The organism is Sediminihaliea albiluteola, assembly GCF_014077625.1.
GTDB classification, from domain to species: domain Bacteria; phylum Pseudomonadota; class Gammaproteobacteria; order Pseudomonadales; family Halieaceae; genus Sediminihaliea; species Sediminihaliea albiluteola.
On record NZ_JACFXU010000018.1, the window covers coordinates 1 to 113867 of the forward strand.

Annotated in this window: 116 protein-coding genes and 1 other RNA gene (1 of these 117 running past the window's edge); 95 read left to right on the forward strand and 22 right to left on the reverse strand. The window is 51.7% G+C overall.

Annotated features, from left to right (window positions below; all coding sequences use genetic code 11):
• Positions 1–1224, forward strand: a complete 1224-nt coding sequence (gene tuf / locus H2508_RS13445; protein ID WP_182168390.1) for an elongation factor Tu — start codon at positions 1–3, stop codon at positions 1222–1224.
• A gap of 78 nt (positions 1225–1302) precedes the next feature.
• Here the strand turns inward: tuf and H2508_RS13450 are convergent, their stop codons facing one another.
• A complete protein-coding gene (locus H2508_RS13450; RefSeq protein ID WP_182174800.1) occupies positions 1303–1707 on the reverse strand; it encodes an NINE protein in 405 nt (134 codons plus the stop codon).
• Positions 1708–1948: 241 nt separating this feature from the next.
• On the opposite strand from H2508_RS13450, the gene rpsJ reads away from it, so the two are divergent.
• From rpsJ to rplQ, 28 genes are all read left to right on the forward strand, one after another.
• Positions 1949–2260: a 30S ribosomal protein S10 gene (gene rpsJ, locus H2508_RS13455; RefSeq protein WP_027950943.1), complete on the forward strand. Its 312-nt coding sequence runs from the start codon at positions 1949–1951 to the stop codon at positions 2258–2260.
• A gap of 118 nt (positions 2261–2378) precedes the next feature.
• Positions 2379–3014, forward strand: coding sequence for a 50S ribosomal protein L3 (rplC, locus tag H2508_RS13460; protein ID WP_182174803.1), 636 nt, complete (start codon positions 2379–2381; stop codon positions 3012–3014).
• Positions 3015–3032: 18 nt separating this feature from the next.
• A complete protein-coding gene (gene rplD / locus H2508_RS13465; protein ID WP_182174806.1) occupies positions 3033–3650 on the forward strand; it encodes a 50S ribosomal protein L4 in 618 nt (205 codons plus the stop codon).
• Positions 3647–3943, forward strand: coding sequence for a 50S ribosomal protein L23 (gene rplW, locus H2508_RS13470; RefSeq protein WP_182174809.1), 297 nt, complete (start codon positions 3647–3649; stop codon positions 3941–3943). Before rplD ends, rplW begins: the two co-directional genes overlap by 4 nt.
• A 23-nt stretch (positions 3944–3966) precedes the next feature.
• Positions 3967–4794, forward strand: coding sequence for a 50S ribosomal protein L2 (rplB, locus tag H2508_RS13475; RefSeq protein WP_182174810.1), 828 nt, complete (start codon positions 3967–3969; stop codon positions 4792–4794).
• A gap of 36 nt (positions 4795–4830) precedes the next feature.
• Entirely contained in the window at positions 4831–5106 is a 276-nt protein-coding gene (gene rpsS / locus H2508_RS13480) for a 30S ribosomal protein S19 (protein WP_182174812.1), read from the forward strand.
• Positions 5107–5135: 29 nt separating this feature from the next.
• On the forward strand, positions 5136–5474 hold the full coding sequence (gene rplV, locus H2508_RS13485; protein ID WP_182174814.1) for a 50S ribosomal protein L22: 339 nt from the start codon (positions 5136–5138) through the stop codon (positions 5472–5474).
• A gap of 11 nt (positions 5475–5485) precedes the next feature.
• Complete coding sequence (gene rpsC, locus H2508_RS13490) at positions 5486–6157, forward strand: 30S ribosomal protein S3 (protein ID WP_182174816.1); 672 nt, start codon at positions 5486–5488, stop codon at positions 6155–6157.
• A gap of 11 nt (positions 6158–6168) precedes the next feature.
• Complete coding sequence (gene rplP, locus H2508_RS13495; protein WP_182174818.1) at positions 6169–6582, forward strand: 50S ribosomal protein L16; 414 nt, start codon at positions 6169–6171, stop codon at positions 6580–6582.
• Entirely contained in the window at positions 6582–6773 is a 192-nt protein-coding gene (gene rpmC / locus H2508_RS13500; protein ID WP_182174820.1) for a 50S ribosomal protein L29, read from the forward strand. The genes rplP and rpmC overlap by 1 nt, the downstream gene beginning before the upstream one ends.
• 2 nt (positions 6774–6775) lie before the next feature.
• Positions 6776–7045 carry a 30S ribosomal protein S17 gene (gene rpsQ / locus H2508_RS13505; RefSeq protein WP_182174822.1) on the forward strand — a complete coding sequence of 90 codons (270 nt, stop codon included), beginning with the start codon at positions 6776–6778 and terminating at the stop codon, positions 7043–7045.
• A 41-nt stretch (positions 7046–7086) separates the two neighbouring features.
• A complete protein-coding gene (rplN, locus tag H2508_RS13510) occupies positions 7087–7455 on the forward strand; it encodes a 50S ribosomal protein L14 (RefSeq protein ID WP_116366756.1) in 369 nt (122 codons plus the stop codon).
• 26 nt (positions 7456–7481) lie between these two features.
• Positions 7482–7796 carry a 50S ribosomal protein L24 gene (rplX, locus tag H2508_RS13515; RefSeq protein ID WP_182174824.1) on the forward strand — a complete coding sequence of 105 codons (315 nt, stop codon included), beginning with the start codon at positions 7482–7484 and terminating at the stop codon, positions 7794–7796.
• Positions 7797–7832: 36 nt separating this feature from the next.
• On the forward strand, positions 7833–8372 hold the full coding sequence (rplE, locus tag H2508_RS13520) for a 50S ribosomal protein L5 (protein ID WP_182174826.1): 540 nt from the start codon (positions 7833–7835) through the stop codon (positions 8370–8372).
• A 12-nt stretch (positions 8373–8384) separates the two neighbouring features.
• Complete coding sequence (gene rpsN, locus H2508_RS13525) at positions 8385–8690, forward strand: 30S ribosomal protein S14 (protein WP_182174828.1); 306 nt, start codon at positions 8385–8387, stop codon at positions 8688–8690.
• 15 nt (positions 8691–8705) lie between these two features.
• Positions 8706–9101 (forward strand): 30S ribosomal protein S8, encoded by a 396-nt coding sequence (gene rpsH / locus H2508_RS13530; protein ID WP_182174830.1) that lies wholly within the window; start codon positions 8706–8708, stop codon positions 9099–9101.
• A gap of 23 nt (positions 9102–9124) precedes the next feature.
• Positions 9125–9652 (forward strand): 50S ribosomal protein L6, encoded by a 528-nt coding sequence (gene rplF, locus H2508_RS13535; protein WP_182174832.1) that lies wholly within the window; start codon positions 9125–9127, stop codon positions 9650–9652.
• A gap of 14 nt (positions 9653–9666) precedes the next feature.
• Positions 9667–10017 (forward strand): 50S ribosomal protein L18, encoded by a 351-nt coding sequence (rplR, locus tag H2508_RS13540; RefSeq protein WP_182174834.1) that lies wholly within the window; start codon positions 9667–9669, stop codon positions 10015–10017.
• 9 nt (positions 10018–10026) lie between these two features.
• Positions 10027–10539 (forward strand): 30S ribosomal protein S5, encoded by a 513-nt coding sequence (gene rpsE, locus H2508_RS13545; protein ID WP_182174837.1) that lies wholly within the window; start codon positions 10027–10029, stop codon positions 10537–10539.
• A gap of 18 nt (positions 10540–10557) precedes the next feature.
• Complete coding sequence (gene rpmD / locus H2508_RS13550) at positions 10558–10740, forward strand: 50S ribosomal protein L30 (protein ID WP_182174840.1); 183 nt, start codon at positions 10558–10560, stop codon at positions 10738–10740.
• A gap of 21 nt (positions 10741–10761) precedes the next feature.
• Positions 10762–11196: a 50S ribosomal protein L15 gene (gene rplO, locus H2508_RS13555; RefSeq protein ID WP_182175420.1), complete on the forward strand. Its 435-nt coding sequence runs from the start codon at positions 10762–10764 to the stop codon at positions 11194–11196.
• Positions 11197–12525 carry a preprotein translocase subunit SecY gene (secY, locus tag H2508_RS13560; RefSeq protein ID WP_182174843.1) on the forward strand — a complete coding sequence of 443 codons (1329 nt, stop codon included), beginning with the start codon at positions 11197–11199 and terminating at the stop codon, positions 12523–12525.
• Positions 12526–12553: 28 nt separating this feature from the next.
• A complete protein-coding gene (gene rpmJ / locus H2508_RS13565; RefSeq protein ID WP_182174851.1) occupies positions 12554–12670 on the forward strand; it encodes a 50S ribosomal protein L36 in 117 nt (38 codons plus the stop codon).
• Positions 12671–12836: 166 nt separating this feature from the next.
• Positions 12837–13193, forward strand: a complete 357-nt coding sequence (rpsM, locus tag H2508_RS13570) for a 30S ribosomal protein S13 (RefSeq protein WP_182174853.1) — start codon at positions 12837–12839, stop codon at positions 13191–13193.
• Between the two features lie 77 nt (positions 13194–13270).
• Positions 13271–13663, forward strand: coding sequence for a 30S ribosomal protein S11 (rpsK, locus tag H2508_RS13575; protein WP_182174855.1), 393 nt, complete (start codon positions 13271–13273; stop codon positions 13661–13663).
• A 21-nt stretch (positions 13664–13684) separates the two neighbouring features.
• Complete coding sequence (gene rpsD / locus H2508_RS13580) at positions 13685–14305, forward strand: 30S ribosomal protein S4 (RefSeq protein WP_182174857.1); 621 nt, start codon at positions 13685–13687, stop codon at positions 14303–14305.
• 37 nt (positions 14306–14342) lie between these two features.
• Positions 14343–15347, forward strand: coding sequence for a DNA-directed RNA polymerase subunit alpha (locus tag H2508_RS13585; RefSeq protein WP_182174860.1), 1005 nt, complete (start codon positions 14343–14345; stop codon positions 15345–15347).
• Positions 15348–15417: 70 nt separating this feature from the next.
• Positions 15418–15807: a 50S ribosomal protein L17 gene (gene rplQ, locus H2508_RS13590; RefSeq protein ID WP_182174862.1), complete on the forward strand. Its 390-nt coding sequence runs from the start codon at positions 15418–15420 to the stop codon at positions 15805–15807.
• Positions 15808–15940: 133 nt separating this feature from the next.
• Here the strand turns inward: rplQ and uvrA are convergent, their stop codons facing one another.
• On the reverse strand, positions 15941–18790 hold the full coding sequence (gene uvrA, locus H2508_RS13595) for an excinuclease ABC subunit UvrA (protein ID WP_182174864.1): 2850 nt from the start codon (positions 18788–18790) through the stop codon (positions 15941–15943).
• 180 nt (positions 18791–18970) lie between these two features.
• Here uvrA and H2508_RS13600 point away from each other — a divergent pair, with 180 nt between their 5' ends.
• Complete coding sequence (locus H2508_RS13600; RefSeq protein WP_182174867.1) at positions 18971–20173, forward strand: MFS transporter; 1203 nt, start codon at positions 18971–18973, stop codon at positions 20171–20173.
• Between the two features lie 18 nt (positions 20174–20191).
• Here the strand turns inward: H2508_RS13600 and H2508_RS13605 are convergent, their stop codons facing one another.
• Complete coding sequence (locus H2508_RS13605) at positions 20192–21061, reverse strand: LLM class F420-dependent oxidoreductase (RefSeq protein WP_182174869.1); 870 nt, start codon at positions 21059–21061, stop codon at positions 20192–20194.
• Between the two features lie 292 nt (positions 21062–21353).
• Between H2508_RS13605 and ssb the strand changes: the two genes are divergently transcribed.
• Genes ssb through H2508_RS13625 form a run of 4 tightly spaced genes read left to right on the forward strand, consistent with a single transcriptional unit; the run spans position 21354 to position 24507 of the window.
• A complete protein-coding gene (gene ssb, locus H2508_RS13610; protein WP_182174871.1) occupies positions 21354–21887 on the forward strand; it encodes a single-stranded DNA-binding protein in 534 nt (177 codons plus the stop codon).
• 12 nt (positions 21888–21899) lie between these two features.
• Positions 21900–22772 carry a sugar nucleotide-binding protein gene (locus H2508_RS13615; RefSeq protein ID WP_182174873.1) on the forward strand — a complete coding sequence of 291 codons (873 nt, stop codon included), beginning with the start codon at positions 21900–21902 and terminating at the stop codon, positions 22770–22772.
• Between the two features lie 2 nt (positions 22773–22774).
• Positions 22775–23302 (forward strand): molybdenum cofactor biosynthesis protein B, encoded by a 528-nt coding sequence (moaB, locus tag H2508_RS13620; RefSeq protein ID WP_182174897.1) that lies wholly within the window; start codon positions 22775–22777, stop codon positions 23300–23302.
• A complete protein-coding gene (locus tag H2508_RS13625; RefSeq protein ID WP_328799380.1) occupies positions 23299–24507 on the forward strand; it encodes a molybdopterin molybdotransferase MoeA in 1209 nt (402 codons plus the stop codon). Before moaB ends, H2508_RS13625 begins: the two co-directional genes overlap by 4 nt.
• On the opposite strand, the gene fabB is transcribed toward H2508_RS13625, so the two are convergent.
• Positions 24492–25715, reverse strand: a complete 1224-nt coding sequence (gene fabB, locus H2508_RS13630; protein ID WP_182174900.1) for a beta-ketoacyl-ACP synthase I — start codon at positions 25713–25715, stop codon at positions 24492–24494. The genes H2508_RS13625 and fabB overlap by 16 nt on opposite strands.
• Before the next feature lie 3 nt (positions 25716–25718).
• Positions 25719–26234 (reverse strand): 3-hydroxyacyl-[acyl-carrier-protein] dehydratase FabA, encoded by a 516-nt coding sequence (gene fabA / locus H2508_RS13635; RefSeq protein ID WP_182174903.1) that lies wholly within the window; start codon positions 26232–26234, stop codon positions 25719–25721.
• 282 nt (positions 26235–26516) lie between these two features.
• On the opposite strand from fabA, the gene H2508_RS13640 reads away from it, so the two are divergent.
• Genes H2508_RS13640 through H2508_RS13650 form a run of 3 tightly spaced genes read left to right on the forward strand, consistent with a single transcriptional unit; the run spans position 26517 to position 30135 of the window.
• Complete coding sequence (locus H2508_RS13640) at positions 26517–27950, forward strand: mannose-1-phosphate guanylyltransferase/mannose-6-phosphate isomerase (protein ID WP_182174907.1); 1434 nt, start codon at positions 26517–26519, stop codon at positions 27948–27950.
• The gene (gene galU / locus H2508_RS13645) at positions 27947–28774 is read left to right on the forward strand and encodes a UTP--glucose-1-phosphate uridylyltransferase GalU (protein ID WP_182174910.1); all 828 of its coding nucleotides are present in this window, start codon (positions 27947–27949) and stop codon (positions 28772–28774) included. The genes H2508_RS13640 and galU overlap by 4 nt, the downstream gene beginning before the upstream one ends.
• Before the next feature lie 11 nt (positions 28775–28785).
• Positions 28786–30135 carry a phosphohexomutase domain-containing protein gene (locus H2508_RS13650; RefSeq protein ID WP_182174913.1) on the forward strand — a complete coding sequence of 450 codons (1350 nt, stop codon included), beginning with the start codon at positions 28786–28788 and terminating at the stop codon, positions 30133–30135.
• A 10-nt stretch (positions 30136–30145) separates the two neighbouring features.
• On the opposite strand, the gene pgi is transcribed toward H2508_RS13650, so the two are convergent.
• Positions 30146–31795 (reverse strand): glucose-6-phosphate isomerase, encoded by a 1650-nt coding sequence (gene pgi / locus H2508_RS13655; RefSeq protein WP_220463793.1) that lies wholly within the window; start codon positions 31793–31795, stop codon positions 30146–30148.
• A 39-nt stretch (positions 31796–31834) separates the two neighbouring features.
• Positions 31835–32797 carry a polyprenyl synthetase family protein gene (locus H2508_RS13660; protein ID WP_182174916.1) on the reverse strand — a complete coding sequence of 321 codons (963 nt, stop codon included), beginning with the start codon at positions 32795–32797 and terminating at the stop codon, positions 31835–31837.
• A 281-nt stretch (positions 32798–33078) separates the two neighbouring features.
• Here H2508_RS13660 and rplU point away from each other — a divergent pair, with 281 nt between their 5' ends.
• The 6 genes from rplU (at position 33079) to H2508_RS13690 (ending at position 37566) form a co-directional block, all read left to right on the forward strand.
• Positions 33079–33387: a 50S ribosomal protein L21 gene (rplU, locus tag H2508_RS13665; protein WP_182174919.1), complete on the forward strand. Its 309-nt coding sequence runs from the start codon at positions 33079–33081 to the stop codon at positions 33385–33387.
• Positions 33388–33402: 15 nt separating this feature from the next.
• Positions 33403–33660 (forward strand): 50S ribosomal protein L27, encoded by a 258-nt coding sequence (rpmA, locus tag H2508_RS13670; RefSeq protein ID WP_182174923.1) that lies wholly within the window; start codon positions 33403–33405, stop codon positions 33658–33660.
• Between the two features lie 140 nt (positions 33661–33800).
• Positions 33801–35012: an Obg family GTPase CgtA gene (gene cgtA / locus H2508_RS13675; protein WP_182174926.1), complete on the forward strand. Its 1212-nt coding sequence runs from the start codon at positions 33801–33803 to the stop codon at positions 35010–35012.
• Entirely contained in the window at positions 35012–36142 is a 1131-nt protein-coding gene (gene proB, locus H2508_RS13680; protein WP_182174929.1) for a glutamate 5-kinase, read from the forward strand. The genes cgtA and proB overlap by 1 nt, the downstream gene beginning before the upstream one ends.
• Before the next feature lie 78 nt (positions 36143–36220).
• Positions 36221–37132, forward strand: coding sequence for a ZIP family metal transporter (locus tag H2508_RS13685; protein ID WP_182174932.1), 912 nt, complete (start codon positions 36221–36223; stop codon positions 37130–37132).
• A complete protein-coding gene (locus H2508_RS13690) occupies positions 37117–37566 on the forward strand; it encodes a methyltransferase family protein (RefSeq protein ID WP_182174935.1) in 450 nt (149 codons plus the stop codon). Before H2508_RS13685 ends, H2508_RS13690 begins: the two co-directional genes overlap by 16 nt.
• Positions 37567–37572: 6 nt before the next feature.
• On the opposite strand, the gene hemH is transcribed toward H2508_RS13690, so the two are convergent.
• Entirely contained in the window at positions 37573–38655 is a 1083-nt protein-coding gene (gene hemH / locus H2508_RS13695; RefSeq protein WP_182174938.1) for a ferrochelatase, read from the reverse strand.
• A 133-nt stretch (positions 38656–38788) separates the two neighbouring features.
• Between hemH and H2508_RS13700 the strand changes: the two genes are divergently transcribed.
• From H2508_RS13700 to H2508_RS13730, 7 genes are all read left to right on the forward strand, one after another.
• Positions 38789–40219 carry an amidohydrolase gene (locus tag H2508_RS13700; protein ID WP_182174941.1) on the forward strand — a complete coding sequence of 477 codons (1431 nt, stop codon included), beginning with the start codon at positions 38789–38791 and terminating at the stop codon, positions 40217–40219.
• A gap of 24 nt (positions 40220–40243) precedes the next feature.
• The gene (locus H2508_RS13705) at positions 40244–41044 is read left to right on the forward strand and encodes a glucose 1-dehydrogenase (RefSeq protein ID WP_182174944.1); all 801 of its coding nucleotides are present in this window, start codon (positions 40244–40246) and stop codon (positions 41042–41044) included.
• 157 nt (positions 41045–41201) lie between these two features.
• A complete protein-coding gene (locus H2508_RS13710; protein ID WP_182174947.1) occupies positions 41202–42743 on the forward strand; it encodes an amidase in 1542 nt (513 codons plus the stop codon).
• Positions 42740–43744, forward strand: a complete 1005-nt coding sequence (locus tag H2508_RS13715) for a haloalkane dehalogenase (protein ID WP_182174950.1) — start codon at positions 42740–42742, stop codon at positions 43742–43744. The genes H2508_RS13710 and H2508_RS13715 overlap by 4 nt, the downstream gene beginning before the upstream one ends.
• 180 nt (positions 43745–43924) lie before the next feature.
• Positions 43925–45073: an acyl-CoA dehydrogenase family protein gene (locus H2508_RS13720; protein ID WP_220463808.1), complete on the forward strand. Its 1149-nt coding sequence runs from the start codon at positions 43925–43927 to the stop codon at positions 45071–45073.
• Positions 45074–45082: 9 nt separating this feature from the next.
• Positions 45083–46213 carry an acyl-CoA dehydrogenase family protein gene (locus H2508_RS13725; RefSeq protein ID WP_182174955.1) on the forward strand — a complete coding sequence of 377 codons (1131 nt, stop codon included), beginning with the start codon at positions 45083–45085 and terminating at the stop codon, positions 46211–46213.
• A complete protein-coding gene (locus H2508_RS13730; RefSeq protein ID WP_182174957.1) occupies positions 46206–47594 on the forward strand; it encodes an ABC1 kinase family protein in 1389 nt (462 codons plus the stop codon). The genes H2508_RS13725 and H2508_RS13730 overlap by 8 nt, the downstream gene beginning before the upstream one ends.
• Here the strand turns inward: H2508_RS13730 and nagB are convergent.
• Both nagB and nagA read right to left on the reverse strand, forming a co-directional pair.
• Positions 47539–48324, reverse strand: a complete 786-nt coding sequence (nagB, locus tag H2508_RS13735) for a glucosamine-6-phosphate deaminase (RefSeq protein ID WP_182174959.1) — start codon at positions 48322–48324, stop codon at positions 47539–47541. The two genes, H2508_RS13730 and nagB, sit on opposite strands and share 56 nt — an antisense overlap.
• Positions 48325–48343: 19 nt before the next feature.
• On the reverse strand, positions 48344–49498 hold the full coding sequence (gene nagA / locus H2508_RS13740) for an N-acetylglucosamine-6-phosphate deacetylase (RefSeq protein ID WP_182174961.1): 1155 nt from the start codon (positions 49496–49498) through the stop codon (positions 48344–48346).
• Positions 49499–49719: 221 nt separating this feature from the next.
• Here nagA and H2508_RS13745 point away from each other — a divergent pair, with 221 nt between their 5' ends.
• Positions 49720–50355, forward strand: a complete 636-nt coding sequence (locus H2508_RS13745) for a 2OG-Fe(II) oxygenase (protein ID WP_182174963.1) — start codon at positions 49720–49722, stop codon at positions 50353–50355.
• Between the two features lie 30 nt (positions 50356–50385).
• Here the strand turns inward: H2508_RS13745 and H2508_RS13750 are convergent, their stop codons facing one another.
• Positions 50386–51375, reverse strand: coding sequence for a calcium/sodium antiporter (locus H2508_RS13750; RefSeq protein WP_182174965.1), 990 nt, complete (start codon positions 51373–51375; stop codon positions 50386–50388).
• A 193-nt stretch (positions 51376–51568) separates the two neighbouring features.
• Here H2508_RS13750 and gdhA point away from each other — a divergent pair, with 193 nt between their 5' ends.
• The gene (gene gdhA / locus H2508_RS13755) at positions 51569–52924 is read left to right on the forward strand and encodes an NADP-specific glutamate dehydrogenase (RefSeq protein WP_182174967.1); all 1356 of its coding nucleotides are present in this window, start codon (positions 51569–51571) and stop codon (positions 52922–52924) included.
• Positions 52925–53002: 78 nt separating this feature from the next.
• Positions 53003–55288 (forward strand): FdhF/YdeP family oxidoreductase, encoded by a 2286-nt coding sequence (locus H2508_RS13760; protein WP_182174970.1) that lies wholly within the window; start codon positions 53003–53005, stop codon positions 55286–55288.
• Here H2508_RS13760 and H2508_RS13765 read toward each other — a convergent pair.
• The gene (locus H2508_RS13765) at positions 55285–56487 is read right to left on the reverse strand and encodes a Bcr/CflA family efflux MFS transporter (protein ID WP_182175425.1); all 1203 of its coding nucleotides are present in this window, start codon (positions 56485–56487) and stop codon (positions 55285–55287) included. The genes H2508_RS13760 and H2508_RS13765 overlap by 4 nt on opposite strands.
• Before the next feature lie 505 nt (positions 56488–56992).
• On the opposite strand from H2508_RS13765, the gene H2508_RS13770 reads away from it, so the two are divergent.
• The 11 genes from H2508_RS13770 to H2508_RS13820 all read left to right on the forward strand — a co-directional run bounded on the left by H2508_RS13770 (position 56993) and on the right by H2508_RS13820 (position 70964).
• Complete coding sequence (locus tag H2508_RS13770) at positions 56993–57190, forward strand: hypothetical protein (protein WP_182175472.1); 198 nt, start codon at positions 56993–56995, stop codon at positions 57188–57190.
• The gene (locus tag H2508_RS13775) at positions 57187–58110 is read left to right on the forward strand and encodes a DUF4007 family protein (RefSeq protein WP_182174973.1); all 924 of its coding nucleotides are present in this window, start codon (positions 57187–57189) and stop codon (positions 58108–58110) included. Before H2508_RS13770 ends, H2508_RS13775 begins: the two co-directional genes overlap by 4 nt.
• Positions 58107–61604 carry a hypothetical protein gene (locus H2508_RS13780; RefSeq protein WP_182174976.1) on the forward strand — a complete coding sequence of 1166 codons (3498 nt, stop codon included), beginning with the start codon at positions 58107–58109 and terminating at the stop codon, positions 61602–61604. The genes H2508_RS13775 and H2508_RS13780 overlap by 4 nt, the downstream gene beginning before the upstream one ends.
• The gene (locus H2508_RS13785; RefSeq protein WP_182174979.1) at positions 61594–62454 is read left to right on the forward strand and encodes a phosphoadenosine phosphosulfate reductase family protein; all 861 of its coding nucleotides are present in this window, start codon (positions 61594–61596) and stop codon (positions 62452–62454) included. The genes H2508_RS13780 and H2508_RS13785 overlap by 11 nt, the downstream gene beginning before the upstream one ends.
• A gap of 117 nt (positions 62455–62571) precedes the next feature.
• Positions 62572–64200, forward strand: coding sequence for a DEAD/DEAH box helicase (locus tag H2508_RS13790; protein ID WP_182174984.1), 1629 nt, complete (start codon positions 62572–62574; stop codon positions 64198–64200).
• Between the two features lie 17 nt (positions 64201–64217).
• Positions 64218–65996, forward strand: a complete 1779-nt coding sequence (locus H2508_RS13795; protein ID WP_182174987.1) for an ATP-binding protein — start codon at positions 64218–64220, stop codon at positions 65994–65996.
• Positions 65997–66026: 30 nt separating this feature from the next.
• Positions 66027–66956: a phospholipase D-like domain-containing protein gene (locus H2508_RS13800; RefSeq protein ID WP_182174990.1), complete on the forward strand. Its 930-nt coding sequence runs from the start codon at positions 66027–66029 to the stop codon at positions 66954–66956.
• Between the two features lie 129 nt (positions 66957–67085).
• Positions 67086–69401, forward strand: coding sequence for a DUF262 domain-containing protein (locus H2508_RS13805; protein ID WP_182174994.1), 2316 nt, complete (start codon positions 67086–67088; stop codon positions 69399–69401).
• A 336-nt stretch (positions 69402–69737) separates the two neighbouring features.
• Positions 69738–70145 (forward strand): nuclear transport factor 2 family protein, encoded by a 408-nt coding sequence (locus H2508_RS13810; protein WP_182174997.1) that lies wholly within the window; start codon positions 69738–69740, stop codon positions 70143–70145.
• 55 nt (positions 70146–70200) lie between these two features.
• Entirely contained in the window at positions 70201–70461 is a 261-nt protein-coding gene (locus tag H2508_RS13815; RefSeq protein ID WP_182175000.1) for a hypothetical protein, read from the forward strand.
• A 287-nt stretch (positions 70462–70748) separates the two neighbouring features.
• On the forward strand, positions 70749–70964 hold the full coding sequence (locus tag H2508_RS13820) for a cysteine-rich CWC family protein (RefSeq protein ID WP_220463795.1): 216 nt from the start codon (positions 70749–70751) through the stop codon (positions 70962–70964).
• 38 nt (positions 70965–71002) lie between these two features.
• On the opposite strand, the gene H2508_RS13825 is transcribed toward H2508_RS13820, so the two are convergent.
• Positions 71003–71911 (reverse strand): LysR family transcriptional regulator, encoded by a 909-nt coding sequence (locus H2508_RS13825; RefSeq protein WP_182175006.1) that lies wholly within the window; start codon positions 71909–71911, stop codon positions 71003–71005.
• A gap of 111 nt (positions 71912–72022) precedes the next feature.
• Between H2508_RS13825 and metE the strand changes: the two genes are divergently transcribed.
• Complete coding sequence (gene metE / locus H2508_RS13830) at positions 72023–74332, forward strand: 5-methyltetrahydropteroyltriglutamate--homocysteine S-methyltransferase (protein ID WP_182175009.1); 2310 nt, start codon at positions 72023–72025, stop codon at positions 74330–74332.
• A 76-nt stretch (positions 74333–74408) separates the two neighbouring features.
• Here metE and ssrA read toward each other — a convergent pair.
• Positions 74409–74800: a transfer-messenger RNA gene (gene ssrA / locus H2508_RS13835) on the reverse strand.
• A gap of 111 nt (positions 74801–74911) precedes the next feature.
• On the opposite strand from ssrA, the gene H2508_RS13840 reads away from it, so the two are divergent.
• Positions 74912–75967 (forward strand): Ldh family oxidoreductase, encoded by a 1056-nt coding sequence (locus tag H2508_RS13840; protein WP_182175013.1) that lies wholly within the window; start codon positions 74912–74914, stop codon positions 75965–75967.
• A 136-nt stretch (positions 75968–76103) separates the two neighbouring features.
• Positions 76104–77885 carry an N-acyl-D-amino-acid deacylase family protein gene (locus H2508_RS13845; protein ID WP_182175016.1) on the forward strand — a complete coding sequence of 594 codons (1782 nt, stop codon included), beginning with the start codon at positions 76104–76106 and terminating at the stop codon, positions 77883–77885.
• On the opposite strand, the gene smpB is transcribed toward H2508_RS13845, so the two are convergent.
• On the reverse strand, positions 77886–78368 hold the full coding sequence (smpB, locus tag H2508_RS13850; RefSeq protein ID WP_182175427.1) for an SsrA-binding protein SmpB: 483 nt from the start codon (positions 78366–78368) through the stop codon (positions 77886–77888).
• A gap of 107 nt (positions 78369–78475) precedes the next feature.
• On the opposite strand from smpB, the gene H2508_RS13855 reads away from it, so the two are divergent.
• From H2508_RS13855 to H2508_RS13865, 3 genes are read left to right on the forward strand one after another with little or no spacing between them, the layout of a single operon-like run.
• A complete protein-coding gene (locus tag H2508_RS13855; RefSeq protein WP_182175019.1) occupies positions 78476–79828 on the forward strand; it encodes a sodium-dependent transporter in 1353 nt (450 codons plus the stop codon).
• 38 nt (positions 79829–79866) lie between these two features.
• The gene (locus H2508_RS13860) at positions 79867–80298 is read left to right on the forward strand and encodes a type II toxin-antitoxin system RatA family toxin (RefSeq protein ID WP_182175022.1); all 432 of its coding nucleotides are present in this window, start codon (positions 79867–79869) and stop codon (positions 80296–80298) included.
• Positions 80299–80322: 24 nt separating this feature from the next.
• Complete coding sequence (locus H2508_RS13865; RefSeq protein ID WP_182175025.1) at positions 80323–80628, forward strand: RnfH family protein; 306 nt, start codon at positions 80323–80325, stop codon at positions 80626–80628.
• A 7-nt stretch (positions 80629–80635) separates the two neighbouring features.
• On the opposite strand, the gene H2508_RS13870 is transcribed toward H2508_RS13865, so the two are convergent.
• Positions 80636–81028, reverse strand: coding sequence for an outer membrane protein assembly factor BamE (locus H2508_RS13870; protein ID WP_235965400.1), 393 nt, complete (start codon positions 81026–81028; stop codon positions 80636–80638).
• A 35-nt stretch (positions 81029–81063) separates the two neighbouring features.
• Here H2508_RS13870 and fur point away from each other — a divergent pair, with 35 nt between their 5' ends.
• The 8 genes from fur to H2508_RS13910 all read left to right on the forward strand — a co-directional run bounded on the left by fur (position 81064) and on the right by H2508_RS13910 (position 90516).
• Entirely contained in the window at positions 81064–81483 is a 420-nt protein-coding gene (fur, locus tag H2508_RS13875; RefSeq protein WP_182175028.1) for a ferric iron uptake transcriptional regulator, read from the forward strand.
• A gap of 289 nt (positions 81484–81772) precedes the next feature.
• On the forward strand, positions 81773–82159 hold the full coding sequence (locus tag H2508_RS13880) for a hypothetical protein (RefSeq protein WP_182175032.1): 387 nt from the start codon (positions 81773–81775) through the stop codon (positions 82157–82159).
• A gap of 501 nt (positions 82160–82660) precedes the next feature.
• A complete protein-coding gene (locus tag H2508_RS13885) occupies positions 82661–83467 on the forward strand; it encodes a PEP-CTERM sorting domain-containing protein (RefSeq protein ID WP_182175034.1) in 807 nt (268 codons plus the stop codon).
• 397 nt (positions 83468–83864) lie between these two features.
• Complete coding sequence (locus tag H2508_RS13890) at positions 83865–85112, forward strand: cytochrome P450 (RefSeq protein WP_182175036.1); 1248 nt, start codon at positions 83865–83867, stop codon at positions 85110–85112.
• A 13-nt stretch (positions 85113–85125) separates the two neighbouring features.
• Complete coding sequence (locus H2508_RS13895) at positions 85126–86100, forward strand: Rieske 2Fe-2S domain-containing protein (RefSeq protein ID WP_182175038.1); 975 nt, start codon at positions 85126–85128, stop codon at positions 86098–86100.
• Positions 86101–86156: 56 nt separating this feature from the next.
• Positions 86157–86921, forward strand: a complete 765-nt coding sequence (locus H2508_RS13900; protein WP_182175040.1) for an acetoacetate decarboxylase family protein — start codon at positions 86157–86159, stop codon at positions 86919–86921.
• A gap of 67 nt (positions 86922–86988) precedes the next feature.
• Positions 86989–89592, forward strand: coding sequence for a TonB-dependent receptor (locus H2508_RS13905; RefSeq protein WP_182175042.1), 2604 nt, complete (start codon positions 86989–86991; stop codon positions 89590–89592).
• A gap of 45 nt (positions 89593–89637) precedes the next feature.
• A complete protein-coding gene (locus H2508_RS13910; protein ID WP_182175045.1) occupies positions 89638–90516 on the forward strand; it encodes an SDR family NAD(P)-dependent oxidoreductase in 879 nt (292 codons plus the stop codon).
• A gap of 149 nt (positions 90517–90665) precedes the next feature.
• Here H2508_RS13910 and recN read toward each other — a convergent pair whose 3' ends face one another.
• Positions 90666–92354 (reverse strand): DNA repair protein RecN, encoded by a 1689-nt coding sequence (recN, locus tag H2508_RS13915; RefSeq protein ID WP_328799381.1) that lies wholly within the window; start codon positions 92352–92354, stop codon positions 90666–90668.
• A gap of 141 nt (positions 92355–92495) precedes the next feature.
• Here recN and hrcA point away from each other — a divergent pair, with 141 nt between their 5' ends.
• The 6 genes from hrcA (at position 92496) to trxA (ending at position 99230) form a co-directional block, all read left to right on the forward strand.
• The gene (hrcA, locus tag H2508_RS13920) at positions 92496–93542 is read left to right on the forward strand and encodes a heat-inducible transcriptional repressor HrcA (protein ID WP_182175048.1); all 1047 of its coding nucleotides are present in this window, start codon (positions 92496–92498) and stop codon (positions 93540–93542) included.
• 120 nt (positions 93543–93662) lie between these two features.
• Positions 93663–94259, forward strand: coding sequence for a nucleotide exchange factor GrpE (gene grpE / locus H2508_RS13925; RefSeq protein WP_182175051.1), 597 nt, complete (start codon positions 93663–93665; stop codon positions 94257–94259).
• A 106-nt stretch (positions 94260–94365) separates the two neighbouring features.
• Positions 94366–96291, forward strand: coding sequence for a molecular chaperone DnaK (gene dnaK / locus H2508_RS13930; RefSeq protein WP_182175054.1), 1926 nt, complete (start codon positions 94366–94368; stop codon positions 96289–96291).
• Between the two features lie 139 nt (positions 96292–96430).
• Positions 96431–97552, forward strand: coding sequence for a molecular chaperone DnaJ (gene dnaJ / locus H2508_RS13935; protein ID WP_182175057.1), 1122 nt, complete (start codon positions 96431–96433; stop codon positions 97550–97552).
• Positions 97549–98370, forward strand: coding sequence for a 4-hydroxy-tetrahydrodipicolinate reductase (gene dapB / locus H2508_RS13940; protein WP_182175060.1), 822 nt, complete (start codon positions 97549–97551; stop codon positions 98368–98370). The genes dnaJ and dapB overlap by 4 nt, the downstream gene beginning before the upstream one ends.
• Positions 98371–98375: 5 nt before the next feature.
• Positions 98376–99230, forward strand: coding sequence for a thioredoxin (trxA, locus tag H2508_RS13945; protein WP_182175433.1), 855 nt, complete (start codon positions 98376–98378; stop codon positions 99228–99230).
• 16 nt (positions 99231–99246) lie between these two features.
• Here the strand turns inward: trxA and H2508_RS13950 are convergent, their stop codons facing one another.
• On the reverse strand, positions 99247–100104 hold the full coding sequence (locus H2508_RS13950; protein ID WP_182175063.1) for a PA4780 family RIO1-like protein kinase: 858 nt from the start codon (positions 100102–100104) through the stop codon (positions 99247–99249).
• 55 nt (positions 100105–100159) lie between these two features.
• On the reverse strand, positions 100160–100516 hold the full coding sequence (locus H2508_RS13955) for a DUF3127 domain-containing protein (protein ID WP_182175066.1): 357 nt from the start codon (positions 100514–100516) through the stop codon (positions 100160–100162).
• A 338-nt stretch (positions 100517–100854) separates the two neighbouring features.
• Here H2508_RS13955 and H2508_RS13960 point away from each other — a divergent pair, with 338 nt between their 5' ends.
• The 11 genes from H2508_RS13960 (at position 100855) to H2508_RS14010 (ending at position 111357) form a co-directional block, all read left to right on the forward strand.
• Positions 100855–101796, forward strand: a complete 942-nt coding sequence (locus H2508_RS13960) for a diacylglycerol/lipid kinase family protein (RefSeq protein WP_220463796.1) — start codon at positions 100855–100857, stop codon at positions 101794–101796.
• Positions 101793–102578, forward strand: coding sequence for a metallophosphoesterase family protein (locus H2508_RS13965; RefSeq protein ID WP_182175072.1), 786 nt, complete (start codon positions 101793–101795; stop codon positions 102576–102578). Before H2508_RS13960 ends, H2508_RS13965 begins: the two co-directional genes overlap by 4 nt.
• Before the next feature lie 198 nt (positions 102579–102776).
• Positions 102777–103235: a RidA family protein gene (locus tag H2508_RS15060; protein WP_182175075.1), complete on the forward strand. Its 459-nt coding sequence runs from the start codon at positions 102777–102779 to the stop codon at positions 103233–103235.
• Between the two features lie 146 nt (positions 103236–103381).
• Entirely contained in the window at positions 103382–103822 is a 441-nt protein-coding gene (locus H2508_RS13975) for a nuclear transport factor 2 family protein (RefSeq protein ID WP_182175077.1), read from the forward strand.
• Between the two features lie 295 nt (positions 103823–104117).
• Positions 104118–105296 carry an acyl-CoA dehydrogenase family protein gene (locus H2508_RS13980; RefSeq protein ID WP_182175079.1) on the forward strand — a complete coding sequence of 393 codons (1179 nt, stop codon included), beginning with the start codon at positions 104118–104120 and terminating at the stop codon, positions 105294–105296.
• 23 nt (positions 105297–105319) lie between these two features.
• Complete coding sequence (locus H2508_RS13985) at positions 105320–106456, forward strand: acyl-CoA dehydrogenase family protein (RefSeq protein WP_182175082.1); 1137 nt, start codon at positions 105320–105322, stop codon at positions 106454–106456.
• Between the two features lie 39 nt (positions 106457–106495).
• Positions 106496–107536, forward strand: a complete 1041-nt coding sequence (locus tag H2508_RS13990; RefSeq protein WP_182175086.1) for an LLM class F420-dependent oxidoreductase — start codon at positions 106496–106498, stop codon at positions 107534–107536.
• Positions 107536–108327 (forward strand): SDR family oxidoreductase, encoded by a 792-nt coding sequence (locus H2508_RS13995; RefSeq protein WP_182175089.1) that lies wholly within the window; start codon positions 107536–107538, stop codon positions 108325–108327. The genes H2508_RS13990 and H2508_RS13995 overlap by 1 nt, the downstream gene beginning before the upstream one ends.
• 26 nt (positions 108328–108353) lie before the next feature.
• Positions 108354–110102 (forward strand): bifunctional isocitrate dehydrogenase kinase/phosphatase, encoded by a 1749-nt coding sequence (aceK, locus tag H2508_RS14000; protein ID WP_220463797.1) that lies wholly within the window; start codon positions 108354–108356, stop codon positions 110100–110102.
• Entirely contained in the window at positions 110102–110809 is a 708-nt protein-coding gene (locus tag H2508_RS14005) for a histidine phosphatase family protein (protein WP_182175095.1), read from the forward strand. Before aceK ends, H2508_RS14005 begins: the two co-directional genes overlap by 1 nt.
• Positions 110809–111357: a histidine phosphatase family protein gene (locus tag H2508_RS14010; protein ID WP_182175099.1), complete on the forward strand. Its 549-nt coding sequence runs from the start codon at positions 110809–110811 to the stop codon at positions 111355–111357. The genes H2508_RS14005 and H2508_RS14010 overlap by 1 nt, the downstream gene beginning before the upstream one ends.
• Here the strand turns inward: H2508_RS14010 and H2508_RS14015 are convergent.
• From H2508_RS14015 to H2508_RS14025, 3 genes are all read right to left on the reverse strand, one after another.
• Positions 111350–112210 (reverse strand): acyl-CoA thioesterase, encoded by an 861-nt coding sequence (locus tag H2508_RS14015; RefSeq protein WP_182175102.1) that lies wholly within the window; start codon positions 112208–112210, stop codon positions 111350–111352. The genes H2508_RS14010 and H2508_RS14015 overlap by 8 nt on opposite strands.
• 35 nt (positions 112211–112245) lie before the next feature.
• Positions 112246–113520 carry a TetR/AcrR family transcriptional regulator gene (locus tag H2508_RS14020; protein ID WP_182175104.1) on the reverse strand — a complete coding sequence of 425 codons (1275 nt, stop codon included), beginning with the start codon at positions 113518–113520 and terminating at the stop codon, positions 112246–112248.
• Positions 113521–113645: 125 nt separating this feature from the next.
• Positions 113646–113867, reverse strand: the final stretch of a protein-coding gene (locus H2508_RS14025; protein WP_182175106.1) for a DNA-3-methyladenine glycosylase I. The gene runs 357 nt beyond the window's last position; 222 of the gene's 579 nt are visible here — the last part of the coding sequence; its start codon lies off the right edge, out of view; its stop codon occupies positions 113646–113648.

The following is a 113867-nucleotide window of genomic DNA, read 5'->3' on the forward strand; positions in this document are numbered from 1 at the left end:
ATGAGTAAGGAAAAGTTTGAACGTAATAAGCCCCACGTCAACGTGGGCACCATCGGTCACGTTGACCATGGTAAAACCACGCTGACAGCGGCGCTGACACGCGTATGCGCCGAGGTATGGGGTGGTGCTGCAGTTGCCTACGATGGTATTGACAACGCACCGGAAGAGAAAGAGCGTGGCATCACTATTGCTACTTCACACGTAGAATACGACTCTCCTGAGCGTCACTACGCACACGTTGACTGCCCTGGGCACGCTGACTATGTGAAAAACATGATCACCGGTGCTGCACAGATGGACGGCGCTATCTTGGTATGTGGCGCCACTGATGGCCCAATGCCTCAGACCCGTGAGCACATCCTGCTGTCGCGTCAGGTAGGTGTTCCTTACATCGTTGTGTTCCTGAACAAAGCAGACCTGCTGGCTGAAGACTGTGGCGGTGCTGACTCAGAAGAATACGAAGAGATGAAAGAGCTGGTTGAAATGGAGCTGCGTGAGCTGCTTGACCAGTACGACTTCCCCGGTGACGACACGCCAATCATCTGTGGTTCGGCACTGATGGCTTTGAACGGCGAAGACGACAACGGTCTGGGTACTACTGCTGTTAAGACACTGGTAGAGACTCTGGACAGCTACATCCCTGAGCCCGAGCGTGCTATTGATCAGGCCTTCCTGATGCCAGTAGAAGACGTGTTCTCAATCTCTGGTCGCGGTACTGTTGTGACTGGTCGTGTTGAGCGCGGTATTGTTAAAGTTGGTGACGAGCTGGAAATCGTTGGTATCCGTGACACACAGAAAACTGTTTGTACCGGTGTTGAGATGTTCCGCAAATTGCTAGACGAAGGCCGTGCTGGTGAGAACGTTGGTGTTCTGCTGCGTGGTACTAAGCGTGAAGACGTTGAGCGTGGTCAGGTACTGGCGGTGCCCGGTTCTGTGAAGCCACACACTAAGTTCGAAGCAGAGGTTTACATTCTGTCCAAGGACGAAGGTGGTCGTCACACGCCATTCTTTAAAGGCTACCGTCCCCAGTTCTACTTCCGTACTACGGACGTAACAGGTGCATGTGAGCTGCCAGAAGGCGTTGAGATGGTGATGCCAGGCGACAACGTACAGATGGTTGCGACCTTGATTGCACCGATTGCGATGGACGAAGGTCTGCGCTTTGCGATCCGTGAAGGCGGTCGTACAGTGGGTGCAGGTGTAGTTGCCAAGATCATCGAGTAAGATCGCTGATTTGAGTGACAAAAAACCCGGCCAGATGGCCGGGTTTTTTTTGGCTAGTAAAAACTACTTTTCGAGTAATTAGTCCCGCTGCTGATAATTGCGTTCTGAAATCTGACCGTTGAGTGTTAAAAAGTCATACAAAATACCAATACCAAACAGTCCGAGGGTGAGTAGATAGAGAATGCCAGTAAAAATCTTGCCCATGTAGAGGCGGTGGATACCAAATACACCTAAAAAGGTGAGCAGAATCCAAGCTAAGTCGTAGTCAGTTCGCCCGGCTTGGTAACGTTGGTCAGCATTGCGGGCCATGCTCGGTATTAACAGCAAGTCGATTATCCAGCCGATAAAGAATAAGCCTAAAGTAAAAAACCAAATAATGCCGGTAATTTGTCGGCCATAATAAAAGCGATGGGCGCCTATGAAGCCGAAGATCCATAATAAGTAGCCCATGAAGACTGAATGACTGGGTGGTTTTTGCTGCATATTGGCTGTGCTCCGTGTTTATATCGTCATTGTGATAAATAAGGTAAAACTTGTGCTTGCTTCCTGCGACTATAATGCCATAATCCGCTTCGGCAAATGCCCATGGAAATAAGTCGGACTCACCGAAACTATTTACCAGTCCCTGCTTGACACTACCCGGGTCGGTCTATAGAATTCGCGTTCCTTTTTCGGGGGGCTCCCTAGCGGGTTCCTGGTTTTTTATTGATTGGAGTTAGGTCTGGTGCAGAATCAACGCATTCGAATTCGCCTTAAGGCATTTGATCATCGCCTGATAGATACGTCGACTCAGGAAATAGTAGAAACTGCACGCCGTACTGGTGCGCAGGTTAAGGGGCCGATCCCTCTTCCTACGCGGAAGGAAAAGTACACTGTGCTGGTATCGCCGCACGTGAACAAAGATGCACGTGATCAGTACGAGATTCGTACTCACAAGCGTCTGTTAGATATCGTGGAGCCTACAGAGAAGACTGTAGACGCCCTGATGAAGTTGGACCTGGCAGCAGGTGTTGAAGTACAGATCAGTCTTGGTTAACGAAAATTCGTAGCAAGACCTGCTTGGGGCAGGAGTCCCGAGTGTGTAACGCCCGGTTGCGGTAGGCGCATTCGGGCGGCCATAGAGGGTAAGCCCCGTACACTGAGAGGTTAGCAAAATGACTATTGGTTTAGTCGGCCGTAAATCCGGTATGACTCGCGTTTTTACCGAAGATGGCGCATCAATTCCAGTAACCGTAGTGGAGATTTCTCCAAACCGCGTTACTCAGATCAAAGAGCTCGATAGCGATGGCTATTGCGCAATTCAGGTCACTACGGGCAACCGTAAGGCCTCAAAAGTCAGTAAGTCTCAAGCTGGACATTTCGCTAAAGCGGGTGTCGAGGCCGGTTTAGGTCTATGGGAATTCCGCACAGAAGGTTCTGAGGAAGCTTTTGAGGTGGGTTCCGAGTTGACTGTTGAGCGGTTTCAGGTTGGTCAGAAAGTTGACGTAGCAGGTAAATCAAAAGGTAAAGGTTTTCAGGGCGTAGTTAAGCGTTGGAACTTTGCCATGCAGGATGCCACGCACGGTAACTCGCTGTCGCACCGCGCTCCCGGTTCAATCGGTCAGTGCCAAACCCCAGGTCGTGTATTCAGGGGTAAGAAGATGGCCGGTCATATGGGTGCTGAAAGTGTAACTACCCAGGGCCTGGAAATTGTCCGTGTTGATGCAGAGCGTAACTTGCTGCTCATCAAGGGCGCTGTCCCCGGTGCACCGGGCGGAGACGTGATCGTGCGTCCCGCAGTCAAGGCTTAAGGTTAGGGGGTTTCTAACGTGGAACTGAGTGTAGTAAAGCCAGGTAATCTCGACGCAGGGAAAGTGTCTGTTTCTGATGTTGCCTTTGCTCGTGAGTTTAATGAAGACCTAGTTCACCAGGTGGTCACTGCCTATATGGCGGGTGCTCGCCAGGGAACTCGAGCACAAAAGACTCGATCGGAAGTCAATGGCGGTGGTAAGAAGCCGTGGCGTCAGAAGGGTACTGGTCGTGCTCGTGCGGGAACCATTCGTTCGCCTATTTGGCGTTCCGGTGGTGTGACTTTTGCGGCTAAGCCGCAGGATCACTCGCAAAAAGTGAATCGCAAAATGTATCGCGCAGCTATGTGCTCGATTATGTCCGAGCTGGCGCGCCAAGATCGTTTGGTTGTGGTTGAGTCGGTTCAGGTTGAGCAGCCAAAAACCAAATTGCTGGCTAAGCAGTTGGGTGAATACGGCGTCGACAACGTGTTGATTGTGACTTCGGAGCTGGATAGCAATCTGTACTTAGCTGCCCGCAACTTGCACAAGGTTGATGTGCGCGATGTCGATGGTGTCGATCCGGTTAGCCTGATTGCCTATGACAAGGTCATGATGACTGTGGACGCAGTTAAGAAGTTAGAGGAGATGCTGGGATGAACCAGGAGCGTGTATTTCAAATACTGGTAGGTCCGCATGTATCCGAGAAGGCTGCCATTGTAGCTGACGCGAACAATCAGTATGTGTTCAAGGTTGCGGTAGATGCTACCAAGCTGGAAGTTCGCAAGTCGGTAGAGCAGCTGTTTAAAGTCAAGGTTGACAGCGTTCAGACTCTAAAGGTTAAGGGCAAGGTTAAGCGTAACAAATTTGGTTTTAGCGCCAAGCCGACCTGGAAAAAGGCATACGTTCGTCTGGAGCAGGGTCAGGAAATTGACTTTGCTTCCGCCGAGTAAGGCGAGAAGGAGTAGGTTTTAAAATGGCAATTCTGAAGAGTAAGCCCACTTCCCCCGGTCGCCGTCATGTCGTCCGTGTGGTTAGCGAAGATCTGCACAAGGGTGCTCCGTATGCGCCTCTGTTAGAGAAGCAGTCTCGCAATGGTGGTCGTAACAACAATGGCCGCATCACTACTCGTCATATTGGCGGTGGTCACAAGCAGCATTATCGCATTGTCGACTTCAAGCGTACTAAGGACGGAATTCCGGCCAAAGTTGAGCGTGTTGAATATGATCCCAATCGCACCGCACACATTGCGCTGCTGTTGTTTGCTGATGGTGAGCGTCGCTACATCATTGCACCGAAGGGTGTTAAAGCTGGTGATGTGTTGCAGTCTGGTCCTTCTGCGCCGATCAAGGCGGGTAACTGTCTGCCACTGCGCAATATTCCAGTCGGTTCAGTGATCCACGCCCTTGAACTGAAGCCAGGCAAAGGTGCTCAGGTATCTCGCTCAGCGGGTTCCTCGGCGCAGTTGGTGGCACGTGAAGGTCGCTATGCAACTGTGCGTCTGCGCTCTGGCGAGATGCGTAAAGTGCTGGTTGACTGTCGTGCAACTTTGGGCGAAGTGTCCAATTCCGAGCACAGTCTTCGCAAACTGGGTAAGGCAGGTGCTTCACGCTGGCGCGGTGTTCGTCCAACGGTTCGTGGTGTTGCTATGAACCCAGTTGATCACCCGCATGGTGGTGGTGAAGGTCGTACTTCGGGTGGCCGTCATCCGGTCACTCCATGGGGTGTTCCGACCAAGGGTTATAAGACCCGCAAGAACAAGCGTACTGACGACCTGATTGTCCGTCGTCGTGGTAAGAAGTAACGGTTGCCGTTAACCAGATTTTAGAGGAAGAAGATTGTGCCACGTTCACTGAAGAAAGGTCCTTTTATCGACCTTCACTTGATGAAAAAGGTCGAAGTTGCTCTTGAAAGCAACGATCGTCGCCCGATCAAAACCTGGTCGCGCCGTTCCATGGTTTCACCAGATATGGTGGGCCTGACTATAGCTGTACACAATGGTCGTCAGCACGTACCGGTTCTGATCAACGAAGATATGGTTGGTCACAAGCTGGGTGAATTTGCGGCAACCCGCACGTTCAAAGGCCATGTCGTGGACAAGAAGGCCAAGCGCTAAAGCGCAGGTCTATAGCGAGGTTTAGGAAAATGGAAGTTGCAGCAAGACTAAAGGGCGCACGTATCTCAGCGCAGAAAGCACGCCTGGTCGCAGACCAAGTGCGCGGCCTGCCGGTAGAGACAGCGTTGAGCCTGCTGGAATTCAGCCCCAAAAAGGCGGCTCACATTGTCAAGAAAGTTCTCGACTCTGCGATTGCCAATGCTGAGAACAACGAAGGTGCAGATGTGGATGAGCTTAAGGTTTCCAGCATCTTTGTAGACGAAGGTATGACAATGAAGCGTCTGAGCCCGCGTGCCAAAGGCCGTGCGGATCGCATTTTAAAGCGCAGCTGTCATATCACAGTAAAAGTTGCAGACGGCGAAGGTTAGGAGAAGACCAAATGGGTCAGAAAGTACATCCAGTCGGTATCCGCTTAGGTATTGTTAAAAGCCATACCTCAATCTGGTATGCCGGCAACAAGAACTACTCGAAGAACCTGATCAGTGATCTAGAAGTTCGCAAGTTCATCGAGAAAGAGCTTGAGCACGCCTCCGTCAGTCGTGTGGTGATTGAGCGTCCGGCACAGACCGCACGTATCACAATCCACACCGCTCGTCCCGGTATCGTGATCGGCAAAAAAGGTGAAGACGTAGATAAGCTGCGTAGAACCTTGGCTGTAAAAATGGGTGTGCCTGTGCACATCAACATCGAAGAGATCCGCAAGCCGGACCTGGATGCCAAGCTGGTAGCGCAGAACGTCGCGCAGCAGCTCGAGCGTCGCGTTATGTTCCGTCGCGCTATGAAGCGTGTGGTACAGAACGCCATGCGCCAGGGCGCGGAAGGTATCAAGGTTCAGGTCGGTGGCCGTTTGGGCGGTGCAGAAATTGCTCGCTCTGAGTGGTACCGCGAAGGCCGTGTACCTCTGCACACGCTGCGTGCAGATATCGATTACGCCACCTACGAAGCTGTAACAACTTACGGCATCATCGGTGTAAAAGTGTGGATTTTCAAAGGCGAAGTTATTGGTACTGATACACAGACCGATGGCGCCAAGAAAACAGCAACTAATTAAGGGTTACGCAGATGCTTCAACCAAAGCGTACAAAATTTCGCAAGACTCATAAAGGCCGTAACCGCGGCTTGGCCCTTCGCGGCAGTAAAGTGAGCTTTGGCGAATACGGTTTGAAAGCGACAGGTCGCGGCCGCATCACTGCGCGCCAGATTGAAGCGGCTCGTCGTGCCATGACACGTCACATCAAGCGTGGCGGAAAGATCTGGATCCGCGTCTTCCCGGACAAGCCTATTACAGGCAAGCCGCTGGAAGTACGTATGGGTAAAGGTAAGGGTAACGTGGAGTACTGGGTGGCCCAGGTTCAGCCAGGTAAGGTTCTGTACGAAGTGCAGGGCGTATCTGAAGAGCTGGCTCGTGAGGCATTTGCCCTGGCTGCTGCCAAGATTCCCGTTACTACAACATTTGTAAAACGGTCGGTGATGTGATGAAAGCAAGCGAATTGCATGATAAGTCCGCAGAGGACCTGAACAAGCAGCTGCTAAGCCTGCGTGAAGATCAGTTCAAGTTGCGCATGCAGCAGTCCACTGGACAGTTGGGGCAGACACATTTATTGCGCCAGAACCAGCGCGACATCGCACGCGTCAAGACTGTACTGAAACAGAAGGCAGGTAATTAATCATGTCAGGTGCAGAAAAGCGTATCCGTACGGCAACCGGAAAGGTTGTCAGCAACAAAATGGACAAAACAGTCACTGTGCTGATTGAGCGTCGGGTTAAGCACCCTGTGTACGGTAAGTACATTACACGTTCATCAAAGATTCATGCTCATGATGAAAACAATGAGTGTGGTATCGGCGATACCGTCAAGGTGGCTGAGTCGCGTCCAGTATCTAAGACTAAGTCTTGGAAGTTGCTGGAAGTAGTAGAGAGCGCCACTCAGGTCGTTTAAGCGCAGGTTTTGCGGCACAGCGCCGCAGTTTGGAGTAGAGAATGATTCAAACACAGTCGTATTTGGAAGTCGCTGATAACAGCGGTGCCCGCCGCGTGATGTGCATCAAAGTACTCGGTGGTTCCAAGCGTCGTTACGCGCGTGTCGGTGACCTGATCAAGGTGACCGTGAAGGAAGCGATTCCACGCGGTAAGGTCAAAAAAGGCCAGGTTATGACCGCTGTTGTCGTGCGCACTAAGAAAGGTGTTCGTCGTGCAGATGGCTCTCTCATCAAATTTGATGATAACGCAGCAGTCCTATTGAACAACCAGGAAGCGCCCATCGGTACGCGTATATTTGGCCCGGTCACTCGTGAACTGCGCGGTGAGAAGTTCATGAAGATTATTTCTCTGGCCCCGGAAGTTATCTAGTCCGGCCAGCAGAGAGAGGAAGAGAAATGTTGAAGATCAAGCGCGATGACGAAGTGGTTATCTTGGCCGGTAAGGACAAGGGTAAGCGCGGCAAGGTTCGCAAGGTGTTGACAGACAATCGCGTGATTGTTGCTGGCATCAATATGGTAAAGAAGCACACCAAGCCTAACCCTCAGATGGGTGTGGCCGGCGGTATCGTCGAGCGTGAAGCCCCTATTCAGGTTTCTAATGTGGCGATTTTTAACCCCGCGACCAGCAAAGCAGATCGTGTGGGCTTCAAAGTAGATGGAGATAGCAAGATCCGTATCTTCAAGTCCAATGGCGAGGCGATTGACTCCTGAGCCGACGCTGGCTAAACGAGTTAACAGGTAGAAGACATGGCAACGTTGAAACACAAATACAAGAGCGAACTCGCTCCTCAGCTTAAAGAAACGCTGGGTTTGGACAATGTGATGGAAGTTCCACGCATCACCAAAATCACTCTGAACATGGGTGTTGGTGAAGCTGTAGGCGATAAAAAAGTGTTGGAAAACGCTGTCGCTGAAATGGAAAAGATCGCTGGCCAAAAGCCGATCATCACTAAAGCACGTCGCTCCATTGCGGGTTTTAAAATCCGTGACGGATGGCCGATTGGCTGCAAAGTGACACTGCGTTCAGACCGCATGTACGAATTCTTGGATCGTTTGATCAGCATCGCGATCCCACGTATTCGTGACTTCCGTGGCATTAGCCCCAAGTCTTTTGACGGCCGCGGTAACTTTGCGATGGGTGTAAGTGAGCAAATTATTTTCCCTGAAATTGAATACGACCAGGTGGATGCCCTGCGCGGTATGGATATCACTATCACCACCACGGCTCGTACGGACGATGAAGGTCGCGCACTGCTGCGTGCTTTCAACTTCCCACTGAAAGGTTAAGAGGCTTAATACATGGCTAAAAAATCTATGATTGCGCGTGAAGAAAAGCGTTCACGTATGGTAGCTAAGTACGCCGAGAAGCGTGCAAGCCTAAAGGCAATTCTGAGCGATATGAACGCGTCCGATGAAGAAAAATGGGATGCCCAGATTGCCCTGCAAAAGCTGCCACGTGATGCGAGCCCTGTGCGCCGTCAGCGTCGCTGTCAGCTCACCGGTCGTCCTCACGGGGTCTATCGTAAATTTGGCCTGTGCCGTAACAAGCTGCGTGAAGCTGCTATGCGCGGCGATGTACCTGGTCTGGTTAAGTCCAGCTGGTAACGGAGAGATTTAGAAATGAGTATGCAAGATCCGCTGTCAGATATGCTGACCCGTATTCGCAACGCGCAAATGGCCGGTAAGTCCTCTGTTGAAATGCCTGGCTCCAAGTTAAAAGCTGCCGTTGCAAATGTTTTAAAGGAAGAAGGCTACGTCGAAGACTTCGCCACTTCCGTGGACAATGGCAAGCCTCGTTTGAGCATTGAGCTCAAGTACTACGAAGGCAAGCCTGTAATCGCAGAGATTGATCGCATCAGCCGTCCAGGCCTGCGCAGCTATCGCAACAAGAATGAGCTGCCATCGGTCCGCAACGGTTTGGGTGTGGCCATTGTATCGACATCACGCGGTGTGATGACTGATCGAGCTGCTCGCGCTGCTGGCGTGGGTGGTGAAGTGCTCTGCACCGTTTTCTAAGATTGATTTAAAGAGCAACTAACATGTCTAGAGTCGCAAATAATCCGGTACAACTGCCCAGCGGCGTCGAAGTTAAGACGACCGGTCAGGTTCTGTCCGTTAAAGGCAGTAAAGGCAATCTTGAGTTCTTGCTAACTGAAGGTGTGCAGATTAACCAGGATGACAACGTTCTGACTATTGCATACGAGAGTGACAAGTTGAAAGCCATCGCTGGCACAACCCGCGCACTGTTGAACAATATGGTCAAGGGCGTCAGCGAAGGTTGGGAAAAGAAGCTGTTGCTAAACGGCGTTGGTTATCGCGCCAAGGCTGATGGCAAGTCAATTAACCTGAGCGTGGGTATGTCACACCCGGTTGATTACACTTTGCCTGAAGGCGTTACCGCTGAAACACCCTCCCAGACTGAAATCGTCGTAAAGGGTATAGACAAGCGGGCTGTTGGCCAGGTTGCTGCAGATATTCGCAGCATCCGTCCGCCAGAGCCTTACAAGGGTAAGGGCATTCGTTACGCTGACGAGAATGTTCGTCGTAAAGAAGCCAAGAAGAAGTAGGTAGGAACTAAGAGATGAGTGCAAAGAATGATTCAAGGCTGCGTCGCGCCCGTCGCGCTCGAGCCCGCATGCGTGACCTCGGTGTTAACCGCCTGAGTGTACACCGTACTCCGCGTCACATTTATGCCCAGGTGATTGCCCCGGCTGGTGACAAGGTACTGGTTAGTGCTTCTACCTTGGACAGCAGCCTGCGCAGTGGCAGCACTGGTAACGCAGAGGCAGCAGCCGCAGTCGGCAAGCTGGTAGCAGAGCGCGCAAAGCAAGCTGGCATCGAGAAGGTGGCGTTTGACCGCAGCGGTTACAAGTACCACGGACGTATCAAGGCCCTGGCCGACGCCGCCCGTGAAAGTGGACTGGAATTCTAGGGTATAGATATGGCGTTTAATGATCAAAAAAGACAGCAGCAAGACGGTGACCTCCAGGAAAAGCTGGTACAGGTAAACCGTGTAGCTAAAGTGGTCAAGGGTGGTCGTATCTTCGGCTTCACTGCCCTGACAGTAGTTGGCGATGGCAAAGGTAAAGTTGGTTTCGGCCGCGGTAAAGCACGTGAAGTGCCAGTCGCTATCCAGAAAGCTATGGAAGCTGCTCGTCGCAACATGATTCAGGTTGAGCTTGATAACGGTACTCTGCAATACCCAGTAAACGCACGCCATGGCGCTTCTAAGGTATACATGCAGCCTGCTGTTGAAGGTACCGGTGTAATTGCTGGTGGTGCGATGCGTGCCGTGCTTGAAATTGCTGGCGTCACAGACGTATTGGCCAAGTGTTATGGTTCGACCAACCCGGTGAACGTAGTTCGTGCTACTTTCAACGGCCTGCGCGACATGTCTGCTCCGGATGACGTTGCTGCTAAGCGCGGCAAGACTGTCGAAGAAATTTTGAATTAATTATTGGGTTAGCTTGTCATGTCTAAAGCAACTATCAAGGTAACGCAGATCAAGAGCACCAATGGCCGCCTGAAGAATCACCAGGCCTGTGTGCGCGGTCTTGGCCTGCGCCGTATCGGCCACACAGTTGAAGTGGAAGACACTCCATCTGTGCGCGGCATGATCAACAAAGTGAATTATATGCTACGGGTTGAGGATTAAAACATGTCAGACGTAGAAGTAATGCGACTGAATAGCCTGAGCCCTGCACCGGGCTCACGCAAAGATGCCAAGCGCGTCGGTCGCGGTATCGGTAGCGGCTTGGGCAAGACAGCCGGTCGTGGTCATAAAGGTTTGAAATCGCGCTCAGGTGGTTCGGTAGCCCCAGGTTTTGAGGGTGGTCAGATGCCACTGCAGAAGCGCTTACCGAAGTATGGCTTTAGTTCGCGCATCTCTCGCACGACTGCCCAGGTTCGTTTAGGCGAACTCAATGCAGTCAGTGGTGATGTTATTGATTTGGCGGCACTGAAAGACGCTGACTTGGTTCGTGAAAACGTACTTCGTGCACGTGTGTTCCTGTCCGGTGAATTGAAAAAAGCTGTCACTGTCAAAGGTCTTGCGGTTACTAAAGGTGCCCGCGAAGCCATTGAACAGGCAGGCGGAAAAGTAGAGGACTAAATGGCAACAGGTCAACTGCCCGGAGTTAACAAGGCAGGCATGGGCGAGCTTTTTGCTCGCCTTCGTTTTGTCTTGCTGGCGATAATTGTTTATCGCATTGGAACCCATATACCGGTACCTGGGATTGACCCTAACCAGTTGGCGGCGCTGTTTAACCAGAATCAGGGCACGATTCTGGGTCTGGCGAATATGTTTTCCGGGGGAGCCCTGGAACGCATGAGTATTTTGGCGCTAGGTATCATGCCCTATATCTCTGCATCGATTATCATGCAGTTGATGTCGGCGGTGACACCGAAGCTAGAAGCGCTTAAGAAAGAAGGCGAAGCGGGTCGTCGCAAGATCAGCCAGTACACACGCTATCTCACGGTGTTGTTGGCGATTGTACAGGCAACAGGTATGACCGTAGGCATGGCCAATCAAGGCATGGCCTATAGTGTCGCACCACTGTTTTACGTCATTGCAATTACTTCACTGGTTACCGGTGCAGTATTTATGATGTGGCTGGGTGAGCAGATCACTGAAAAGGGTGTTGGCAACGGCATTTCTTTGTTGATCTTCGCCGGTATTGTAGCGGGCTTGCCCTCTGCGATCGGTCAGTCATTAGAGTCAGCGCGTCAGGGTGAGCTGAACATTCTCATCTTGCTGTTTATCCTGGCTCTTGCGATTGCCGTGATTTACATGATTGTGTTCATCGAGCGCGGCCAGCGTCGTATCACGGTGAACTATGCCAAGCGGCAGCAGGGCCGCAAGATGTTTCAGGCGCAGAGCTCGCATCTGCCACTGAAAGTGAATATGGCTGGGGTAATACCGGCAATTTTTGCCAGTAGCATCCTGCTGTTTCCAGCATCATTGGCACAGTGGTTTGGCTCTTCGGGGTCAGCCGATTGGCTGCAGGATATGGCCGTGGCCATTGGTCCAGGCCAACCCTTGAATATCCTGTTGTTCACGGCGTTTATTGTGTTTTTCTGCTTTTTCTATACGGCGTTGATGTTTAACCCGCAAGAAGTAGCAGACAACCTGAAGCGGTCCGGTGCCTTTGTGCCTGGTATCCGCCCCGGACAGCAGACCGCCAATTATATTGATGGTGTGTTGACCAGGTTGACGGTATTCGGGGCCGCGTATATTGCGCTGGTCTGTCTGATGCCCCAGTTCCTGGTTGTAATGTGGAACGTGCCTTTTTACCTGGGCGGCACCTCATTGCTGATCGTGGTTGTAGTAGTAATGGATTTTATGGCCCAGGTGCAGAGCCACCTGATGTCACAGCAGTACGACTCTGTGATGAAAAAGGCCAACCTGAAAACCTATGGTGCTTCCGGTCGCGTGCGTTAAGCGGCGTCGGGTGAACGGAGATTGAGAAATGAAAGTACGTGCATCGGTTAAAAAAATCTGCAGAAACTGCAAGATTGTCCGTCGCAACGGTGTTGTGCGCGTGATCTGTACTACAGATCCTCGCCACAAGCAGCGCCAGGGCTAGGGCCGGCTTGTCGTCGAATGGTAATACTGCCGGTCGACGGTTGATTTTGGGAAAACTTACCGCTAGAATGCTGCGCCTTCCGCGCCCCGCTCGTCATCCTGGATGAATTCAGGAGCAGGGCGCTGCGCTGCAGATAGCGAAGAACTAAGTATTTGGAGAAAGTTGGATGGCTCGTATTGCCGGTGTCAACATACCTGATAACAAGCACACTGTTATCGCTTTGACATATATCTTCGGTGTAGGCCGCACTCAGGCAAAACGCCTGTGCGCCGACGCTGGTGTTGCAGAGGACGCCAAAGTAGCGGATCTCTCAGAAGAACAGATGGACGCCCTGCGCGCTAAAGTAGGTGATATGACGGTTGAGGGTGACCTTCGCCGTGAAGTCTCCATGAATATCAAGCGTCTGATGGACTTAGGTTGCAACCGCGGCCTGCGTCATCGTCGCAGCCTGCCTCTGCGTGGTCAGCGCACCAAGACCAACGCGCGCACCCGTAAGGGACCGCGTAAGCCGATTCGTCGCTAGGTAGCATACCTACTGCGAATCCTTTTAGTGTAGCTGCACCTGTGTGCAGTGTTGATATTAAATTAGGAAAGTAATTTATGGCTAAGCCAGGTGCTAAAAGCACTCGTAAAAAGGTCAATAAGACCGTTGTTGATGGGATTGCGCATATTCACGCCTCTTTCAACAACACCATTGTTACCATCACTGACCGTCAGGGCAACGCTCTGAGCTGGGCAACAGCAGGTGGCTCCGGCTTCCGTGGTTCACGTAAAAGCACGCCTTTTGCAGCTCAGGTTGCTGCAGAGCGCGCAGGTGAAGCGGCCAAAGAATACGGTCTCAAGAATTTGGATGTGCAGGTTAAGGGACCCGGCCCTGGCCGTGAGTCAGCGGTTCGTGCTTTGAACGCCTGCGGTTACAAAATCAGCAACATCACTGATGTAACCCCAGTGCCGCATAACGGCTGCCGTCCGCCCAAGAAACGTCGCGTATAACGCTTTACAGGAAGAACTGACATGGCTCGATATATTGGACCCAAGTGCAAGCTCTCCCGTCGTGAAGGAACAGATCTGTTCCTGAAGAGCGGAGTGCGCGCGTTGGAAAGCAAGTGCAAAGCAGAAACAGCTCCAGGTCAACACGGTGCTCGTCGCACACGTTTGTCTGACTACGGTGTACAACTGCGAGAAAAACAGAAAGTACGTCGTATCTACGGCGTTTTAGAGAAGCAGTTCCGCGGCTACTACAAAGAAGCTGCTCGTCGCAAAGGCGCGACTGGTGAGAACCTGCTTAAGCTGCTGGAATCTCGTCTCGATAACGTGGTCTACCGCATGGGCTTTGGTTCAACTCGTTCCGAAGCGCGTCAACTGGTATCTCACAAGTCGATTCTGGTTAATGGCAGCATCGTAAACATTCCTTCGTACCAGGTACAAGCTGGTGACGTTGTATCCCTTCGTGAAAAGGCCAAAAAACAGCTGCGCGTGCAGTCTGCCCTGGCTTTATCGGCCCAGCGTGGCGAGTCTGAGTGGATCGAAGTCAACAACGATAAGTTGGAAGGTGTATTTAAATCAGTGCCTGACCGTCAGGAGTTGTCTTCCGAGATCAACGAAAACTTGATCGTGGAACTGTACTCCAAGTAATCCGACTTAGGACTAAGCTACTATTACAGGTGCCAGAATGCAGACTGCAGTAAATGAATTTTTGACCCCGCGCGTAATTAACGTTGAAGAGAAGAGCAGCGTACGTGCCCAGGTGACACTGGAGCCTCTGGAGCGTGGTTTTGGCCACACTCTTGGGAATGCATTGCGTCGCATACTGCTGTCTTCCATGCCCGGCTGCGCTATCACCGAAGTCGAAATTGACGGTGTACTGCATGAGTACAGCGCTATCGAAGGCGTGCAAGAAGACGTCATCGAGATTCTGCTGAATCTCAAAGGTGTTGCACTGGTCATGAACGGCAAAGATGAAGCTGAGCTGACTCTGAGCAAGAAAGGCCCCGGTGCAGTAACAGCAGGTGACATTCAGGTTGATCACGACATTGAAGTGAGCAACCCTGAGCATGTGATTTGCCACGTTAATGGCAGCTCTGAGATCAACATGAAGCTGACCGTTGCCCGTGGCCGTGGTTATTCACCAGCCGATTCTCGTACAAATCCGGAAGAAGAAACCCGCTCTATTGGCCGCTTGCAGCTGGACGCATCTTTCTCGCCAATTCACCGCGTTTCCTACGTGGTGGAAGCCGCGCGTGTTGAGCAGCGTACTGACCTCGATAAGCTGGTTCTCGATTTGGAGACCAACGGTACTATCGATCCTGAGGAAGCGATTCGACGCGCCGCGACCATCCTGCAACAGCAGTTGGCCGTGTTCGTTGACCTTGAGAGCGAATCTGAGTCTGAGTCTGTCGTGGAAGAGGATGAGGTTGATCCAATTCTGCTGCGCCCAGTCGACGATCTTGAGCTGACAGTTCGCTCTGCGAACTGTTTGAAAGCTGAAAACATTTACTACATCGGTGACTTGGTTCAGCGCACAGAGGTTGAGCTGCTTAAAACCCCTAACTTGGGTAAGAAGTCACTGACTGAAATCAAGGACGTTCTGGCGTCGCGCAGCCTCTCGCTGGGTATGCGCCTGGACAACTGGCCACCAGCCAGCCTCAAAAACGATGATCGGGTGCTGGGCGTTTAATAACGTTTTAACCCCGAACACTTACCAGTTAGCCGTGCTGAGATAGCACAGAAATCATAGGATTGGAAAAATGCGTCATCGTCACAGTGGACGTCAGTTAAATCGAAACAGCTCTCACCGCAAGGCCATGTTCCGTAACATGACCGTGTCACTGGTAGAGCACGAGTTGATCAAAACCACCTTGCCTAAGGCCAAAGAGTTGCGCAGCTATGCGGAGCCGCTGATCACCTTAGCTAAAAACGACAGCGTGGCTAATCGTCGTTTGGCGTTTGACCGCGTTCGCAGTAAATCAGCGGTAGGTAAGCTGTTCACTGAGCTTGGTCCGCGCTACGAGTCACGCCCAGGTGGCTACATCCGCATCCTCAAGTGTGGTTTCCGTGCTGGTGACAAAGCGCCTATGGCCTATGTCGAGCTGGTTGATCGCCCGCAAGTAGAAGATGTTGATGGTGACGAAGATTAATCCTCTTCTTCATCACGATCTCTAAAAAAACCCGGCCAAAGCCGGGTTTTTTTATGCTCTATGTTTCTTCAATGGCGCCGTTTAGGCTGCAGCATTTGCTTCTTTAGCTGCAGCCAATAGGCTAAGGCTAAGTTCAAGCCACCGCGCGTTTTTGCTTTGCTTTTTTCAGCAGCGGCGCCAAAAATTGGCCCGTATAAGAGCCTTTAATCTCTGCCACTTCCTCTGGGGTGCCGCTGGCAATAATCTGCCCTCCACCCGAGCCACCTTCAGGGCCTAAGTCGATCAGCCAATCAGCGGTTTTAATTACGTCGAGGTTGTGTTCGATAATCACTACCGTATTGCCGTGATCACGCAGTCGATGCAGTACTTCGAGTAATTGCCTGATGTCCTCAAAGTGCAGCCCGGTCGTGGGCTCGTCCAGAATATAGAGGGTTTGACCCGTATCGCGCTTGCTCAATTCCCGAGACAGTTTGACCCGCTGTGCTTCGCCACCCGAGAGAGTGGTGGCTGCTTGGCCTAGGCGTATGTATGACAGTCCTACATCCATCAGCGTTTGCAGCTTGCGGGCGATCGAGGGCACCGGCTCAAAAAACTCCAGTGCATCTTCTACCGTCATCTCCAGCACTTCATGGATGTTGCGGCCTTTATAGCGTATTTCGAGCGTTTCGCGGTTGTAGCGTTTGCCTTTGCAAATATCACAGGGTACGTAGATATCGGGCAGGAAGTGCATCTCGACTTTGGTGACACCATCACCCTGGCAGGCTTCACAGCGGCCACCTTTGACGTTAAAGCTAAAGCGTCCTGGCTTGTAGCCTCGCGAGCGGGCTTCCTGGGTGCCGGCAAAGAGCTCCCTGACAGGGGTAAAAATCCCCGTATAGGTGGCCGGGTTGGAGCGCGGGGTGCGGCCAATGGGGCTCTGGTCTATATCTATGCACTTATCGACGGCACCGAGGCCCTCAATAGACTGGTGTGGGGCTGCCGTAAGGGTGGTCGCTCCATTAAGCTCGGTCGCTGCCAAGGGATACAGGGTGTTGTTGATAAGTGTCGACTTACCCGAGCCTGATACACCGGTGACGCAAGTGAGCAGGCCCAGGGGTAACTCTAAGTCGACCCCCTGTAAGTTATTGCCACGCGCGCCGGATAGTTTCAATAGGCGCGTTTCATCTCTGGGCCTGCGCTCTGCAGGTATGGCGATTTCGCGCTTGCCGGATAGATAAGCACCAGTCAGTGAGTCTTCGTTGGCTATGATGTCTTGGACGCTGCCCTGGGCCACTACCTGACCACCGTGAATGCCCGCCCCAGGTCCGATATCGATCACGTGGTCGGCGCTGCGGATCGCATCTTCATCGTGCTCAACCACTAATACGGTATTACCTAGGTCCCGCAAGTGAATCAGTGTATTGAGTAGGCGCTCATTATCGCGCTGGTGTAGACCAATGGATGGCTCGTCGAGGATATACATAACACCGACCAAGCCGGCCCCTATTTGGGAGGCCAAGCGAATGCGTTGGGCTTCACCGCCTGATAAGGTTTCTGCGCTGCGATTCAAGGTCAGATAATTGAGGCCCACATCCACGAGAAAGCGGTAACGAGCGCGCAATTCCTTGAGTATCTTCGAGGCGATTTCACCCTGGCGGCCATCGAGCTGTAAGTTTTCAAAATAGGTCTCGGCTTCCCCGACCGGCATCTCAGTGATGCTGGGCAGGCTGCGTTCATCGATGAATACATGGCGTGCATCGCGACGCAAGCGGGTTCCGTCACAGTCCGGGCAGGGCTGGGTGGCGAGGAACTTGGCTAAGTCTTCGCGCACTGATTGTGACTCGGTATCGTGATAGCGCCGCTCCATGTTGGGCACTATGCCTTCAAAGGGATGTTTGCGTTTGAACACGTCACCGCGGTCGTTGACATAGGAGAAGGCCACCTCTTCTTTGCCACTGCCGTACAAGATCACCTTTTGCTGCGCTGGCTCGAGTTCTTCAAAGGGCGTGTCGATGGCAAAACCGTAGTGCTCGGCAAGGCTGCTTAGCATGTGGAAGTAGTACACGTTGCGGCGGTCCCAGCCTCGAATAGCACCTTCGGCCAGGCTGGCTTCGGGGTGCAGTACGATGCGGGTGGCATCGAAATACTGCTTAACCCCTAAACCGTCACAGCCAGCGCAGGCCCCGGCAGGGTTGTTGAAGGAAAACATGCGCGGCTCTAGCTCATCGATGCTGTGACCGCACTGCGGGCAGGCAAAGCGGGCTGAAAACATAATGTCTTCGCCGTCCCCGTCCATATAGCTGATCATAGCCATGCCATCGGTCAAGCCAAGGGCGGTCTCAAAGGATTCTGCCAAACGCAGCGCTAGGTCTTCGCGTACCTTGAAGCGGTCGACCACGACCTCAATACGGTGTTTCTTGTTTTTTTCCAGTGTCGGCAGGTCGTCGAGGTCGGTAACAATACCGTCGATACGGGCGCGCACGAAGCCCGAGGCGCGCAGCTCTTCGAATATATGCAGATGTTCGCCTTTGCGGTCTCTCACTACGGGGGCTAGCAGCATCAGCTTACTGCCTTCTGGCAAGGCTAATACGCTGTCGACCATTTGACTGATGGTCTGCGCTTGGAGGCTGACATTATGCTCCGGACAGCGCGGCTCACCGGCACGCGCAAAAAGTAGACGCAAGTAATCATAGATCTCGGTGATGGTGCCTACCGTCGAGCGGGGGTTATGAGAGGTCGACTTCTGCTCGATGGAGATTGCTGGCGACAGACCCTCAATATGGTCCATGTCAGGTTTTTCCATCACGGATAAAAACTGCCGCGCATAGGTGGACAGTGATTCCACATAGCGCCGCTGCCCCTCGGCATAGAGCGTGTCAAAAGCCAGCGATGACTTGCCGGAACCGGACAGCCCGGTGATGACCACCAGTTGGTCTCGGGGGATGTCCAAATCGATATTTTTGAGATTGTGCGTGCGCGCCCCGCGGACGTGGATAAAAGCCATGAGATACCTGAGTTAGCGAATGGGGTCGAACCAGACAGTATAGGCCCTGTCCACCAAGGCTGGCAAAATATATAGTGCTGCTGGCTAAGAGGGCATAGCCATATGCTGTCGCTGAACGCTGAAACTGGTAAGATGGCGCGGCATTTCTAACGAACTTCTGTCGTGATAACCAAACATCCTATGAACGCGCTGGAACGGCGCGCCGTATCGACACTCGCGCTGCTGTACAGCTTCCGTATGCTGGGGCTGTTCATGGTGTTGCCCCTGCTCGCTTTGTACGCGCCTGAGCTCAAAGGCGCCACCCCCTCTTTGATTGGTTTGGCGCTGGGCATATACGGCTTGAGTCAGGCCTTACTGCAAATTCCTTTTGGCTGGTTATCGGACCGCCTGGGGCGAAAGCCGGTAATCATTGGCGGCTTATTACTCTTTGCCTTGGGTAGTTTAGTGGCCGCTTTGGCGGACTCGGTGCAGGGCGTGATCATAGGTCGGGCACTGCAGGGCGCCGGTGCCATTGCCAGTACGGTGATGGCCTTGGTGGCAGACTTAACGCGTGAGGAACAGCGCACCAAGGCAATGGCAATTGTCGGGGCAAGTATTGGCTTGGCTTTCACTCTGGCCTTGATTCTTGGGCCTTTGGTGGCCTCCTTTGGTGGCTTGTCTGCAGTGTTTTACCTCACTGTAATGCTGGCTTTATTGGGCATTGCAGTGGTGCTCTTTCTGATTCCCACGCCTTCATCCCAGAGTCAGGGACAGGCGGAAGTAGGGCCGCGCACTAACTTGCTGGGGCGCAGTCTGCGCGATCCGGGTTTGCTGCGCTTAAATGGCGGAGTGTTTGTGCTGCACTTCACTTTAATGGCAGCCTTTTTAGTGATTCCCGCTTTGCTGCAGGATGGCATGGCGATACAGCGCGAGTCCCACTGGTTGGTTTATTTGGCGGTAGTGTTATTGTCGCTGCTCGGTGTGCTGCCCTTGATGCGTATAGCCGAGCGCGGGGGGCGGCCTCGTGAGTCCTTTGCCTGCGGGATTATCTTGTTGGCTTTATCCTTAGTATTGTTAGCTTGGCTGCCCTCGGGCTGGTGGATTGCTGTTGGTTTGTGGCTATTTTTTATCGGCTTTAACTACCTTGAGGCCACCTTGCCATCGCTAGTTAGCAAAACCGTATTCTCTGGTGGTAAAGGCACCGCCTTGGGCGTGTATTCCACCTGCCAGTTTCTCGGCACCTTTATCGGTGGTGCCGCCGGCGGTGCCATCATTGAAGTTTGGGGCGCGACAGCGCTGCTGCTCGTTTGCTTGCTGTTAATGCTGACTTGGTTGTTCTTGGCTTTGCCTACGTTTGCAGTAGTGGCTAGCAAGACGAGTGAGGCTGAGCTGCCCCAGTCCTAACTGGGGCACTGTGCTGAGCTAGCGAAATTGAGCAATAATATCGTCGGCAAAGCGTTTAATGCCGTCAATTTTCTGTTCAAGCGTCGCTTGCTCGCCGTGGTAAAACACCCAGGGCATGGTGAGTAGATGGGTCACGCCGCCTTCGTGGAGTCGCTTGTAGCCTTCGATTTCCCAAGCGTCATTAGCAGATGCCATTACATCGAAGCTTTCTTTCTCGCGGCCGTACTCCACTCGATATTGTTTGATAGCCTGCACCGTAGCCAGAATTTCTTCGCTGCTTTGTAAATCGCTGAGCCAGCCGTTGCCCAAACGCGCCGCTCGGCGGTGTGCCGCCTCGGATATCCCGCCGACCCAAATTGGAATAGGCTGTGTAGGCGCGGGGTTCATTTCTAGGCGGTCAAAGTCATAGAATTCGCCGTGATACTCAACCATTTTGCCGCTCCATAGCAGCGGTAGAATTTCGAGTATTTCATTGCAGCGTTTGCCGCGGCTGTGAAAATCTTGCCCCATGAGTTGGTATTCGTCTTTGCTCCAGCCTACGCCGATAGTCAGGGTCACGCGGTTATTGGATAGCACCGCCGCGGTGCTGATAGCTTTTGCTGCGATAAAAGGGTTGCGGATCGGCAGCACAAAAACATTGCTGGTAAAGCGTAGCCGTTTAGTGGCTGCGGCGCAGGCGCCCACTGCGACCCAGGGGTCGGGCCAGTCGGAAAACGCATCCCAGCGTCGTTCGCCGCTCTCTGTGTAAGGGTAGGGAGTGTTGATCTTTTCGGGGTTAACAATATGGTCTGAGAAAGATATGGCATCCCAGCCCGCTTCATCTGCTGCTTGTGCCAGGGGAATCAATTCCTCGCTGTTACTAAACGCCATTGGTATGACAAATTTCATAGGGGCCTCTATTTTTAATGTTTAAAGTTGAGCCGTAGCTTGCTGAGCTAGTGTAGCCAAAGCGCTCTAGCCATTCCTAGATCTTTGATGGCTTCTATAAGAAATAGGCGCAAACGGTACAGTAGTCTAGAGTGCTCAAAAGGCATCATTTAACTCTCAAGACTGGCATATAAGGCTGGTCAGATGTATCGTTACTGATCGGCGATTTCACGCCACTAACCAGAATCGACGCAGTGTTCCTCTTGGTTGTATGCGTCTGTAAGTCATTGAAAAAATTGGAGAATGTTGAATAATGAGCAAAGGCTCTGTGAACAAAGTCATTCTGGTGGGCAATCTCGGTGCAGATCCCGAGCTGCGCCATATGCCATCCGGCGGCGCCGTCACCAATATCAGTATCGCCACCTCTGATAGCTGGAAAGACAAGCAGACTGGGCAGCCACAAGAGCGTACTGAGTGGCACCGAGTGGTGGCCTTTAACCGTTTAGCCGAAATTATGGGCGAGTTTCTACGCAAGGGTTCTAAAGTTTACGTAGAGGGCTCCCTGCGCACCCGTAAATGGCAGGGTCAAGATGGCCAAGATCGCTACACCACAGAAATAGTCGCCAATGAAATGCAGATGCTTGACAGTCGTCCTGCCGGTCAAGGCCACGGTGCTGGTGGCTATGAGTCTCAGGCCGCCGGGCCGGCCTATGCAGCACCGCAGCAAGCCCGGGCGCCGCAACAGGCCCCTACTGCGCCTATGTCAGGAGCTGCGCCTGGTCCCGCTAGTGCACCCCAGCCTCCTGGCGACTTTGCTGGTGACTTTGACGACGACATTCCATTTTAAAGCAGCCCTCAGGTGCGTGTATTACTAATAGGCTCTGACACTACCCTAGGCGTGGCGCTGGAGCAGCACCTCAGCCGCTGGGGCCGTCATGACTACGAGTGTGTTACTTTTGCTGCGAGCCGCTGGAAGAGTGAGCGGCACGCTAAAAAAGTGATTCGCCGCTGCCAGCCAGATCTGCTGATAGATGCTCGCATTCAAGGCGCAGTAGACAGTGGCGAACCATTATTTGAGCCTGACATTGATCGCTGCCACTGGCTTGCCAAAGCTTGTCAGCGCAACGGCGTGGCTTATTTTCTGTTATCGAGCTCTCGGGTTTTTGCTGGGCAGCAAGAGCGCCCTTACGCTGAGGACGACTTGCCCGATAACGAGGGTACATTGGGCAGCATGCTGCAGCAGTCCGAGCAGCGAGTTCGGGCCACCTGTGATCGCCATGTGATCCTGCGTTTGGGGCCGGTGTTTTCACACCGCGGCCGCAATCTCTTCACTAATTTGATGGCTCAGTTGCATAGCGGTGGCAAGCTGAGCTTGGATAGCAGTCAGCGCGGCTGCCCAGTTGCTGCAAGCGATGCTGCACGTATTATTGCCGGTGTCTTGGATCAGTTAAGCGCAGGGGCTGAAACTTGGGGTAACTACCACTACTGCAGTCCAGACACCACTAACTGCTATGAGTTTACTCAGGTTTTACTGACCGCGGCTTCTAGCTTTGCCGAGTTTGATCCTGAGGCGGTGACCCTCTGTGAAGAGCCTGGCGAACAGAGCATCAGTCGCCGCTTGGACTGTAGTCGTTTGCGCAACACCTTTGCCATTAAGCAGTTGAGCTGGCGCAGCTTTGTCGCTGATGCCCTTAAGCTGTATTTTGATTCGCTGCAACACTCGGAGAGTTGAACATGTCGACACCATCCACTGAGGCTGCATCGCTGGGTCTGGCGGTGCTCACCGTTTCGGATACGCGGACTCTGGAGCAAGATAGTTCTGGGCAGTTTCTAGTGGATGCGCTGCAAGAGGCCGGGCATCGGGCGCTAGAGAGAGTCATCGTCAAGGATGATGTCTACCAAATTCGCGCTGTACTATCGGCTTGGATTGCCGATGAGGCAATTGAGGCAATTTTGGTCACTGGCGGAACCGGCTTTTCCGGTCGCGATTCCACCCCAGAGGCAGTGGCGCCACTCTTTGATAAATCGATTGATGGTTTTGGTGAAGTATTTCGCGCCTTGTCTTATGAGGAAATAGGCGCTTCTACTATTCAGTCGCGGGCACTGGCCGGCCTAGCGAATAATACCGTGATATTTTGCATGCCGGGCTCTACTGGTGCCTGTCGCACAGCTTGGAATGGCTTGATTCGCGAGCAGCTTGACGCCAGTCATAAACCCTGCAATTTTGTCGGAGTGCTCAATACCCGAGCGCAACTCTCGTGAGTGAATTACTGCCAGTAGCTGAGGCCCTGGCGGCGATGCTACAACAAGCGCCTACGGCGCCCGCGCTCGAACACTGTAGCTTGCTAGAGGCCAGTGGCCGTATCCTGGCCGAAGATATTTACTCCGCCATAGATGTGCCTAGCGAAGATAATAGCGCCATGGATGGCTATGCCCTGCGTGCGGCAGATGCGCTGCAGGCGCTGCCGGTGCGTCAGCGCATTGCCGCGGGTGCTCCTGCGCAATCTTTGGCGCCGGGCTCTGCCGCAAGAATCTTTACTGGAGCGCCTATTCCCGAAGGTGCCGATACCGTAGTCATTCAAGAAAATTGCAGCGAAGTAGCCGGCATGCTGCAGATAGAAGGCGAGCTGCAAATCGGCGCTAATATTCGACCCCGGGGGCAGGATCTCGCGGCTGGCGATCGTGTGTTGTCAGCCGGAACGCGGCTCAGGCCTCAGGACCTTGGCATGCTGGCATCGATCGGTCTGGCCCAAGTGCCGGTGCATCGCCGACTGCGGGTGGCCCTGCTATCCACTGGCGATGAGCTGGTTGAGCCAGCTAAAGGTGAGCCACTACCCTCTGGGCAACTCTATAACTCCAATCGCTATATGCTGGCCGCTCTCCTGCAGCAGCTCGGTGTGGACTGTATTGATGGTGGTATTTTGCCCGATGATGCCGCTGCCACAAAGGCCGCTTTTGAGCAGCTTGCCAGCAAAGCGGATTGTATTATCAGCTCTGGTGGTGTCTCAGTGGGGGAGGAGGACCACGTGAAAGCGGTAGTGGAGCGTTTGGGTGAGTTGCAACTGTGGCGCTTGGCAATCAAACCAGGCAAGCCGCTAGCCTTCGGGCGAGTAAAGGACGCCGCCTTTATTGGACTACCTGGTAACCCGACTTCTAGCTTTGTAACTTTCTGTATTTTGGCTCGGCCCTTTTTGCTGCGGGCACAGGGTGCCAGTTCGGTGATGCCACGGGTGTTGCGCGCGGTGGCGGACTTCAGCACTCAACGGCCCGCTAAGCGCCAAGAGTACCTGAGGGTGAGTTTGCGTGAAGAGGGGGGCAAGTGGCTGGTTCAGCGCTATGCCAATCAGAGCTCTGGTGTGCTGGCCTCTGTGTGCTACAGCGATGCTTTGGCGGTGATCCCCCCCTACACCTTGGTGCAGGAAGGGGATCCCCTGGATTTGTTGCTACTGGATCAGTTTAGCTTCTGAAAAACCAGCGAGGCGTTGGTGCCACCAAAGCCAAAGCTATTAGACATCACCCGCTGTAGCTCGACATTATCCTGACGCGATACCGCAATCGGCAGATCCTGTGCTTCTGGATCCAGTGTCTCAATGTTAGCCGAAGCCGCGATAAAGCCCGCCTGCTGCATGAGCAGCGAGTAGATTGCCTCTTGTACCCCGGCCGCGCCCAGTGAGTGACCAGACAGAGACTTCGTGGAGCCAACCACTGGAATGTGGTCGCGACCTTCATAGGCCATGCGGACTGCTTTGAGCTCTTGGATATCCCCAGCTGGAGTGCTGGTGCCGTGAGCGTTGATGTAATCCACTGGGCCAGTCACTGTTGCCAGAGCTTGCTGCATGCAGCGCATAGCACCTTCGCCTGAGGGGGCTACCATGTCGTGACCGTCAGAGGTGGCGCCGTAGCCTACTAGCTCAGCATAAATCTTGGCACCGCGGGCTTTGGCGTGTTCTAACTCTTCGAGTACTAACATGCCGCCACCGCCGGCGATCACAAAGCCATCGCGATTAGCGTCGTAGGCTCTGGAGGCGCGCTCGGGGCTGTCATTGTATTTGGTCGACAGTGCGCCCATGGCATCGAACAGACTGCTGAGGGTCCAGTGCAGCTCTTCACCACCACCGGCAAACACGATGTCTTGCTTATTAAGCTGAATTTGCTCCATGGCGTTACCAATGCAGTGAGCACTGGTGGAGCAGGCAGAAGAGATCGAGTAGTTAACGCCTTTAATCTTGAAGGGCGTAGCCAAACAAGCCGATACCGTACTGCCCATAGTCTGGGTCACGCGGTAGGGACCAACCCGGCGCAGGCCGCGCTCGCGCAGGATGTCTGCGGCTTCGGTTTGGCTGGCCGAGGAGGCGCCCCCAGAGCCGGCGATAATACCGGTGCGAACATTGGACACCTGGTCTTCGCTTAAGCCTGAGTCTGCAATAGCTTGCTGCATGGCAATGTAGGCATAGGCCGCAGCGTCACCCATAAAGCGCAACTGCTTGCGGTCGATATGCTCAGCAACATTGATGTTCGGCGCCCCCGCTATGTGGGATCGCATACCCATGTCGATTTGTTCCTGCTGGAGGCTGATGCCGGAGCGGCCTTCATACAGGGATTCGGTTACTGATTTCGCATCATTGCCCAAGCAGGACACGATACCAAGGCCGGTGACTACAACTCGTCTTGTCATACGCTAGAAGGACTCCGTGGAACTGAACAGGCCAACGCGCAGGTCGTTGGCAGTGTAAATTTCGCGGCCATCGACAGATAGAACGCCATCGGCGATGCCCATAATCAGGCGACGTTCAATGACCCGCTTTATGTCTATTTTATAGACCACTTTTTTTGCTGTGGGTAAAATTTGGCCAGTGAATTTAACTTCACCAGAGCCGAGTGCGCGACCGCGGCCGGGGTTGCCGCGCCAGCCGAGGAAAAAGCCAACCAGCTGCCACATTGCATCGAGGCCCAGGCAGCCAGGCATAACCGGATCGCCGGGGAAGTGGCAGTTGAAGAACCAGAGGTCGGGGTGGATATCGAGTTCGGCAACGATTTCGCCTTTACCGTATTTTCCTCCCTCTGAGCTAATGTGCGTGATGCGATCAAGCATCAGCATGTTGTCGGTTGGTAACTGTGCGTTACCGGGACCGAATAGCTCTCCATGGCCACAGGCGACCAGTTCTTCTTTGGCGAAAGCGCTTTGTACAGTCATAGGGTATCCAGTTGTGCCCTGATATGGACGATGGGCGCCCCACTTGGGGCAAGATGACCGCCGGGACAGCGGCGTATTTGTATTGTTGGTGCTAATTCTAATGGCTGGAGCGAACAAGTCCAGCCCGTCGTGCCTTATCACGTGATCTGAAACTGGCTCTTGCCGCGTGATTCTCAGTGGGTATAGTAGTGGCCTTGTCCCCTGTGGCAGTTTGCTCGGCCTTCGTGCAATTGCGATCGTGACGCTCCGAGACGACTGTCAGACCGTTAAAAAAGGATCTTCATGTTAGTTCCCGTCCTCTTATCTGGCGGCGTCGGCAGTCGCCTGTGGCCAGTATCCCGTGAGCTACACCCCAAACAGTTGTTGCCGCTGGCCGGCGACTTTTCTATGTTGCAGGACACCTTGGCGCGCACCGCTGGCTTGGATGCCGCTGACCCCGTCGTGGTGTGCAATGATGACCACCGCTTTATGGTCGCCGAGCAGCTGCGCCAGATAAATATCGAGCCTGCTGCTTTGATCCTCGAGCCGGCTGGGCGCAATACCGCTCCAGCGGTCGCTTTAGCGGCGCTGCAATTGCTAAAGCAAGATGCACAGGCGCTGATGTTAGTGCTGCCTGCCGATCACTTGATTCAGGATGTTGAAGCTTTTACCGCAGCGGTGGCCAAGGCGCTGCCGCTGGCCGAATCGGGGCGCCTGATGACTTTTGGTGTGGTGCCCACCCAGCCTGAAACTGGTTATGGTTATATTCAGTGTGGTGCCCGTGAGGCTGAGGCGGTGTTTGATCTGAAGCGCTTTGTGGAAAAGCCTGATGCAGAGACCGCGCAGTCCTACCTTGATGCCGGTGATTATTTGTGGAATAGCGGCATGTTTTTGATGCGCGCAGCGACCTATTTAGAGCAGTTGCGCCAGCATGCGCCAGCGATGCTTGAAGCCTGTGAAGCCGCCATGGCCGGCGCCAGCCGTGATCTGGATTTTGTCCGGCCCGAAGTGGCAGCTTTCAGTGCCTGTCCCTCTGACAGCATCGACTATGCGGTGATGGAGAAAACCGACCTCGGGGCGGTAGTGTCTTTAGATTGTGGCTGGTCGGATATTGGTGCTTGGTCGGCTCTGTGGGAAGTGGCGCAGCGCGATGCCAGTGGTAATGCCAGTTCAGGTGATGTGCTCTTAGACAATTGCCGCAATAGTTATTTTCGCAGTGAGTCGCGCCTAGTGGCTGCCACCGGCGTGTCTGATTTGGTCGTGGTAGAGACCGCTGATGCGGTATTAGTAGCCGATCGCAATCAAGTGCAAGATGTGAAGCGCTTGGTCAATGCGCTCAATGAGCAGGGCCGCAGTGAAGCGCAGTTACACGCCCGAGTATACCGTCCCTGGGGTTCATACGAGTCCCTAGTTGTGGCAGAGCGCTTTCAGGTTAAGCGCATAGTGGTAAACCCCGGTGAAAAGCTGTCTTTGCAAATGCACCACCACCGTGCGGAGCACTGGGTGGTGGTTAGCGGTACCGCGGAGGTGACCTGTGAAGATCGAGTATTTATGCTCGCAGAAGATGAGTCCACTTACATTCCTTTGGGGCACAAACACCGCTTGGCCAACCCCGGGCGCATTCCGCTGGAGTTGATAGAGGTGCAGTCAGGGGCCTATTTAGGTGAAGACGATATCGTACGTTTTGAAGATGTGTATGGCCGCCAACAGGCCGATGAAAAGGACCAGCAAGAATGATCAGTAAATGTCTATTTCCAGTGGCGGGTTATGGCACCCGCTTCCTACCAGCAACTAAAAGTATGCCCAAGGAAATGCTGCCAGTGGTAAATAAGCCTTTGGTGCAGTACGGGGTTGAAGAGGCCATTGATGCGGGGATGACTACCTGCGCCATGGTCACTGGCCGCGGTAAGCGGGCTATTGCTGATCACTTTGATATCAGTTTTGAGCTGGAGCACCAAATTTCGGGAACGGGTAAAGAAATCTACCTGGAGAGCATCCGCAATGTATTGGACAAGGGTGTTTTTACCATGGTCCGTCAGCGCGAAATGCGAGGCCTAGGCCATGCCATTTTGACTGGTGAGGCGCTAATCGGCAACGAGGCCTTTGGCGTGGTGCTGTCCGATGACCTTTGTCTTAATGATGGTCCTGGAGTATTAAGCCAGATGGCCGAACTATACCGCCAGTTCCGCTGTTCCATCGTCGCCATTCAAGAAGTGCCGATGGATGAAGTACATAAATACGGCGTCATTGCTGGCACCAGCCTCAAAGAGGGAGTTTATCGGGTCGATGAAATGGTGGAAAAACCAGCTGCCGAGGACGCGCCTTCTAATTTGGCGATTATTGGCCGCTATATTCTTACCCCTGATATTTTTGACATTTTGCGTGACACGCCGCCCGGTGCCAACGGTGAAGTGCAGCTGACCGATGCGCTGCAAACACAAGCCCGCAGAGGCTGCGTGATGGCCTATAAGTTTAAGGGCCGGCGCTTTGATTGCGGCAGCGTGCCCGGCTTTGTCGAGGCCACAAATTATGTCTATGAAAATGTTTATACCAAGAATTGAGGAACTAACAGGTGGATGAGCTTAGCTGTTTTAAGGCCTACGATGTTCGGGGCCGCATCCCGGATCAATTGAACGAAGATATTGCGCTGCGTATTGGTCGCGCCTATGCCGAGGTGGTCAAGCCGAAAAAAGTCGTGGTGGGGCAGGATATTCGCCTCAGTAGCGAGGCTATCAAAGAGGCGCTCACTCAAGGTCTGTTAGAGCAGGGCGTCGATGTCTACGATATCGGCCAGAGTGGTACCGAGGAAATTTATTTTGCCACCTCCCATGCCGACATGGATGGCGGCATCGTCGTCACTGCCAGCCACAACCCCAAAGATTACAACGGCATGAAGTTTGTGCGGGAGCAATCCAAGCCAATTTCTGGCGATACCGGCTTGTTTGATATTCGCGATTTGGCCCAGAAAAATGACTTCAAGCCGGCCAGTCGCCCCGGGCAGCGCCATCAGCTCAACACCGATGAGGCGTATATACAGCACTTGCTGAGCTATGTGGATGTTGCGGCTTTGAAGCCACTGCAGATTGTGGTCAATGCCGGCAACGGCGGCGCCGGACGTATTGTGGACTTGCTTGAGCCTCACTTGCCTTTTGAGTTTATTAAGCTGCAGCATCAGCCGGACGGTAACTTTCCCAATGGCGTCCCTAATCCGCTGTTGGAAGAAAACCGAGCGGTGACGATTGCAGCCGTGAAGGAGCATGGCGCTGATTTGGGTATTGCCTGGGATGGCGACTTTGACCGCTGTTTCTTTTTTGATGAGCGCGGCGACTTTGTTGAGGGTTACTACTTGGTGGGGCTACTAGCACAGGCTTTTCTGCAGCAGGAACCGGGTGCTGGTATCGTGCACGACCCGCGTTTGACCTGGAATACAGAGGCTATTGTCGAGCAGTATGGCGGTCGAGCTATTCAAAGCAAAACCGGGCACGCATTCATTAAAGAGCGTATGCGCTTAGAAAATGCTGCTTATGGTGGCGAGATGAGTGCCCACCACTATTTCCGCGATTTTGCCTACTGTGATAGCGGTATGATTCCTTGGCTCTTGGTGACCGGCTTGATTGCCAGTCGCGGCAAAACCTTGTCAGAGATGGTGGAAGAGCGTGTGGCTGCTTACCCCTGCAGCGGCGAAATCAATCGCAGCATTGCGGACCCAGCGGCGGTACTAGCTAGGATAGAAAAGCAGTACAGCGCCAGCGCGCTGCTGCTTGAAAAAGTCGATGGTTTGAGCCTGTCCTTTGATGACTGGCGCTTTAATCTGCGCCTGTCTAACACCGAGCCAGTGGTGCGCCTGAACGTGGAGAGCCGTGCTGATCGCGCCTTAATGGAGCGTAAAACCGCGGAGCTGCTAGCAATTATTGACGCTTGACCTGGCTCGTCTAATCCAGCCTTTGGGCCTCGCGCCAGCGCAGCATTAACTGCTCTGTAGCCGGGTCTAAGGGCGCGGCTTTTTGTTCACCCTCAAGGCGTGACAGTATGTCCATGCCGATATCTTTGCCCAGCTCTACGCCCCACTGATCAAAGGAGTTGATGCCCCAGAGTTGACCACTGCAGAAAGTGCGGTGTTCATAGAGCGCTAGTAATGCGCCCAAAGTCTCCGGTGTGACAGCCTCAAAGCTAATCACCGTGTTGGGGCGGTTGCCGGGCATCGCCAAGTGGGGCGCCAGCTCTTCGGCTTCGCTATCGCTGAGGCCTCGCTTTAACAAGGCCGCCTTGGCTTCCTCTGCTGAACGACCCAATAGTAGCGTGCGGCTCTGGGCGAGCCCGTTGGCTACTAGAAAACGATGCTGCTCAGTCATGCCGGTGTGGGTAGTTAAGGGCAGAATAAAGTCTACGGGGCATAAGCGAGTGCCTTGGTGCAGCAGTTGATGAAAACTGTGCTGGCCCATGGAACCAGCCGAGCCCCACAGTATCGGCGCTGTGTGGTAGGGCAGGCTGCGGCCGTCTTGGGCGACCTGTTTGCCATTACTTTCCATGGTCAACTGCTGTAGGAAACTCGGCAATCGCTGCAGGCCTTGGTCATAGGGCAGCACGCTGTGGTTTTCGGCAGCAAAGAAATTGCAGTACCAGATTTCTAATAAGCTCAGCAGCATCGGCATGTTTTGCGCTACGGGGGCCTGTTGGAAATGCTCGTCCATGCGCTCTGCGCCTGCTAAGAAGGCAGTAAAGTTGTCCCAGCCGATGGCGATGGCGCAACTCAAGCCAACCGCAGACCACACAGAGTAGCGGCCGCCAACCCAGTCCCACAGTGGCAGACAGTGTTGATCAGGAATGCCAAAATCCGCAGCGGCCTCCAAATTGCTGGTAATCGCCAGAAAGTGCTTGTCTAGATCGGCTTCGCTGGCTCCCGCATTTAACACCCATTGGCGCGCCACTTGGGCGTTGATGAGGGTTTCTTCGGTGCGAAAAGACTTGGAGCAGATAATAAAAAGAGTCGACTCTGGGCTGAGCTCTAGCAGCGTGCTTTGTAAATCTGCTGGATCAACATTGGCGACATAGTGGCAGGCAATGTCGCCGTGATAGAAACGTAAAGCGTCGCTCACTAAGCGCGGTCCGAGGTCTGAGCCGCCAATGCCAATGTTGACCACATCAGTAATAACAGCGCCGGAAAACCCTTGATGCTGACCTTGGTTGAGCCGCTCACACCAATCGCGCATGCGCTGCTGCGTGCTATGAACTTGCTCAAGTTTGTCGCGCAAGGCGGACAGCGGTGCCTGTTTGGCACGTAACAGGCTGTGCAGTGCTGGGCGCTGCTCGGTATTGTTAAGCGCCTCACCCTGTAATAGCGCAGTGGCTCGCGCTGCTAGCCCAGCCTGCTGGGCTAGTTCGATAAGCTTACTGTGGGCAGCAGCGCTCAATAAATGCTTGGAGAAATCTAATCGTAGGCCCGCGGCTTCAAGAGTGAACTGTTCAACGCGATTAGGCTGTTGGCTGAAAAATTCTTGAATACTGGCCGACTTTAAGCTGTCCGCCAGCGCTCGCAATTCAGCATAGGCGGGTAAATCAGTCAGTAATGTCGAGGGGATCATGCGGCTGCTCAGTGTAAATAAAGCGCCTAAGTATACTGCCTAGTGATCCCGCTTTATAGAGAGCGCAGTGACAGCGAGCAAAGCTTCTTTGGCAGGGCTTGGCGGCAGGTGGGCAATCGCGGCCAGTGCGGCATCGTGATAATGCTGAGCCTGTTGCCGGGTGTAGGTGGTACCGCCGCAGCGATTGACTGCTGCAACAATCTCATTGAGCGATTCGCTGGATTTGTTGATGATCGCCTGGCGCACCAGTTCGCGCTCAGCATCGCTGCCCTGCTGCATCACGTGGATAAGAGGCAAGGTGGTTTTACCTTCAGTGAGATCATCGCCTACATTCTTGCCCATGGCCTCAGGGTTGCCTTCGTAATCGAGCACGTCGTCAATCATCTGAAAGGCGATGCCTAGCTTGAGGCCAAACTCTGCCATGCTGTCTTGTTCGGCCGGGCTGCAGCCACTGAGTACGGCTGCGCCATAGCAGGCTGCGGCAAACAAAACGGCAGTTTTGCGGGTGATGACTTCTAGGTAGTCCGCTTCGCTAGTGTCCGGATTGCCGGCGCGGGCTAGTTGTAATACCTCGCCTTCGGCAATGGTGTTGGTGGTGTCGGCCATGTGCCGCAATATGGCCATATTGTCCAATTGCACCATCAATTGGAACGCGCGGGTGTAGAGAAAGTCACCTACTAGCACACTGGGCGCATTGCCAAACTCGGCGTTAGCTGTGGGCCGTCCGCGTCGCAAGCTGGAAATATCTACCACATCGTCGTGGAGTAAGGTGGCGGTGTGGATAAACTCGATTATGGCAGCGAAAGTTACATGCCGCTCACTGCATTTGCCCAGAGCCGCGCCACACAGTAGCGACAGCAAGGGTCGCAGGCGTTTACCACCAGCATCGACAATATAGTGGCCGATGTTTTCAACCATGGACACGTCGGAATGAAGTTGTTCGATAATGAGTTGGTTGACCGCTTCGAACTCTTCGGCAACGCTGGCGCGGATTTGCTGCATAAGTAGTGGGTGCTAAGGAAAAACGGCATGCTAGGGTGCCCTCAGGGGGCTGTCAAGAAGGGGGCTCGGCTAAGCAGAGCTTTTGCCACCAGTTCTACTTAGAAAGCCAAATATCCCTTGCTAGAGGGCCGTGTTTTCAGTAGAATCGCCGCCCTCTGCATCTGCTTGGTCCTTCCACGGTCTGCAGCAGGTATTTTTAACTGTTTGTGCCTAGCTCTGCCCCCTTTGATTTATAAGGGTTTTTTTTTGAACTGCGAGCAGGCTAATTAAACGGAGTATGTATGTACGCAATTATTGAAAGCGGTGGCAAGCAGCACCGTGTGAGCGAGGGCGAAACCCTCAAGCTGGAAAAGATCGAAGTTGCCACTGGCGAAACCGTGGAGTTCGACAAAGTACTGATGATCGGCGGTGACGCTGTTAAAATCGGTGCTCCGCTTGTTGATGGCGCTAAGGTTACTGCAGAAGTGGTTAACCACGGTCGTCACAAAAAGGTGAAAATCGTCAAATTCAACCGTCGTAAGCACTCTCGGAAGGAAACTGGCCACCGTCAGTGGTACACCGAAGTGAAAATTACTGGCATCACGGCGTAAGGGAGATTATCGACAATGGCACACAAGAAAGCTGGTGGTAGTACGCGTAATGGACGCGATTCGCAGAGTAAGCGCCTAGGTGTTAAGCGCTTTGGTGGCGAATCAGTTCTGGCAGGCAACATCATCGTGCGTCAGCGTGGCACACGTTTCCACGCAGGTGACAACGTTCGCATCGGTAAGGACCACACTTTGTTCGCAACTGCAGAAGGTAAAGTTGAGTTCGTAGTGAAGGGCCCAAAAAGCCGCAAGTATGTTCAGGTGGTGAGCGCCTAAACATCGGTTCGCGAGAACTGCAGGAAAGGCCTCGTCAGATGACGGGGCTTTTTTTTGCCTGTTGTACCAGCACCACATCGCAGCATTTGACTGAAATGGTATAAAGTGCAACTAACACGGCTCGACTGAGACCTAGTGCAATGAAGTTTGTAGATGAAGCAACAATTAAAGTATTCGCGGGTAAAGGCGGCAATGGCTGCCTGAGCTTCCGGCGCGAGAAATACATCGAAAAAGGTGGCCCTGACGGCGGCGATGGGGGTGATGGCGGCAGCGTATACATGGAAGCTGACGACTCCCTAAACACCATGATTGACTACCGTTATCAGCGCTCTTTCCGCGCTGAAAGCGGCGAGGCCGGTCGCGGTCGAAACTGCACCGGTAAAAGCGGTGAAGATTTAGTGCTGAAGGTGCCGGTTGGCACCACCATTATCGATGAAGACAGTGGCGAAGTGCTGGGTGATTTGTCGGCCCATGGGGAGCGCTTAAAAGTGGCTCAAGGTGGTTTTCACGGCCTGGGTAATACGCGTTTTAAATCCAGTACTAACCGTGCACCGCGACAGACTTCGCCAGGCAGTGAGGGCGAGTATCGCTCCTTGAAACTTGAGCTCAAGGTCTTAGCAGATGTTGGTCTGCTCGGTTTGCCTAACGCAGGTAAGTCGACCTTTATTCGCGCCGTATCAGCGGCTACACCTAAAGTTGCGAATTACCCTTTTACTACCCTAGTGCCCAACCTCGGTGTAGTAAAAGTGGATGCTCACCGCTCTTTTGTGGTGGCAGATATTCCCGGTTTGATTGAAGGTGCCTCGGAGGGTGCCGGCCTGGGAATTCGCTTCCTCAAGCATCTGACCCGCAACCGTATCTTGTTGCACATCGTGGATATGGCGCCTTGGGATGATGTGTCGCCAGCCGATGCCGCCCTGTCCATCGTGCGAGAGCTGGAGCGCTTTAGTCCCACCTTGGCCCAGCGGCCCCGCTGGTTGGTGTTAAATAAAACTGACTTGCTCGATGCCGAGCTCTTGGCCGAGCGCCGCGCCGAATTGCTCGAAGCATTGAATTGGGATGGCCCGGTTTACGAGACCGCCGCTATCAGTGCCACTGGCACAGAGCGCTTGTGTCAGGACATGATGCTGTTCTTGGAGGAGCAGCGCGAGCGCGAGGCAGCCGATCCCGAGCTAGCTGAACAAGAACAGGAAGAACAGTCGCGTATGCAGCAAGAAGCGCGGCAGCGGATTGAGGCCTTGCGTGCTAATTATCGCCAAGCTGCCCAGGACGCACGCGCCGCTGCGCAGCAGCGAGATGACGATGATTACGATGACGACGACTATGATGTCGAAGTGGAATATGTGCCGTGATGCAGGCCGGTATTGAGCGCAGCGAGATAGCAGCTGCCAAGCGCTGGGTAGTAAAAGTTGGCAGCGCCTTATTAACCGATGACGGGCGCGGCCTCGATCAAAAGATCATTGCCGCTTTGGTGGCGCAGCTGGCGGATTTGCGCAGCAAAGGCTGCGAAGTGGTCTTGGTGTCCAGTGGTGCTGTCGCCGCCGGCTTAGTGCGCTTAGGTTGGCGTGGTCGCCCGACCGCTCTGCATGATTTACAGGCCGCGGCAGCAGTTGGACAGTCGGTGCTGGTGCAGAGCTATGAAAACGCTTTTAAAGATTACGATATCGCCACCGCTCAAATTTTACTGGGTCATGACGATGTCCTGGCTCGGGATCGCTACCTCAATGCGCGGGGCACCTTGACGACCTTGATGCGTTTGGGGGTGATGCCAATCGTCAATGAAAACGATACCGTGGTCACCGATGAGATCCGCTTTGGCGATAACGATACCCTAGCGGCCTTGGTGGCTAACCTCATTGATGCCGACGCTTTGTTGCTATTGACCGATCAGCAGGGGCTGTTTGATGCCGACCCGCGCAGTCATCCAGATGCCAAGTTGGTACAGCAATGCGATGTCCATGCGCCAGAATTGGATGACATGGCAGGTGATGGCGGGGTATTGGGTCGCGGTGGCATGGTCACTAAGCTGCGCGCCGCGCGATTAGCGGCGCGCTCTGGCACCGAGACGGTGATTGCCCTGGGTCGTGAGGCTGACATCATCGCCAAGGTTGCCCGAGGTGATAATATAGGCACTTGGCTGCGCACCGGTAAGCAGCCGCAGAATGCGCGCAAGCAGTGGCTGGCGGGTATGCTACGGGTCCCAGGTAGTGTCGAACTCGACGACGGTGCCGTGCGAGTGTTGCGCGAATCAGGCCGCAGTCTGCTACCAGTGGGTGTCCGTGCAGTGCAGGGTAATTTTCAGCGGGGCGATATGGTAGCCTGTCGCGATAGTCAGGGCCGGGAAGTCGCTCGGGGACTGATTAATTACAGTGCGGTGGAAGCGCGTCAGCTGCAGGGGCAACCCTCCTCTGCCATTGAGGATATTCTCGGTTATCAGGGCGACGCAGAGTTGATCCATCGAGACAACTTAGTGATTCTGTAGCGACTCGGTATTTCTAAGCATTACAAGCGGGCCTGAGTATGGAATAATCGCCCGCTTTCTACCCCCATCGGAAGGTTCATGACAGCGTCACCCACGCTTCTTCTCAGCATTTATTGCATCGCCATCGCTCTATTTTCATTATTGGGCGGGCTGCTCCCTTCGTGGGTGCGGATGACGCATATTCGCACCCAACTGATTATGAGCTTTGTGTCGGGCTTAATGCTGGGCGTAGCCTTCTTTCATTTACTGCCGCACAGCATAGCGCTGCAGGAAAGCGATCAGGCCGTGGATATATCGGTGTGGTGGCTAATGACCGGTTTGATCGTCATGCTGCTGTTATTGCGCATGTTTCATTTTCACCAGCACGATTTCAGCCATGATGAGCACGCTCATGGGCAGGGCCATGCTCACAAGCATGACCATGACCATGGCCATGATGGGCCCAAGACCAGAGTGAATGGTTTGAGCTGGGTCGGCATTGCGCTGGGTTTGGCTCTGCATACCCTAATTGATGGCGTGGCCTTAGGCGCTGTATTACAGGGTGAGGCCACCACTGGTACTGGCATTGCCGGCTTGCTCGGGGTGGGGGTGTTCTTAGCCATTTTGTTGCACAAGCCCCTCGATGCCATTTCCATAATCACCGTCATGGAGGCCGGTGGCTGGAGCCGTTCAGCCCGCACCTTGGCTAATGTTGCCTTTGCCCTTATGTGCCCCTTGGGCGCCATGCTATTTTATTTTGGCGTAGATCTTTTGGGCCCTGCGCGACACTATGGGGTGGCTGTGGCGCTGGCTTTCTCGGCCGGGGCGTTTATCTGTATCGCCTTGAGTGACCTCTTGCCTGAGGTGCATTTTCATAGCCATGACCGCGGCAAGCTCACCTTCGCTTTTCTGGCAGGCATTGTGTTGGCCTATAGTATTGGTAGTCTGGAGCCGGCGAGCGCTCATGTCGCACACGGCCAAGAGGAGCACACTGTATGGTTAAGCGAGTAATTTATCCGCCGCTGTGGCTGGTGATCGCTCTGGTATCGGTTTTTGCGCTGAATGAATTCTTGCCAGGCCCGCGCTTTACTGGACTTGCTAGTCAGCTTATTGGGGGCGCCATTTTACTCTTTGGTCTCGCTTTGCTGGTCCTGGCAGGTGGCCTATTTAAGCGTGCCGGTACCGATATGATTCCCTTTAAAAACGTCACTGCATTAGTGACTGAAGGTGTTTACTCTTGGACACGCAACCCGATGTACTTAGGTATGGCCTTAGTCCTTCTTAGCGCTGCGGTGACTGTAGGCGCCAGCACAGCGCTGCTGATACCGCCGCTCTTTATGCTGGTTATTGAGTGGCGCTACATCCGACCGGAAGAGGCTATGCTGCGTGATTTATTTGGCCAGCAATACCTCGACTACTGCCAGAATGTACGGCGCTGGCTGTAAGCGCTGTTACTGCTCGGCGCCTAGCTTGAGCGCCCGATCCTGAGTTCGACCATCACTTTCTGCCTGGGCCAGCCAAGTGGCCAAGTGCTCCATCACGATTTGCTCTAGGGCATCAATGTGTCCTGCTTGGGCATTGAGGCAGGGGATATATTCAAAACGCTCACCGCCGGCGCCAAGGAAATAGCCTTTATTTTCAACCGCGATTTCTTCCAGTGTTTCCAAGCAATCTGAGGAAAAGCCCGGGCACACTATCTGCACCGATTTAATGCCCTGTTCTGGCATGGCTTTGAGGCTTGCATCCAAATAGGGCTGCAACCAAGCGGCGCGCCCAAAGCGGGACTGAAAGGCAGTCATATATTCATGCTCTTCTAAGCCCAGCGCTTCGGCAACTAAGCGCGAAGTTTTTAAACACTGGCAGTGGTAGGGGTCGCCTCGGTCGAGGTAGGCCTGGGGTTCGCCGTGGAATGAAAAAATCAGCTTGTCGGCGCGCTCATGCTGTTGCCAGTGTTCACGAATGCTGTTGGCCACTGCCGCAATATAGGCGGGGTGGTCGTGGTACTGGCTGATAAAGTGCAGCTCTGGCAGCCAGCGCCGGCGGCGGAAGTCCTGGCTCAGGGCATCGAAGGTCGAGGCGGTAGTGGAGCAACTGTATTGTGGGTACAGGGGCAGGACCAATAATTGTCTTGCGCCGCGGTTCCAGAGAGACTGCAGCTTTTGGGCAATTGATGGATTGCCATAGCGCATAGCGAAGTCGACCACGACGCGTTCCCCGCAGCGCGCGCTGAGCGCTGCCTGTAGGGCCTCTGCTTGGGCTTTGGTGTTTAGCAGTAGTGGTGAGCCCTCTTCGGTCCAAATGCTGGCATAGGACTGGGCTGAGCGCGCTGGGCGTATGTTAAGAATGACCCCGTGCAATATAAACCACCATACCAAGCGCGGTATTTCGACCACCCTGGGGTCCGATAGAAACTGCTTTAGATAGCGCCGCAGCGCCCTCTTTTCAGCAGCATCAGGGGTGCCGAGGTTGGTCAGCAGTACGCCAATTCGGGGCTTATCGCTGTGCTTAAAGTTGTCTGTGCCAATGTATTTCATAGTGCGCGCCAATATACGGTTGTAGTCTAGTAATGCCAAGCAGATAGGCACTTTATTGAGCGGCTATGGCGATGGACGAGTTAGCGCCACACTTGCTAAAGTGAGGCCAAAACCCATAGCAATAGGCCTTTTAATGCTAACAATAACACGCTTCCTGTTTGCTTTTATTGTCACTAGTAGCGCGCTGACAGTCAGTGCTGCTGCACCTGAGTCGATGCTCAAAGAGCTCGATCAGCGCGCTGCGCAATACGCGCAGCTAGCCCAGTCTATTTGGGATAAAGCGGAGCTGGGCTACCTTGAAACAGAGAGTTCAGCTCTACTGCAAGACACACTCAAAGCCGAAGGTTTTAGCATTGACAGCGCTGTGGCCGATATTCCCACAGCATTTGTGGCCAGTTATGGCTCAGGCGCTCCGGTCATTGCTTTGCTAGCGGAGTTTGACGCGCTGCCGGGTATTTCTCAGTCTGCTGCTGCCGTGCGCGAAGAGCTGGCCGACAAGAGCTCTGGGCACGCTTGTGGTCACCATCTTTTCGGTGCCGGCTCTACGGCGGCGGCAATTGCCATCAAAAACTGGCTGCAGGAGCAGGACTTGCCCGGTACGGTGCGCCTCTATGGGACACCGGCAGAAGAGGGCGGCAGCGGTAAAGTGTATCTAGTGCGCGCCGGACTGTTTGCCGACGTTGATGCGGTGCTGGTCTGGCATCCTTCCGATGCCAATGCCGTCAACCCGGCAACAAGCTTGGCTAATAAGTCCGCTAAATTCCGCTTTCATGGCATATCTTCTCACGCAGCTGTAGCGCCAGAGCGCGGGCGCTCGGCTTTAGATGGTGTTGAGGCGATGAATTACATGGTCAACATGATGCGCGAACACATCCCACAGGAGTCACGGATTCACTATGTGATAAGCAGTGGCGGATCGGCGCCCAATGTGGTGCCAGACTTTGCCGAAGTGTTTTACTACGTGCGCCATCCCCAAGCAGCTCAACTAGAGCTAATATGGCAGCGCGTGATGGCCGCCGCTGAAGGCGCAGCCCAGGGGACAGGGACCACCATGGAAGCTGAGGTGATTCATGGCAATCACAGCATGTTGCCAAATAAAACACTAGCCACTGCGATGCATCGGCGCCTCGAGCAGGTTGGCGGTGTGCACTACAACGCCAAAGAACAAGCCTATGCACAGCAGATCAGTAGTAGCCTTGATCAGAGCCAAGTACTTAAAGGTCAAGAGCAGCAGATTGAGCCGATGCGCCTAGAACAGGGTATGGGTTCGACCGATGTAGGGGATGTGAGTTGGCAGGTGCCCACCGTTGAGATGCGTGCAGCCACTTGGGTGCCGGGGACGGCGCCGCACAGTTGGCAGGCGATTGCGGCAGGCGGCACTTCCATCGGTCATAAGGGTATGATGGTGGCGGCCAAAACCATGGCCTTGACCGCCGCTGATTTGTATCAGCAGCCAGCGCTACTGCAGGCCGCTAAAGAGGAGTTTGAGCAGCGCCGTGGTAAAGATTTCCACTATCAAGCATTACTTGGTGATCGCGAGCCACCACTCGATTATCGCCGTTAATATAACCTTTAATAAGGAGAGGGCATGAGCCTCAGTGAACAATTTAAATTGGATGGTAAGGTCGCTTTAATTACCGGCGGAGGCAAGGGTATTGGTGCTGGTATAGCACGCACCTTTGCCGAAGCTGGCGCCAAAGTAGCGATTGCTGCCCGCACTCGAACCGATCTAGAACAGGTTGCTGCCGAGGTGGCGAAGTTGGGTAGCGAGGCCTTGGTTATTGAGGCCGATGTGCTCGACTATGATCAGTTGCGCGCTCTGGCACCGCAGGTCATAAAGCACTTCGGCCGCCTAGACATTCTGGTCAATAATGCCGGTGGCGGGCCGCCTCGTCCCACCGCTGAGATCAGCGTGGAAGAGTTTGAGTATGTCTTTCGCTTTAATGTCAGTACCGCCTATGAGCTCACCCGAAGCTGCGTGCCGCTGATGGTGGAAACCGCCGGTGGCGGTGTGGTGCTGAATATCTCTTCGGTGGCTGGTGAAAAACCTGCGCCCTGTTTTGCCGCTTACGGTACGGCCAAGGCCGCGCTGAGTTACCTGACTCGAGTACTAGCGCAAGAGTACGCACCTAAGGTACGGGTCAATGCTATAGCGGTGGGCTCAACTCGTACTGATGCTCTGCAGGCAGTACTCAATGATGAAATTGAGAAAACCATGGTAGAACTGACACCTTTGGCAAGGTTGGGTGAGGTGGAAGATGTTGCCATGGGCGCACTCTATCTTTGTTCCCCGGCGGCATCTTATGTCAGCGGCGATATTCTTGGGCTCAACGGCGGTTTGGAGCGTTTGAATATGAAAATGCCCCGGGCTTGGGGTGGCGAGCACTGATCCTGCTCCCATCTGCCTAACTAGCATCTGGCCCCAGTGCTACTGGGGCCTTTATCACCCTTGGTTCAATAAGCTGGCGCAATGATCCGCTCTATACCTTGCTAGCTTCGCCTAGTCCCGCTTCAATAGCTAAAGCAATTAATTTTGGAGTGTAGCTATGAGCAGCAATAACGACCCCAATCATCTTTCGCGCCGGGAAGTCCTGCGTAACGGTGCCTCACTGGCTGCGGCTGCCGCACTGCCCCTATCCCTAAACGTCAGCGCCGACAGTAGCGGGCTCAGCGCCGCCGAGTATCGCCAGTACGATGGCTTGGGCTTGGCCAGCCTGGTGCGCAAAGGTGAGGTCTCTGCACTGGAGTTGCTAGAGCTGGCCATTGCCCAGACAGAGGCGCTCAACCCGACACTAAACTGTGTGGTAGAAAAGCTCTACGACCATGCCCGCCAACATATTGCCGCGGGCCTGCCTGAGGGCCCATTTGCGGGAGTCCCCTTTGTGCTCAAGGATTTGGGCATGATGTTAGAAGGCACTGTGACCAATAACGGTTCGCGCTTCTACGCCGGTGCTAAGGCGAGCTACACCAGCACACTTGTGCAGCGCTATCAGCAAGCTGGCCTAGTGATTTTTGGCAAATCTGCCAGCCCTGAGTTTGGCGCTACGCCAACCACAGAGTCGATACTTTTTGGCGATACCCCCAACCCTTGGCGTTTATCGTATACCCCAGGCGGTTCATCGGGTGGGTCTGCGGCGGCGGTGGCCGCGGGTATTTTGCCTTTGGCTAATGCCACAGATGGCGGCGGCTCGATCCGCATTCCGGCCTCTTGCTGCGGCCTCTTTGGCATGAAGCCAAGCCGTGGTCGCACACCTCAAGGCCCTATGGTCTTAGATTCGGATTTTTCTGTGGCTCACGCGGTCACCCGCAGCGTACGGGACTGCGCGGCACTGCTCGATGCCACTAGCGGCCCAGAGCCGGGGCAAACGGTGATTGCACCAGCGTCACAGAGCAGTTTTCTATCGGCTTCGCAGACCCCGCCCCCTAAGTTGAGAATTGGCCTGATCACGGTGCCAGTGACCCACAGCCCGGTTGACCCCGAGTGTCGTAAAGCCACAGCTAACACTGCGCGGCTATGCGAAAGCCTCGGTCATTCGGTGGAGGAGATCAGCTTGCCAGTTGATCCACAGGAGTTCTTTGAGGGCTATGGCGCGATTTCAGCGGCGGGTACGGTCAATCGCGTTCAGCAGCGAGAGAGGGAGCTCGGTCGCAGTGTGACAGAAAATGATTTAGAGCCGATCAACTGGTTTATGTATCAGCGCGGGCGCAATAATCTCGCAGTGGATTTGCATCGCGGCCGCATGACAGTGGCTCGAGTGGCCCGCAGTATTGCGCTGCTGCAACAAGACTACGATGTGCTGCTATCGCCAACCATGGCCACACCGCCCGTTAAGCTGGGTAAACTGAGCCTCAACCAACCCTACCCAGATTACGAGCGCGAGGCCATCAGCTTCTCCGCCTTTACTTCGCTGTATAACGCCACCGGGCAGCCAGCGATGTCGCTGCCTTTGCACTGGACTCCAGATGGTTTGCCGGTCGGCGTGATGTTTGCCGGGCGCTACGGCGAAGAGGCCTTGCTGTATCAATTGGCCGGTCAATTGGAACAGGCGCAGCCTTGGTTTAATCGTCTGCCCCCGAGCATCGTATGACGGTAGTCACGCGTGGGCCGGATGTGCCGGCAGTACTCAGAACGGCTGAGGAGTGTTTTGCAAACTTAGCCGACTTTCCATTTGCCCCGCACTACCAGCAGGTCAGCTTGGCGGGCGGGCGGCAAACTTTGCGCATGCATTACATTGATGAAGGGCCGCGTGAGGCGCCGGTGCTTTTGCTGCTGCATGGAGAGCCGAGCTGGAGTTATTTATATCGCAAATTAGTGCCGCTGTTCACTGCCGCGGGCTATCGCGTAGTGGCGCCGGATTTAATTGGCTTTGGTCGCTCTGACAAGCCCACTCGGTCCTGGGATTATAGTTTTAGCGCACACATTCAGTGGTTGCGTGAGTTAGTGCTGGGCCTTGATTTACAGCGCATCACTCTGGTCTGTCAGGACTGGGGTGGTCCAGTGAGTCTGGGGGTGCTGGCACAGGAGCCCGAGCGCTTTGCTGCTGTGGTTGTCGCCAATACCATGTTGCATACCGCCGGCCCCGAGTTAGCCGGACGCACCACTTGGGCGGTTCATGCCAGCGGCGAACAAGACTCTACGGTTAACCGCTTGTTACTGGATTGGGCGCGTGCTGGTTTGCGCGAGTCGCACTTTGTTGCCGGTGAATCGCTGCAGCATGCTACTGTGAGTCACTTGCCCGAGTCTGTCATTGCCGCCTATAACGCGCCCTTTCCCAGTGAGTGGCACAAGGTGGGGATGCGTCAATTTCCGCTGCTGATACCGCTGACTGCTAGCGATCCGGGCGCGGAAATTAACCGCGCAACATGGGCGGCGCTGGAGAACTTTGAGCGGCCTTTTCTGACTCTGTTTAGCGACAGCGATCCGACCACCGCCGGCTGGGAGGCGCTATTTCGCGAGCGCGTGCCCGGCGCCAAAAGCCAGCCACATGGACAGCTGCAAGGGGCCGGGCATTTTTGGCAGGAGGATTGTGGCACCGAGGCTGCAGAGCAAATCCTCGCTTGGCTGCGGCCTTTTAATCCTCCGAGTTGACAGTGCTAACACTAGACAGCTGAGGGCCCCCCTTGTAATGTTTCTGGCTGCCTTATACTAATAACAAGGAGCCACTATGCGGAATTTGGTATGCAGTGATACAGCCTTTAACAAGGGGGGAATGCTGTGAGTGTGAGCGAGCAGGACCTACAAGATTTTCGTCAAGAGGTGTCCGCTTGGATGCGCGATAACAAACCCGCTGATCCCGGCTTTCTGCTGCCTCAATCCTTTATGGAGGTGGGCACTGAGCAGCAGCTGGACTTTCTGCGCGAGTGGCAACATAAAGTGTGGCAAGCGGGTTACTTGGGCATGGCCTGGCCGAAAGAATACGGCGGCGGCGGTCTGTCGCCGATCTTTCAGAGCATCGCCGACCAAGAGATGCGCCGTCACGGGGTACCCATTTGCTTCAATGTCATTGGCCTTGGTTGGGCCGGCCCGCTGATTAACGATATCGGCAGTGATGAGCAAAAGGCCCGTTATTTGAAAGGTATTCTCAGTGCCGAGGATATTTGGTGTCAGGGTTTCTCCGAGCCAGACCACGGCTCCGATCTTGGCAGCGCTCAGACACGCGCAGTGCGCGAGGCTGATGAGTATGTGATTAATGGCACCAAGATCTGGACCACCATGGGCAACTACGCCCGCTATATGATTTTACTGGCGCGCACCAATCCTCAAACTGAGCGCAAGTACGACGGCCTGTCGTTTTTCCTTGCTCCGATGGATGTGCCAGGTATCGACGCAGTGCCAATTCGCAAAGTCACTGGCGAGTACGGTTTTACCGAGACCTTTTTCAAAGATGCACGAATTCCTGCCGAGTCATTGATGGGGGGAGAGGGGCAGGGCTGGAAGATTGCCATGAAAACCCTGCAATACGAGCGCGGTGCTGAAGCTGGCGCCGCTGGAGGTTTGGCTTTTGAGCGCATTGTGATCGATGACATGATCGAGCAGTTGCGCGATATGAGTCGCGACGGCGCGCCCTTGCTCTCCGATCCTGTTACCCGTGACCATCTAGTGCGCTTGATCATGGAAGAAAAGTCGATTGCATTAGGTGACAAGCGTGCTGCTATTGCACCGCTAACCACGGACTATCCCTTCTCACTCCAGCTTTCTAGCAAGCTGCGCATCACTGAATACGCTCGGCGTATGCGGCAGTTTGCTATTGCCCAGCAGGGTGCGGCCGGTAGTTTGTACGTGGGTGATGAGCAGGCTAGGCAGGGCGGCTTTTGGCAGCGGGCCTATTTTAATAGCTTCTCCGCCACTATTGGCGGCGGCACCAGCCAGGTGCAGGCGAATATTATCGCAGAGCATATTCTCGGTTTGCCGAAGTAGGAGCTAAGGATGTCAGTAATTGCCAATACCAAACTGTCCTTCGATGAAGACCAAGCGATGATTATGGAGGTGGCGCGGGAGTTTTGCCGTAATAAATCAACGATGCAGGCGGTTCGCGGACTGCTCGATTCAGCCAGCGGTTTTGACTCCAATGCGTGGCGCGAGCTGGCCGATCTGGGCTGGCTGGGCATTGCTCTACCAGAACAACTTGGCGGTTCGGGCTTGGGGGTCGCCCACACTGTGGCGATCGTTGAGGCTATGGGGCGCAGCATGTTGAGCGGCCCTTTTGTCACTAGCACTCTGGCCGCCCAATTGGTCCTACGAGCGGGCTCCAGCGCAGTGGGCGATAGGCTATTGCGCGACGTGATTGCTGGGGTGCCAGCGACGGTGGCGCAGTTGGAGAGTGCCGACTGGGGCTCGGATAGCTGCGCCTGCTTGATAGATGACAATGGCCAGCTACAGGGCAGCAAGCGCTTTGTCGCTGATGCAGAAGTCGCCGGATGGCTGGTGCTGGTGAGTCGCTACCGCGGCGCCCCAGCACTGGCCCTGATACAAGCTGAGCAATTGCCCCCTGCCGCCATCAAGACCCATACTTTGGTTGATGAAACAAAGCGCGCTGCGACTATTGATTTTAGCGGGCTGCAGCTGGCTCCAGAGGCCATTATTAGCACTGAGGGACTCAGCGCAGCCCTGCGAGATTACGCCTTATTGGGCGCTTTACTCAGCGCAGCAGAGGCAACAGGCAGCGCCGCAGCCTGCTTAGATAGCACAGTGGAATACCTTAAAACGCGCAAGCAATTTGGCAAATTGATCGGCTCTTACCAGGCGCTCAAGCACCCCTGTGTGGATATCCTCAATGCCATCGATGCCTCGCGTTCTTTTTTGTATCACGCCGCTACTTTATTAGGAGATGAGCCCTTGTCGAGGGACGCTGAAATTGCCTGTCGCATGGCCAAAGCTCAAGCCAGTGAAACCCTGCTATACGCCAGCGATCGGGCTGTACAGTTCCATGGTGCAATGGGTTTTACCTACGATTGTGATGCGCAGCTGTATATCCGGCGGGCTCAGTGGAGCCAGCAGCAATTTGGCGACGCCGCGCATCACCGCAAACGCCTCGCGGCCCTATTGCTCGATGAGTAAGCGTGGCGGGATTAAAGGCGGCGGCTTTGGTCGCGGCTTGAGTATGTCGCTGGCCGGTTTGCGCGCCGGCGGAGCTTTTGCGCTTGATGGCGCTTGGCAGCGACTGCGCGGTGATGATGGCGAGCGGCTCGATTCGCCCTTTGCCCGTCGTGAGGCGCGACGTTTCGTGGCGGAGTTGGGGCGCCTAAAAGGCACTTACGTCAAAATTGGCCAGATGCTGGCTTTGCTCGGCGAGCACTTTTTGCCGCCAGCCTTGACCGAGGCTTTACACGAGCTTGAAGCGGGCACTGAGCCGCTGCCTTGGTCGGAGATTGAGCCGATGTTGCGCGAGGAATTAGGTGCCCACTATCCAGCACTCGATATTGAGCCCCAAGCACTGGCGGCAGCTTCACTGGCGCAGGTGCACCGCGCCACTATCCGCAGCAGCGGCGAGCAGATTGTACTGAAAGTGCAGTACCCGGGTTTGGCCCGAGTGATAGATGCTGACTTTGACGCAGTGGTGCGGATGTTGCTGATGGCGCGTTGGGTGCAGGCCGGGCGCGATCTCGACGACTGGTTAGCCAGTATGCGCGAGCAGCTGCACCATGAAATCGATTATCAGCGCGAAGCCGATATGATGCAGGAAATGGCGCGGCTCACCGAGGAGATCAACAGCCGGGCCGAGATGGCGGTGCGCTATCGAGTGCCGCGATTGTATAGCGACTACAGTAGCGGCACAGTATTGGCGATGGAGTATATCGATGGCTGCTTGGTCACCCGCGCTGAGGTCAGTCAGCTGAGCCAAAAGCGTCGCAATGCCTTGGCTGAAGCGATGCTGGAGTTACTGTTCTACGAGCTCTATGACTGGGGCCTGCTGCAAACTGACCCCAATTTTGGCAATTACCTGATACGACTGTCTGAGCAGAATGGCGATGAATTGGTGCTGTTAGATTTTGGCTCAGTTCTCTGCCCGGAACAGGAGTTTTTACTGCATTTGGGCAATGTGATCAGTGCCGGCATGGTCGCTGATGAAGAGGCCCTGATCGAGGGCTTAGTGGGCTTGGGCTGTCTGCGCAGTGATAGTAGTGCAGCGGCCCAGCAAAGCTTTGCAGAGTTTTGTCAGCAGTTGTTAGAGCCCCTGCAAGAGCCGGGCGATTTGCCGCCCCAGTACCTCAATGCCGAGGGCGAGTACCGCTGGGGCCAGTCACAGTTGATGCGCCGGGTTGGCAAGCAAGCAGCGGAGTCCGCGGCGATGCGTGACTTCACTACTCCGAGCCGAGACTTTGCGCTCATCGCGCGTAAGTTGACCGGCGTGTTCACCTTTATCGCGGTACTCAATGCCGAATTTAACGCCCACGCCGCCGTACAGCGTCATATTGAGAACTGGCTGGCCGCAGAGTGACAGGCTGGTTCAGTAAGGCGGCGGCCTGATCAACAATCACAGTGGCCGCGGGGTGGGACTGCAATACGGATGCGGGGCAGTCGACAGACATAGGGCCATCAACCGTGGCTTGAACAGCCTCGGCTTTGTTGTCACCGGTGGCCAGTAAGATAACTTGGCGGGCGGCCATAATGGTGGCGATTCCCATGGTAATTGATAGCTCCGGCTGCCGCTGATCTTGGCTAAAAAAGCGCGCGTTGTCGCGCATCGTTTCCGGCGATAGTTTGGCTACTCGGGTGCGAGAGGAGAAGGCTGAGCCCGGCTCATTAAAGCCGATATGGCCGTTGCGACCAATGCCCAAGAGCTGCAGGTCAATCCCCCCTGCGGCTTCAATAGCGCGCTCGTACTGGGCACAAGCTGCCTCTGGATCTGGCGCGTCGCCGGGGGGCACGTGCGTATTACTCGCCTGAATATCAATGTGATCGAAGAGCTCTTGCTGCATAAAATAACTGTAGCTGTGCGGGTGTGTCGCAGCGAGCCCTAGATACTCATCGAGGTTAAAACTCTGCGCCTGGTTGAAACTGATCAAGCCGCCGTGCTGGCGTTTGATTAGCTCGCGATACAACTTCAGGGGTGTAGAGCCCGTGGCCAGACCAAATACCGATGCCGGTTTGTGCTGCAATTGCTGCTGGAATAGTTCTGCTGCGTAGTCGGCAACCTGCGTCGGAGTATCGAGAATAACGACCTTCATTGCTTGTTCTGAGTCCATGTTAGCGTGGAGAATGGATGCTGTGCTCGCCGGCCACCCAGCTTGCCCGTACTTGTCCGGCGCTGTCTATATGCACTAAGTCAGCACGATAACCCGCTGCAATACGTCCTAGCGAGCCCTCTAGGCCCAGAAAGCTCGCCGGGTAGAGCGAGGCCATGCGCAGGCACTCGCCCAGAGGCACTTTCAGTGTTTGGTGACAATAATTAACCGCATCGATCATGCCAATGGCACTGCCCGCTAGTGCGCCTGCGGCGTTGATCAATTTGCCTCCTTGCAGGCGGATGGTCTCGCCGTAGAGCTCAAAATGATCTTTGCTATCGCCCACCGTGGCCATAGCGTCGGTGACCAGGCAGACTTTGCCCGGGGGCAGCGTCTTTAGTGCGATGCGCAAGCTGGCAGGGTGCACATGGTGACCATCGGCGATCACGCCGATCCAGCAATCTTCAGCTTCCAGTGCGGCGCCGATGACGCCCGGCATTCGAGCTGTGAAGCCGCTCATGGCATTAAAGAGGTGGGTGAAGCCCCGCAGGCCTTCTGCCCGTGCCTGTTGAACCTGCTCGTAACTGGCATCGCTGTGCCCAGCGCAGACCAGTACTCCGGCATCGCGCAAGGCCGCGATGGCGCCACGTGGCATATGTTCTGGTGCTAGGGTTACGATGGTGATGAGCTGAGAGCCCAGTTCGGCCAGCCACTTTAGGTCGGCGGGGGAGGGCTCACGGATCATCTCGGCTTGGTGAGTGCCTCGCCGGCTGGGCGCAAAGAAGGGCCCCTCAAGGTGGATACCCAGCACGCCAGCATTGCCCGCCGCTCGGGCTGCCTGAATTGCGGCGACGGCAGTGCGTTGTTGCTCCACAGTATCGCTGATCAAAGTGGGCATCATGGATGTGGTGCCGGTAGCTCGGTGTGCCGCGACCATGCGCTTAATGCCCTCGCGGTCGGCTTGGTTATTGAGTAATACGCCGCCGCCACCGTTGACTTGCAGGTCAATAAAGCCGGGCGCAACAAAGCCATCAGCTAAGCTAATGCAGTCTATATCAGCCGGGATTGCGTCATCGGCCAGCAGCGCAGTAATCGAGTCTTGCTCGATGATTAGTGCGCAGTCATTGTGCCACTGCTGCCCATCAAATAGACGCTTGGCGCGGATCGCGCGCTTCATAGAGCTGTAACGACTGGCTGGGGAAGTACTGTTAAAAGTACCGTAATTAGAGTTATTGTAGCTCTCATGTTGCTCTAGTTGCTGCTGAATAATCGCCTAGTTTAGCCGAAACTGAGCCGCAGGTGATAACCTTGTCCTCAGCGCTGGCCGCGCTGCCATAACCCCCGCTTTTGGCGGATACGATATTTACTATTACGGACTGCACTACGCAGGGTTTAGCCATGCGCGACGATACTCGCTTGTTTGACACCATTGCCCAGGCACTGCGGGAGCGGGGCTATGCCCTGTGTCCCAATGCCCTGCCGCCAGAGCTGACTCAGGCTTTGAAGGCGCATTTGAAAGTGATGCAGGATGAGCAGTTCAGCCCTGCTGGGGTGGGCCGTGAAAATAAATATGCCGTGAGACAATCGATACGCAGCGATGAAATTTGCTGGATCACGGGTGAATCAACTGCTGGTAAAGCATGGCTAGACTGGGCCGAGCTGCTGCGCCGGGATCTCAACCGGCAGCTGCTCTTGGGGCTATTTTCCTTTGAATCACACTTTTCTCACTATCGGCCGGGTGATTTCTATCGCAAGCACAGTGATGCCTTTCGGGGGGAGGCCAATCGGGTGTTATCGCTAGTGGCTTATTTGAACGATAACTGGCAGGACAGTGATGGGGGTGAGTTGAAGTTGTATTTGGACGAAGCCGAGCAAGAGAGTCTTTTGATACAACCCGAAGCTGGCACGGTAGCGATTTTTCTCAGTGAGGAGTTTCCCCATGAGGTGCTGCCAGCAAAGCGTGACCGCTATGCGATTGCCGGCTGGTATCGGGTCAACACTTCCCGTGGGGATCGCGTTGATCCACCGCAATAAGCCACCTGTAGCCTCGTATTTGCGCCTTATTTAAGCGCCAAGTGCTGAGGGCGTGAGGTAAGTGAGAATCAAGTAGCTGCAGTAAGCGCAGAAACTGCTCAGTAGAATGGCCCCTTCCACGCGATTAATCCGTCGCGAGCCGGGCCGGAAGGAGTAACCGATGACAAACAGCGACACCGTTAGGGCGGTCATCACCATCACATCGCGGCTTAGAATCACCGGCTCCACAGCAAAAGGCTGAATAAGGCCGGCAATGCCCACCACCGCAAGGGTATTAAACATATTGGAGCCAAGTACGTTGCCCAGTGCCATATCGTGCTCGCCCTTGCGGGCGGCAATGATGGAGGACATGAGTTCTGGCAGTGAAGTGCCGATGGCAACTACGGTCAGGCCAATAATCAAATCACTCACACCAAAGGCTTGTGCCATATCGATAGCGCCCCACACCAGCAGCCTAGAGCTGGCGATCAGTACCAAAAGGCCCACAATGAGCCATATCCAGGCGCTACGCTGAGACATGACGCGGCTGGGTAAGTCCTGTTCTAGCTCTTGGCTAAAGCTGTCAGAGGGGCTGCGCATGCCCTGGAAAATAGTCCAGCTCATCAGTGCTGCGAACACTAATAGCAGCACAATCGCGTCAATTCGAGACAATTCGCCATCTAAAAGCTGGAAAATAGCTAGACCAGTAATTGCTGTTAATACTGGCAGCTCTTTGCGAAGAATATTAGACTGCACCGCGATTGGACTAATCAGGGCTGTGAGTCCTAGTACCAGAGCAATATTGGTGATATTGGAACCATAGGCATTACCGAGGGCTAAACCTGGGTTGCCTTGCACCGCGGCGATGCCTGAAACCAACATTTCTGGCGCTGATGTGCCAAAACCGAGAATCACCATTCCGATTAGTAGCGGTGGCATGCCATAATAGGCGGCTACCGAAGCGGCGCTGTCAACAAATTTGTCAGCGCTCCACAGTAGAAGAGCGAGGCCGGCGAGTACTGCTAGTAAGGCTGTTATCATGCGCGCAATTATAAGTTGCGCGTCGTCGTTTTGGCTAACGCTTATCGGGCTTTTCTGTGACACCTGTCCCTATCGTCCCTACTTGCGACCTCACTAGGTTTTGAGGAGCGCAGGCGGCGCTGACTGATAAGGAACCGGCTAACAAGGATCAGCAAATAGAAACCTGCTACACAACCAGCAGTGAGGAGTGCGTATGAACGAGCATCAGGCCGACGATTTGGCCAGATTTATGGGGGGCGTTAAGCGTCGCAACCCTGGAGAAACTGAGTTTCACCAGGCGGTACACGAAGTGGCGATGGACATCATTCCCTACATAGCTGATAAGCCGGTTTACAAAGAACTGAAAATCCTCGAGCGCATGACAGAACCTGATCGCATTGTGTCATTCAGGGTTGTGTGGCAGGACGACAGCGGTGCTATTCGAGTGAACCGTGGCTATCGTGTGCAGCAGAATAACGCCATTGGGCCCTACAAGGGCGGTATACGTTTTCACCCTACGGTGACTCAGTCGGTGTTGAAGTTCCTCGCTTTTGAGCAGGTCTTTAAAAACAGTCTGACCAGCCTGCCATTAGGCGGCGGTAAAGGTGGCTCGGACTTTAACCCCAAGGGTAAGTCTGACCTTGAGGTCATGCGTTTTTGCCAGGCTTTCATGACTGAGCTGGCCAAGCACATTGGCCCAGACACCGACGTCCCCGCGGGTGATATTGGTGTGGGTTCACGTGAAGTGGGCTATATGTTTGGCCAATACAAGCGTCTAGCTAACCGTTTTGAGGGCGTGTTGACTGGTAAAGCCTTGGAATTTGGCGGTAGCCGTATTCGCACCGAAGCCACGGGTTACGGTGTGGTCTACATGGTAGACGAGATGCTGAAGAAGCACGGCGAGAGCATTGATGGCCGCACCTGCGTGGTGTCTGGCTCCGGTAATGTGGCCACTTACTGTGCAGAAAAGCTGATTGATATGGGCGGCAAGGTCGTCACCTTGTCCGATTCCTGCGGCTTTATTCACTACCCTAATGGTCTGACCCATGAGCACTTGCACTGGGTGATGGACCTGAAAAATAGGCGCCGTGGCCGCATTGAGGAATTCACCAAAGAGTTTGGTGGGGAATATTATGCCGACCGCAGCCCCTGGGGCATTAAGTGTAGCTTGGCCTTCCCTTGTGCGACTCAGAATGAGATCACTAGTGAAGATGCCAAACTGCTGATCAATAATGGCTGTCGCGCCATCTCTGAAGGCGCCAACATGCCGACAACCCCCGAGGCAATCAAAGTCATTCAGGGTTGTGATTACTTGCTACATGCACCTTCCAAGGCGGCTAACGCTGGCGGTGTTGCAGTATCAGGCTTGGAAATGAGTCAGAACAGCGCACGCTTGCAATGGTCGCGCGAAGAAGTGGATGATCGCCTGCGTACCATTATCCGTGGTATTCACGATCAGTGCGTGGAGTTTGGCTCCGACGCAAACAACCATGTGGATTACTTCAAAGGCGCCAACATCGCTGGCTTCAACAAAGTGGCATCAGCCATGATGGCCTACGGCGTGATGTAGCCTCTATCAGTCCCCAGCTGCAAAGGCAGCTCGAGAAGGGCATACTGAACCTTGTGTTCGTAGCCTTGGGGACTGGTGATGAGTAATCAGCAAGACAAACCTGAACAAACAGCATACTCCGGCTCTGCCGGAGGCTGGCCCGCACTGCGTGAAGTGGTGCGCCACCTGCGCGAGCAGGAAGTGCTGATGAAAGGCAACAAAACCCTGATGCGCGCTAATCAGCCCCAGGGTTTTGATTGTCCAGGTTGTGCTTGGCCCGATCCCAAGCACACTTCATCTTTTGAGTTTTGTGAAAACGGTGCCAAAGCCGTGGCGGCTGAAGCCACAGCTAAGCGGGCCTCGCCGGACTTATTTAGTCAGTACACGGTGACCGAAATGCTCGCTGCTGGTGAGGATCACTGGCTGGAGTCCCACGGCCGTCTCACCCACCCGATGCGCTACGATGCCGCCACTGACAAATACCTCGAAACCACCTGGGCTGATGCCTTTGCTTTAATTGCCGAGCACCTAGGCAAGCTGGATAACCCCAATCAGGCCGAATTTTATACCTCAGGCCGCACCAGCAACGAAGCCGCCTTCCTCTACCAGCTCTTTGTGCGCGAGTTTGGCACTAATAACTTCCCCGATTGCTCCAATATGTGCCACGAAGCCACCTCCGTGGGCCTGCCGCAATCTATTGGCGTGGGTAAAGGCACCGTACTGCTGGAAGATTTTGAACACTGCGATCTGATTATTTCCGTGGGTCACAACCCAGCGACAAACCACCCGCGCATGTTGCGAACCCTTGAAGAAGCGGTCAACCGCGGTGCCCGTTTGATGGTCTTCAACCCGTTGCGGGAGCGGGGTTTGGAGCGTTACACCGACCCGCAGAATATTAAGCAAATGGCGACTATCGCCTCTACGGTGCTGGCTACCCAGTACTATCAGGTAAAAATTGGCGGTGATATTGCCGCCCTAAAAGGCATGATGAAGTGCCTTGCCGAACGCGAGGCCGCGGCGCCGGGCAGCGTATTTGATCAGGACTTTATCGCTGAACACACCACCGGTATTGAGCAGCTACTGGCCGACCTTGAGGCGACTTCTTGGCAGGATATTGAGCAGGTCAGTGGACTTTCACGGCAAGCCTTGGAGGAGGCAGCCGGGCATTACGCGCGCGCCAAATCCACCATTATCTGTTACGGCATGGGGCTGACTCAGCACTATACCGGCACCCAAAACGTGCAGCAGTTGGCTAACCTATTACTATTGCGCGGCAATATCGGCCGCCTTGGGGCCGGTATCTGCCCGGTGCGCGGGCACTCTAACGTACAGGGCGATCGCACGGTGGGCATCGCCGAGCGCCCGCCCAAAGAGCTGCTGGATAGGATTGAGCAGCACTGTGGTTTTAATCCACCACGGGAGCACGGTCACACCGTAACCGAAGCGCTTAAAGCCATGTACGAAGGCCAGAGCAAAGTGTTCATCGGCATGGGCGGCAATGTCGCGCGTGCCGCACAAGATCTCAACTTTACCGCCCAAGCCTTTCGCAACTGTGACTTGAGCGTGTGGATACTCACCAAACCCAATATGTCGACCCTAATTCACGGCAAGTCAGCGCTGATCCTGCCGGCACTGGGCCGCACTGAGCGCGATCTGCAAAATGGCCTGCTGCAATCGATCACCGTGGAGGACTCGATGTCCATGGTGCATGCTTCGGTGGGCATGAACGAGCCCGCCTCAGAACACTGCCGTTCAGAAACTTGGATCGTAGGTGAAATGGCTAAAGCCGTATTGCCCAATAGCGTGATCAATTGGGATGAGCTGGTCGCAGACAACAACGCCATCCGTGATTTAATCGCTAAAGTGGTGCCTAGTTTTGACAACTACAATCAGCGCTTACAGGAGCCTGGTGGCTTTTATCTTGGCAACACGGCGCGTGAAAGGCAGTGGCATACGCCTGAAGGGAAAGCCGTTTTTAAGGTCTGCCCACAGTTACAGCATGAGCTACTGGCGCCGCGTGATGGCCAGCTGACCCTCACCACTGCGCGGGCACACGATCAGTACAACACCACGGTGTACTCCATGAACGACCGTTATCGCGGGATTAAAAACCGTCGCGATGTGGTCTTCCTCAACACCGATGACATGTTAGCCCGCGGAATTGCCAGCGGTGACCGAGTGGATGTGCGCACCGTATTTGAGGGCCCTGAGGACTATGTGCTGCGTGACTTAGAAGCGGTGGGCTTTGACCTGCCAAGCGGCTGTGCCATGGCCTACTTCCCGGAAGCCAACGCCTTAGTGCCCTGGTCGCACTACGACCCCGCCAGCTTTGTGGCGTCTTACAAGTCCATTCCTGTGACTGTGAGCCTGAGTGAGAGTAGCTAGCTAGCCTTCGCTTTAGTCAGTGCGGCCCGGCGGCGCGACCACAGCATGCAGCTAACACTGCCGATCGCGCAGGCTGCAATGCAAGAGACCACACTGAGCAGGGATTCGGGCAGTAAGTTACTCAAGGCACTGGCCAGTCCGCCCAGCCCAAACTGGGCGGTGCCCATCACTGCCGAGGCAGAGGCTGAGCTGCGAGGGAAGTACTCCAAATAACTCGCCATAATATTAGGGCTGATCGCCCCTAAGGTGCCGGCGTAGAGCATCATCGCTGGTAAAAAGCCCCACACCGACCAATCAAACAGCGCCGCGCAGAGCAACAGCAGCCCAGCGCTGGACTGTGCACAGGTTGCCACAAACTTAATCTGTGCAGGTTGATAGCGGTTTAACAGCAGGCGGTTGAGCAAGTTGCAGCTAAACATTGCGAAAATATTGCAGGCAAAGAGGAAGGTGAACATTCCCCGGGATTGCCCAAAGTGTCCTTGGTAAATAAATGAGGCGTAGGTGACGAACATGATCAAGCCGCCAAAGGAGGCCGCTTGCCAGAAAATATAGGGCAGGGCAGCGGGCATTTTCAGCACGCCGATGTAGCGCTGCATGACACTGACGCCATCCGGGCTGAGTTTGTGGCTCCGTGGCCCGCGAAACACCGTTAGCCAGAGTAAAGGCAGCAGGCACAGGGCATAACTACCCAGCGCAATAAAGACCAGGCCCCAGTCCCCGACCTCCAACAAAGCAGCGCCAATAGCCGGCGCGATCGCTGGGGCAATAATCGACACCAGACCGATCATCGAGAACATCTTGGCAGCTTGCAGCCCATCCACCCGGTCGCGCACCAGAGCGGGGATAGATACCCCGGTCCAACCGCCGCCAATGGACTGTAGCAGACGGCCCAATAGCAGCATTTCTATACTCTCAACCTGAGACAGAAAAAAGCTCGCCGCCGAGAAAACACACAAGCCCGTGACCAAAACCCGCCGTCGACCATAGCGGTCCGATAGCGCGCCGCCACTGAGCTGGCCAATAGAAAAGCCCATCAAGTAAATAGAAATACTCAAAGAGACCTGGTGGATCGTCACGCCCAGTGATTCAGCAATCAGCGGAAATGCCGGCAAATAGGTGTCGATAGCAAATGGCCCCAGCATCATAGTGAAGCCAAGAGCAAAAACCACTGCCAGAGATATGCTGTTTGTAGAGTTCATCACACCAGACGTCAGAATTAAGCAGGACTATTCTTACAGAAATGGCCTGGCTTCGAAATGATCATTAGCAAAGGGAAGATATTAATCTCGCTGGGTTAATCTTATAGTTCTTGTTCGGTTGCCTATCGAAAACCTGTCAGTAGCTTAGCTAATAAGTCAAAATAGCTAAATCTCCAGCTAACAGCAGGCTTTATAGAGCTAAGTTGAAGGTTTTTAAAGAGGAGAGGGGTGGTTGCGACAGCTTTGACTCTTCTTTTGGTTTTATGGCAAAGACTGAATAAAGACTATAAGTCTTTGGTTGTAAGGGCTGATGCTGGCTATGGTATTGGGGCATTTTGATATCTGGCAGCGACAGTAATTAGGTGGTATTGGTTGTCAGAGCCTAACTATGATTTACCTCATAACAGAGCATTGTCGCAAAATCTGAAAATGCACTGCTAAGCTGTATGTATCTACAGTATCTTGTGGTATTTTATGTTATGTCACATAACATGAGTGCGTTTGGATGAGTATTGGAGCGAGCGGGCGAATAGTTGTTGAAATTGACCCTAGTCTGAAGCAAGAGCTTCACGCAGCACTTCGCCAAGAAGGGCTGAACCTTAAGTCATGGTTTCTTGATAATGCAGAGAAATATCTAGCTAATAAAGGGTTGTCAGAGGTTGCAGATAAAGACGCTGAAGAGCACATCAGGGGGCTCGAGTGAGATTTTATAGAGATAAAGTATCCTTTGGTCGCCACCAGACATTTTCTGTTCGTTATGGTTGGTTGTCGAAAGGGTTCCAAGCATTAAAGCGCAATCCATCAATTTTAAAATCAGAAGAGGCTATTGCTGAACTGGGCGTAGGAAAAAACATGGTGGAGTCGATCAGCTATTGGCTTCGCGCGTTCCAGTTGATTGAACCCAACTCGAGTAAGCCAACAGAGCTTGGGAATAAAATTTTTAGTACTAATAAAGGGTTTGACCCATATCTAGAAGATGAAGCGACTATATGGTTACTTCATTGGCTGTTGGTAAGCAATCCTGAGCAGGCAACAGCTTGGTACTGGTTTTTTAATCGATACCATAAACCTGAGTTTACAGGACTTGAGCTGGTAACTGCGCTAAATGATTTTGTGACAGATCAAGTGAAAGACGTGCGAAGGCCAGCGATGAGCACCTTAAAAAGTGATGCGACTCTTATTCCTCGTATGTATACACAAAGTAAACTGCATAAACACATGCCCATAGAGGAAGCGTTGGATTCACCACTTGCACAGTTAAGGCTAATTACAGTAATGGCAGGAGAGAGAGGCTTCCAATCAAAACCTGCACCCCGCCCTGGACTGCCGACAGGTATTCTTGGTTATGCGATTACAGAGATCTTTCGAGACCGAGAAACAGATGTAATTCCAATAGAAGATCTAATGTATAGTCGGGATGTTTTTCCGGCCCCAGGCGCTGTTTTCAGAATGACAGAAATGGACTTAATTACAAAATTAGAAAACCTAACGGAATATTTGCCTGGTGTGTATCAAATTAACGAAACGGCGGGAATGCATCAGCTCTTTCAAATGCGAAAAGTTGAGCCGATGGAGTATGTGGAGAGCCACTATGCCAGCTTTGAAAGGGGAGAGGTGGCATGAGTCTCTCTGAACAGATAAAGGTCAACACGCATTATACTCGGTCAGTTAATTTAGAGAGAGATAGCTCCTCAGCTGAAGTTCTAAAGGCATATATACCTACATCAAGAACCCTTAGAACTTTAGAGAGAGTGTCTGTATCGCTTGACGAGGATCAGGCTCCCCGTGCTTGGTCTTTGATTGGCCCGTATGGCTCAGGAAAGTCTTCATTTTCGGTGTTTTTATCAGACCTACTGGCTAAGCCAATTGAGGCATCTACAAGTATTGCTCAAGAAAAACTAGAGTCAGTAGACCCGAGGCTAAGTGAAGTTTTTGACAAGCATCTTGCAGGTTCAAGTGGGATGCTAAAAGTACTAGTTACAGGCTCGCCAGAGCCTATGGCTAGAAGGCTACTTGTCGGGTTTGAACAGGCTGTAACGAAGGTTTGGGCTGGTAAACGAGGAAAACGTCCAGCTATATTTGCACAGCTTAGTGCACTTCTTTCTGATGACGAAATAAGTGTATCAGAGACTTTAGAGTTTATCGGTGCTCTGCAACTAACGTTGCAGAAAGAGGGGTACAAGGGTGTAGTACTTATCATTGATGAGCTAGGTAAGTTTTTAGAGTATGAAGCAAGGCATTATGGTGCAAATGATATATATCTTCTTCAAGCGCTAGCTGAACATGCCTGTAAAGGTCATCCATGTAATTTATTTTTATTCGTAATGCTCCACCAATCATTTGAACAATATGCAAAAGGTTTAGGTGAAAGCTTAAAGAATGAATGGTCTAAGGTTCAAGGACGCTTCGAAGAAGTGCCGTTTATTGAATCTCCAGAACAAGTACTAAGGGTGGTCGGAAGTGCATTTCAGCATGATTTTTCTAAGCCTGATAAAAAGTTAATAAGAGAATACTTAAATTTTTCAGTACCGACTCTTATAGAGCAAGGTGCTCTTCCTTCGGGTTTAAAAAAGAGGGAGGCGATTAACCTATTTGAATCATGTTATCCGTTACACCCGATAAGCGCTTTAATACTTCCCGTACTATGCCAAAAAGTTGCGCAAAACGAACGAACACTGTTTAGTTACTTAGGTAGTCATGAAGAGTTTGGTCTTGCAGATATGATATCGAGGCTTGAGTCAGTCAACGATTGGGTTAAGCCTCATCATATTTTCGATTATTTTATTAGTAATCAATCCGCTGCTTTGAGTGATTATGCGACACACCGTCGCTGGGCTGAAGTGGTAACAGCCTTAGAGCGAATGGGGGATGCATCAGATTCTGATGTGGCCTTGCTTAAAACGATAGGCTTACTCAATATCATCGGTGCCAAGGGAGGATTAAAAGCTTCTAAAAGTATCTTGAGCTTATGTATGAGCTCCAGAGGGCTGTTAGATACGGGTTTGAAGAATCTCCAGACAAGCTCGGTAATAACTTACAGAAGGTTTAGCGGTGAATATCGAGTATGGCAGGGTAGTGATTTCGACTTAGAGGAGTCATTGCAAGAAGGGCTAAATCACTTAGGTGAGTTTGAGTTAGCAGAAGTCCTGAATGAGCAGTACTCGTTACAGCCAATAGTTGCTAGACGCTATACTATTCGAAATGGCGCACTACGTTATTTTACGCCTCTATTTGTGGACGCCAAAAGTTATAAATCAACAGCAGAAAAATCTGACCAGCCTAGATTAATTCTTTTTTTGGCAGCTGCACAAGACGATGAAAAAATCTTCTTTGATAAAGTAGTAAAGCACTTTTCAGAACTTGATGTTCTAGCAATATGCAAAAACGGATCTCAACTACGAGAGGCAACAGCGGAAGTGGTTGCCCTGCGTTATGTTGGTGAAACAAAGCAGGAGCTTAGTAACGATCCAGTCGCCAAAAGAGAATTTGAAGATAGGCTTACAGCAGCTGAGAGTGCTCAAGAGAATGTGTTGAGTGATATTCTAGAAGCGCCACATGAAAGTCATTGGTACCACAAAGCTATAAGGTTAGAGGTCGCTAATAAGCGTGAATTTCAGGAAAGTCTATCTAATGTTCTTTCGAAAGTGTATGAGAAAGCACCAGAAGTTCATAATGAACTGGTGAACCGAGATAAACCAACGCCTCAAGCTAATGCCGCTAGAATAAAACTACTCCATGCGATGCTGTCATCCTCGGAAAAGGCGGATCTAGGAATAGAGAAGTTTCCACCGGAAAAGGCCATCTATAGGTCAGTTGTTGCTGCGACAGGTTTGCATAAAGAGCTTAGCCTAAATGAGTGGGCATTTGCCGATCCAGAAAAAGGGACAGCTTTTTATTATGTATGGCAGCGGATAGAAAAGTTCCTGGAAAGTACAGAAGAGTCACCTCGTTCCTTTGCTGAGTTAAACGCGGAGTTGATGGCGCCACCGTATGGAGTTAAAGCTGGGCTTTTACCAATACTTTATGTGGCGGTTTACTGCACTAAGCAACAAGAGTTGGCGATCTACGAAAATAGGCAGTACAGGCCTGTTTTTACGGCGGATATGCTTGATAGATTCGTGAAGCGGCCAGATGATTTTACCTTTCAAAGATTTAGAATTGTTGGTTTGCGAGCGTCAATATATGAAGAATATAAAAAACTATTTACTGACGGTAAAGAAAAAACTGTAGTGCAGTTAGTTAGGCCATTAGCCAACCTAATCAATGGGTTAGAGGAATATACATTAAAAACAAAGAGTAATGTAATTTCTAACAAAGCAAAGAAAGTTAGAGATGCATTTAAACTGTCACAATCTCCAGAAAAATTATTATTTGAAGATCTTCCAAAAGTGCTTGGCTATTCAGAAGAAATAGAAGATAAGGAAGGGTCCCTGGAGGGATTTTCTGCTGAACTGACTGAGCGATTGAAAGAGCTGAGATATGCTTATTCAAATATGCGTAAACAGTTTCAGAAGCTTTTGTCGCAAGCATTTAACATGAGTGACACGCTTTCATTGCTCGAATTAAGGCAAGAAGTGATTAAGCGCTATGAGGGGCTTGAGCAATACACAGTAGATGTTGATGGATTACGAGCATTTATAAAACGAATTACAAAGCGCTCTGGAAATGATGAAGAGTGGTTAGATAATATTCTGATGTACTTAGGCCAAAAGCCAGCTACTAAATGGCTTGACTCAGATTGTGCTGAAGTAGAGATAAAGCTCAGTGATTATGGACAGCGAGTCCTTGATCTTGAAACTTTGAGCATAGAGTATGATAGAAGTGCAAAGCGTAATAGTGATGGTTTTGAAGTTATTCTTTTAAAGACATTGAAGAAAGGTGAAGAACCTAACGATAGGGTTGTTACGATTGATCAAAAACAGAAAGAAGAAATAGCGGCTTATAAATCCCAAATCTTATCGGTTTTAAATCAGTGTGAAGAGGATGAAAAAAAACTGGCCATTCTAGCGGAGCTAGTTGATGATTTTTTAGTTGAAAATAAGGATTCATCTTTAGAGGTTAAAAAATCGAAAAGTGAAATGAAGGCCAAAAGGAGTAAGAGTAGCCATGTCCATTAAGGTCACATATGAAAGTGCAATGAAAATACCAGGAGCAAGGCATGTTCTTGGCCTTTCAGGAGGAAAGGATAGCGCAGCTCTTGCTATTTACATCAAAGATAAATATCCCAATCTACATGACAAAATTGAGTACTTTTTTACCGATACAGGTGCAGAGCTTAAAGAGGTATATGACTTTTTAGATCGTCTAGAAGCGTATTTAGGTAAAGAGATAGTTCGGCTTAGCAGTGGCAAAGACTTCGATCATTGGTTAAGTGTTTATAACGGTTTTTTACCCTCGGCGAAGCAGCGCTGGTGTACCCGAGAAATGAAGATTAAGCCTTTTGAGCAATTTGTTGGAGATGATCCAGTTGTTAGCTATATAGGCATCAGGGCAGATGAAAACCGTGAGGGATATATTAGTACTAAGGAAACTATACGTGCAGTATTTCCTTTTGTAGAGGATGGGGTTATTCGAGATGATGTCTTTCAGATCTTGGAAGACTCAGTTGGTGTACCTGAGTACTACAAATGGCGATCGAGGTCTGGATGCTATTTTTGTTTCTTTCAAAGACAGTCTGAATGGTTGGGATTAAAGCGTCACCACCCTGATTTATTTGAAGAAGCAAAAGAGTATGAAAATCGTAAAAGAGAGCGCTATGATTGGGATTCTGGATGGTCGGATGCTGGTGGGTACGGCTATACTTGGTCATCCCAGGGAACTTTAGATGAGCTAGTTGCTCGTGCTGAAGCGAGAGAGAAAGAGCAAGGGGTAATTGCTAGCTCTACAACGTTAAGATGGCAAGAAATACTAAAGCAACAAGAAGATGATGATCCAGAAGACCAAGCGTGCCTGATTTGTAGTCTATAAAACTAATTTTTAAATATATTTTTACTAATGTAACACGTAGTTACAAAGCATATGTTTTTTCCTAAATGATAATAAAAATCAAGAATTACCTAGCCGGAAATAAAGAGAATATAACAAATGATAGATTTGCAACAACTGTTGGGGAATTACTCAGAAGGTGAGTTGGCTGCAATTCTTGGTGAAGGTGTTCTCGAGATGTATAAGAGAACTACCGGGCAAGATGTTACTAAAGAAGTGTTGATGCAATCTGTGGTGACGCTTTATGGCCACGAACTCTTAACCAATTCATCAATGCGTACAAGGTTGATTGAAAGCATGAACCAAGAGCAGGTTAAGTCATTGTTTTTGTGTTTTTGTGAGGTAATTGGAGAAGATATTAAAAATGAAGATAATATCGATTTTTATGAAACATTAAAAAATTTTTCAGAGCTTAAGACGATTGAATTTGCTGAGCTTTTTGGGGTCAGTATAGGTGAATTTAGCGCAGAAAAAAACAATACGTCAGTAGATGGTATTGTAAAGCTTGATCCAGCATATCCTATGTATCCGTATCAGGGAGAGATGGTTGAGAAAATATTATCTTTAATGCAAGGGGGTGAAAAAAAAAGATGCATTCTTCATTTACCCACTGGTGCAGGGAAAACTCGGACTGCAATGAATGTTGCTTCAGAGCATCTTCGACGTGAAAAAAAAGGCCTGGTTTTATGGTTAGCTGATACTGCAGAGCTTTGCTCCCAAGCTGCTAACGAGTTTAAAAAAGCATGGACTGCTTTAGGTGATCGTCAAATAAAGCTTTACTCATATTACTCAGATACCAATATATCTTTAGGTGGTATTGATCAAGGTTTTCTAGTCGCTGGTCTACAAAAGCTACATGCTGCCAGAGACAGTCAAAATTATAAAATTCTTTATGAGCAACTACAAAGCCATGTGACACTTATAATTTTTGATGAAGCTCATAAAGCTATTGCACCTACATATAAAACTACTGTTAATCATATGATTAATGCAAATTATAACACTTTTCTTTTGGGGCTTAGTGCAACTCCAGGGCGGCAATTAGAAGTCGGCAATGATGAAGATGCGGAATTAGCTAAGTTTTTTGACAATTCAAAAATAACTATGCGAGTTGCGGGCTATCAGTCACCGGTGAAGTACTTGGTTGATGAGCAATACTTAGCTAAAGCCGAGTTTGTACCAATTGATTATGACGGCATATCAATTTCATATGCTAATGAGTTTTCAAATTCAAAACGTAGTAATGAGATTAGACAAGCTCTATCAGAAGATGGGGCAAGAAACAAAAAACTTTTAGAGGTAATAGAGAAAGCGCACGAACAAGGAAGCTCTATCATAGTTTTTGCTTGTAGTGTTGACCACTCATTAGATTTAGCTTCGATGTTATCGTTTAGGGGCATTAAAGCATTTTCTTTAGATAGCAAAAATGATGATGCGAGTAGTCGCAGATATAAGATTTCAGAGTATTTGAAAGGTAATGTAAGAGTCATTATTAACTACAATATTCTAACCACTGGATTTGATGCACCTAGGACAAACGTGGCCATTATCGCTCGTCCAACAGATTCCTTAGTGCAGTACTCCCAGATGGCAGGTCGAGCTATGCGTGGGAAGAAAAGTGGGGGTAATGAAAAGTGCACTATCTATACCGTCAGGGATGATATACCAGTATTTAGAAGTGTTATTGATGCATTTATGCACTGGGATAATATTTGGAATGAAGTTTGAATATATGGGGGGAAACAATGAGCAGACCGTTTATTAGGGGGCAAGTTGCCATTGACTCAATGCGAGATAATGGTTTTCTTAGTGCTGCTCATGCTTTAGCTGAGCTTATCGATAACAGTATTCAGGCCGGAGCGGACCGGGTAGAGCTGATAACATTCGAAAACAGATCCGAACGCAATGGAGGCGCTAGGTCCACTAAGCGGATAGAAAAAATTGGTGTATTCGATAATGGGAAGGGGATGGATTCCGAAACATTGCATCTTGCTTTGGAGTTTGGTGCATCTCTTAATAGGGATAACCCTGTTGGAATCGGTAAATTTGGTATGGGGCTTCCTAATTCATCGATATCTCAATGTAAGCATGTTGATGTATGGAGTTGGACGAATCCCGGAAAGTACATGTATACATATTTGGACATTGATGAAATTAAAGATGGAGTATTAGAGACTATTCCAGAGCCCGTTTACCGTGATATTCCAGAAGAAATATTATCGGCTATTGATAAGCCAATGCCAGAATCTGGCACGTTTGTACTTTGGTCAAAAATAGACCGTTGTCAATGGAAGACAGGAAAGTCGATATTTAAGCATACACAAGATGTTGTTGGAAGAATGTATCGGTACTTTCTAGAAGATGAAAAAGTGACTATACGGTTTAAGTCAACTGAGCTTTTAGACAACCTGTTCATTGTAGATAGCGAGCATAGATTTTTACCTAATGATCCGATGTATTTAATGAGGGATACATCGCTCCCTGCCTTGCCTGATGAGTTTGAAGGTGAAGCAATGTTTGAATATGTAGAAGGTTGTTGTTATTCATTTCCGGTTTCTGATGAAAATGGTAATAGTCATCAAGTTGAAATAAAGGGTAGCGTACTAAAGCGCTCTGTACTGGATAAAATACGATCCACAACAAATGGTCAAATTGGAAGTACCGATTGGGGGAAGCATGCAGCTAAGAATTATGGCTTGTCAATTGTTAGATCGCGTAGGGAGTTATCTCTTGCACCAGAGTTTATCAACCCTCCGGGCGCTAAAGAGAGGGGGCGGTGGTACGGTATTGAGCTATCATTCACGCCTGCTTTAGATAACATCTTTGGTGTAACTAATAACAAACAGCATGTCGTAAATTTAAAAATGATGAAAGCCTCTGAGGATTTTGAAAGAGAGGGTTTCGATTCTGAGCATGAGTACAGATCGGATTTATTAGCAAATAACGATCCCAAATTGAGAATATACGAAGTTGTCCAGCATATTAAAGAAGTTGAGAAAAAACTTATAAATCGTATAGAAACGTATAATTTTAAAGGTAATAAGGGTGATGTAGATGAGGATGGTGCTGGGTATAGTGGTGTCATAAATTCTGTAACTTCAATAATTAAAGAAAAAGATGAAGATAGAGATTATGTTAATCCTACAGAAGAACTTAGTTTTACGCGAGAAGAACTTGAAGATCATTTACGAGAAAAAGGTATTTCAAAGCCAGAAGAACTTGCGGCTACGGTTCTAAAATATAAATTAAAAGTTTTGATTGAGTTTTTGCCTATGGCAACCTCTGCTTTTTTTGATGTGTCAACAAAAAAAGGGCTCACACTTCTTCAAATTAACATTAATCATGCATTTTTCAAAAGGGTCATTGATAAGATTCCTGAGTCAGAGAGGGAAGCTTTAGTAGTGTCTTTGGCTGGTTGGGCCAGAATGGAAAGAGAGACATCCAGTGACAAGCGTCGACTGCAACTTGAAATGGCTCGAAAAGACTGGGGGCAGCTATTAGAGGACTATCTCGATGATGATTGAATCGAAATCAACAAAGAAGAAGATTCTATTATGATACTTTATTCCGAAGAGTTTACTAGTAAGTTTAAGGAATCATTGCAGGAGGCTTGTGTAGATATTTTCTTGGCTTCTGCCTTTATTAAGAATGATGCTCTTAAAAAAATATCTAGCGCTATTTCATCTAGTGTAGAACGGGTTCGGGTTGTTTCTAGGTGGCAAAAGTATGATTTGCTAGCTCGGGCATCCGACTTAGAGGTTTATGAGTTTTGTAAAGACCGTGGATGGGAGTTTGGCGTTGATTTGAGGTTTCATGGCAAGCTTTATGTAATAGATAAGACTAAAATATTTTTGGGCTCCGCAAATCTTACACAGAATGGACTTTCACTCTTTTCTCGAGGTAACAACGAGTTTGGAACTATAGTTGATGCGGATTATGTCGATCTTTCTAAAATTGATTCATTTGTCACATCTGAAGTGGTTTGGTTAGACGATGCTTTATATGAGCAGATGTCTTATGAGGTTAACTCAGCACAAGATAGCTCTGATCCATTTCACAATGTCGCCTGGTCAAAAGGGCTGGAACTCTCAATATCGAAGCCTGTGCATAACTTATGGGTTGAAGAGCTCCTATTTTGTTCGCCAGATAAACTTCTATTTCCAAATCTAGACAATGTAGCTGTACGGCATGACTTGGAGCTTTTATCATTAAGCTTTGATGATATTAGCGTCGAAAACTTAAAGTTTGCATTTCGTCGAACGAGAGTTTATAGCTGGATAAATTCGCTATTGGCTCGATATGGATCAATTAACTTTGGGGGGGTTAGTAGCAACCTTCACAGGGCGCTCATGGATAATCCATTGCCATATCGAAGGAGAATTAAAGATTTTGTTTTGGTGATATTTTCTTGGCTTACATTTCTTAATAATGAGTTCCGTTTAAAAAAATATAATAAAACCACAGTGGTATCAGTAACCGGATGAGGCATTAAACTAATAATATCAATAGTTTGACTATTTGCATGTGATGAGTTCCTTTAGTCTATATAAGCTTTATAATTGGATGGCATAGGCTAGACACATAATTGTGTTCATTAACAATAAGGGCAGGTGATGTCAAAATTTGATGCTGATCCAGTTGATCTGTGGGAAGTGTTTACTCATAAGGCAAATATAGCTGGATTTCGAGTGCCAGAGTATCAAAGAACATATGACTGGGATGAAAAAAATATATTAAGGTATTTTGAAGATCTAGCGGTTGGATTGTATGAGTTGCAAAATGACCCTGAGGGTAGGACCTTTTTGGGTACTTTAATACTTGTTGAGAGCCAAAAAAATAAAGATGAAAAGTTTGATGGCGTAACATTTGATATTGTCGATGGCCAGCAGCGTTTGACCACAACTTCTTTGTTGGCTTCAGTCTTACACAAAACTTTGTCTGAAATATTTCAACCTACAGCCCTTGAAGATCCAGTCATCTTAGAGTGGCTTTCTGAGGAAGTAAATTATACAAAACAGCGTTTGCAAAATTGTATCTTTGGCTTTGTCTCGCCCGATGGTGTTGAAAACTTTCCATTTCCTAGGATTGTTCGTGATAATGATAGTCGGGCGCCATCTTTAAAAGATGCAAAATACAATAGCCTAATAGCAAACTATCTTTTTTCTTATGCTACACACATCACTAATCGAAAAGCTGGATTATTTGATTTTACTTGCGATAAATTTGTCGACGGAACTAGCAAGCGATTCTTAAGTAATTTAAAGCTGTTGCAAGATTTTGTGACGCAATTAATTAATGCTCAGCCTGACGAGTCAAGTTTGGATTTTGATTCTATCGGTTTAAAAGAAATTATTTCGCAAGACTACCGTTTCTGCTTCTCTAAACTGCCATCTGACCCGGACGATGCTGATCATTTAATTAAACGTGCAGTAGACATTAAAGATATAAACCTAAAGCCTCTGTTAGTTCTTCTTTGTTTCTGTAGCTATTTTTTAGATAGAGTGTTGTTTACGAGAGTGATTGCTCCTAAAGTTCGATATGCATTTGACATATTTGATGCACTTAATACTACAGGTGAGCCTCTTACCGCAATTGAAACATTTAAACCAAGAGTTGTTGAGTTCGAAAACAATTTTGGATCTAAGTACAGTGGATCTCCTAGTGAAATATCTATAAATCATATTGAAAACTTTATAGATACATTTGAAAAAAACTCTGAGCGTCAATCTGAAGCACAAAATTTAATAGTGTCTTTCGCTTTATACCAAACAGGAAAAAAACTTGGTTATAACTTAAATTCCCAAAGAGGTTACTTACGAAAAACTTTTAATGCAATCGAAGAAATAGCATCAAAGCGTAAATATATAAAAAATCTAGGTAATATTTCAGATTTTAGAGAGCGTTTTTGGTCAGGTAAGGATTTGTCTACGCAGCTTATAGATCTTCCGGAAAATGATCGAGAGATTTGTCGTCTGCTAATGGCCTTTATAGTTAGCCTTAAGACTAAGTTAGCTATACCGATACTTGCTCGTTATTATTATCACAGTCAAGACACAAAGGATTGGTCATATTTTGTAGATGCCTTAAAAGCACTTGCTGCTTTTATAGTCCTTTGGAGATCAGTTACTGGTACAACGGGTCGAATTGACTCAGCGCTCCGCGGTGTAATGTATTACGGTAATAAACCCTCCGATAAGGTATCTCATGGCAATGATGAAGAAGATCTATTTAACGGTCTCAATATTGGTATTAACTCAGATCGCAAAATACTAGAGCCCATTGAGCTTAAATTAGCTCTAAAAAGTTGGTTGGCTGGGAAGCCTGTTGAAATTAATAACAAAGACGAGTGGGTTGCCAAAGCCATGACTGTTCCAATTTATAGTCACTCGGCAACTCTTTGCCGTTTTCTTTTGCTTGCTGCTACTCATAAAACAGCGCAGGTTCCTCCAGGATCAATTTCTCTTAAGAAAGATAAGCTGAGCCTTAGCAATGATTTCCTTAAGTATAGTTATTGGAGGTCCGACTCAATTGCCTCTGTAGAGCATGTCGCACCTCAGCAGCAACCTCATCTGTCTGGTTGGCATACTTCTATTTATGATGACTCTTATCTTGTTCATTCAATTGGTAATTTAACGCTCCTACCTAGTGGAGAGAATTCCGCTGTTGGAAATAAGCCCTGGAAAGATAAGCTTGCCTTTTACCAAATATTTTCAGCAACCACAGATCAGGAGTTTAAAGATGCTGTTAAAAAAGCAAAAACTGATGGCGTGACTTTAGGAGAGGCAGAGGATCGCTTCAGGGATATGTTGAACCTTCCCTTTTTAACACCTTTGGCTGCTTACGAAAACTGGGATGCTGAAACCATCAGGATAAGAACTAAAGCGTTGCTAGAGCTTGCTTGGGAGGAGATACATGCTTGGCTATTTTAGTGCTTGATATCAATAAGGCCCTATTTAGTTAGTAAATGTTTTAAATTAAATGTAGCAGTTAGATATTTTACTGTGTATTAAAAAAGATCTATGCTGTTAACTAGTATTTCTGTTCTAGGTTGTGGGAGTGTGTTTGGCATTTAATATATGTGAGATTGATTTCTTGTGTGCTCTGTAAATTTTCAACTACCGTAACAATATAAGGTGCTACCTTAACTTTGTCGGTATTGAGCTTAAGATAATTACAGAGGTATCGCCGATTGCATCGTATACTATTGAGTAAAAAGTTTGCCCACGAAAGCTCAAATAAAAATACCTTCAATGGGAACTAAAAAAATGCCAACAAAGGATCAAGTCGAAAACGCGATTAATGAGCACTTTGATGCATGGAACGCGATGGACCAAGAGCGTTGGTCCGCTAACTTTTCTGACGATATCGTGTTTGAAGACCCCTACGGCGGCCCATTGAAGACCGGCCGAGATGCTGTTAAACATAGTTGGGAAAACTCATTCAAAGACGGAGCAGTTTGGAAGCTAGAGCCACTGCTCACACAAATTTGTCTCGACCAAGCTGCGTTGGTTGTACGTTCTACTGGGTCCGTGAAGGGCAAGCCAGTGACATTGGAAGGTATAGAAATTTACACTGTTAATGATCAGGGTAAGGTCTGCCATATCCGCACTTACTTCAATCCTCCAGAGGGTTTTGAGTTAGATCCTTATTTTTCCCAAGTCAGTAAAGATTGAGCTTGCTGCACTTAGTGTCGGTAAACCTAATGTTTATTTTGAGGTGTAGCTTGTGATGAGACTGGTTGATCCCTATGCAAAGCCTCAGAGTAAACGGACTTTGCTAGGTAATAAACTGAGTCAGTGGCTGCAATTCTTTCAAAAGTCCCCCTCATGGCCAGAAGATCTAATTTGTCTGCCGGTCTTTAATGAGTTTGGGGAAGAACTTGGTTTTGATATTGTGCGAAGCTCTTATGAAGCCACTCGTCCTCATGAGTTTCTTAAAATGCCTGACTGTACTCTGACTCGTATGGCGGGCATCTATAGCAAACTGTAATTCAGATCAAATGAATTAGCCCTTATTTGAGGGCTTTTTTTATGCCTTTAGCTTGGGTGACTTGGCGAAAAACAGCCTCAAAGTCAGCACTTTTTGCAACTCATTGTTATTATATGCCGAGTTCATATCGCACAATCTCTTCCCGATAATCCGGCCAGAGAAGCTATTTTGTCTGGTAATTTTACGGCATTGGATAAGGTGGCGAGTTTGAGCTTTGAGTAACTCTGTTATTGCTGGATACTTAGTTTTAGTTAACAGAGACTAATCCAAGTCTGTGAGAGATGTTAATGGTGGAGTCAAATACTTCCTCTAAACACGAAGCTGTTCGTTGCCCTCGTTGTGATGACAAGTTTTTCTGTATACCAGGCGCCATATCGATATGCCACTGCTTTGATATAGCGCTTAGCCGTGAGCAGCGAGAGTATATTGCCGAGCGTTGGCAGGGCTGCCTCTGTGGGCACTGTTTAACGACTCTTGCTGGTGCTCAGCGATTGAAAAATTAAGCTGCCTAGCTCTCCAGACATACAAAAAATAGTAGGCCTTAAGCTTGCTCATCGATGCTTGCTTGCTCGTAAGCATTTGCCAAATCTATAAATGCCGCCAAGTATTCAATATCCTTATCACTTTCACGAGTCCCCAGATAAATCTGCTTGGCTATACCGTTGCGGCCTAGGCGCAGCACTGTGAGAGGTAGCCTTGCAGAGTACTCCTCGGCTAACCAGCGCGGCAACGCTGCGACCCCACGGCCACTGGCTACCATTTGCAGCATGATATCGGTGGTTTCACTGGTCTTGTGGCGCTTAGGTGTGACGCCTGCCGGATTCAGAAATTGTGTGTAGATATCCAAGCGATCCTTGGAGACGGGATAGGTGAGTAGCGTTTGATCAGCTAGATCATCTGCCTGCAGATACTTGCGCTGTGCTAGAGCGTGCTGATGGGGGACGACCAAGACCTGCTCATAGTCGAATACCGGCACAAAATGCAGACCTTCACTGTGGAATGGGTCCGGTGTCACTAACAAATCGATCTCGTAATCGAGTAGGGCACCGACGCCACCGAACTGAAACTTTTGTTTTACATCCACATCGACATCTGGCCACTGCGCTAGAAATGGCGCAACGATTTTCAGCAGCCACTGGTAACAGGGGTGGCACTCCATGCCAACGCGCAAGGTGCCGCGCTCGCCCTGAGCCATTTGTTGCAATTTACTTTCGGCGTCGGCCAGTTGAGGCAGTACGCGATTAGCCAAGTTGAGTAAATGCTCACCGGCCTGAGTGAGGCGCAATCTTCGCCCCTCGCGCAACCAAATAGCGATGCCTAAGTTCTGCTCCAGCTTGCGAATACTGTGACTCAGCGCCGATTGCGTGAGGTGCAGCTGTTTGGCGGCTGCGGTTAGCGAGCCCTGCTGATCAACGGCTTGAATCACGCTTAAATGAATACGTTCGAGCATATCAATGCATGAGTAAAATTAATGGTTTGTTGAAAATATACCATTTTCATTCATCTTTAAAGCTGCTTATGCTACTTGCCATCTCGACTAATGAAGTGAACAGGTGACAGTATGGCTCTTATTCATAATCTCGGTTTTCCCCGTATTGGCGCGGGGCGCGAGCTCAAATTTGCTCAGGAAGCATTCTGGAAAGGTCGAAGCTCTGCAGCAGAGTTATTGGCCAGGGCACAAGAAATTCGCGCTGCTAATTGGCAAGCTCAGCAGGCACTGGACTGGGTTCCCCTTGGAGATTTCTCACTTTATGACCAGGTTTTGGATATGAGCTTCACCCTGGGTAATCTACCCGCTAGGGTCGAGCAACTGGAAGGGAGCGAACTGGACCAGTATTTCCGTGTGGCTCGAGGCCGCTCTGCCAATGACTCTGGGTGTAGTGCTATCCACGCGGGTGAAATGACCAAATGGTTTGATACCAATTACCACTATATCGTTCCAGAGCTCAGTGCAGATACTTCCTTCACACTCAATGCTGAGCGCCTATTGAGCCAGTTAGCCGAAGCGCAGGAAATGGCCGTGAAGGCCAAGCCGGTTATTATTGGTCCGGTCACCTATCTTTGGTTGAGTAAAGCAAAAGATGGCTCCAATCGCTTAGATCTCTTACCTAAATTACTGCCAGTGTATCTCGAGTTACTAGACGCGCTAGCACAGGCGGGTGTCGAGTGGTTGCAGATCGATGAGCCCGCTCTTGTTACTGAGCTGGATAGAGACTGGAAGCGTGCTTTCGAGACAGCTTATCGCCGGCTGGCCTCATCTCGCGTCAAGCTGATGGTGGCGACTTACTTCGGTACCCTAGAAGATAATTTATTGCTGGCTTGTAATCTGCCCTGTGATGGCCTGCACGTGGATGCGGTGCGCGGTCGTCAAGAGCTGAATGTCGTGCTGGACTGGCTGCCAGTGGATAAGGTCTTGTCGGTGGGCGCCATCGATGGTCGTAATATCTGGAAAACAGATCTCAACAGCACACTTGAATGGCTTGAGCCTATCGCCAAGAAACTGGCCGAGCGTCTCTGGATTGCGCCCTCATGTTCACTGTTACATGTACCGGTAGATTTGGCTATTGAGCAAAACCTCGATGAGGAAATCCGCCCCTGGTTGGCTTTCGCCAAACAGAAACTGTCGGAGCTTGCTATATTGGGCAAAGCCATTAACGAAGGCCGTGCAGCCGTTGCTGATGAATTAGCTGCTAACCAAGCTGACATTACTAGCCGTAAGCACTCCGAGCGGGTGCACAATACGCAAGTTAAAGCTGCTGTCACAAATATTAGCGCCAATATGGGGCAGCGTCAGAGTCCTTATGCTCAGCGTATCATCAAGCAGGATGCGCACTTGAAGCTGCCCCTGTATCCAACCACTACCATAGGCTCATTTCCACAAACAGCTGAAATTCGGCAATTCCGCTTGCGACGCAATAAGGGGGAGTTAAGCGAGCAGAAATACCAAGAGTATATTCGCGATGAAATCGCTTTTTGCATTAAGCAACAGGAGGCACTCGGTCTAGATGTTTTGGTGCACGGTGAAGCCGAACGCAATGACATGGTGGAGTACTTTGGGGAACAATTAGAAGGTTATGTGTTCAGTCAATTTGGCTGGGTGCAATCTTATGGCTCGCGCTGCGTTAAGCCGCCCATTCTATTTGGTGATATCAGTCGCCCTAAAGCGATAACCGTTGAGTGGACCAATTATGCCCAGTCTCTGACTAATAAGCCCCTGAAAGGCATGCTCACCGGCCCAGTTACGATGCTTAACTGGTCCTTTGTGCGCGACGATCAGCCGCGCAGCGAGTCTTGTCTCCAGCTTGCTCTGGCAATACGACAGGAAGTGCTGGACCTAGAGGCTTCTGGTATTCAGATAATCCAGATTGATGAAGCGGCGCTGCGCGAAGGCTTGCCGCTGCGTCAGTCCGAGTGGCAAAGTTATCTCGACTGGGCCGTAGAGTCTTTCCGGATATGCGCTAACGCTGTCTGCGATGAAACTCAAATTCACAGCCACATGTGTTACTCCGAATTCAATGACATCATTAAAGCAATCGCGCACATGGATGCGGATGTGATTACCATCGAAACGTCACGCTCCGATATGGAGCTGCTGAAGGTGTTTGATGAGTACGAGTACCCCAACGACATTGGTCCCGGTGTGTACGATATCCACTCGCCAAATATTCCCTCGGCCGAGCAGGCCGTGGCTTTGATCAATCAGGCGGCACAAGCCATACCGGCCGAACGCTTGTGGGTTAATCCCGACTGCGGTCTCAAAACTCGGCAGTGGGAAGAAGTCATACCGGCCTTGCAAAATATGGTGTCGGCAGCAAAAACTCTGCGCGAAAATGCCGCTCGGCACACTGCTCCATCATCGGTAACGGGGTAGAGCTGAGCTCGCAGATACAAAAAAAGCCCTGGTTAACAGGGCTTTTAGATGTTCTGGGATGGTGCTGCTTGGTGTTTGGTGGAGGCGGCGGGAGTTGAACCCGCGTCCGCCAGTACTCTGCCTTCGGCTCTACATGCTTAGTTTCCGTTAATTAATTTAGCCTCATACAGCCCAACGGGCAGGACGTAATTGGCGATCCTGAAAAAATTTTAGCAGTTCCACCTCAGGCAGGTTTCACAGCGATCCAGTTCTATATGACAGTCAGTAGCGCGATACTGGCACCTTGCTAAAGACCGCTAGGGCCGAAGCCACTAGGTCGTGCTTTTTCGGACTGCTTACGCAGCCAGTTGAGCACCGTAGTTGTCGTCGTTGGCAACTAATAGTTTGTAGCTTTGGATTAACGTGATTGGCTACCATCACGGCATGCACCTCAGGGTTTGTTACCGTCGTCGAATCCGTATCGCCCCCAGTAGTGATCTTCACAGTATAACCTAACCTGCCTAGACTTCGACTCTATTTATTGTGAAAGTTCCATTAACTTGTTTAGCCCCAGTCTTTTTAGTTGCTTGAGGAGCCCTTATGTCCCCGCGTTACGCCGCTGCCGATTTGATCGATTTGTCCACTGCTTTGTTTATTAAGGCCGGTTTGGCCCCTGAGCGCGCGGCGGTATTAGCTGAAGTTTTCTTAGAAGCCGACTTGATGGGCTTTAGTACCCACGGCATGCACAGGGTGCCACACAACCTGCAATGGTTGTTAGATGGTGAAAGCCGCGCTGTAGGCGATCCTCTGGTGCTGGCCGATCGCGGCGCGCTGTTTAACTGGGATGCTGATTTCTTGCCCGGGCCCTGGGTGTTGCAGCAGGCCGTGGAGGAGGGTTTAGCGCGCCTGCCGGAGCACGGGGTGGTGACAGCAACGATCCGCCGTAGTCAGCACATCGCCTGCCTGGCTGCTTACCTGCCAAAAGTGGTGGAGGCGGGCTATGCGGCGATCATTACTTGCTCCACGCCGGGCCAAAATACAGTCAGTGCCTTTGGCGGTATCGACCCCCTGTTTTCTGTTAACCCTATCGCAATGGCCGCGCCGGGAGAGGAGTTTCCCTTACTGTTTGATATCAGTATGGCAATTACCGCGGGCGGCTATGTCAGCCGGGCCGAGCGCGAGGGCAAGCAGCTGCCAGAGCCCTGCTTAAAGGACCGGCAGGGCAATGTGACGACAGACCCCAGGGCCTTGAGTGAAGGAGGCAGTATCATGCCAATTGGTGGGGCAGCGCATGGCTACAAGGGCGCGGCCTTGTCGATTATGACCGAGGTACTCACTATGGCTTTGGGTGGCTATGGTCGAGCGGATGCCGCGGCGCAGGGTGATGATGAGGCTAACTCGGTGTTTTTGCAGTTGATAGACCCCGCGGCCTTTAGCTCCCTAGAGGGCTTTAAGCAGCAGCTCAGGGCGCTGCAAGACTTGGTTGAGGGCAGTGCGGTGGCCGAAGGCGCTGCTGAGCTGCGCTTCCCCGGCCGCAGGGCTTGGCAGCGGCGCAGTAGCCAGTTGGCTGAAGGGGTGGCGCTTTATCCCACTATTATGGAAGACATAAAGCCTTGGGCAGAGCGCTTTGAGCTGCCACTGCCCGCTGCCTTGTAAGCTAGCGCGTGGGGTAAAGTCTGGCCCAAGTGCTCAATATGGCCGGATTTGACACTGTTGTCCGGGGTTTAGCTTGTCTAGACTCGGACAGACTAGTTGATCAATCACTGGGCGTTGGCCCGATTTGGGAGAAGTCATGCAGTACGATCTAAAAATTATAAATGGCACTGTATTCGACGGTGAGGGCAATGACCCTGTTGTGACTAATATAGCCGTTAAAAACGGCGTGATTGTGGCCTTGGGCGATTGTGAGGGCGATGCCCTTGAGGTCATAGATGCATCGGGCTTGATAGTGAGCCCGGGCTTTATCGACTTGCACACTCACTACGATGGTCAGGCCTCTTGGGATGCTGACTTGCAGCCTAGTATCAACCACGGCGTGAGCACAGTAGTGATGGGCAACTGCGGGGTTGGCTTTGCGCCGGTACGACCTTCGGATCACAACAAGTTAATTCGCCTGATGGAAGGTGTGGAAGATATCCCTGGCACAGCGCTGGCTGAAGGCATTACTTGGGATTGGGAAACACTGCCGCAATACATGGACGCACTGGATGCCAAGCCGCATACCATCGACTTTGCGGTGCAGGTCACCCACGACCCGCTGCGGGTCTATGTGATGGGGGATCGGGCGGTGTTTGATGAAGCGGCCACCGCTGAGGACATTGCCGAAACGCGTCGCCTGACCCGCGAAGCACTAGAGGCCGGCGCGATTGGCTTCACCACAGGGCGCTCAGATGTACACCGCAGTGCCGACGGTGCCTGGACGCCTTCATCTGAGGCCAGTGCCGAGGAGTTAGCTGGCATTGCCAAGGCCTTTGATGGCTTGCAGCATGGCGTGTTGCAGGCGGTGAACGATTTTAACTTAGAGCGCGAAGGGGATACTTTCGATCAAGAGTTCGACATCTTAGAGCGCTTTGCCGCCGCGAGTAATGGTCGCCCCTTCTCGCTGTCACTGATGCAGCGGGACTTTGCCCCCGATCAGTGGCTGCGGATTATTGCCCGCGCTGAACAGGCCGCCAGCAAAGGTATCAATATGCGCCTGCAAACGGCGCCACGGGGTATTGGCGTGACGGTGGGGTTGCAGTGTACCTTCCACCCTTTTATTGGCTTCCCTAGCTATAAGTCGATCTGTCACTTGCCGCTGGCAGAGCAGGTAGAGCGCATGCGTGATCCAGCCTTTAAGGCGCAGCTGTTAAGTGAAAAGTCTGAGCCTATGGCCGGTGATGGCACGCCAGTGCCGCCGATTGCCGATGCCTTGCTAGCAGCAGTGGATTTTGTTGCCAGCAAGACTTTCCGTTTGGGAGAAAACCCCGACTATGAACAGGGGCCAGAAAGCTCAGTGCTGCAGCTTGCCAAAGACAAGGGGGTGCCCGCCCTAGAGATGATCTACGACTTGATGCTAGAGGCAGATGGTAAAGAGCTGCTGTATTTCCCCATCTATAACTATACGGAAATGAGCTATGACAACGTCTACACAATGCTCAAGCACCCGCAGTCGATTTTGGGTTTGTCCGATGGCGGCGCCCACGTTGGCACCATTTGTGATTCGAGTTTCCCTACCTATCTGCTGTCCTACTGGACCCGCGATCGCCCGCGTGGGGGCAAGCTGGAGTTGAAAGATGCGCTAAGGCGCCTGAGCAGTGATATCGCAGATTATTGCGGGATGGCGGATCGGGGGCGCCTAAAGGTCGGCCTAAAAGCCAACATCAATGTGCTGGATATAGAGCAGCTTCGCCTGCACGCGCCCTATATGGAGCAGGATCTGCCCGCCGGCGGTCAGCGTTTACTACAGGAAGCTAGCGGTTATCGGGCGGTGATTGTGGCCGGTGAGGTGGTGCTGGAAAACGATCGTCTGACCGGGCGTTACCCCGGTCGCTTACTGCGGGTGAATCAACCCAAGCAGCGCGAAGCAGCTTAATTACTGCTTCACGTTGTCGCGGATGACGCGCTGCTTCTGGCGGTTCCAGTCGCGGTCTTTTTCGGTATCGCGCTTGTCGTGGCTCTGTTTACCCTTGGCCAGCGCGATCCGGGCTTTGACCAGATGGCCCTTCCAATACAGCTGTGTGCAGACGCAGGTCTGGCCCTTTTGGGAGGTGGCCGCGAGGATTTTGGCTAGCTCCTTCTTGTGCAGTAAGAGCTTGCGGGTCCGGGTTGGGTCGGTCACAAAGTGCGTGGAAGCCGTGCCCAGCGGGGTGATCTGAGAGCCTAGCAAAAAGGCTTCGCCGTCTTTCATCAAGACATAGGAGTCCGTGAGCTGAACTTTGCCCGCGCGGAGGCTTTTCACTTCCCAGCCAGCGAGCGCAACGCCGGCCTCGAAAGTTTCTAATAGCTCATAGTCAAAGGTCGCACGTTTGTTACGCGCGATGACGTTGTCGTTCTTTTTTACTTTCTTCGCTGCCATGGCGCGCATTATACGTAGAACCGCCTGCGGCGGAAGGTGAATCTTCCTCTTTTCATCAGCCAGACGCTGGTGCAATCTTATACCATGAGACCAAAGAGCTTTTTATTGTGACTATCGGCGCAGCGGCTGTCCCCCAACACTGGGGCTCACGCATGACCTTTTTACTGGCGCTGGCAACTTCAGTATTTGGTCTGGGTAACCTCTGGCGCTTCTCTTATCTTACCGGCCAGCACGGTGGCGGTGCTTTTGTGCTGCTGTATGTATTGTGCCTGTTTTTACTGGTGGTACCCATCCTGATTGCCGAGGTCACCATTGGTAATTATGGTCGAGCCAGTCCGGCCTTTGCTTTACGTGAGGCTGCTGACCGCTCGCTGCGCTCCCGTGGCTGGATGCTGGTGGCCTTATTGGCCGCTGCGGCAGCGCTGATACTGCTCAGCTTGCATATGATTGTGGCGGGCTGGGCGATGGAGTTTGCGCGCAGCCTAGGGCAGGGCAGCTTCGCCTCAGCCAGTTTGGTCAACGTTGCCCAGCATTACGAGGCCCTGCTGGATAACCTGCCTCAGCAGCTCTATTGGCAAAGCATTTTTCTGCTGGTGGTGATGGCTGTGGTGTGGGCGGGGGTGAAACGCGGTATCGGCACCTTGGCCTGGCTGCTGCTGCCAACTGTAATAGCCTTGCTGGCTGTATTGGTACGTTTTGCTATGGAGCAGGGCGACCAGAACGCTGCCCGTGAGTTTCTGTTTTCGGTACAGCTGCTAGATTTTAATTGGGCATCGCTGCGCGCCGCTATGGGGCATGCTTTCTATACCTTGGGCGTGGGTGCCGCAGTCGGGCTGTGCTACGGCGCCTATGCGCCGACACGGGTCCCGATTGGTCGCTCGATCATTGCCGTCGCGCTGTTTGATACTTTAGTTGGGGTGTTTGCCGGCTTGGCGATTTTCCCGCTAGTGTTTGCACAGCACTTGGAGCCCGCAGCGGGGCCGGGGTTGCTATTTATCAGCGCGCCCTACGCCTTTGGTAACAGCAGCTCGGGCGAGTTGTTTGGCGTTCTGTTCTTCTTGCTGGCGATATTTGCTGCTTTGGGCGTCGCTGTGGCGCTCATGGAAGTGCTGGTGTCGATGCTGCTGCAGCGGTTCGCGCTGCATCGCTTTACCGCGGTACTGCTCACAGGCGCTGCTGCCTGGCTACTGGCGCTGCTGTCGGTGGAGTCATTGAGTACCACCGCTGAGGGTGAGTTAAGTGTTTTTGCCGCTTTGGAGCGGCTAGCGGCCGATATCTTGCTGCCGCTCAGCGCTCTAGGTATCAGTGTCTTTGTCGGCTGGCGGATGCGTAAATCATTACTGCGAGCTTGTTTGTACCGTGAGTCGGATGCGTTTTTTTCGCTTTGGTACCTCTTGATACGGTATATTGCCCCGCCAGTTATTGTGCTGGTACTGTTGAGCGCCTTCTGGCCCCAGTAGTAGCGGCACCTTCAAGTACTGAGAGCGCAGTCGGAGTTATGACAACCATCAATCGCAGTGCCCTGTTGCCTTATCAGGCGGGGCAGATCTACCAACTGGTCAACGATATTGAAGCCTACCCGCAGTTTATGGATGGCTGTGTCGGTGCCGAGGTCTTATATCGCGATGCTAGTGTAGTAGAGGCGCGTTTGGATCTGTCCAAGGGCGGCATCACTCAGAGTTTTAGCACGCGTAACTTTCTCGAGCATAACGCCGCCATTCGGCTTGAATTGCTGGACGGGCCCTTTGAGCGCTTTCACGGTTGCTGGGAGTTTAAAGCCTTGGGTGAGGCGGCCTGCAAGGTCGCCTTAGAGCTGGAGTTTCGGGCTTCAAACGCGGTGCTGGGGCTGGCGGCATCAAAGCTCTTTGATAAGGTAACCAATAACCTAGTGGATGCGCTGGCTCAGCGTGCGCGCATGGTTTATGGCTAAGCAAATACAGGGCATGAGAGCAGTATGAGCAGTGAAAACAGTATTTTGGTTGAGGTAGCCTACGCGCTGCCTGAAAAGCAGGCGATCGTCCCCTTGCATGTGCCAAGTGGTACCACTGCAATCGATGCGGCACAACTCTCGGGCATTGCTAAGCAGTTTGAGGGCTTGGAGCTTGGCTCTGCCAAGCTCGGCATCTTTGGCAAGGTGGTCGGCCCGCAAACCGTGTTGAAAGAGGGCGATAGAGTCGAAATTTACCGGCCTTTAATTGCCGACCCCAAAGAGGTCCGCAAAGCGCGGGCAGCTCGAGCTAAAGAGCGGCGCGGGGCCTAAAGTAGGCTCACTCGCTCTTGGCTGCTTCGCCGCCGGCCCATTCGGGGCGGTAGTCACCGCGCACATCGCTGAGTGCGTCACCATCAAAATAAACACTCATCTGTGTTTTGCGGATGAGCTTTTCACCATTGCGCATCACGTAGGCATAATCCCAGCGATTTTGGTTAAAAGGGTCTTCCACTAGGGGGGTGCCGAGGATGAATCGCACTTGACGGCGGCTCATGCCGGGCTCTAGCTGATCGACCATGCTCTGTTCAACGATGTTGCCCTGCTCCACGTCGATTTTGTAAACCCCAGGAAAACCCAAGGAGCTACAGGCACTTAGGGTGCCGATGAAAAGCAGGATAAAAAGACTGCGCATGGGCTTAAACTTCCACTTCCGTATTAGGGATGGCATCATACCTCTCCTGAAACACAACGAGAACCCCTCCTATCATGGCTGCTGAAAATCAGGAATTGCGCAAGGCAGGTCTAAAAGTCACTCTGCCGCGGGTGAAGATCCTGCAAATACTTGAAGCGACCGATGAAACCACCCATCACATGAGTGCTGAAGTCGTATATGACGCGCTTCGCGATGCGGGGGAAGACATTGGCCTGGCTACCGTGTATCGCGTATTGGCCCAGTTTGAGGCCGCGGGGCTGGTCACTCGCCACAACTTTGAGACAGGACACTCCGTTTTCGAGCTAGATCGCGGTGATCACCACGACCATATGGTGGTTGAGGATACCGGTGAAGTGATCGAATTTATCGATCCTGTCATTGAAAAGCGCCAGCACGAAATCGCCAAAGCGCATGGCTACGAAATTGTCGACCACTCGCTAGTTCTGTACGTGCGTAAAAAACAAGAAGACTAAAGCTCCTCGCTACGCCTCCTTTTTCCGTGACTTGCTGCGCCTGCAGGCCTTCTAGAACTAAACGTTAGTGATGCTTTTTGTTGAAATTGAGCGGTAAGCCTGCATGTCATCTAATAGACAATATTGAGTATATTTTAATCAGAAACAACGCTCTGCCTGATGATCTCTTGAGGCAGAGGTGGCTTAGAGCTTTACATCGAGCGCCGCCTGCTGCGCTCCTAGCTCAACAGACGATCGCAAACTGTTGTTGAACTTTAGTCTAATGCTAATATCGGAGTCACATATATAAATGAAGATGGCTGATCCAATGAAAAAAACTATAAAAATTTCCGCAGTTTTGCTGCTAACCCCAATACTTGTTGCTTGTTCTGATGGACCCTCCAGTAGTGAAGTGGAAACCTTGATTAAGGCTCAATATACACAAGTAGATAGCCTCATGGAGAGCGCAATGGGGGATGTGGGTGACTCAGAGCTAGCTAGTGCTATGAGTAGTATGCTATCTGGCATGATGCCAAAGCTTGAAAGCGTGAAGAATGTGAGCTGCAATGAATCGGATGCTAAAGACACCTACTTATGCACAGCAGACATCACTCAGAAATTGGGGGCTGAAAGTCAAAGCGATACAGCGAGCTTTATGGTGGTTAAGGTAAATGATGAATGGGTCTTGCGAAATTAACTACCAAAAAGCTTTGCTAAAAAAGCAGAATCAATTTGTGCTTTTATTAGCAATATCTTCAGAATCTGGTCCTCGGTGAATCGAGGACCTTTCATCTATTGCTCTCCTTAGTAGGAGTCACTATTCGTTTTTTTGAGCACTATTGCTTAACGAGTTGTCAGTAATACTTACAACACGAGCTTGTTTAACGCTTCCGGAAACAAAAACACCTACCCCAGTCCCTGACGAAATCCAGTATTTACCCTTTTTAAGCCAAAAAGACGGTCTTGGTGGTAAATAGCAGCTGTGCTCTTGAGGGCTGTACTAAGAACCTTGTCAGAAAACTTTACAGTGGCAGTGTGCTGGAGCTCCCAAGGGCAAAAATACTATTCAAAGTCATTGTTGTTTCTAGCCTTTCTCTTTACTGGCGCAGATATTGCTGGGCATACCTCAGTAAAGAGCTGTGGTTGACGAAAAGTAAGGGTCTTCCACTTTTCAGAAATTAATAGGCAGGATAGAAAAATGAAACAACTACTTTTCAGCTGCTTAATTGCAAGCACTTTATTTGCTGCCGCCAATGCGAATGCATACTACGTTCGCCCTGTCGCACAAATGAACTCTGTTTTTTCGGACGGGCTGATTCAAAATGCTGCCACCAGTGCATCGCAAAACATTGGCAGCGCTGTAAAAGCTAAGGTTGATCTTAATAACGGCACCGGCAAAGCGTTTGTAGATATAACGGGTGCGAATCAGTATGGACAAGCAGTTGCCAGTTTCGGCGATAGGGTGTCGTTCAGTAGTAATGCCGTAGGTACCACTGCGGATTTTTCTTTTGCATTTGACGGTACGATAGATGTTACAGGTGTCACGGGCGGATCATTACAGTACGGCTATTCAACGAATTATTTCGTGTTTGAAGCCGGAAGCGGTGCTACGTTTGCTAATTTTACCTCTCATGGCGGCCACTTAATCGGGCAAAATGAGTTTAATAGTTTCACCAATCCGCTAGCTGATGTATCTACTGTCATAAATGGTATTTTTAGTGACTCTATCGTAATTGGCAGTGTTAAGGACTTTGATATCTTCGCAAGTATCGGAGTGTTCACTTCTACACAGAGCCATACTGGGAATGTAACACTGGACTTTTTTAATACCGGAATCTTTGGCATCGATGTGGCTAGTGGCGTCACCTATAGCTCACAGTCTGGGGTGTTTCTGAATTCAGTGGTTCCCCCGACTTCAGTGCCAGTGCCCGGCACTCTTGCTCTCCTAGGCCTTGGATTGCTCGTCTTAATAGGTCGGCGGCGCTTGGTCCTAAGCGACAAGTAAAACGGGTGCTTTAACGCGACGGTCGAGTCTATGTTTACTCTTTTTACCCTGTTCGTGTAACAAGATTTGCTCGCGAGGCTGCCGTCGCTCCAGCCCATGAACCGTCAATCGCATCAGGGTTCTGATCCAACACAAGGGCTGGCACAGCGCTCGCTATGCCAACCTATCTAAGAAAGACCTAAGCCGCTATCAAGTGCATGGTGCTCCCTGTCGTTTTTATGCCTGAACTTACTTATGTGAGTCCCTGCACCGTAAGGCCATTCTAAGCTGCAGTGGATATCACCACAGTACCCCAAACACAGGGCCTTTTTTTGTTTAGTGAATAAAACTATACTTGTGTGTAAAGTTGCACATATGTATATTTTGTGGGGCGCCCTACTGGCAGAGGATTGAGGCAATGAATGTTGCTAATGAAGTTGTTGAACCAATTGAAAACTTATTTAACCCGGCATCGAATGAGTACTTAGAAAATCCAGCCCCGCAGTTCTTGGCTTTAGCCAGACGCGGGCGTTTGGTGTGGTATGAGCCCTGGCAGGCTTGGATCATGACTCGCATGCCTGACATCATGGATTGCTGGCGTACTGAGTATTTGTCATCAGACTTTTACGATTGGGAGTTTGCTCCTGAGCGTCCACCGGAAGATAAGTGGAGCAATTACGAGCGCGCCATGATTGGCCATAGCCTAGTAGCGGACCACGGTCACCACCGGATGATTCGCAAGGTGGTTTCGCCCGCTTTCTCGCGCAATGTGGTGGATGAGATTCAGCGCCGTATCAAGCCTGATGTGGTCAAGTTAATCGATAGCTTGGGTGATTTAGAAAGCTTCGATTACATCGAAAAGGTCGCTAACCACATTCCCTTTATTACCATCAGCCGAATGGTGGGCTTGCCGGAAAAATACTGGCCTGAAATTAAGCAGGTTGTGCTGACCTTTACCGAAGCTTGGAACCCAACGATCTCTGATGAGCGTCGCGAAGCTGCTCGCCAAGACAGTAACCGAGCCATTGAAATTCTACAGCGGGTGATCGCCGATCGACGCGCCAACCCGGGTGAGTCAGACTTCCTCAGTGTCCTGTTGGAGATCGAAGAAGAAAATGAGTCTTTTTCAGACTGGGACATTATCACCTTGATTCTGGCCCTAATTGGCGCCGGCTCTGATACCACCCTAATTGCGCAGCAGTGGACACTCTATGCATTGCTCAAGCACCCCGAGCAAATTGAAGCGGCACTCGAAACTCCCGATACCTTCTCCAATGCCTTTAGTGAGGTAATGCGCTGGTCCTACGCGTCCAAGATGGGCTTTGCTCGTTACGCGCCGGAGGACATGGAAGTGCTGGGTCAGCAGGTCAAGAAAGGGCAGATGGTGCTGTTAATGCCGCACTTGAAAGATCACGACCCAGAATACTATGAAGACCCTGAGCGCTTCGACGTTAAACGTGAATTCAAACCCGATGTGCTCTTTGGTTATGGCCCGCGCTACTGCATTGGCGCTGCTATGGCTAAACGTCAGCTTTACCTGACCATGGTTGAGCTGTTTAAGCGCTTCCCCAACTTGAGCTTGGAAAGCGAGCCAGTCTTAGATAACTCAGAACATAATGCCGTGGTGTTCCGCGAGCTGCTTGTTCGCACCGGTATTAATAAATAGCGAGGTTTATAAAATGAAAAAACGTTATGACAAGCCCATTCCTTTCGGCTGGTATGCCGTTGAATACAGCTCTGAACTCAAGCCTGGTGACGTAAAAGCGCTGGAATACTTTGGCCGTGAGCTGGTGTTGTTCCGCAGCGAAGAGGGTGAGGCTTCACTGCTTAATGCCTACTGCCCCCACCTAGGGGCACACCTCGGTCATGGCGGTATTGTGAAAGGGAATGCGCTGAGCTGCCCCTTCCACGCCTGGGAATTTAACGGTGAGGGTTACTGTACTGCAGTACCTTACGCTAAGCGTATTCCTCCTAAGGTTGAAGGTAAGCAAGCGATCTTCAGTTACCCAGTGGTTGAGCGTAATCAGATGATTTGGGCTTGGTATCACCCTGAAGGCCTTGAGCCGCTGTTTGAAATTTACGATATCCCTGAGCTGTCTTCCACCGACTGGAGTGAGCTTGATACCTATGACTGGGAGATCAACACCATCATCCAGGAAACCGGTGAAAACGCCGCTGACCTAGCGCATTTCATCACTGTGCACGGCAGCCCTGCTATGCCCGAAGGTGATGTGAGTATGGACGGCCCGCGCCGTGTCACAGAGTTTGACTCTAAGGCACATGTGATTGACGAACAGGGCAATGTGGATCTAAGCGGCGACAACCACGAGTCGATCCACTTGGTATCAGAAGGTATTGGCCCTGGCTTCACCATGCAGCGCTTCTCACGGATGTTTGATGTGGTGTTGATGGGCACCATCACCCCTATCGATGATCAGCGCGTGCACTTGCGCTTTAACTTCACCGTGCCGCGCGAGCAGTCAGAGGGTAACGCCATGATGGCCACTGGCACAGTGCAAGAGATTGTACGTCAGGTGGAGCAGGACATTCCGATCTGGGAGCACAAGGTCTACCTACCCGACCCGGCGCTCTGTGATGGCGATGGTCCTATCGCGAAATACCGCAAATGGTTCCAGCAATTCTACGCTGCGTAAGCGGCGTTTTAAGTCTCTAAGCAACAGACAATACAACGATAAAAGGGTAACGAATAATGAATGAAGTTTTGATGTCCACTCCCGGTGACCACTACAACTGGCCAATGCTGAAAATCCGCTACCTCACCACAGAGGCAGCAGTTGCGGAAGTATTGCCGCCCGGTTTTGAGCCCGGTAGCCGTCCCGAAGTCACCCTGACCGTGTACAACGTGCCGGTGAACGGTGAGCCAGAGCATGGTCTGTTAACGACTGTAAGCTGCAAGCACAAAGGTCAAGAAGGTCAGTTTGCATTAGGTTATGCGATCGACAAAGAAGCTGAAATTTTTATCAGCCAAGAAAAATTCGGTCAGCCAAAGTACCCAGCTGACATTACCTATTACCGTTTGATGGAGCAGGTGGGTGCTCGTGTAACGCACCAGAAATACACCTTCTTAGAGTTTTACGGGCAGGTAACCGAGACTTTAGACAATGGCCCCAACTTCGATGAGCACGAGTTCTGGGTGAAGTACTCACGCAAAGCTCATTACACCGAGCCTGGTTTTGATTTTCCTCCCCACGTTGTCAATGTGGTGAGCAACTACGGCACCGCGCAAAAGCTGAAAGTTGAAGGTGAACTTATCCTGCGCGATAGCCCATGGGATCCGATCAAAGATCGCCTGCCGCCGCAGTCTAAACCTGAAGCCTGGTTGTGGACTCCTGAATTTCTCGGTCGCAGCGTCAACCTGGGTGAGCCTTTAGATGCCGATGCCTTTGAGCCTTGGGCTAGCACTATTGGTAACTCGCGCTGGCGTGGCAGTAACGGCGGTCCGCTTAAAAGCTGAGCGGGCTAAAGTTATAAGTTAATCATTAATTAAGGCATTAAGCATAAAATCGATAAGGAGTTCTTGGATGTCTAGAAGTGTGCGTAATAGGTTCGCAGGCTTAGGTGTACCGAGTTTAACTGCTTTGGCTGTGGCACTGGGTGTTAACCCAGTGCCCACCATGGCACAGGGCGCCATGCTAGAAGAAGTCGTAGTGACCGCTCGTAAGCGGCAGGAAGCGATTCAAGATGTACCGGTATCCATCACAGCGTTTAGCGACACACAGTTGCGTGATGCCGGTATTACCAACATTAAGCATTTGGGTTACCAGGTGCCGGGCTTGCAGATTGACCAGGCAAGTACCGCTCAGATCTGGATTCGCGGTATTGGTCAGCGCGATGACGGCGCGCGAGTTGATGGGCCAGTAGGGGTGTATATCGACGGCCTGTATATGCCGCGCAAGGACGGTCAGCTCTTAGATCTCATTGATGTGCAGAGCCTTCAGGTACTGCGTGGGCCTCAGGGCACGTTGTTTGGCAAAAATACTACCGGTGGTGCCTTGATTGTCACTTCCAAGTCACCTGAGGCAGAGCTTTCAGGTTTTGTTGAAGGCCGCCTAGGTAATTTGAATCGCCAGGATTTTCGTGTTGGGGCTAACGTGCCGCTGATCGATGATAAATTGCTTAGCCGCATCACTCTGGGTTCAACTCAGCGAGATGGCTATCAGAAAAACATCGTCACCGGCCAAAAAGCCTCTTCCGAGGATCGTCAATCTGTTGCACTGCAGCTGCGCTGGGACTCCGGTGACAGCTGGACGGCGGATGCTCTGGCCTATTATGGTGAGGTGCGTGAGGTGCAGCCGGCTACTAACTGTGGCCCGATGACCGCTAGCAGCTACAATGGGGAGGACTCCCTTTACGGCAACCGGATCCTTCCTGGCGACACGGTAGGAGTGGATGCCTTCAATGATAACGATACTCCCCTAAGGCCAGGCTTTGTGGCTAAAAGCCCCGTGGGAGAAGCCGCTTGTTTAGAATCCAACCGCTTAATTAGGAAGCGTAAGTTTGCATCTGAAGTGCCCAAGCTCGCTTACAATGTCGATAACCTGCTGCTTGGTTTGACCTTGGAATGGGAGCTTTCAGACCAATTAAGCTTAAAAAGTATTACCGGGTACAGTGATCAGAAAGTCTTTGGGCAGCCGGGCAACCCAGATAATGATGCGACTGCTCTGCCACTATCGGGTCGTTACCGCAAAACGGGCAGTGATCGCGAGCATTGGTCGCAAGAGTTGCAGCTCAATGGCACAGCTTTTGATCAGCGTTTGAGCTACACCGTCGGTCTGTTTGCGATGCAGGAGGATATCGATGACGGCACCGACACCATGAGTGGTTTGGTTACCGGTTCATTTATTCCCGCTGATATTGCTGGCGCCAACGTGATGGTCATCAACGGACCCACCGCGGAAGATCAAACTTTCTGGCTAGAGAACAATACCTATGCCGCCTTTTTCCAGGGCAGCTATGCGGTTACGGATAACCTTGAGTTGACCGCCGGTGTGCGCTGGACCAGCGAGAACCGTAAGCAGCGAGTGGACGTAGAGATACTCGACGAAGCAGCTTTTTATGCTAAAGCTTTCCCAGCGCTAAATGGTGTGCCTGGCGTGTTGCTACCGATTGAATCTGCCGGTGTAGCAATCGTCGACCCCAATATCATCTTTGCCCAAGACATCTTTACCAAGATCAATAATCAGTTCCCGCCCAATAGTTATAACGGCATGCCGGCACACCAACTGTTGCCAGCTAATACCTATAAAGCTGATAAGACTTGGGAGAAGGTCACTCCTATGGTCAGCTTGTCATATAACCTGCCTGAGTCACTGTTAGGCGATGGTCCGCTTGATAGCGGGATGGTGTATGTCACTTATTCAGAAGGCTTTAAGTCGGGGACCTTCGAGCCAGTTGGCAATGATGGTATGCAGACGGTAGAGCCCGAAGAGGTCGATAACATCGAGCTGGGCTTTAAGCTGGATATGTTCAATAACAGTATGCGTTTGAATGGCGCGGTCTTTCGCACCAACTTTGATGGCATGCAGTTGCGTCAAGTCCAATCTGATTCCCAGGGGATTCCCCGCGTAATTCTGCGTAACGCGTCCAGCACACGCATTCAGGGTGTCGAACTGGAGTGGACCTGGACCCCACTGGACGGTCTGCTGATTATGGCGAGTGGTAGTCTGAACGATTACGACTATTTGAAGTTTGATGAGTATCAGTTTAGCTCTGTGAAACTTCTCACTCAGCAGCCTTTGCCGCTAGTTGATCGCAGCTCGGAGCCCTTTGCTGAAGTACCTGAATTGAGCTACAACCTCGCAGTGCAATACAGCATCAACAGTGATTGGGGTACCTTTACGCCGCGCATCGATTACAGCTATGTGGACGAAATCTTCATGGGGCTCGATGCTGGTGCTGGACAAAACCGAGATCAAGCAACTTTTGATGATTATGGTTTAGTTAATGCGCGTTTGGGCTGGCAGAGTTCTGACGGTCGTATCGAAGCTGCCGCTTACGCGACTAACTTGACTAATGAGCGCTATTTTTTCGGTGCTGCTGCTGTAGGTGACAGTACTGGGGCTTTCCAGATTACCGTTGGCCCGCCGCGGATGTACGGCATTGAGTTGCGCTATAACTTCTTCTAGCCCTGCGGGGCTAGGCATTTCAGCCATAATAAAAGGAACACTCAGGTGAAAGATTTTAATAATAAAGTTGTCGTGGTCACCGGTGGCGCCAGCGGCATTGGTAAAGCACTGGCGCGCGCATTCCTCGCCGCTGGCGCCAAAGTGGTATTGTCTGACGTTGAGCGCGGAGCCCTCGAGGCAACGCGTGAGGAGTTGGCTGCTGGCGGCGCTACGGTGCGCGCGATTGTCACTGACGTATCTAAGCCAGAGTCAGTCAATGCCCTGGCTGATGCTGTGTTTGATGAGTTTGGTAACTGCCATGTACTGTGCAATAACGCGGGCGTGAGTGTCACCAACTCTAATGTCTGGGATACCACACCGAACGATTGGCAGTGGGTGTTCGGTGTCAATCTGCGCGGTGTGGCCCACGGTATTCAGGCTTTTGTGCCGCGCATGCTGGAAGCGGATGAGCCGGGCATTATTATGAACACAAGCTCTGGTGACGGCGGTATTTCACCGCTGGCAGACCAGTCAGTGTATGCCTCGAGTAAAGCGGGTGTGTCCATTATGACTGAGTGTTTAAACGCTCAACTGGTCGGCCAGGGCAGCAAGCTACGCGCCTGTATTTTGTATCCTTCAGGTGGCATTTTACCCACCGGTATCTGGACCACTAAACGCAACCGTCCGGAGGAGCTGGCCCGTGAAAAGCCAGTACCCGAAGGGGGTGAAATGACTTTTGATGAATTCATGTCTGGCATGAAAGAGATCGGGGTCGATTTGCCGGTGCAGGATTTGGATGAGCTGGCACAGTTTACTTTGAAAGGCCTGCTCAATAAGGACTTCGTGATTATGATTGGCCGCGAAGAGATGGAGGAGACGCTAGTGGAGCGGGCTCGTAAGCTCGCTCGCGGAGAGTGTCCAATTGAGCACGGCTTACACGGCTAGCTGCCAGAGAGATCCTTTTTCAAAGGTCTAACTAAGAACGCCAGCCGCTAGGATAGCGGCTGGCGTTCTTGTACGCGGCACCTTGAACGGTACTCAGGCTCAGCGTAGTGAACATCACAATAGTACATGGCTAATTGCAGTCTGCTACTTTAGGCATCACAAGCGTCACTGAGCATCTCTTGGGCATGGGCCAGAGACTGCTCGGTGATTTTTACGCCCCCCAGCATGCGGGCAACTTCTTGGGTGCGCGCATCATCGAGCAGCTGGCTCATAGTTGTGCGGGCGGACTTTTTATCGCTGTGTTTGGTGACCTGTAAGTGCTGATGACCTTGGGCCGCTACCTGTGGGAGGTGTGTGACGCAGAGCACTTGTGTGTCAGCGGCGAGTTTACGCAGCAGCCGCCCGACCACTTCTGCCACCGCGCCGCCAATACCGACATCCACTTCGTCAAAGACCATCGAGGGCAGGCTGCCGCTGCTGGCTGTAACTACTTGAATGGCCAGGCTGATGCGCGAGAGCTCACCGCCGGAGGCAATCTTTCCTAGGGGCTGCGCGACACTGCCGGGGTTGGTGCTAATCAACAGTTCGACTTCTTCGGCGCCCTGAGGCTGGGGTGTATCAAGTGCTCTAGTTTGCAGTGAAACCTCAAAACGGCAGTGCTCCATAGCTAATGTCGCCAGTACGGCACTGGCCTTTTTTTCGAGACTGCGCGCCGCTTTGGTGCGCTGCTTGGATAGTGTCGCGGCATCTTTCTGGTAGCGCAGGGCGAGCTCGCTCAAGCTGCTCTGAAGCTCCTCAATACGCTGGCCGCCATCGGCGAGCCCCTGCGCCTCTTGCTGTAAGCTGGCGTGAATTTCAGTCAGTGCCTCGGGTTTAACCCGGTGCTTGCGCGCAATATCGTGAATTTGCTCAAGGCGCTTTTCTACTTCGACTAAACGCTGCGGGTTGATTTCAACGGCGTCGATGTGGCGCTGAATCTCGCTGTGTGCCTCCTGTAGCTGGATGGCGGCTGAGTCGAGCAGCTCTCGAGCGTTGTTAGCCGCTGGGCTACTGTGGGCCTCGCCCTCCATCAAATGTAGCGCCCTGCGGCTGCCATTTTCATGCTCTTCACAGAGCTCTAGGGCCTGATGAGCAGAGTGCAGAATATTCTCGGCATTGGCTAGTTGCTTGAGCTCTTCGTCGAGGGCATCGAGCTCCCCTGCTTGCAAGTCGAGCTCATTGAGCTCATCAACTTGGTAGGACAGCAGTTGTGCCCGAGCGGTTTGCTCGTCTCTAGCAGTGCTGAGTTGCTCTAGCTCGCGCTGTTGCTGCAGCCACTCTAAGGCAAGCGTCTCGACGGACTTGGCGAGTTTTTGATGCCCGGCAAAGGCGTCGAGTAGCTGCCTTTGTACGCTTTTGCGCAGCAGCGACTGGTGGGCATGCTGGCTGTGAATGTCGATTAACAGGCCACCTAGCTCGGCGCTGTCTTGCAGTGTGGAGGAGCTGCCATTGATATAAGCGCGGCTGCGGCCCTCGCTGGTGACTACTCGTCGCAGCAAGCACTCTTCGCCTTGACACAGGTCGCGGGCCGCTAGCCATTGTTGTGCTGCGGGGTTATCGCTGAGATCGAAGCTGGCGATAATCTCTGCTTTGTCGCTACCATGGCGCACAGCCTTGGGGTCTGCCCGGTCACCTAGACAGAGGCCGAGTGCGTCGAGCATGATGGACTTGCCGGCACCGGTTTCGCCAGTGATTACGGTCATGCCGCCGCTGAACTCCATTTCTAATGTGTCGACAATGGTGTAGTTCTGGATACTGATGTGGGTGAGCATAGTGGGTCGCGCTAGGGGTTTCTTCATTTATACCCTAGTTGTCACGCGCCGAAAACATCAGCTGGGCACAGTGGCTAATTTTTCATCATAGTGCTCGCTTTCCTTGTCATATTTTGTAAAGCCCCAAGACTGTGATACAACATCTTTAAAGCCTTATTATGAGCAGTTATGGCCAAGCTTGATTTTTCTACCGACCTGTCTGAGCGCGCTAGGACGATATTAAAAGCGCTGGTGGAGCGGCATATCCGCGACGGTCAGCCTGTGGGCTCGCGCAGCCTGATGGAGGAGGCCGGCCTGCCGGTCAGTGCTGCCACTATTCGCAACGTCATGTCAGATCTGGAAGAGCGCGGCTTTCTGCATTCACCTCACACTTCTGCTGGCCGTGTGCCAACTGCCCTGGGCTATCGCCTGTTTGTGGATAACCTGTTGCAGGTGCAGCCCTTAGAGTCCGAGGCGCTGCAGGTATTGCGCACGGAATTGAACCCCGATAAGTCCTCCACCGAGTTGGTGCAATCGGCATCGAATCTATTGTCGGCGATTACCGCCCATGCCGGTTTGGTGAGCGTGCCGCGTCCTGAGAGCAACCAGCTGCGGCAGGTGGAGTTTTTGCCCTTATCTGGTAATCGGGTGCTGGTGATTTTGGTGGTCAACGAGCGCGAGGTGCAAAACCGCATCATTCACACCCAGCGGCCATTCACTGAGGCCGAGCTGCGTCAGGCGGCGCAGCTGGTCAACCAGCGATTCGCAGGGCAGGCCCTGTCGCGGGTGCAGAACCAAATTTTGCGCGAGATGGAGGAAGCTCGCAGCCGCATTGACAGCTATTTGCAGGCAGCCCTAGACTTAGCCAGCCAGGCCTTAGATCAAGAAGAGCGTGAAAACGACTACCTCGTGGCTGGTGAGTCCCGCTTAGTGGGCAATGCAAGCGCTGAGGAATTGGATCGTTTGCGGGAGCTGTTTGAGGCTTTTGAGCAGAAAAAAGACCTCCTTCACCTGCTTGAACGTTGCTCGCGTGCCGAGGGCGTGCAAATTTTCATTGGCGAAGAGGCCGGATACGAGGTCTTTGGGGATTACAGTGTGGTGACAGCACCCTATACCGACGGCGCTCGCACTTTAGGGGTGCTGGGGGTGATTGGGCCGACGCGAATGGCCTATGAGCGGGTGATTCCAATCGTTGATGTCACCGCCAGAATGCTCAGCTCCGCCCTGTCTAACTAAAAAACTGCGCCAAAATTGGCGCAGCTCCGCTTTAATTCTCTTCAGCTGCTTGAATTCCCCTCAAACAGCCCTATATCCCATGTAGCAACCGAGACTTACCCAGCCATAGGGAGTATTAGCGTGGCCGACGAAAAACAGAAACAGCCAGAAACCGAAGAGGAGCTGGCGGAACAGCAAGCAACAGAAATACCATCAGCTGAAGCCCAGGCAGCAGCTGAGGATGTAGGCAATGCAAGCGAGCAGAGTGAAGAGGAGCTGGATCCTATCGCTCGGCTTGAAGAAGAAGTGGGGCAACTGAAAGATGCTGCCTTGCGAGCCCATGCCGATGCTCAAAATGCTCAGCGACGGGCCGAGAAGGAAGTAGAGAAAGCGCGTAAATTCGCGCTGGAATCCTTCAGTAAGGAGCTGTTGTCGGTAGTCGACAACCTCGAGCGCGCCTTAGAAGCTGCCGGCGGAGACAACGAGCAGATCAAGCCAGTGGCGGAAGGCGTTGAGCTGACCCTAAAAGGCCTGATGGGAGTGCTGCGCAAATTCAATATAGAGCCAGTAGACCCCCAGGGCGAGCCCTTTGATCCAGAGCTACATCAGGCTATGAGCATGGTGGAGAACCCTGAGGTGGAGCCCAATACCGTCATCGCGGTGATGCAGAAGGGTTACACGCTCAACGGTCGCCTGATCCGTCCTGCCATGGTGATGGTGAGCAAGGCTCCGGCCTAAACAGCAAATTCTGTAGCTTTGGCCTTGAAATATCTCGAATTGGGCCAATATAGAACACAAGATATTTAGATGGCTGGCACAGCTGGCCGAGCAAGGAGAAAAAACAATGGGCAAGATTATTGGGATTGACTTAGGTACAACCAACTCCTGTGTTGCCGTGCTAGATGGCACTCGGGCGAAAGTGATTGAAAACGCAGAGGGTGATCGTACAACGCCCTCTATCGTCGCCTATACCGAAGACGGCGAAATTTTGGTGGGACAGAGCGCTAAGCGTCAGTCTGTTACCAACCCGCACAACACTATTTTTGCAGTGAAGCGTTTGGTTGGCCGTAAGTTCAAGGATGACGTCGTACAAAAAGACATCAGCATGGTGCCTTACAAAATTATCGAAGCTGATAACGGCGACGCTTGGGTGCAAGTGAAAGAAGAGAAAATGGCGCCGCCTCAGGTGTCGGCAGAAGTCTTGCGTAAAATGAAGAAAACTGCCGAAGAGTACCTGGGTGAAGCAGTGACTGCGGCGGTAATCACCGTACCGGCTTACTTTAACGACTCTCAGCGTCAGGCCACTAAAGACGCAGGCCGTATTGCCGGCTTGGAAGTGAAGCGTATTATCAACGAGCCAACAGCTGCGGCACTGGCTTATGGTATGGATAAGGCCCAAGGCGATCGCACGGTAGCCGTTTACGACTTGGGTGGTGGTACGTTCGATATCTCCATCATCGAAATTGCCGAAGTTGATGGCGAGCACCAGTTTGAAGTGCTGTCTACTAACGGTGACACCTTCCTGGGTGGTGAAGACTTCGATATGCGCCTGATCGAATACTTGGCGGCGGAGTTTAAGAAAGAAAGCGGCATCGACCTGCACAACGACCCGCTGGCTCTGCAGCGTCTAAAAGAGGCGGCTGAAAAAGCCAAGATCGAGCTGTCTACCACACAGCAGACTGAAGTGAACTTGCCTTACATCACGGCTGACGCTTCAGGTCCTAAGCACTTGGTCGTGAAGCTGTCGCGCTCGAAGCTTGAGTCGCTGGTTGAGGAGCTGGTTAAGCGCTCCATGGAGCCAGTTAAAATGGCTCTGAAAGATGCCGGCCTGAGCCCCAGTGAGATCGACGATGTCATCCTAGTGGGTGGTCAGACTCGTATGCCGATGGTGCAGAAGCTAGTAGCTGATTACTTCGGTAAAGAGCCACGCAAAGACGTTAACCCAGACGAAGCAGTGGCCATGGGTGCTGCCATTCAGGGTGCTGTACTGTCTGGCGACGTGAAAGACGTACTGCTGCTTGACGTGACTCCGCTGACCCTAGGTATTGAAACCATGGGTGGTGTTGCTACGCCGCTGATCGAGAAGAACACTACGATTCCAACTAAGAAGTCGCAGACCTTCTCTACAGCTGAAGACAACCAGTCAGCCGTAACCATTCACGTGGTTCAGGGTGAGCGTAAGCAGGCCGCAGGTAACAAGTCACTGGGCCGCTTCGACTTGACTGACATTCCGCCTGCACCACGCGGTATGCCGCAGATTGAAGTGACCTTCGACCTGGACGCTAACGGTATCTTGAATGTGTCGGCTAAAGACAAGGCGACCGGCAAAGAGCAGTCGATTCGTATCACCGCCTCTAGCGGCTTGAGTGATGAAGAAATCGAAAGCATGGTGGCTGACGCTGAAGCAAACGCTGAAGCAGATGCTAAGTTCGAGGCACTAGTTACCGCTCGCAACACCTGTGAAGGTTTGATCAACGCAGCTAAGACGACTCTTGAAGAGGGTGCTGAGCACGCTAGCGACGATGAGAAGTCTGCGATTGAAGCAGCGATTGCGGAAGCTGAAGAAGCTATCAAAGGCGACGATAAAGACGCCATTGATGCAGCCGCTACTAAGCTGACTGAAGCCACTGGCCCAGTAGCGCAGAAGATGTATGCTGCCCAAGCTTCTCAAGCAGAAGGTGCTGCAGGTGCCGGTGATGCCGAGCAGCAAGCTGGTGCTGACGATGTAGTCGACGCTGAGTTTGAGGAAGTAAAAGACGATAAGAAGTAAGGCTTATCGTTAGTCCGCCCCAGCGAGCCTAGTTTCAATGGGGCGGATAATCACAACAAACAACGCGGGACACATGTGCCCGCGTAGTCATTTCTAACTAGCTAGTTGTAACAGGGTGTAAGCGGGGTCAGCGCTGTCTATGTCAAAACGCGATTACTACGAAGTGCTCGGGGTCGATCGATCCACCGACGAAAAAGATATCAAGAAAGCTTACCGCCGTGTGGCCATGAAGTATCACCCGGATCGAAACCCGGATGATCCCGATGCCGAAGAGAAATTCAAAGAGGCTACCGAAGCCTACGACGTGCTGATGGACCGTGAAAAGCGCGCCGCTTACGACCAGTATGGACACGCCGGTGTTGACCCCAGTATGGGTGGCGGCGGTTTTGGTGGCGGCAGCTTCAGCGATATCTTCGGCGATGTGTTTGGCGATATTTTTGGTGGCGGCGGACGCCGTGCTGGCCCGCAGCGCGGTTCAGACTTGCGCTATACCTTGGATATTTCGCTGGAAGACGCGGTTCGCGGTACCACCGTGGAAATTCGCGTCCCTACACTAGTTGGCTGTGAAGAATGTGACGGCTCTGGTGCGCGCAAAGGTAGCTCACCAGTGACCTGTAACACCTGTGCGGGTATGGGCCAGGTGCGTATGCAGCAGGGCTTGTTCCAAGTTCAGCAAACTTGTCCAACCTGCCGCGGCCGCGGTAAGAGTATCTCTGATCCCTGCCGCAAGTGTCACGGCCAGGGCCGTGTTGAGAAGAGCAAGACGCTCTCGGTCAAAGTGCCGCCAGGAGTTGATACGGGCGACCGCATTCGCCTCAGTGGTGAAGGTGAAGCAGGACCAGAGGGCGGACCAGCGGGTGATTTGTTTGTGCAAATGTCAGTGCGCCAGCACCCGATTTTCGAGCGCGATGGCAAGAACCTCTACTGCGAAGTGCCCATTACCTTCGTCGATGCTGCACTTGGCGGAGATCTGGAAGTACCGACCCTCGATGGCCGTGTAAAACTGAAGATCCCAGCCGAAACCCAGACCGGTAAATTGTTTCGTCTGCGTGGCAAAGGGGTTAAACCAGTGCGCGGAGGCAGTGTCGGCGACCTGTTGTGCCGAGCCGTGGTAGAGACACCGGTAAATCTGAACAAGCGACAGAAAGAACTGCTGAAAGAGTTCCAAGAAAGCTTAGGGCAGGGCGGTGATGCTCAGTCGCCACGTCAGAGCAGTTGGTTTGAGGGTGTAAAAAACTTTTTTGAAGACATGAAGCCATGAATGTAAGAGTAGGTATTACCGGCGCTGCCGGACGTATGGGCCGTATCTTGGTCGAGGCGCTCAGCGCTGCTCAGGGGATTAAGCTAGCGGCTGCGCTGGAGCGTCCCGATAGCAGTCTGATTGGTGCTGATGCTGGCGAATTGGCCGGTCAAGGCAAAAATGGTGTGATAGTTGCCGGCTCACTGGCTGAAGTGATTGCCGATATTGATGTGCTGATCGATTTCAGTGTGCCTGAAGCGACTCTGGAAAATATCGCGCTCTGCGTAGAGCATAACAAGGCCATAGTGATCGGTACGACAGGCTTTAACCCGAAACAACAGGGTCGCATCGACGCTGCCGCAAAGCGCGTGCCGGTCTGTAAAGCCTCGAACTTCAGTACTGGTGTAAACCTGTGCTTTAAGCTTTTAGATATGGCGGCACGGGTGCTAGGTGATGACGTGGACATCGAAATCATAGAAGCCCACCATCGGCATAAAATTGACGCCCCTTCAGGTACTGCTTTAAGCATGGGTGGGGTGGTTGCCAATGCCTTAGGCCGTGATTTGGCGGAAGTGGCGGTGTACGGCCGCGAAGGTCAGACCGGCGCCCGTGATCGTGACACCATAGGTTTCGCCACAGTGCGTGCTGGCGATATTGTCGGTGATCACACGGTGATGTTTGCCGCTGATGGTGAACGAGTAGAGATTACCCACAAAGCTTCTAGCCGCATGTCCTTTGCTCGCGGCGCAGTTCGTGCAGCCGCTTGGATCGCGGGTCGCGAGCCGGCGCTTTACGATATGCAGGATGTATTGGGTTTTCGTGGAGAAGATTCTAAATGAACGCAATGAATGAGTTCATCGTCGATATCGACGAAAGCAATGCTGCGCAGTTACTTATTGAGGAGTCGCATCAGCGCCCAGTAGTCGTTGATTTTTGGGCCGACTGGTGTGAGCCCTGTAAAGTATTGATGCCTCTGCTGGAAAAGTTGGCCAATGAATATCAGGGCGCATTTCTGCTGGCAAAAGTGAATGCCGACCAGCAGCAGATGATTACTCAGCAGTTTGGCGTTCGCAGTTTGCCGACTGTGATGGTGATTCAGGGTGGCCAGCCGGTGGATGGTTTTGCCGGTGCTCAATCTGAGGCGCAGGTGCGCGAGATGTTGCAGAAGTACCTGCCCAAACCATGGGAAGGTCAGCTGCAAGAAGCAGAGCAAGCTTTGGCCAATGGTGATGTGAACACGGCTGTCACTGTGCTGCGTCAAGCTTGGGAAGACTCCAGCCACGATCACCAGGTGACTCTGGCTTATGCTCACGCGCTAATTGAAGCGATGCGTCTGGATGAAGCAGAAAAAGTACTGTCTGAAATTCGTATGGCGGATCAAGACGCCGCCTGGGAGCAGTTACAGGCCCAGATTAAGCTGAAGCGGGAAGCGGCTAAGTCGCCCGAAATTGAAGCACTAGAGCAGCAACTTGAGGCGAGCCCTGAGAACCACGACCTGCGGGTTCAACTGGCGGTGGCTTACTCTAGCTCAGGTTATGCCAAAGAGGCTCTGGAGCACTTAATCACTGTGCTGCGCGCAGATCTTAATCACGCTGATGGAGCCACCAAAAAAGCCCTCCTAGATGCTATAGCGAGCCTAGGTAAGGGTGACCCATTAGCAGCTGAGTATCAGCGCAAGCTCTACAGTCTGCTCTACTAACCCAGTAGAGCAGGACTCAGTCCCCTTCCTCTGCATCCCTAATGCGCTCCAGCCGCTCTTGCTCTTCGGCAAAAGCGGCCTTGATTTCTTCCATCACAGAATCGACATCGGCATCATGCTGGTCTAGCTCAAACTGCCCAGTCAGTTCATGATCGGGATGGAGATCGCCATCTTCAAATAAAGCCCAAATTTCTTGAGCATAGTGAGTTTGTAATAGCTCTGGAGCGAATTGGCCGTAGTACTGGGTGATATTTTCGACATCGCGCTCAAGCATAGCTTGGGCATTATTGTTGGCAGCCGCGTATACCGCTTGCGGTAGGTCAATAATAATTGGCCCGTCTTCATCTACTAGCACATTAAATTCAGAGAGGTCGCCGTGAATTAGTCCGGCACAGAGCATCCGCATGACATAGTGCATCATAATGGCGTGATCTTCTCGCGCCTGTTCGGCAGACATGCTGACATCGTCGAGTCGCGGTGCAGCGTCGCCATTCTCATCGGTGACTAGCTCCATGAGTAGCACACCATCAAAGCAACCGTAGGGCTGTGGCACCCTTACTCCAGCTCCAGCGAGCCGGTACAGGGCGTCTACCTCAGCATTCTGCCAGGTTTCTTCCTGCTCCTTGCGCCCGAATTTAGAGCCTTTTTCCATGGCTCTGGCCCGGCGGCTGTTACGTACACGGCGCCCCTCGGTATATTGAGCTGCTTTTTTAAAGCTGCGCTTCATGGCTTCTTTGTAGATTTTGGCGCAGCGAATTTCAGCGCCGCAGCGCACCACAAAGACATCGGCTTCTTTGCCGCTCATCAGAGGATAGAGCACTTCATCCACAAGTCCGTCATCGACCAGGGGTTGGAGGCGTTTAGGAGTTTTCACAGTAATTAATCAGCCTGAAAAGTGGGCGAAGTGCGCAGTGTGCAATATCTGAGGATTAAAATGGAATATCTGAGTCCTCATACATTGGAGGTTCTAGGTCATTGGGCGCGCTAGAGTAGCCGGGATCGTTGTCATAGGATGTGCTGTCTTGTACCGATACTTTCCAACCCTGAAGGTTATTGAAATAGCGTCCGTTGTACTCTCTGCCGCGAATATCGAAGGTAACCGTCACTTCTTGACCGGGCGAGAGATTGTCGAGCAGTGCAACTTTGTCTTGCACAAACTCGAGGTTGATTTCCTGTGGGTACTTGCCGTCCTCAACGATCACTACCATTTCGCGCTTGGTAAAGCCGCTGTTGAAGGTTTGTGGGTCTTGGATCAGTTTAATTTTCCCGCTCAGCTCATAGGCCATTCAAGTGTTTCCTGTAGCAAATATCTGTATATGTAGAGTGGCCTATTGTAGCGGGTTCAGGGGCTTTGTTCAGCGCTGATTCGCGGTCATTTGCGGGCCATTATTAGTCTTTAGTGCTTGCTGAGTGCTTGCTCACTCGCCAGCCCTTTCCAGGGCAGTGAGCTATCATCTTAGTAAGAGCGCGCTTACCAACAAGCAAAGCCTCTGAGCGAAGGTATTGGGAGACAGATCAACAAGGCACTAAGCTAGCAGAGTTGCTGCAGGCCTATTGTCTGGGCTAAGTTGCTACTATGGAAAGATCAGATAAACCTTCTGATGGTGCTGCGCGGGAGAGCCCTGTGTCAGATAAAGATCATAGACCGTTTTTTATCGTCCTTAATGGCGGCTCAGGTCAAGGCGGAGCGGACGAGGCCGTCCAGCTAATGGACGAGGTATTGGCCAGCTCCAATCGCCAATACGAAATCATCAAAGTAGAGCAGAGCAGTACTCTGAGCGCGGTAGCTGAATGGGCGGTCAAGCAGGCCCAGGCTCAAAATGGCATAGTGGTTGCCGCGGGCGGTGACGGTACGCTCAATGCTGTATGCCAAGCTCTGGCTGGCACCGGTATACCTTTGGGCTTAGTGCCTCTAGGTACCTTTAATTATTTTGCCCGCAACTATGGCATACCGCAGGATACCACCCTAGCAACTCGCTGCTTGCTGGATGCCCAGCTAAGGCCCATTCAAGCGGGCTTTGTGAATGAGAAAATTTTCTTAGTTAACGCCAGCTTAGGCATCTATCCAAAATTGCTGGAAGATCGTGAGGCCTACAAACAGAACCTGGGTCGAAGCCGCGTAGTGGCTTTTCTGTCGGCCTTAGCGACCTTCATGCGGGCGCACAGAAAACTCCGTATTGATGTCAGTATTGACGGCGAACAGCGGCCGGTCATTACCAGCTCCTTAGTGGTTGCAAACAACGCCTTGCAGCTTGAGCATATCGGCTTGGGTCAGAGTGAAGCCTTAGCTCAGGGCCAGTTGGTAGCAGTGTTAGTGAAGCCGATGGGGCGCTTGGCCTTATACGCCTTGCTGTTGCGGGGCTTGGTGCAGCGATTAGGGGAGGCAGACAACCTCGATGGCTTCACCTTTAGTGAAATGCGTGTGAGCCGAGGGCGAGCGCATCGAGCCAAAATCGCCTTGGACGGCGAAGTATCTTGGATGCAACTGCCGCTACAATTTAAGGCGCGTGAAAATGCCCTAAACTTATTGGTGCCGAGTGATCCCCAAATGCGTGAACGCTTATGAAGACGATACTGCACGTTTCCGACCCACATTTTGGTACGGTTAAAGATGAGGTCCGTCAGGCATTACTCAATCTTGCGCTCGATCAAATGCCTGAGCATATACTGATTACAGGCGACATCACCCAGCGCGCGCGGCGCAAACAGTTCGCTGAAGCGCGATTGTTTATCGCTAAGCTGCCCGCACCCGTTATGGTGGTGCCGGGAAACCATGACATTCCCTTATTTAATCTAGTGGCGCGCTGGCTGAAGCCTTACGCTAATTACTGTGCGACCTTTGGTCCAAGTTTAGAGCCGGAGTATGAGAGCGACTCACTGTTGGTAGTGGGGGTGAATACCAGTCGTCCTTATAGACACGTGGATGGGGAAATATCCCCGGAGCAGGTCGAGCGAGTGGCGCGGCGCTTGAGGCAGGCAAGGCCTGAGCAATTGCGTATTGTGATGCAGCATCATCCAGTCACTGCTATTGAGGAGTCGGATGTTAAAAATTTAGTGGTTGGGCGCGAGCAAGCTGTGCCTGCCTGGGTTGATGCGGGCATGGATATCCTACTTGCAGGGCACATTCACTTGCCCTATGTGAAGGCGATATACGGCACTGGTGAGCGCTCAGCCTGGACTGCGCAGGCCGGTACGGCGCTGTCATGGCGCACCAGAGACGGTATACCCAACTCGGTGAATATAATCCGCCATCAAGCTGGTATTTGCTTGTTTGAGCGCTGGGATTTTGAGGCTGCTAGCGGCCAGTTTATGTTGAGCGAAGAGAGCGATTTAGCACTGGACCATTAAGGCATACTAGCTCATTGAACTTTTCTCTAGGGTGGCTGCGCTACCCTAGAGTAAGGCTGCCAACTTGGTATGCTGGTACTTTAATCAGCTAGTCAAAAGCACATAAGACAAGTCAGCATAGAGCTACGAGGGCTCTATCGGCTCGCGATTTAAAGCGCTATAAAAAGGGATGCCTATGAACATATTAATAGCTGCATAGTGGCCGCTATATTGCTGCAAGCTTGTAGTACGCCGCAGGCTGAGCAGCAGGTGGTCGGTAATCAAGGACTAGACCCAGAGGGCCTATTTAGCATGCCGGGCTTTCATCAGGTCATGCTCAGCCAGGGCAGTAAAACCATCTATGTCGCTGGGCAAGTCGCTTACGACAGCGAGATGAATATGGTAGGTATCGGAGACTATGCCGCACAAACTACCAGGGCCCTGCAAAATGTCGCCTTAGCGCTTAAAGCGGCAGGTGCCGCACCGGAAGATGTTGTCAGCAGTACTCTTTATATTAAAGGCCTCAATAGGCAAGCTGCCCGGGAGATCACTCAGGCCATGGCAACAGCCCTTGATGGTCAGCCCTTTCCCGCCCATGCATTCAACATGATTGGGATTGACGCTTTAGCAGACCCAAGGGCACTAATTGAAATTACTTCTATTGCAGTGCGCCAATAGGCTCGCCTTAGTCGCCATTTTATTCGTGCCACAGCCGCTCAATTCTAGACTTAGCTTTTATTGACAGGCCGTGGCTAAGCCCGCTTACTTGGATGTACTCAGTGCTAGGCTTCACGACGCCAAGATAATTAAAAGAGAGCTTCTTTATGTCGAATAATTCTGCCCTTGAAATTAGCAACCTTCTCTATCGTTACGCCGAGTATATAGATAGCGGCGACCTGCAAGGGGCCGCGTCATTATTTCAGCACGCCACAATCAAGACCAACGAGCAGCTAGTTGATGCCGAAGGTCTGCTGGCAGTGTGGCGGCAAGTCATTCAAATTTACCCTTGCGGCACTCCCCGCACCAAGCATGTAGTAAGCAATCCAATTATAGAAATTGATGAGCTAGCTAAAAAAGCTACTTGCCGCTCTTACTACACTGTATTTCAGTGTACGGACAAACTGCCGCTGCAACCTGTTGCAGCGGGGCGTTATCACGATGAGTTTGAATGTGTTGAGGGACAGTGGCGATTTTCCTATCGCGACTATTCAAAGCTGGATTTCCTTGGCGATCTCAGTGCTCATTTGAAAAATATTGAGTTATAAATACCCACTGTTTAGAACACTATTATTCTTGCGGTTCGGACAGAAAGCCTGCGTGCCAAAAACTTGCCATGATGGCTTTTTAACAGCACCTCGAGCTTAAAGAGATACATTGCTTATAACTCAATGTAATGCCATAGCTTTGAGGATCGCCAAGCCTTGCAATAAAGGCTTCGCCAAAGTCGCAGCTGAGTAATTTAAGCCCCTACTCGTCTTGTGTCTGCCCCTAGTTCTCGCTATCGTACATGCCGCCTTAAGAAAAAACATACTCAAAAGTCAAATAACATGAGGTACTACTGTGGATATCAGCTTTTCCCCTGAGGACCTCGCATTTCGCGATGAAGTGCGGGCCTTTTTTGATCAAGCCTATGATGCCGACTTGCAGGCCCGTTTAGCCGATAAGGCCAGTTTTAAAGAAGCCGTTATCGATTGGCAGAAGCGACTGTACGCACAAGGCTGGATTGCGCCCAATTGGCCAGTGGAATACGGCGGTACGGGCTGGAGCAGTACTCAAAAGTATATTTTTGAAACTGAGCGCTCCAGCCGTGGTATTCGAGATGTGGTGCCTTTTGGTCTGCAGATGGTAGGGCCGGTGATCTATGCCTTCGGTAACGATGAGCAAAAAGAGCGTTTCTTGCCACGTATCCTCAGCAGCGATGACTGGTGGTGCCAGGGCTATTCAGAGCCCGGTGCCGGCTCTGACCTGGCCTCACTTAAAACCAAGGCGGTTTTAGAGGGTGATGAGTACGTGGTCAATGGCGCCAAAATTTGGACGACCTATGCCCAGTACGCCGACTGGATTTTCTGCTTGGTTCGCAGCAACAGCGAAGGTAAGAAACAGGAGGGCATTAGCTTCTTACTTATCGACATGAAATCACCGGGTATTAAGGTCAACCCGATTCACACTATCGATAACCATCACAGCTTAAATGAGGTGGAATTTAACGATGTGCGGGTGCCGGTAGCTAACCGCATTGGTGAAGAGAATAAAGGCTGGACCTATGCCAAAGCACTGCTGGCCCATGAACGTACCACTATCGCTGGCGTGGCTGACAGCAAGCGCGCCTTCGATGAGGTCTGCCGCAGGGCAGCGCTGGAAGTGAATGCTGGTAAGCGACTGATTGACGATCCGCTGTTCCGCAAGCGCTTGTCGGATATCGAAATTGAATTAATGGCACTGGAGTTTACCGAGTTGCGAGTGCTAGCAACGGTTGCCTCTGGTGGTGCGCCGGGAGCGGAGTCCTCTCTGTTAAAGATCAAAGGCACTGAGTTGCAGCAGGCTATTCAGAGTCTGAATATGGAGCTGGCGGGATATTACCAAGGGGTGCTGGATAACAACTTAAGCGCTGAGCAGCTCGGTCATGAGTTTGGCAGTGACGCGCGGCAATCCTTTATGTATGGCCGAGCCGCTACGGTCTATGGCGGCTCTAATGAAATACAAAAAAATATCATCGCCAAGGCCGTCCTAGGCCTGTAAACCCGGAACTGGAGAGAAGTATCATGAACTTTGATTTTACCGAAGAACAGAGCATGCTCCGGGACAGTGTGGCTCGCTATGTCCAAGATAACTACGATTTTGAGGCTCGCCGCGCCATAGCTGAATCGACAGAGGGCATGAGCCGCGAGCACTGGCAGAACTTCGCTGAGTTGGGTTGGTTGTCGGTGCCTTTTGCAGAGGAGCATGGCGGTTTTGGCGGCTCTACTGTCGACACTATGCTGGTGATGGAAGAGCTTGGCAAAGGCCTCGTATTGGAACCCTATCTGGCAACTGTGGTGCTGTTTGGTGGCCTATTGCAGCGCAGCGGAAACTCGGCGCTACAAGCGGAGTTTATCCCTAAAATCATCGACGGCACTTGCCTAGGTGCCTTTGCCTACCTAGAGCGGCAGAGTCGCTTTGAGCTGAATGATGTGCAAAGCCATGCAACTGCCTCAGGCGATGGCTACAGCATCAGCGGTGAAAAAGTGCTGGTGTTTAATGGCGCCAATGCCGATCACTTGATTGTGTCTGCCCGCACAGCCGGCGAACAATTTGATCAGCAAGGGATTAGCTTGTTTTTAGTGCCTATCGATGCCGAAGGTGTGACAGTGACTAGCTACGGCATGATGGATGGCCAGCGAGTGGCCAATATCAGCTTTGATAAGGTTGCGGTTCCTAGTACTTCTTTGCTGGGGCTAGAGGGCGAGGCAATGGCCTTGATTGAAGCTGTCGTGCAGCATGCAAACGTAGCCCTAGCTTCAGAAGCCATAGGTATTATGGGCCAATTAAATGCTAAAACCTTGGATTATGCCAAGACCCGCAAGCAGTTTGGCGTGACCATAGGCAGCTTTCAGGCACTGCAACACCGCATGGTGGACACATTCATGGCCTATGAGCAAAGTAAGTCACTGTTATATAGGGCTGTATGTGAGTTGGAAGATCAGGCTGATAGCGCTGCCGCAACGGTGCATGCTCTGATGGTGATGATTGACCGCTCTGGCAAATTAATTTTTTCCGAGGCGATTCAACTGCATGGCGGTATGGGGCTGACAGATGAGCTGGATATTGGACACTATGCCAAGCGGCTGATGATGATTAATACCACCTTTGGCAATGGTGACTTCCACCAAGCCGCTTTCAATGCTTTGCGCTACGCTTAAAGCTGGCGTAAGTTAGAGCGGTATACAAGGAGACAGATAATGAAACTCGGATTTTTGCTCGGCTATTCAGGCAAACAAATTAATATACCTATGGAGCTGATTAAACAGGCTGAAGCCATGGGCTATGACTCAGTGTGGACTGCAGAAGCCTATGGCAACGATGCTGTAACTGCGGCGAGTTGGGTGCTAGCGCAGACAGAGAAGATCCGCGTAGGTACTGCGATTATGCAAATGCCGGCCCGTACGCCCGCTATGTGTGCGATGACAGCGATGTCCTTGGATCAGCTCTCCAATGGCCGCTTTATTGTCGGTCTTGGCGCATCTGGCCCACAGGTGGTTGAGGGCTGGCACGGCGTGCCTTACGGCAAGCCGGTGACCCGCACTCGAGAGTACGTGAAGATTATGCGCGAAATTATGGAGCGCAAAGGGCCGGTAGAGTTCGATGGCGATACCTACCAAATGCCAAACAAAGGGCCTGGCACCACAGGGCTCGGTAAGCCCTTGAAGTCAATTCTGGATGCTAGCCCAGACATTCCAATTTACACTGCTTCAATTACACCGGCAGGTCTGCGCTGCGCAGGCGAAGTGGCTGATGGGGTGTTTCCTGTGTGGATGGATCCCAATAAGTTCAGTGTGTTGGGCGAGCATATAGACAAAGGCTTTGCTAAAGCTGGCAATGGTAAAAGCTTAAAGGACTTCGATGTCGCTCCTTTTGTTTCTGTGGCCATGAACGACGATCTCGATGCTGCTTATGATTCCCTGCGCCCCTGGCTGGCCCTGTACATTGGTGGAATGGGCGCCAAGGATAAGAACTTCTACAAAGATTACGCTACGCGTCTTGGTTACGGTGATGAGGCCCAGCGTATACAGGAGCTCTATCTCTCAGGGAAGAAAGCTGAAGCGGAAGCCTTAGTGCCCAATCAGTTCTTAGATGAGGTCGCCCTGGTCGGTCCAAAGGAGAGAATCATCGAGCGTCTAGCTCCTTGGAAAGAGGCTGGCAAGCGGGGTGAGGTGGGCACCATGTTGCTGGGTGTACACGATGTACAGGTGTTGGAGCTGTTTGCGAAAGAGCTGCTCTAATGCAGGTTGCCGGTAAAGTCATAGTAGTTACCGGCGGTGCAAACGGTATCGGCAAAGCACTTTGTGAGCGCTTTCATGGCGAAGGCGCTGCCCATATCGTGGTGGCCGACCTTGAGGAGAGTAATGCTCAGCGGGTGGCATTAGCGGTGGACGGTGATGCCTACGCTGTCGATGTCCGCGATGAAGCACAGCTCGCGGCTATGGTCACTGAGGTGGAGGCGAAATACGGCCGAATTGACCTATTTTGTAGCAATGCTGGCATTATCGCCGGTGACGGCGAACCCTGGTGGGCCACTTCGGCCCCCAATCAAACCTGGCAAGCAATGTGGGACATTCATGTTATGGCCCACGTTTATGCAGCACGCGCTTGCCTGCCGCTGATGATCGAGCGCGGTGAAGGCTACTTTCTCAATACTGCTTCGGCTGCCGGTCTACTAAATCAAGTCGGTGATGCAGCCTATTCCACCACTAAACACGCGGCGATAGGTTTTGCTGAATCACTTGCTATTACCCACGGTGATGATGGGATTAAAGTTTCAGTATTGTGCCCACAGGCGGTTGCGACTCGCATGATTGCTGGCGTGGAAGAGGGTGGCACGGCGGGGGTGGACGGTGTGTTGAGCCCTGAGCTGGTGGCTAGTGCGGTCATCGAAGGCTTAGCTGAGGAAAGCTTTTTAATTTTGCCCCATGCGGAAGTGGCGAACTATCGCGCCCATAAAACCGCTAATTATGATCGCTGGATTGGTGGCATGCGTAAATTGCGCCGCAAGTTTAGTCATCTTACGCTTTAACAGCAGGCATTGCCTGCGCTCGGGAGATGTCAGTGGAAAAACAAGAGCGCTTTGCACGCTGTATTTTCAACGGTTTTGAGTCTTACTTTGCTGAGTTCCAAAATATTACGCTGGGGGCGCGGACTCGATTTGAAAACGCGGACTGGCACGGTATGCGCGTCGCCTCAATTGAGCGTATTGACCTGTATAAAGCCAAAATCACCTCTGTGTTATCGGTTGTCGAGTTAATCGCCGGTGAGCAGTTAGGTGACTACGCATTCTGGAGCGGGACAAAAGCTGAATACGCTGAATTAATCCGTGGTCATAATAATTTTGAAATGGCTGAGACATTTTATAACTCGGTTTATTGCGCTGTATTTAAACACCGTAAAATTCGCGATGAATATGCATTTATATTCTCGCCACACGGGGACATGCCGCATCCCGATGTGAGCAAAGTTGTTAAAACTTACCCGCTCAATAACAACCTGGCAGACTTACTCAGCGAATTATTTGAAGACTATGCCTTTCACATGCCCTATGAAGATATTCAGCGCGATATAGGGCGCATCATCGAAGTCATTAACTCTTACTTAGCGCCGCGATTTAATCTGGATCATCCAAATGTGGAGTTTCAGATTTTAGAGCACCACTTTTTCCGCAATAAAGGGGCTTACATTGTCGGGCGTATTGTTGCTGGAAGCGCTTCGATGCCTTTAGTGTTCCCCATTCAACAAAATGAATCCGGCGAGATATATATCGATACGGTACTCTTCGGTGCCGATAAGTGCAGTGTGCTGTTCAGCTTTACGCGCTCTTATTTTATGGTTGATGCGAGTATTCCCTCTCAGTACGTACTGTTTTTACAGCAGTTAATGCCCGCCAAGCCAATTTCTGAGATTTACAGTGCGATGGGCTATAACAAGCACGGTAAAACCTACTACTACCGCTGTGCTCATCGCCATATGACGCGCACTCAAGATCAATTCATGATTGCGCCAGGTATCAAAGGGATGGTGATGAGCGTGTTCACCATGCCCTCCTACGACTTTGTTTTTAAGATAATTAAAGACCGCTTCACACCGCCCAAGGATATGACCCACGAGCAGGTGCGAGAAAAGTACCGCTTGGTTAAGCGCTCAGATCGGGCAGGGCGAATGGCAGATACACAGGAATTTACCAACCTCGCTTTTGCCCGGGAGCGCTTTTCAGATGAGCTGATGGAGGAGTTACACGAGGTGGCCCCATCGGTGATAGAAGAGCATGGCAAAGCACTGATTATTAAGCACGTCTATGTCGAACGGCGCATGACACCATTAAACCTTTACCTGCAGGATGCCACAGAAGAGCAGGTCATTGCGGTCATGGATGAATATGGCAACGCGATCAAGCAGCTAGCTTCAGCCAATATATTTCCCGGTGATATGCTGCTAAAAAACTTTGGCGTTACTCGACATGGTCGAGTGGTGTTTTACGATTATGACGAAATTCAGCCATTAGTAGATTGTAACTTCCGCAAGATCCCTGAGCCTCGCAACGAAGCAGAGGAAATGGCTAGCCAGCCTTGGTACACCGTTGGTCCTAATGATATTTTCCCAGAAGAGTTCCGCCTGTTTTTCTCTGGCAATCAGCGCGCGCGTAAAGTATTCGACGAGATGCACAGTGATATCTATGAGTCGGAGTTTTGGCAAGGTCTGCAAGAGCGTATTCGCAGCGGTTATATCGAAGACTTCTTCCCCTATCGACGCAAACTGCGTTTTCCTAGAGAGGCGAATAACCCCCAAGGCATGAGTTAATGGCTACCATTTATCTAATTCGTCATGGTCAGGCGTCTTTTGGAGCGGCCGATTACGACAAATTATCGGAGCTCGGTGAGCGTCAGGCAAAAGCGCTCGGTACTTACCTTGCCAGGCAGGGTATCAAGCTAGATGCAGCATACAGCGGCGATTTGTTGCGTCAGCGAAAAACCGCCGAGCTGGCACTTGCAAGCCAGCCCCAGAAGGTGAACCACAGGATTGACTCGCGCTTTAATGAAATTCGTAACGAAGAGCAGATTGAACACTTACTGCCGCAGTTGATGGAGCGCGATCCGGCATTAAGAGCATTAGTTGATAAGGGTTTAGCCGACAGTAAAACCTATCAAAAAGTGATAGAAGCCGTATTTAATTATTGGGTCTCCCCGGCTTGTAAAGAGCCCGCCATTCAGAGCTGGGAGGATTACGCCACAGCGGCCCGCGATGCTTTGCAAGAACTGATGAGTGAGCAGGGCGCGGGTAAGACAATAGCGGTATTTAGTTCCGGTGGTACCATTGCCACACTTGTTGCGCAAGTATTAGGTCTTGGTGGGGAGCATACTTACAAGTTCTACGAACCAATATTTAACTGCTCAGTGACACAGCTATTCTATAGTCGCGATAGAGTGTCATTATCCTACTTCAATGATCGATCTTTTTTACAAATCATGGGCAATGAGCTCGGTGAGAACCTCGTGAGTTATCGTTGATGAATATTTATTTAGTACGCCATGGTGAGGCGGCAGCCCTCTGGGGCCAGGCGGCAGATCCAGGTTTGAGTGAGTTAGGCCGGCAGCAGGCTGCTGAGGCTGCCCGATCACTGTTGCCGGAACTGCCAGCGGATATACAGCTAATCAGCAGTCCCATGCTGCGGGCGCAGCAAACTGCTGAGCCACTAGCACAGTCATTAGGGCTTTCGCTAACGATTGAGCCTGCATTTCGAGAGATCCCCTCTACTGTGCCACTAGCCAAGCGCAAGGAATGGCTTAAGCAAGTAATGAGGGAGAGCTGGAGTGAGCAGTCGCCTTTGGTGCATCAGTGGCGCAGCGAGCTACTGCGAGCCTTACAAGAGCTCAGTTCGCCCGCGGTGGTATTCACGCACTTTCTAGTGATTAACGCCATTGTGGCTAGCTTGCAAAACAGCGATAAAGTCCTGCACTTTTGGCCGGATAACGCTTCGGTGACTCAGCTAAAGCTTGTTAAGGGCGAGCTCAGTATTTACCAACTTGGCCCTGAGCTCGATACCCCAGTTAACTAGGCTTTCGTACTCTGATTAGCGACTCTTGTGCAGTGGAAGCAATCAGTACACCTTCGCGGTTATAGAAGCTGCCACGATTCATACCTCGCCCTCCAGAGGCGCTGGGGCTATCCATGGTGTATAGCAAATATTCATCGACTCGAACGGCTTGGTGAAACCAAATAGCATGGTCCAAACTGGCTACTTGCAGCTCCTGGCTGCTTGGGGTGTAAGGGTGTGGCAGAAGCGAAGCATCAAGGAGACCAAAGTCTGAGATGTAAGCAAGCAGTGTTTGGTGGCGCACTGGGTCGTCACCGATATTGCCCGGTACTCTGAACCAGAAGTGTTGTACGGCTTCTTTTGGTTGCGGGTTATCCTCATCACGAGGGTCTATAGTGCGCCTTTCAATTGGGTGGCTGAGCATCGCTGGGTGCACCGCTTCGGGATTTTCTCTTGCTTTTCTTTCCCAGTACTCAGCATCAGTTTCTAAGTCTTCGGGCTGCGGTACAGTGGGGGCAGTAGCTTGGTGCTCGAGACCTTCCTCTAAGCCTTGAAAAGATATCGAAGTGTTAAAAATCGCCTTACCTTCTTGCTTTGCAACGACCCGCCGAGTAGTGAAGCTGTTGCCGTCGCGGATCGGGTCGACCTCGTATACGATCCGCTTGCTTGGGTCACCGGGGCGTAAAAAATAAGCGTGCATAGAGTGGGCGATACGATCTTCACTAACGGTACGACTAGCTGCATTCAAAGCCTGTGCCAAGACCTGTCCGCCAAAGATCCGCGGGGGAAAACGAGGGCTGTCACCGATAAATAGGTAGCTATCGATCGCCTCCACTTCCAATTGTTTTATCAATTTTTCCAGATGTTTTGTCACTGCTGTGCTCCGCTAGTAATGTGGGTGGTGAATGCTTAGCTACGAGGAAGTAGGCCGTTAAAAAAGATATCGAAGTAGTCATCAGCGGCGCTGTTCAAATCATCGACTTTGCGCCAGAGCTCAATATCCATTGAGGCATTGATAGCACCTGTGATCAGATTTTGAGCAATGAAAACGTCAATATCTCTGATGCTACCGTCTTCGATCCCCGCTCGAATAAAGTCGCCGAATCGGGTATTGGATTTTTCGGTATGTCGCAGAATCTCTTTGCGACGCTCCATCGGTAAAGCGGTGATGGTGTTGTAGCGAATGAGAGGGCCTTGGTCTGAGTTTTGTACCTGGAAGATACTGCGACAAATTTGCGCCACTTTAGCCAGGCCCGAATCGTTAAGCTCAGCTGCTCGTTTATGGATGTCTGACACCATGTCTAAGGAGTAGGTGTAACAGTGGTAGAGCAGATCTTCCTTGTTGTTGATGTGGTAATAAAAGGCGCCCTTTGACACATTGAGGTGCTCGGCTATCTCATCCAATGACGCACCGCTAAAACCTTGTTTGTTAAAAAAACGCGTACCGGATTTATAAAAAGCTTGCTGCTTGAGTTGGTTTTGTTCCTCGCGGTTAAACCATTGAGTATAGTGAGTGTTTGCTACCACAGCACTTGATGCTAGCCCCTGATATTCATTTGTACCAGCATACAGCCCGCGCGCTAGTAAATCTGCGGCTTGCTGAGCGATCTCGGCTACCCTCTCTTTGGGTACTTGGTGAAGCCAAGAAAATGTCCATTCCACAGAGCCTAGGATGGCCCGGGTAGTAGAGGTGATTGCCATCGGTCGAAAGCGACCTGAAGCGATACCATCCCTTAACAATTGTCGCAGGCGCTTAAACATCACGATATATTGCGCTTCCACCGCATCTTGGTGGGGCCTTTTTAAGGACGCTATTTCAAGTAAAGCTGCAATATGTGGACCGCGGCCTTCTTCTGCCGCCAACCAGTTTTCAAAGTGCTGAATAAAAAAGGCTGCAGCGCGTTCAGCGGGGTCGCTAAGGCGCTGCTCGATATCGTCGAGCTGTTTCAAGTGATGCTGCAGTGCTGCCATGTAGCACTGATAGATCAGCTCTTCTTTAGTTTTTACATAGTAATAAAGGCTTGTTTTGGTGAGCCCCAAAGAGGCTGCGATTTCTTGTAGGGTAGTAGCTCTCGAACCTTTATAGTTAAATAAGCGCGCTGACTGCGACAGTATCGCGGCACGCTTTGCATCGTGCTGTGCTGAGCGGTTAAATGGCGAGGGCCTAGGGCTGTCATTGTTCATTAACTGGCTTCCCACTGGCTCAGCGTGTCATGCCGAAGGGGCATTCCCTGTCGTCTAAAATTTCAACTTTAAGTATCTTTTTTGGTCCTGTCCAGCATTGTGGCTAGGGCCTTGCGCTGTAAAGCCTATTTTAGTGAGAGTTGCCGACAGGCTTGATGGCGGAAACAGTTGAGAGTGTGGTCGTTAACCATGCCAATAGCCTGTAAGTAGGCATAGATGATAGTGGAGCCAACAAATGTGAAGCCCAGTTTTTTGAGATCTTTGCTGATTTTGTCAGAGAGCGGGGTAGTGGCAGGCACTTCCGAGCTATCGGCCCAGGTGTTCTGTAGAGGGCGACTCTGTGTATA

Bases quoted from the DNA above. Each gene is read 5' to 3' on its own strand.
- H2508_RS13810 (WP_182174997.1), top strand. From the start codon at position 69,738: ATGCCAACAAAGGATCAAGTCGAAAACGCGATTAATGAGCACTTTGAT.
- rpsQ (WP_182174822.1), top strand. From the start codon at position 6,776: ATGTCAGGTGCAGAAAAGCGTATCCGTACGGCAACCGGAAAGGTTGTC.
- rpsH (WP_182174830.1), top strand. From the start codon at position 8,706: ATGAGTATGCAAGATCCGCTGTCAGATATGCTGACCCGTATTCGCAAC.
- metE (WP_182175009.1), top strand. From the start codon at position 72,023: ATGGCTCTTATTCATAATCTCGGTTTTCCCCGTATTGGCGCGGGGCGC.
- ssb (WP_182174871.1), top strand. From the start codon at position 21,354: ATGAGCAAAGGCTCTGTGAACAAAGTCATTCTGGTGGGCAATCTCGGT.
- uvrA (WP_182174864.1), bottom strand. From the start codon at position 18,790: ATGGCTTTTATCCACGTCCGCGGGGCGCGCACGCACAATCTCAAAAAT.
- H2508_RS14010 (WP_182175099.1), top strand. From the start codon at position 110,809: ATGAATATTTATTTAGTACGCCATGGTGAGGCGGCAGCCCTCTGGGGC.
- H2508_RS13815 (WP_182175000.1), top strand. From the start codon at position 70,201: ATGAGACTGGTTGATCCCTATGCAAAGCCTCAGAGTAAACGGACTTTG.
- H2508_RS13870 (WP_235965400.1), bottom strand. From the start codon at position 81,028: ATGATGCCATCCCTAATACGGAAGTGGAAGTTTAAGCCCATGCGCAGT.
- H2508_RS13640 (WP_182174907.1), top strand. From the start codon at position 26,517: ATGTTAGTTCCCGTCCTCTTATCTGGCGGCGTCGGCAGTCGCCTGTGG.
- rplN (WP_116366756.1), top strand. From the start codon at position 7,087: ATGATTCAAACACAGTCGTATTTGGAAGTCGCTGATAACAGCGGTGCC.
- H2508_RS13845 (WP_182175016.1), top strand. From the start codon at position 76,104: ATGCAGTACGATCTAAAAATTATAAATGGCACTGTATTCGACGGTGAG.
- rplE (WP_182174826.1), top strand. From the start codon at position 7,833: ATGGCAACGTTGAAACACAAATACAAGAGCGAACTCGCTCCTCAGCTT.
- H2508_RS13905 (WP_182175042.1), top strand. From the start codon at position 86,989: ATGTCTAGAAGTGTGCGTAATAGGTTCGCAGGCTTAGGTGTACCGAGT.
- hrcA (WP_182175048.1), top strand. From the start codon at position 92,496: ATGGCCAAGCTTGATTTTTCTACCGACCTGTCTGAGCGCGCTAGGACG.
- H2508_RS13700 (WP_182174941.1), top strand. From the start codon at position 38,789: ATGCTAACAATAACACGCTTCCTGTTTGCTTTTATTGTCACTAGTAGC.
- H2508_RS13820 (WP_220463795.1), top strand. From the start codon at position 70,749: ATGGTGGAGTCAAATACTTCCTCTAAACACGAAGCTGTTCGTTGCCCT.
- H2508_RS13770 (WP_182175472.1), top strand. From the start codon at position 56,993: ATGAGTATTGGAGCGAGCGGGCGAATAGTTGTTGAAATTGACCCTAGT.
- H2508_RS13995 (WP_182175089.1), top strand. From the start codon at position 107,536: ATGCAGGTTGCCGGTAAAGTCATAGTAGTTACCGGCGGTGCAAACGGT.
- H2508_RS13765 (WP_182175425.1), bottom strand. From the start codon at position 56,487: ATGAACTCTACAAACAGCATATCTCTGGCAGTGGTTTTTGCTCTTGGC.
- H2508_RS13725 (WP_182174955.1), top strand. From the start codon at position 45,083: ATGTCAGTAATTGCCAATACCAAACTGTCCTTCGATGAAGACCAAGCG.
- fabB (WP_182174900.1), bottom strand. From the start codon at position 25,715: ATGACAAGACGAGTTGTAGTCACCGGCCTTGGTATCGTGTCCTGCTTG.
- H2508_RS13990 (WP_182175086.1), top strand. From the start codon at position 106,496: ATGAAACTCGGATTTTTGCTCGGCTATTCAGGCAAACAAATTAATATA.
- H2508_RS13895 (WP_182175038.1), top strand. From the start codon at position 85,126: ATGAAAAAACGTTATGACAAGCCCATTCCTTTCGGCTGGTATGCCGTT.
- H2508_RS13965 (WP_182175072.1), top strand. From the start codon at position 101,793: ATGAAGACGATACTGCACGTTTCCGACCCACATTTTGGTACGGTTAAA.
- H2508_RS13825 (WP_182175006.1), bottom strand. From the start codon at position 71,911: ATGCTCGAACGTATTCATTTAAGCGTGATTCAAGCCGTTGATCAGCAG.
- rpsK (WP_182174855.1), top strand. From the start codon at position 13,271: ATGGCTAAGCCAGGTGCTAAAAGCACTCGTAAAAAGGTCAATAAGACC.
- rplF (WP_182174832.1), top strand. From the start codon at position 9,125: ATGTCTAGAGTCGCAAATAATCCGGTACAACTGCCCAGCGGCGTCGAA.
- rpmD (WP_182174840.1), top strand. From the start codon at position 10,558: ATGTCTAAAGCAACTATCAAGGTAACGCAGATCAAGAGCACCAATGGC.
- trxA (WP_182175433.1), top strand. From the start codon at position 98,376: ATGAATGAGTTCATCGTCGATATCGACGAAAGCAATGCTGCGCAGTTA.
- rplR (WP_182174834.1), top strand. From the start codon at position 9,667: ATGAGTGCAAAGAATGATTCAAGGCTGCGTCGCGCCCGTCGCGCTCGA.
- rplX (WP_182174824.1), top strand. From the start codon at position 7,482: ATGTTGAAGATCAAGCGCGATGACGAAGTGGTTATCTTGGCCGGTAAG.
- rpmJ (WP_182174851.1), top strand. From the start codon at position 12,554: ATGAAAGTACGTGCATCGGTTAAAAAAATCTGCAGAAACTGCAAGATT.
- gdhA (WP_182174967.1), top strand. From the start codon at position 51,569: ATGAACGAGCATCAGGCCGACGATTTGGCCAGATTTATGGGGGGCGTT.
- H2508_RS13685 (WP_182174932.1), top strand. From the start codon at position 36,221: ATGACAGCGTCACCCACGCTTCTTCTCAGCATTTATTGCATCGCCATC.
- rpsC (WP_182174816.1), top strand. From the start codon at position 5,486: ATGGGTCAGAAAGTACATCCAGTCGGTATCCGCTTAGGTATTGTTAAA.
- dnaJ (WP_182175057.1), top strand. From the start codon at position 96,431: ATGTCAAAACGCGATTACTACGAAGTGCTCGGGGTCGATCGATCCACC.
- H2508_RS13955 (WP_182175066.1), bottom strand. From the start codon at position 100,516: ATGGCCTATGAGCTGAGCGGGAAAATTAAACTGATCCAAGACCCACAA.
- H2508_RS13600 (WP_182174867.1), top strand. From the start codon at position 18,971: ATGAACGCGCTGGAACGGCGCGCCGTATCGACACTCGCGCTGCTGTAC.
- secY (WP_182174843.1), top strand. From the start codon at position 11,197: ATGGCAACAGGTCAACTGCCCGGAGTTAACAAGGCAGGCATGGGCGAG.
- rplV (WP_182174814.1), top strand. From the start codon at position 5,136: ATGGAAGTTGCAGCAAGACTAAAGGGCGCACGTATCTCAGCGCAGAAA.
- smpB (WP_182175427.1), bottom strand. From the start codon at position 78,368: ATGGCAGCGAAGAAAGTAAAAAAGAACGACAACGTCATCGCGCGTAAC.
- H2508_RS13730 (WP_182174957.1), top strand. From the start codon at position 46,206: ATGAGTAAGCGTGGCGGGATTAAAGGCGGCGGCTTTGGTCGCGGCTTG.
- H2508_RS13890 (WP_182175036.1), top strand. From the start codon at position 83,865: ATGAATGTTGCTAATGAAGTTGTTGAACCAATTGAAAACTTATTTAAC.
- pgi (WP_220463793.1), bottom strand. From the start codon at position 31,795: ATGATCCCCTCGACATTACTGACTGATTTACCCGCCTATGCTGAATTG.
- cgtA (WP_182174926.1), top strand. From the start codon at position 33,801: ATGAAGTTTGTAGATGAAGCAACAATTAAAGTATTCGCGGGTAAAGGC.
- H2508_RS13760 (WP_182174970.1), top strand. From the start codon at position 53,003: ATGAGTAATCAGCAAGACAAACCTGAACAAACAGCATACTCCGGCTCT.
- rpmA (WP_182174923.1), top strand. From the start codon at position 33,403: ATGGCACACAAGAAAGCTGGTGGTAGTACGCGTAATGGACGCGATTCG.
- rpmC (WP_182174820.1), top strand. From the start codon at position 6,582: ATGAAAGCAAGCGAATTGCATGATAAGTCCGCAGAGGACCTGAACAAG.
- dnaK (WP_182175054.1), top strand. From the start codon at position 94,366: ATGGGCAAGATTATTGGGATTGACTTAGGTACAACCAACTCCTGTGTT.
- rplQ (WP_182174862.1), top strand. From the start codon at position 15,418: ATGCGTCATCGTCACAGTGGACGTCAGTTAAATCGAAACAGCTCTCAC.
- rpsD (WP_182174857.1), top strand. From the start codon at position 13,685: ATGGCTCGATATATTGGACCCAAGTGCAAGCTCTCCCGTCGTGAAGGA.
- galU (WP_182174910.1), top strand. From the start codon at position 27,947: ATGATCAGTAAATGTCTATTTCCAGTGGCGGGTTATGGCACCCGCTTC.
- H2508_RS14005 (WP_182175095.1), top strand. From the start codon at position 110,102: ATGGCTACCATTTATCTAATTCGTCATGGTCAGGCGTCTTTTGGAGCG.
- fur (WP_182175028.1), top strand. From the start codon at position 81,064: ATGGCTGCTGAAAATCAGGAATTGCGCAAGGCAGGTCTAAAAGTCACT.
- dapB (WP_182175060.1), top strand. From the start codon at position 97,549: ATGAATGTAAGAGTAGGTATTACCGGCGCTGCCGGACGTATGGGCCGT.
- H2508_RS13865 (WP_182175025.1), top strand. From the start codon at position 80,323: ATGAGCAGTGAAAACAGTATTTTGGTTGAGGTAGCCTACGCGCTGCCT.
- rpsM (WP_182174853.1), top strand. From the start codon at position 12,837: ATGGCTCGTATTGCCGGTGTCAACATACCTGATAACAAGCACACTGTT.
- H2508_RS13885 (WP_182175034.1), top strand. From the start codon at position 82,661: ATGAAACAACTACTTTTCAGCTGCTTAATTGCAAGCACTTTATTTGCT.
- H2508_RS13900 (WP_182175040.1), top strand. From the start codon at position 86,157: ATGAATGAAGTTTTGATGTCCACTCCCGGTGACCACTACAACTGGCCA.
- H2508_RS13785 (WP_182174979.1), top strand. From the start codon at position 61,594: ATGTCCATTAAGGTCACATATGAAAGTGCAATGAAAATACCAGGAGCA.
- H2508_RS13450 (WP_182174800.1), bottom strand. From the start codon at position 1,707: ATGCAGCAAAAACCACCCAGTCATTCAGTCTTCATGGGCTACTTATTA.
- H2508_RS13840 (WP_182175013.1), top strand. From the start codon at position 74,912: ATGTCCCCGCGTTACGCCGCTGCCGATTTGATCGATTTGTCCACTGCT.
- H2508_RS13780 (WP_182174976.1), top strand. From the start codon at position 58,107: ATGAGTCTCTCTGAACAGATAAAGGTCAACACGCATTATACTCGGTCA.
- H2508_RS13660 (WP_182174916.1), bottom strand. From the start codon at position 32,797: ATGCAGCAAATCCGCGCCAGCGTTGCCGAAGAGTTCGAAGCGGTCAAC.
- H2508_RS13720 (WP_220463808.1), top strand. From the start codon at position 43,925: ATGCGCGATAACAAACCCGCTGATCCCGGCTTTCTGCTGCCTCAATCC.
- H2508_RS13750 (WP_182174965.1), bottom strand. From the start codon at position 51,375: ATGATAACAGCCTTACTAGCAGTACTCGCCGGCCTCGCTCTTCTACTG.
- H2508_RS13790 (WP_182174984.1), top strand. From the start codon at position 62,572: ATGATAGATTTGCAACAACTGTTGGGGAATTACTCAGAAGGTGAGTTG.
- nagB (WP_182174959.1), bottom strand. From the start codon at position 48,324: ATGAAGGTCGTTATTCTCGATACTCCGACGCAGGTTGCCGACTACGCA.
- hemH (WP_182174938.1), bottom strand. From the start codon at position 38,655: ATGAAATACATTGGCACAGACAACTTTAAGCACAGCGATAAGCCCCGA.
- H2508_RS13745 (WP_182174963.1), top strand. From the start codon at position 49,720: ATGCGCGACGATACTCGCTTGTTTGACACCATTGCCCAGGCACTGCGG.
- rplP (WP_182174818.1), top strand. From the start codon at position 6,169: ATGCTTCAACCAAAGCGTACAAAATTTCGCAAGACTCATAAAGGCCGT.
- H2508_RS13800 (WP_182174990.1), top strand. From the start codon at position 66,027: ATGATACTTTATTCCGAAGAGTTTACTAGTAAGTTTAAGGAATCATTG.
- tuf (WP_182168390.1), top strand. From the start codon at position 1: ATGAGTAAGGAAAAGTTTGAACGTAATAAGCCCCACGTCAACGTGGGC.
- rplW (WP_182174809.1), top strand. From the start codon at position 3,647: ATGAACCAGGAGCGTGTATTTCAAATACTGGTAGGTCCGCATGTATCC.
- H2508_RS13805 (WP_182174994.1), top strand. From the start codon at position 67,086: ATGTCAAAATTTGATGCTGATCCAGTTGATCTGTGGGAAGTGTTTACT.
- H2508_RS13605 (WP_182174869.1), bottom strand. From the start codon at position 21,061: ATGAAATTTGTCATACCAATGGCGTTTAGTAACAGCGAGGAATTGATT.
- H2508_RS13880 (WP_182175032.1), top strand. From the start codon at position 81,773: ATGAAGATGGCTGATCCAATGAAAAAAACTATAAAAATTTCCGCAGTT.
- H2508_RS13710 (WP_182174947.1), top strand. From the start codon at position 41,202: ATGAGCAGCAATAACGACCCCAATCATCTTTCGCGCCGGGAAGTCCTG.
- rpsE (WP_182174837.1), top strand. From the start codon at position 10,027: ATGGCGTTTAATGATCAAAAAAGACAGCAGCAAGACGGTGACCTCCAG.
- H2508_RS13985 (WP_182175082.1), top strand. From the start codon at position 105,320: ATGAACTTTGATTTTACCGAAGAACAGAGCATGCTCCGGGACAGTGTG.
- H2508_RS13975 (WP_182175077.1), top strand. From the start codon at position 103,382: ATGTCGAATAATTCTGCCCTTGAAATTAGCAACCTTCTCTATCGTTAC.
- rpsN (WP_182174828.1), top strand. From the start codon at position 8,385: ATGGCTAAAAAATCTATGATTGCGCGTGAAGAAAAGCGTTCACGTATG.
- rplC (WP_182174803.1), top strand. From the start codon at position 2,379: ATGACTATTGGTTTAGTCGGCCGTAAATCCGGTATGACTCGCGTTTTT.
- H2508_RS13585 (WP_182174860.1), top strand. From the start codon at position 14,343: ATGCAGACTGCAGTAAATGAATTTTTGACCCCGCGCGTAATTAACGTT.
- aceK (WP_220463797.1), top strand. From the start codon at position 108,354: ATGTCAGTGGAAAAACAAGAGCGCTTTGCACGCTGTATTTTCAACGGT.
- H2508_RS13715 (WP_182174950.1), top strand. From the start codon at position 42,740: ATGACGGTAGTCACGCGTGGGCCGGATGTGCCGGCAGTACTCAGAACG.
- rplU (WP_182174919.1), top strand. From the start codon at position 33,079: ATGTACGCAATTATTGAAAGCGGTGGCAAGCAGCACCGTGTGAGCGAG.
- rplO (WP_182175420.1), top strand. From the start codon at position 10,762: ATGCGACTGAATAGCCTGAGCCCTGCACCGGGCTCACGCAAAGATGCC.
- recN (WP_328799381.1), bottom strand. From the start codon at position 92,354: ATGAAGAAACCCCTAGCGCGACCCACTATGCTCACCCACATCAGTATC.
- rplB (WP_182174810.1), top strand. From the start codon at position 3,967: ATGGCAATTCTGAAGAGTAAGCCCACTTCCCCCGGTCGCCGTCATGTC.
- fabA (WP_182174903.1), bottom strand. From the start codon at position 26,234: ATGACTGTACAAAGCGCTTTCGCCAAAGAAGAACTGGTCGCCTGTGGC.
- H2508_RS14020 (WP_182175104.1), bottom strand. From the start codon at position 113,520: ATGAACAATGACAGCCCTAGGCCCTCGCCATTTAACCGCTCAGCACAG.
- H2508_RS13860 (WP_182175022.1), top strand. From the start codon at position 79,867: ATGACAACCATCAATCGCAGTGCCCTGTTGCCTTATCAGGCGGGGCAG.
- nagA (WP_182174961.1), bottom strand. From the start codon at position 49,498: ATGAAGCGCGCGATCCGCGCCAAGCGTCTATTTGATGGGCAGCAGTGG.
- moaB (WP_182174897.1), top strand. From the start codon at position 22,775: ATGTCGACACCATCCACTGAGGCTGCATCGCTGGGTCTGGCGGTGCTC.
- proB (WP_182174929.1), top strand. From the start codon at position 35,012: ATGCAGGCCGGTATTGAGCGCAGCGAGATAGCAGCTGCCAAGCGCTGG.
- H2508_RS13705 (WP_182174944.1), top strand. From the start codon at position 40,244: ATGAGCCTCAGTGAACAATTTAAATTGGATGGTAAGGTCGCTTTAATT.
- H2508_RS13795 (WP_182174987.1), top strand. From the start codon at position 64,218: ATGAGCAGACCGTTTATTAGGGGGCAAGTTGCCATTGACTCAATGCGA.
- H2508_RS13690 (WP_182174935.1), top strand. From the start codon at position 37,117: ATGGTTAAGCGAGTAATTTATCCGCCGCTGTGGCTGGTGATCGCTCTG.